Origin of the sequence: Hylemonella gracilis ATCC 19624, assembly GCF_000211835.1 — a bacterium.
Lineage (GTDB): Bacteria > Pseudomonadota > Gammaproteobacteria > Burkholderiales > Burkholderiaceae_C > Hylemonella > Hylemonella gracilis.
The window spans coordinates 1-113499 of the sequence record NZ_AEGR01000042.1; the positions used below are offsets into that span (position 1 = coordinate 1).

The 113499-nt window shown below is 65.3% G+C and carries 109 protein-coding genes, 2 tRNA genes, 1 pseudogene and 1 riboswitch; of the genes and pseudogenes, 50 read left to right on the plus strand and 62 right to left on the minus strand.

From position 1 onward, the window contains the following. Together HGR_RS04045 and HGR_RS04050 are read left to right on the plus strand one after the other, a co-directional pair. A partial coding sequence (locus HGR_RS04045) for an amidase family protein (RefSeq protein WP_006296812.1) occupies positions 1–824 on the plus strand: 824 nt, incomplete at its 5' end. Beyond that, positions 808–1641, plus strand: a complete 834-nt coding sequence (locus HGR_RS04050) for a GntR family transcriptional regulator (RefSeq protein WP_006296813.1) — start codon at positions 808–810, stop codon at positions 1639–1641. The genes HGR_RS04045 and HGR_RS04050, both read left to right, overlap by 17 nt. Positions 1642–1650: 9 nt before the next feature. Here the strand turns inward: HGR_RS04050 and HGR_RS04055 are convergent, their stop codons facing one another. The 6 genes from HGR_RS04055 to HGR_RS04075 form a co-directional block, all read right to left on the minus strand. Then, entirely contained in the window at positions 1651–2058 is a 408-nt protein-coding gene (locus HGR_RS04055) for a YciI family protein (protein WP_006296814.1), read from the minus strand. 10 nt (positions 2059–2068) lie between these two features. After that, a complete protein-coding gene (locus tag HGR_RS04060) occupies positions 2069–2485 on the minus strand; it encodes a GNAT family N-acetyltransferase (protein ID WP_237701367.1) in 417 nt (138 codons plus the stop codon). Positions 2486–2660: 175 nt separating this feature from the next. Beyond that, positions 2661–3425 (minus strand): hypothetical protein, encoded by a 765-nt coding sequence (locus HGR_RS04065; protein ID WP_006296816.1) that lies wholly within the window; start codon positions 3423–3425, stop codon positions 2661–2663. A 227-nt stretch (positions 3426–3652) separates the two neighbouring features. Next, positions 3653–4171 (minus strand): hypothetical protein, encoded by a 519-nt coding sequence (locus tag HGR_RS17215; RefSeq protein WP_165493107.1) that lies wholly within the window; start codon positions 4169–4171, stop codon positions 3653–3655. Between the two features lie 11 nt (positions 4172–4182). Beyond that, on the minus strand, positions 4183–4494 hold the full coding sequence (locus HGR_RS04070; RefSeq protein ID WP_006296817.1) for a hypothetical protein: 312 nt from the start codon (positions 4492–4494) through the stop codon (positions 4183–4185). A gap of 195 nt (positions 4495–4689) precedes the next feature. Then, the gene (locus HGR_RS04075) at positions 4690–6630 is read right to left on the minus strand and encodes a propionate--CoA ligase (protein ID WP_006296818.1); all 1941 of its coding nucleotides are present in this window, start codon (positions 6628–6630) and stop codon (positions 4690–4692) included. A 93-nt stretch (positions 6631–6723) separates the two neighbouring features. On the opposite strand from HGR_RS04075, the gene HGR_RS04080 reads away from it, so the two are divergent. The 3 genes from HGR_RS04080 to HGR_RS17505 all read left to right on the plus strand — a co-directional run bounded on the left by HGR_RS04080 (position 6724) and on the right by HGR_RS17505 (position 7921). Beyond that, on the plus strand, positions 6724–7290 hold the full coding sequence (locus HGR_RS04080) for an NUDIX hydrolase (RefSeq protein WP_006296819.1): 567 nt from the start codon (positions 6724–6726) through the stop codon (positions 7288–7290). Between the two features lie 169 nt (positions 7291–7459). Further along, a complete protein-coding gene (locus HGR_RS04085) occupies positions 7460–7642 on the plus strand; it encodes a hypothetical protein (protein ID WP_006296820.1) in 183 nt (60 codons plus the stop codon). Between the two features lie 132 nt (positions 7643–7774). Then, positions 7775–7921: a hypothetical protein gene (locus HGR_RS17505; protein ID WP_006296821.1), complete on the plus strand. Its 147-nt coding sequence runs from the start codon at positions 7775–7777 to the stop codon at positions 7919–7921. A gap of 381 nt (positions 7922–8302) precedes the next feature. Here HGR_RS17505 and HGR_RS16990 read toward each other — a convergent pair. The 9 genes and pseudogenes from HGR_RS16990 to HGR_RS04130 form a co-directional block, all read right to left on the minus strand. Continuing rightward, a pseudogene (locus tag HGR_RS16990) lies at positions 8303–8570 on the minus strand (MerR family transcriptional regulator); the annotation flags it as partial. A gap of 106 nt (positions 8571–8676) precedes the next feature. Further along, positions 8677–9000 (minus strand): integration host factor subunit alpha, encoded by a 324-nt coding sequence (locus HGR_RS04095; protein WP_006296823.1) that lies wholly within the window; start codon positions 8998–9000, stop codon positions 8677–8679. Positions 9001–9040: 40 nt separating this feature from the next. Then, entirely contained in the window at positions 9041–11500 is a 2460-nt protein-coding gene (gene pheT, locus HGR_RS04100) for a phenylalanine--tRNA ligase subunit beta (RefSeq protein WP_006296825.1), read from the minus strand. Between the two features lie 35 nt (positions 11501–11535). After that, positions 11536–12645, minus strand: coding sequence for a phenylalanine--tRNA ligase subunit alpha (gene pheS / locus HGR_RS04105; protein ID WP_006296827.1), 1110 nt, complete (start codon positions 12643–12645; stop codon positions 11536–11538). A 122-nt stretch (positions 12646–12767) separates the two neighbouring features. Beyond that, positions 12768–13127, minus strand: coding sequence for a 50S ribosomal protein L20 (rplT, locus tag HGR_RS04110; RefSeq protein ID WP_006296828.1), 360 nt, complete (start codon positions 13125–13127; stop codon positions 12768–12770). Between the two features lie 25 nt (positions 13128–13152). Then, positions 13153–13356, minus strand: coding sequence for a 50S ribosomal protein L35 (gene rpmI / locus HGR_RS04115; RefSeq protein WP_006296830.1), 204 nt, complete (start codon positions 13354–13356; stop codon positions 13153–13155). Between the two features lie 220 nt (positions 13357–13576). Continuing rightward, positions 13577–14185 (minus strand): translation initiation factor IF-3, encoded by a 609-nt coding sequence (gene infC, locus HGR_RS04120; RefSeq protein ID WP_081463428.1) that lies wholly within the window; start codon positions 14183–14185, stop codon positions 13577–13579. 95 nt (positions 14186–14280) lie between these two features. Then, complete coding sequence (gene thrS / locus HGR_RS04125; RefSeq protein ID WP_006296834.1) at positions 14281–16215, minus strand: threonine--tRNA ligase; 1935 nt, start codon at positions 16213–16215, stop codon at positions 14281–14283. Between the two features lie 169 nt (positions 16216–16384). Beyond that, the gene (locus HGR_RS04130; RefSeq protein ID WP_006296835.1) at positions 16385–16792 is read right to left on the minus strand and encodes a GlcG/HbpS family heme-binding protein; all 408 of its coding nucleotides are present in this window, start codon (positions 16790–16792) and stop codon (positions 16385–16387) included. Between the two features lie 272 nt (positions 16793–17064). Between HGR_RS04130 and HGR_RS04135 the strand changes: the two genes are divergently transcribed. Both HGR_RS04135 and HGR_RS04140 read left to right on the plus strand, forming a co-directional pair. Beyond that, the gene (locus HGR_RS04135; protein ID WP_006296836.1) at positions 17065–17751 is read left to right on the plus strand and encodes a Bax inhibitor-1/YccA family protein; all 687 of its coding nucleotides are present in this window, start codon (positions 17065–17067) and stop codon (positions 17749–17751) included. An 81-nt stretch (positions 17752–17832) separates the two neighbouring features. Continuing rightward, positions 17833–18249, plus strand: a complete 417-nt coding sequence (locus tag HGR_RS04140) for a hypothetical protein (RefSeq protein WP_138922389.1) — start codon at positions 17833–17835, stop codon at positions 18247–18249. A 178-nt stretch (positions 18250–18427) separates the two neighbouring features. On the opposite strand, the gene rlmD is transcribed toward HGR_RS04140, so the two are convergent. The 4 genes from rlmD to surE all read right to left on the minus strand — a co-directional run bounded on the left by rlmD (position 18428) and on the right by surE (position 22700). Beyond that, the gene (gene rlmD, locus HGR_RS04145) at positions 18428–19909 is read right to left on the minus strand and encodes a 23S rRNA (uracil(1939)-C(5))-methyltransferase RlmD (protein WP_006296838.1); all 1482 of its coding nucleotides are present in this window, start codon (positions 19907–19909) and stop codon (positions 18428–18430) included. A gap of 7 nt (positions 19910–19916) precedes the next feature. Then, positions 19917–20822: a peptidoglycan DD-metalloendopeptidase family protein gene (locus HGR_RS04150; protein ID WP_406564753.1), complete on the minus strand. Its 906-nt coding sequence runs from the start codon at positions 20820–20822 to the stop codon at positions 19917–19919. A gap of 172 nt (positions 20823–20994) precedes the next feature. Then, positions 20995–21903, minus strand: a complete 909-nt coding sequence (locus HGR_RS04155) for a protein-L-isoaspartate O-methyltransferase family protein (RefSeq protein ID WP_081463429.1) — start codon at positions 21901–21903, stop codon at positions 20995–20997. Continuing rightward, entirely contained in the window at positions 21900–22700 is an 801-nt protein-coding gene (surE, locus tag HGR_RS04160) for a 5'/3'-nucleotidase SurE (RefSeq protein WP_006296841.1), read from the minus strand. The genes HGR_RS04155 and surE overlap by 4 nt, the downstream gene beginning before the upstream one ends. Positions 22701–22914: 214 nt before the next feature. On the opposite strand from surE, the gene HGR_RS04165 reads away from it, so the two are divergent. The 13 genes from HGR_RS04165 (at position 22915) to HGR_RS04225 (ending at position 34610) form a co-directional block, all read left to right on the plus strand. Then, a complete protein-coding gene (locus HGR_RS04165) occupies positions 22915–23892 on the plus strand; it encodes an NADPH:quinone oxidoreductase family protein (protein WP_006296842.1) in 978 nt (325 codons plus the stop codon). 173 nt (positions 23893–24065) lie between these two features. Beyond that, complete coding sequence (gene uvrC / locus HGR_RS04170) at positions 24066–26057, plus strand: excinuclease ABC subunit UvrC (protein WP_006296843.1); 1992 nt, start codon at positions 24066–24068, stop codon at positions 26055–26057. A gap of 81 nt (positions 26058–26138) precedes the next feature. Continuing rightward, the gene (pgsA, locus tag HGR_RS04175; protein WP_006296844.1) at positions 26139–26702 is read left to right on the plus strand and encodes a CDP-diacylglycerol--glycerol-3-phosphate 3-phosphatidyltransferase; all 564 of its coding nucleotides are present in this window, start codon (positions 26139–26141) and stop codon (positions 26700–26702) included. 297 nt (positions 26703–26999) lie between these two features. Next, positions 27000–27272 (plus strand): HU family DNA-binding protein, encoded by a 273-nt coding sequence (locus HGR_RS04180; protein WP_006296845.1) that lies wholly within the window; start codon positions 27000–27002, stop codon positions 27270–27272. Positions 27273–27318: 46 nt separating this feature from the next. Then, positions 27319–27394 (plus strand) — tRNA-Val (locus tag HGR_RS04185). An 86-nt stretch (positions 27395–27480) separates the two neighbouring features. Next, entirely contained in the window at positions 27481–29424 is a 1944-nt protein-coding gene (locus tag HGR_RS04190) for a SurA N-terminal domain-containing protein (protein WP_006296846.1), read from the plus strand. A 28-nt stretch (positions 29425–29452) separates the two neighbouring features. Beyond that, positions 29453–29528 (plus strand) — tRNA-His (locus HGR_RS04195). Positions 29529–29618: 90 nt separating this feature from the next. Next, positions 29619–30161, plus strand: coding sequence for a thiosulfate oxidation carrier protein SoxY (locus HGR_RS04200; RefSeq protein WP_006296847.1), 543 nt, complete (start codon positions 29619–29621; stop codon positions 30159–30161). A gap of 3 nt (positions 30162–30164) precedes the next feature. Next, positions 30165–30509, plus strand: coding sequence for a thiosulfate oxidation carrier complex protein SoxZ (gene soxZ / locus HGR_RS04205; protein WP_006296848.1), 345 nt, complete (start codon positions 30165–30167; stop codon positions 30507–30509). A gap of 26 nt (positions 30510–30535) precedes the next feature. After that, positions 30536–31675, plus strand: coding sequence for an elongation factor P maturation arginine rhamnosyltransferase EarP (gene earP / locus HGR_RS04210; RefSeq protein WP_006296849.1), 1140 nt, complete (start codon positions 30536–30538; stop codon positions 31673–31675). A gap of 76 nt (positions 31676–31751) precedes the next feature. Further along, positions 31752–32450 (plus strand): phosphatase PAP2 family protein, encoded by a 699-nt coding sequence (locus tag HGR_RS04215; RefSeq protein WP_006296850.1) that lies wholly within the window; start codon positions 31752–31754, stop codon positions 32448–32450. Positions 32451–32459: 9 nt separating this feature from the next. Then, positions 32460–33125: a response regulator gene (locus HGR_RS04220; protein WP_006296851.1), complete on the plus strand. Its 666-nt coding sequence runs from the start codon at positions 32460–32462 to the stop codon at positions 33123–33125. 60 nt (positions 33126–33185) lie between these two features. Beyond that, positions 33186–34610 (plus strand): sensor histidine kinase, encoded by a 1425-nt coding sequence (locus HGR_RS04225; RefSeq protein WP_006296852.1) that lies wholly within the window; start codon positions 33186–33188, stop codon positions 34608–34610. Here the strand turns inward: HGR_RS04225 and HGR_RS04230 are convergent. After that, complete coding sequence (locus tag HGR_RS04230) at positions 34585–36387, minus strand: phosphoethanolamine transferase (RefSeq protein WP_006296853.1); 1803 nt, start codon at positions 36385–36387, stop codon at positions 34585–34587. The two genes, HGR_RS04225 and HGR_RS04230, sit on opposite strands and share 26 nt — an antisense overlap. Before the next feature lie 255 nt (positions 36388–36642). Between HGR_RS04230 and efp the strand changes: the two genes are divergently transcribed. After that, complete coding sequence (gene efp, locus HGR_RS04235) at positions 36643–37197, plus strand: elongation factor P (protein ID WP_006296854.1); 555 nt, start codon at positions 36643–36645, stop codon at positions 37195–37197. Positions 37198–37320: 123 nt separating this feature from the next. Further along, the gene (locus HGR_RS04240; RefSeq protein WP_006296855.1) at positions 37321–38205 is read left to right on the plus strand and encodes an LOG family protein; all 885 of its coding nucleotides are present in this window, start codon (positions 37321–37323) and stop codon (positions 38203–38205) included. Here HGR_RS04240 and HGR_RS04245 read toward each other — a convergent pair. From HGR_RS04245 to HGR_RS04260, 4 genes are all read right to left on the minus strand, one after another. Continuing rightward, a complete protein-coding gene (locus HGR_RS04245) occupies positions 38178–39377 on the minus strand; it encodes an MFS transporter (protein ID WP_006296856.1) in 1200 nt (399 codons plus the stop codon). The two genes, HGR_RS04240 and HGR_RS04245, sit on opposite strands and share 28 nt — an antisense overlap. Before the next feature lie 61 nt (positions 39378–39438). Further along, complete coding sequence (locus tag HGR_RS04250) at positions 39439–40764, minus strand: DNA recombination protein RmuC (RefSeq protein WP_006296857.1); 1326 nt, start codon at positions 40762–40764, stop codon at positions 39439–39441. 228 nt (positions 40765–40992) lie between these two features. Further along, the gene (locus tag HGR_RS04255) at positions 40993–42231 is read right to left on the minus strand and encodes a magnesium transporter (protein ID WP_006296858.1); all 1239 of its coding nucleotides are present in this window, start codon (positions 42229–42231) and stop codon (positions 40993–40995) included. Positions 42232–42431: 200 nt separating this feature from the next. Continuing rightward, the gene (locus HGR_RS04260; RefSeq protein ID WP_006296859.1) at positions 42432–43295 is read right to left on the minus strand and encodes a transglutaminase-like domain-containing protein; all 864 of its coding nucleotides are present in this window, start codon (positions 43293–43295) and stop codon (positions 42432–42434) included. Between the two features lie 312 nt (positions 43296–43607). Here HGR_RS04260 and HGR_RS04265 point away from each other — a divergent pair, with 312 nt between their 5' ends. The 4 genes from HGR_RS04265 to HGR_RS04280 all read left to right on the plus strand — a co-directional run bounded on the left by HGR_RS04265 (position 43608) and on the right by HGR_RS04280 (position 46695). Next, positions 43608–44450 (plus strand): ABC transporter substrate-binding protein, encoded by an 843-nt coding sequence (locus tag HGR_RS04265; RefSeq protein ID WP_006296860.1) that lies wholly within the window; start codon positions 43608–43610, stop codon positions 44448–44450. Positions 44451–44534: 84 nt separating this feature from the next. After that, positions 44535–45230, plus strand: coding sequence for an amino acid ABC transporter permease (locus HGR_RS04270; RefSeq protein ID WP_006296861.1), 696 nt, complete (start codon positions 44535–44537; stop codon positions 45228–45230). 8 nt (positions 45231–45238) lie between these two features. After that, a complete protein-coding gene (locus HGR_RS04275; protein WP_006296862.1) occupies positions 45239–45961 on the plus strand; it encodes an amino acid ABC transporter permease in 723 nt (240 codons plus the stop codon). After that, positions 45958–46695 carry an amino acid ABC transporter ATP-binding protein gene (locus tag HGR_RS04280; protein WP_006296863.1) on the plus strand — a complete coding sequence of 246 codons (738 nt, stop codon included), beginning with the start codon at positions 45958–45960 and terminating at the stop codon, positions 46693–46695. Before HGR_RS04275 ends, HGR_RS04280 begins: the two co-directional genes overlap by 4 nt. 97 nt (positions 46696–46792) lie before the next feature. Here the strand turns inward: HGR_RS04280 and HGR_RS17510 are convergent, their stop codons facing one another. The 32 genes from HGR_RS17510 to HGR_RS04435 form a co-directional block, all read right to left on the minus strand. Further along, complete coding sequence (locus HGR_RS17510) at positions 46793–46930, minus strand: hypothetical protein (protein ID WP_006296864.1); 138 nt, start codon at positions 46928–46930, stop codon at positions 46793–46795. A gap of 153 nt (positions 46931–47083) precedes the next feature. Beyond that, positions 47084–48247: an acyl-CoA dehydrogenase family protein gene (locus HGR_RS04285; RefSeq protein WP_006296867.1), complete on the minus strand. Its 1164-nt coding sequence runs from the start codon at positions 48245–48247 to the stop codon at positions 47084–47086. 112 nt (positions 48248–48359) lie between these two features. Continuing rightward, entirely contained in the window at positions 48360–49646 is a 1287-nt protein-coding gene (locus HGR_RS04290) for an NAD(P)/FAD-dependent oxidoreductase (protein ID WP_006296868.1), read from the minus strand. A 37-nt stretch (positions 49647–49683) separates the two neighbouring features. Beyond that, the gene (locus HGR_RS04295; protein ID WP_006296870.1) at positions 49684–50007 is read right to left on the minus strand and encodes a c-type cytochrome; all 324 of its coding nucleotides are present in this window, start codon (positions 50005–50007) and stop codon (positions 49684–49686) included. 119 nt (positions 50008–50126) lie between these two features. Continuing rightward, positions 50127–51005, minus strand: a complete 879-nt coding sequence (locus HGR_RS04300) for an amidohydrolase family protein (protein ID WP_006296871.1) — start codon at positions 51003–51005, stop codon at positions 50127–50129. A 25-nt stretch (positions 51006–51030) separates the two neighbouring features. Next, positions 51031–52176, minus strand: a complete 1146-nt coding sequence (gene ssuD, locus HGR_RS04305; protein WP_006296872.1) for an FMNH2-dependent alkanesulfonate monooxygenase — start codon at positions 52174–52176, stop codon at positions 51031–51033. Between the two features lie 29 nt (positions 52177–52205). Further along, the gene (locus HGR_RS04310) at positions 52206–52868 is read right to left on the minus strand and encodes a methionine ABC transporter permease (protein WP_006296873.1); all 663 of its coding nucleotides are present in this window, start codon (positions 52866–52868) and stop codon (positions 52206–52208) included. After that, the gene (locus HGR_RS04315; protein ID WP_006296874.1) at positions 52840–53967 is read right to left on the minus strand and encodes a methionine ABC transporter ATP-binding protein; all 1128 of its coding nucleotides are present in this window, start codon (positions 53965–53967) and stop codon (positions 52840–52842) included. The genes HGR_RS04310 and HGR_RS04315 overlap by 29 nt, the downstream gene beginning before the upstream one ends. Then, entirely contained in the window at positions 53964–54791 is an 828-nt protein-coding gene (locus HGR_RS04320) for a MetQ/NlpA family ABC transporter substrate-binding protein (protein ID WP_006296875.1), read from the minus strand. Before HGR_RS04320 ends, HGR_RS04315 begins: the two co-directional genes overlap by 4 nt. 67 nt (positions 54792–54858) lie before the next feature. Next, positions 54859–55668 carry a MetQ/NlpA family ABC transporter substrate-binding protein gene (locus HGR_RS04325; protein ID WP_006296876.1) on the minus strand — a complete coding sequence of 270 codons (810 nt, stop codon included), beginning with the start codon at positions 55666–55668 and terminating at the stop codon, positions 54859–54861. Positions 55669–55696: 28 nt separating this feature from the next. Next, a complete protein-coding gene (locus HGR_RS04330) occupies positions 55697–56506 on the minus strand; it encodes a MetQ/NlpA family ABC transporter substrate-binding protein (protein WP_006296878.1) in 810 nt (269 codons plus the stop codon). Between the two features lie 93 nt (positions 56507–56599). Beyond that, on the minus strand, positions 56600–57418 hold the full coding sequence (locus HGR_RS04335; protein ID WP_006296880.1) for a MetQ/NlpA family ABC transporter substrate-binding protein: 819 nt from the start codon (positions 57416–57418) through the stop codon (positions 56600–56602). A 32-nt stretch (positions 57419–57450) separates the two neighbouring features. Next, positions 57451–58809, minus strand: coding sequence for an LLM class flavin-dependent oxidoreductase (locus tag HGR_RS04340; protein WP_006296881.1), 1359 nt, complete (start codon positions 58807–58809; stop codon positions 57451–57453). Between the two features lie 11 nt (positions 58810–58820). Next, a complete protein-coding gene (locus HGR_RS04345; RefSeq protein ID WP_006296882.1) occupies positions 58821–59783 on the minus strand; it encodes an ABC transporter substrate-binding protein in 963 nt (320 codons plus the stop codon). 55 nt (positions 59784–59838) lie between these two features. Continuing rightward, positions 59839–61110 (minus strand): SfnB family sulfur acquisition oxidoreductase, encoded by a 1272-nt coding sequence (locus HGR_RS04350; RefSeq protein ID WP_006296883.1) that lies wholly within the window; start codon positions 61108–61110, stop codon positions 59839–59841. A 24-nt stretch (positions 61111–61134) separates the two neighbouring features. After that, positions 61135–62361: an SfnB family sulfur acquisition oxidoreductase gene (locus HGR_RS04355; RefSeq protein ID WP_006296884.1), complete on the minus strand. Its 1227-nt coding sequence runs from the start codon at positions 62359–62361 to the stop codon at positions 61135–61137. Between the two features lie 107 nt (positions 62362–62468). Then, positions 62469–63227 (minus strand): ABC transporter ATP-binding protein, encoded by a 759-nt coding sequence (locus HGR_RS04360; RefSeq protein WP_006296885.1) that lies wholly within the window; start codon positions 63225–63227, stop codon positions 62469–62471. Continuing rightward, on the minus strand, positions 63224–64120 hold the full coding sequence (locus HGR_RS04365) for an ABC transporter permease (protein WP_006296886.1): 897 nt from the start codon (positions 64118–64120) through the stop codon (positions 63224–63226). The genes HGR_RS04360 and HGR_RS04365 overlap by 4 nt, the downstream gene beginning before the upstream one ends. A 28-nt stretch (positions 64121–64148) precedes the next feature. Then, complete coding sequence (locus HGR_RS04370) at positions 64149–65126, minus strand: aliphatic sulfonate ABC transporter substrate-binding protein (protein ID WP_039852342.1); 978 nt, start codon at positions 65124–65126, stop codon at positions 64149–64151. A gap of 249 nt (positions 65127–65375) precedes the next feature. Then, on the minus strand, positions 65376–66740 hold the full coding sequence (locus HGR_RS04375) for a sulfatase family protein (protein WP_006296888.1): 1365 nt from the start codon (positions 66738–66740) through the stop codon (positions 65376–65378). A 30-nt stretch (positions 66741–66770) separates the two neighbouring features. Beyond that, positions 66771–67979: an acyl-CoA dehydrogenase family protein gene (locus tag HGR_RS04380; RefSeq protein WP_006296889.1), complete on the minus strand. Its 1209-nt coding sequence runs from the start codon at positions 67977–67979 to the stop codon at positions 66771–66773. Then, entirely contained in the window at positions 67976–68893 is a 918-nt protein-coding gene (locus tag HGR_RS04385) for a nitroreductase family protein (protein ID WP_006296891.1), read from the minus strand. The genes HGR_RS04380 and HGR_RS04385 overlap by 4 nt, the downstream gene beginning before the upstream one ends. 4 nt (positions 68894–68897) lie before the next feature. Then, a complete protein-coding gene (locus tag HGR_RS04390) occupies positions 68898–69908 on the minus strand; it encodes a tripartite tricarboxylate transporter substrate-binding protein (protein WP_006296893.1) in 1011 nt (336 codons plus the stop codon). A 12-nt stretch (positions 69909–69920) separates the two neighbouring features. After that, positions 69921–70136: a TOBE domain-containing protein gene (locus HGR_RS04395; RefSeq protein ID WP_006296894.1), complete on the minus strand. Its 216-nt coding sequence runs from the start codon at positions 70134–70136 to the stop codon at positions 69921–69923. A gap of 31 nt (positions 70137–70167) precedes the next feature. Beyond that, a complete protein-coding gene (locus tag HGR_RS04400; RefSeq protein WP_081463438.1) occupies positions 70168–71064 on the minus strand; it encodes an ATP-binding cassette domain-containing protein in 897 nt (298 codons plus the stop codon). A gap of 5 nt (positions 71065–71069) precedes the next feature. Then, positions 71070–72062 carry an aliphatic sulfonate ABC transporter substrate-binding protein gene (locus HGR_RS04405; protein WP_006296896.1) on the minus strand — a complete coding sequence of 331 codons (993 nt, stop codon included), beginning with the start codon at positions 72060–72062 and terminating at the stop codon, positions 71070–71072. A 153-nt stretch (positions 72063–72215) separates the two neighbouring features. Further along, on the minus strand, positions 72216–73094 hold the full coding sequence (gene ssuC, locus HGR_RS04410) for an aliphatic sulfonate ABC transporter permease SsuC (protein ID WP_006296897.1): 879 nt from the start codon (positions 73092–73094) through the stop codon (positions 72216–72218). Positions 73095–73105: 11 nt separating this feature from the next. Beyond that, positions 73106–74302 (minus strand): FMNH2-dependent alkanesulfonate monooxygenase, encoded by a 1197-nt coding sequence (gene ssuD / locus HGR_RS04415; protein ID WP_006296898.1) that lies wholly within the window; start codon positions 74300–74302, stop codon positions 73106–73108. 34 nt (positions 74303–74336) lie between these two features. Beyond that, positions 74337–74534 (minus strand): hypothetical protein, encoded by a 198-nt coding sequence (locus tag HGR_RS04420; RefSeq protein ID WP_006296899.1) that lies wholly within the window; start codon positions 74532–74534, stop codon positions 74337–74339. 31 nt (positions 74535–74565) lie between these two features. Continuing rightward, complete coding sequence (locus HGR_RS04425) at positions 74566–75615, minus strand: sulfonate ABC transporter substrate-binding protein (protein ID WP_169312669.1); 1050 nt, start codon at positions 75613–75615, stop codon at positions 74566–74568. Positions 75616–75819: 204 nt separating this feature from the next. Beyond that, positions 75820–76422 carry an NADPH-dependent FMN reductase gene (ssuE, locus tag HGR_RS04430; RefSeq protein ID WP_006296901.1) on the minus strand — a complete coding sequence of 201 codons (603 nt, stop codon included), beginning with the start codon at positions 76420–76422 and terminating at the stop codon, positions 75820–75822. Positions 76423–76469: 47 nt separating this feature from the next. After that, positions 76470–77492, minus strand: coding sequence for a sulfate ABC transporter substrate-binding protein (locus HGR_RS04435; protein ID WP_006296902.1), 1023 nt, complete (start codon positions 77490–77492; stop codon positions 76470–76472). A 151-nt stretch (positions 77493–77643) separates the two neighbouring features. On the opposite strand from HGR_RS04435, the gene HGR_RS04440 reads away from it, so the two are divergent. From HGR_RS04440 to HGR_RS04515, 16 genes are all read left to right on the plus strand, one after another. Continuing rightward, on the plus strand, positions 77644–77916 hold the full coding sequence (locus HGR_RS04440; RefSeq protein WP_006296903.1) for an oxidative damage protection protein: 273 nt from the start codon (positions 77644–77646) through the stop codon (positions 77914–77916). Positions 77917–77977: 61 nt separating this feature from the next. Then, positions 77978–80047, plus strand: coding sequence for a tRNA (5-methylaminomethyl-2-thiouridine)(34)-methyltransferase MnmD (gene mnmD / locus HGR_RS04445; protein ID WP_006296904.1), 2070 nt, complete (start codon positions 77978–77980; stop codon positions 80045–80047). Between the two features lie 191 nt (positions 80048–80238). Next, the gene (locus HGR_RS04450; protein WP_006296905.1) at positions 80239–80700 is read left to right on the plus strand and encodes a response regulator; all 462 of its coding nucleotides are present in this window, start codon (positions 80239–80241) and stop codon (positions 80698–80700) included. Positions 80701–80750: 50 nt separating this feature from the next. After that, on the plus strand, positions 80751–81779 hold the full coding sequence (locus HGR_RS16720; RefSeq protein ID WP_006296906.1) for a nucleoside hydrolase: 1029 nt from the start codon (positions 80751–80753) through the stop codon (positions 81777–81779). Positions 81780–81887: 108 nt separating this feature from the next. After that, positions 81888–83705: a nitrite/sulfite reductase gene (locus HGR_RS04460; RefSeq protein WP_006296907.1), complete on the plus strand. Its 1818-nt coding sequence runs from the start codon at positions 81888–81890 to the stop codon at positions 83703–83705. A 14-nt stretch (positions 83706–83719) separates the two neighbouring features. After that, positions 83720–84112 carry a DUF934 domain-containing protein gene (locus HGR_RS04465; protein WP_006296908.1) on the plus strand — a complete coding sequence of 131 codons (393 nt, stop codon included), beginning with the start codon at positions 83720–83722 and terminating at the stop codon, positions 84110–84112. Between the two features lie 62 nt (positions 84113–84174). Beyond that, positions 84175–84798, plus strand: a complete 624-nt coding sequence (locus HGR_RS04470) for a phosphoadenosine phosphosulfate reductase domain-containing protein (RefSeq protein ID WP_039852358.1) — start codon at positions 84175–84177, stop codon at positions 84796–84798. A gap of 18 nt (positions 84799–84816) precedes the next feature. After that, the gene (gene cysD, locus HGR_RS04475) at positions 84817–85773 is read left to right on the plus strand and encodes a sulfate adenylyltransferase subunit CysD (RefSeq protein ID WP_039852361.1); all 957 of its coding nucleotides are present in this window, start codon (positions 84817–84819) and stop codon (positions 85771–85773) included. Positions 85774–85866: 93 nt separating this feature from the next. Beyond that, the gene (locus tag HGR_RS04480) at positions 85867–87159 is read left to right on the plus strand and encodes a sulfate adenylyltransferase subunit 1 (protein ID WP_006296917.1); all 1293 of its coding nucleotides are present in this window, start codon (positions 85867–85869) and stop codon (positions 87157–87159) included. A 56-nt stretch (positions 87160–87215) separates the two neighbouring features. Further along, positions 87216–87545: a ferredoxin FdxA gene (gene fdxA / locus HGR_RS04485; RefSeq protein WP_006296918.1), complete on the plus strand. Its 330-nt coding sequence runs from the start codon at positions 87216–87218 to the stop codon at positions 87543–87545. Between the two features lie 67 nt (positions 87546–87612). After that, a complete protein-coding gene (locus HGR_RS04490) occupies positions 87613–88710 on the plus strand; it encodes an NAD(P)/FAD-dependent oxidoreductase (RefSeq protein ID WP_006296919.1) in 1098 nt (365 codons plus the stop codon). 128 nt (positions 88711–88838) lie between these two features. Then, on the plus strand, positions 88839–89543 hold the full coding sequence (locus tag HGR_RS04495; protein ID WP_050797385.1) for an energy-coupling factor ABC transporter ATP-binding protein: 705 nt from the start codon (positions 88839–88841) through the stop codon (positions 89541–89543). A gap of 8 nt (positions 89544–89551) precedes the next feature. Then, entirely contained in the window at positions 89552–90145 is a 594-nt protein-coding gene (locus HGR_RS04500; protein WP_006296921.1) for an energy-coupling factor transporter transmembrane component T family protein, read from the plus strand. Between the two features lie 11 nt (positions 90146–90156). Next, positions 90157–90723 carry a biotin transporter BioY gene (locus tag HGR_RS04505; RefSeq protein ID WP_039852298.1) on the plus strand — a complete coding sequence of 189 codons (567 nt, stop codon included), beginning with the start codon at positions 90157–90159 and terminating at the stop codon, positions 90721–90723. 13 nt (positions 90724–90736) lie between these two features. Continuing rightward, positions 90737–92119 (plus strand): AMP-binding protein, encoded by a 1383-nt coding sequence (locus HGR_RS04510; protein WP_237701368.1) that lies wholly within the window; start codon positions 90737–90739, stop codon positions 92117–92119. Next, complete coding sequence (locus HGR_RS04515) at positions 92095–93294, plus strand: thiolase family protein (protein ID WP_406564754.1); 1200 nt, start codon at positions 92095–92097, stop codon at positions 93292–93294. Before HGR_RS04510 ends, HGR_RS04515 begins: the two co-directional genes overlap by 25 nt. Here the strand turns inward: HGR_RS04515 and HGR_RS04520 are convergent. Beyond that, the gene (locus HGR_RS04520) at positions 93286–93984 is read right to left on the minus strand and encodes a nitroreductase (protein ID WP_050797391.1); all 699 of its coding nucleotides are present in this window, start codon (positions 93982–93984) and stop codon (positions 93286–93288) included. The two genes, HGR_RS04515 and HGR_RS04520, sit on opposite strands and share 9 nt — an antisense overlap. A gap of 120 nt (positions 93985–94104) precedes the next feature. Beyond that, positions 94105–95853, minus strand: coding sequence for a methyl-accepting chemotaxis protein (locus HGR_RS04525; RefSeq protein WP_081463432.1), 1749 nt, complete (start codon positions 95851–95853; stop codon positions 94105–94107). Between the two features lie 183 nt (positions 95854–96036). On the opposite strand from HGR_RS04525, the gene HGR_RS16995 reads away from it, so the two are divergent. Further along, on the plus strand, positions 96037–96402 hold the full coding sequence (locus HGR_RS16995) for a TfoX/Sxy family protein (protein ID WP_006296927.1): 366 nt from the start codon (positions 96037–96039) through the stop codon (positions 96400–96402). A 69-nt stretch (positions 96403–96471) separates the two neighbouring features. On the opposite strand, the gene mdeB is transcribed toward HGR_RS16995, so the two are convergent. After that, positions 96472–99171: an alpha-ketoglutarate dehydrogenase gene (gene mdeB, locus HGR_RS04535; RefSeq protein ID WP_006296928.1), complete on the minus strand. Its 2700-nt coding sequence runs from the start codon at positions 99169–99171 to the stop codon at positions 96472–96474. Positions 99172–99275: 104 nt separating this feature from the next. On the opposite strand from mdeB, the gene HGR_RS04540 reads away from it, so the two are divergent. Then, complete coding sequence (locus tag HGR_RS04540) at positions 99276–99749, plus strand: Lrp/AsnC family transcriptional regulator (RefSeq protein ID WP_006296929.1); 474 nt, start codon at positions 99276–99278, stop codon at positions 99747–99749. Between the two features lie 27 nt (positions 99750–99776). On the opposite strand, the gene HGR_RS17515 is transcribed toward HGR_RS04540, so the two are convergent. Further along, entirely contained in the window at positions 99777–101315 is a 1539-nt protein-coding gene (locus HGR_RS17515; protein ID WP_006296930.1) for a methyl-accepting chemotaxis protein, read from the minus strand. A gap of 216 nt (positions 101316–101531) precedes the next feature. Beyond that, positions 101532–101651, plus strand: a riboswitch (TPP riboswitch). A 61-nt stretch (positions 101652–101712) separates the two neighbouring features. Between HGR_RS17515 and HGR_RS04550 the strand changes: the two genes are divergently transcribed. The 6 genes from HGR_RS04550 to HGR_RS04575 all read left to right on the plus strand — a co-directional run bounded on the left by HGR_RS04550 (position 101713) and on the right by HGR_RS04575 (position 107323). Then, a complete protein-coding gene (locus HGR_RS04550; protein ID WP_006296931.1) occupies positions 101713–102987 on the plus strand; it encodes a purine-cytosine permease family protein in 1275 nt (424 codons plus the stop codon). 5 nt (positions 102988–102992) lie between these two features. Further along, the gene (gene thiD, locus HGR_RS04555; protein WP_006296932.1) at positions 102993–103829 is read left to right on the plus strand and encodes a bifunctional hydroxymethylpyrimidine kinase/phosphomethylpyrimidine kinase; all 837 of its coding nucleotides are present in this window, start codon (positions 102993–102995) and stop codon (positions 103827–103829) included. Between the two features lie 60 nt (positions 103830–103889). Further along, a complete protein-coding gene (locus HGR_RS16725) occupies positions 103890–105116 on the plus strand; it encodes an FAD-dependent oxidoreductase (protein ID WP_050797392.1) in 1227 nt (408 codons plus the stop codon). Then, entirely contained in the window at positions 105113–105310 is a 198-nt protein-coding gene (gene thiS, locus HGR_RS04565; protein WP_006296940.1) for a sulfur carrier protein ThiS, read from the plus strand. The genes HGR_RS16725 and thiS overlap by 4 nt, the downstream gene beginning before the upstream one ends. 32 nt (positions 105311–105342) lie before the next feature. After that, complete coding sequence (locus HGR_RS04570) at positions 105343–106140, plus strand: thiazole synthase (protein WP_039852377.1); 798 nt, start codon at positions 105343–105345, stop codon at positions 106138–106140. Positions 106141–106369: 229 nt separating this feature from the next. Continuing rightward, positions 106370–107323, plus strand: a complete 954-nt coding sequence (locus HGR_RS04575; RefSeq protein ID WP_006296944.1) for a thiamine phosphate synthase — start codon at positions 106370–106372, stop codon at positions 107321–107323. 130 nt (positions 107324–107453) lie between these two features. Here the strand turns inward: HGR_RS04575 and HGR_RS16730 are convergent, their stop codons facing one another. Beyond that, complete coding sequence (locus tag HGR_RS16730; protein WP_138922394.1) at positions 107454–109319, minus strand: sensor domain-containing diguanylate cyclase; 1866 nt, start codon at positions 109317–109319, stop codon at positions 107454–107456. 32 nt (positions 109320–109351) lie between these two features. Further along, positions 109352–113422, minus strand: coding sequence for a phosphoribosylformylglycinamidine synthase (purL, locus tag HGR_RS04585; RefSeq protein WP_006296946.1), 4071 nt, complete (start codon positions 113420–113422; stop codon positions 109352–109354). Positions 113423–113499 lie beyond the last annotated feature (77 nt).

A 113499-nucleotide genomic window follows, 5' to 3' on the forward strand; every position in this document is an offset into this window, starting at 1 on the left:
CGGGCCTGGTGGACTTCGCCCTGGGCACGGACACCGGCGGCTCCACCCGCGTGCCCGCCAGTTACTGCGGCCTCTGGGGTCTGCGCAGCACGCACGGCCTGGTTTCGACTGCGGGACTCGTACCCCTGCACCCCAGCTTCGACACCGCCACCTGGCTGGCAGCCAAGAGCGACGTCTTCGAGCGCGTGGGCCGTGTGCTGCTGCCCGAAAGCGGCTACCGCCCACGCCGCCTGCTGCTGCCGCTGGACGCCTGGGAACTGGCCGACGACCTCTTCACCACGCCCCTGCACCGCGCGCGCGAGGCCCTGGCGCAACTGCTCGCCTGCGTGCCCGAGAACCTGCGCATCGCGGGCGAAGCCGGTCTGCCGGCCTGGCGTCAGACCTATGTGACCGCGGGCGCCTTTGAGGGCTGGCAGGTGCACGGCGCATGGATCACCGAAGCCAAGCCGACCTTCGCCCCCGCCATCGCAGGGCGCTGGCGCGCTGCGAGCCAGGTCAGCGCCGAGGCCGCCGAAGCCGCGCGCGCCATGCAAGCGCAAGTGCGCGCGCAGGTACGCGCGCTGCTGGGTGACGACGGCTTGCTGCTGCTGCCCTCGGCCGCCAGCCTGCCCCCGCTGCGCGACGCCGACCCGGCCGCCGTGGACACGGTGCGCCTGCGCACCATGGCCATCACCTGCATCGCGGGTCTGTGCGGCCTGCCACAGATCAGCCTGCCGGTGCGCACGGCCTCCGGTGATATGCTGGGCTTGTCCCTGCTCGGCCCCGCTGGCAGCGACCTCGCCTTGATCCGAATCGCACGCAGCCTGCATGCCCAAATCCACTGAGTCTCGCGCCCCCGCCAGCAAGGCAGGCACCCGCCGCGCCACGCGCACCGCTGGCGCCCCCACTGTCACCGTCAACGGTAAGGGCCGCAGCCCCGCCGCAGCCCCTGCGCTGGACCCGGACACCAGCGCAGACCAACTTGGCGAGGACAGCGCCGACATCGAGGCCCGCATCTACCAGGCCGTCTTCGACAGCGTGATGAGCCAGCGCCTCAAGCCCGGCACCAAGCTGCCCGAGGCCCCGCTGTGTGAACTCTTCCAGGTCAGCCGCTCGGTGGTGCGCAAAGTGCTGCAAAAGCTGGCGCATGACCACATCGTGCAGTTGCGCCCCAACCGGGGCGCCATCGTCGCCGTGCCCACGCGCGAGGAAACCCGCCAGATCTTCGAAGCCCGCCGTGCGCTGGAGGCTGCCGTGGTGCGCCTGGTGGCCGAACGCGCCAGCGCGCGCGACCTCAAAGGCCTGCGCGAACAGCTGCGCGCCGAACACGAGGCCATGCACCGCTTCGACCAGCCCGCCTGGGCCCGCCTGGCCAGCGCTTACCACCTGCGCCTGGCCGAACTGTCAGGCAACGACATCCTGCAGCGCTACCTGGCCGAAATCGTGTCGCGCTGTTCCCTCATCGTCGCCGTGCACCAACCGCCCGGCAACGCGGCCTGCGAACACGACGAACACGAACGCATCGTGGACTGCATCGCCCAGGGCGACGCCGAAGGCGCGGTGAAGCTCATGGACCAGCACCTGCGCGACCTGGAACAGCACTTGATGCTGGTGTCGCCGGGGGATGAGAAGAGCTTGGCGAAGTTGTTGGGCTTGGGGTAAGGCTGGCGCTCAAGAAGACGCCAACTCCGCTTTGACGCGCCAGGCATCAGGCGTTTCGTTGGTCGTTTCCTTCGCCATAGCTTTGGCCTGTTCAAGAGGGCGAACCTCCAGGGAAAGGCCGAAATCCAGGCAGGGGTTCTCGGCAGCCAGCGCTGCGGCTTCGTCCAGGCTGTCGGCAACGATGAACCAATAGCCGCCCACGAGTTCCTTGGCCTCCGCGAACGGACCATCGGTAACGCCTCGCGCTGTCACCAGCTTGCCGTCCATGTGCAACCTGCTGCCCTCCAGCATGCGGCCGGATACCAGATGGCCTTCGTACCACGCGTAGAACCGATCGATGGCTTGCTGGACGTCTTTTGGAGTCGCGGTTTCGTCCCACTTACCGCGTGAGATGACCAGGTACTGATGCTTCATCATGATGGAAAGATCAGGCGTTGGCGTTGCCGTTGCTGACCCATGAGTAGCGGTGAATATCAGTGCGACGCATCCAGCCCTGGCTTTCCCAGTAGGCTTGCGCGACTTCGTTCGTCCTGAAGACGTCGATGTGCGACTTGAAGATGCCCAAGTCCTCCAGGCTCGCCACGCAACGGCTGACGAGTGCGTTCGCAATACCTTGCCTTCGGTGCTCAGCGTGGACCACCAGATGCTGAAGGTAACCACGGCGGCCATCATGGCCGCACATGATGCACCCAATGACCCGCCCCCCATGCTCGGCCACGAAGCTTATACCGGGATTGCGCTCAAGGTATCGCGCAGTTGCTTCGCGCGAGTCGGCATCGCGCAAGGAAACACCCGGCGTGTCTTTCATCAGTTGAATGACCGACTCGTAGTCGCTGATTGTCATGGTGCGGAGGAATGCCATGCGAGCATCTTACGCAGGTGAATCGCACAAAATTTGATGGGTGCATCCGACCCATTGCGGTCGGTCGTGGTATTAGAAAAACAGTCGCGCAACATTCGATATAAGCAGCATCCAACAGAAAACTCTGCCAGCTTTTAGATGCCGGTTGATTGAAGGACTAGACGCCATACGTTGGAGATGGTTCAGGCATCTCAATATAGAAGGGCAGCGACAAGCTGAGATAACTTGGTGGGGTTGGCACATCTACGGTGTCCACAAGGGCCTGCAGTCGAGCATCCCCCAAGCTCCGCGCGAGGATCTCAATGATGAGCCACTGACCGAAGTCGCTTGCATCCCCGACGACCTTAGACAACTCCTCAAACACGGCGTGCGCTGCCTTCTCTGGATTGGAGGGGGCGATCTTTTCGTAAAGCGAAAAATTCATCAGTAGTTCGGCAAATTGATATAGCGAGTTGCCTACACTCGGATGCATGTAGATGGATAGCTCCTCACCTGGCAATTCAGTGGGCATCTCAGCGCCCGCGTGCTCGAGAGAGAAGTGAAAGGCCATTGTGTTGCGAATCGTGTTCGTAAGACTCTTCTTCCCGAAGTGCTGCTTGAGCGAAGCCAACGACTTGCATGCCGATTCGGGCAGGATACCTTGATACCGAGCCGATAACGGCGACTTGAGATACCCCTTCTGAACGAGCGCCCAGAATTCGCTCAACTTTCCGAAGAGTGTTCGAGCAAGGATCATTGCCTGTGCGAGTTCGGCTTGGACAACCCAAGTTGGGCCAGACGAGATGTGAGAGGAAATCGCTACGAGCTTGTTGAGAACGGTGATCTCGTTGATGGCGAATGCTAATGCAATTAGCAGTGGGCGCTCATCGTCTGGGATTGTTCGAAGATCACTAATACTAAATCGAATGCGATGTAGCTTCATGGCTTCTAACTTCAAATTTGACCGGTGCGATACCGTGGGGCATTTTTGGTCAACGACATGTTAGATATCGCTTCAATCACGTCTTTGACGTTGAATCGCCGCAGTCTTGCTAGTCACCCTCTACCTATTGCAGCAGTTGGGCCACTGGAAAATCGGACGCTGGCTGTTCGACATGAGCAGCCTAATACGGAACGTAGCGCTTGCGTGACACGTTAGCTCACAGAGTGTCAGTCCTCATTCGCGGCGATTGAGAGTACGCGCCCAACGCTGCCGCGACGCAAGGAAACATCGAAGGACTCGGCTAGGCATTCGAACGTGGTGTCATGAAACGAGAGTATGAAATGCTTGTACCGTGAAAAGCGCTCAGGTCGATGGTATGGATGAATTTGGTTCATTTTTTCAAGCGAGCGCAGCCAAGACGAATGAACTACCTCAAACGCGGCGTAGGGAGAAAGCCCACGTGAAGCTAAGGGATGAGAGGAGAAGGCTTCGTCATTAGGTGGACCAAACATGTGAGCGTAGACCATCGAGAACTTGACCACTGCACACAGATCATCGGAATCACCTACAGAAGGAGAAAGAGCCGTCGCACAAGCCCATTCAGAGGTGAGGCGGTCTTCTTCTAAGTAGAACGCGATGCGCAGCGAGTGCTCATCGGCTATGAGCATTGGACAAGGTGCGCCAATCGAGGACTGAGGCAGAGATGAGAGCTCGCGTGGATGGTCCTCACCGGATACGACATACATGAGATTTGCCTTTACATTGAGTTCAATGTCTCAACGAACCCCCCATAAAGCCCTAAGAGTACCGGTTCGGAAATCCCATTCACGGCAAGGCCAAACATTTTGAGGTCTTCGTCGTAAACAACCTTGTAGCCTTCCCCGGATTTGGGGCCTTCTTCGAAGACAAGCCACAGCTCTTCCGGGGTATTGTTCTGGTGGCTGTTCAGGAATCGTTGCTTTTTCGGATCGAGTAGACATTCCACTAAAGGGCGACCAGACCAAACGAACATGGAGCCCGCGTTTTTTAGGTCTTCCTCAATGAGGCGAATGATTTCCTGAGAAGTCATTTGGTGATGCGTAGGTGGTGTAGATTGCAAGAGTCGATTTTATGGACGCTTATCGCCTTGAACCATCCTCCGAACGAGGTATCAAATGACCGCTGTTGTTCGGTCAGATAGACGTCCGCTTCTGGCCGAATCCTGCCATCCCAAGATTGAAGTCGCGCCTTAGTGGCACCCGCCCTTGCGCCTTGCCGCATAACTTCAACTCTTGCCCGCCAGCAACTCCCTCACCTGCTGTAGCGCCCCCGGATCGTCCAGCGTGGTGAGGTCGCCCGGGTCGCGCCCTTCGGCCACGGCTTGGAGGGCGCGGCGCAGCAGCTTGCCGCTGCGGGTCTTGGGCAGCAGTTGGACCAGCAGCACGCGCGACGGACGCGCCACGGCGCCGAGTTGGCGATCCACCACCTGCATCAGTTCGCCCTCGAAGCGCAGGCGCGCTTGCGCCTCGCCCAGGCCGCTGGCGTCGCGCGCGACCACGAAGGCCAGGGCCACCTGGCCCTTGAGCGCGTCGGCCACGCCGACCACGGCCACCTCGGCCACATTGGTGTGGCTGGCGATGCATTCCTCGATCTCGCGCGTGCCCAGGCGGTGACCCGCCACGTTGATCACGTCGTCGGTGCGGCCGAGGATGAAGAAGTACCCATCCTGGTCGCGCACGCCCCAGTCGAAGGTGCTGTAGATCAGCCGACCGGGAATGCTCTTCCAGTAGGTGTTGACGAAGCGCGCGTCATCGCGCCAGACGGTCTGCATGCAGCCCGGCGGCAAGGGGCCTTCGATGGCGAGCACGCCTTTTTGGTCTGGCCCGGTCAGTTCCTCGCCCGTGCTTTCGCTGATGAGCTTGACGTCGTAGCCGTACATGGGCACGCCGGGGCTGCCGAATTTGCCGGGTGTTTTTTCAACGCCGTTGGCGATGCTGAGGATGGGCCAGCCGGTCTCGGTCTGCCAGTAGTTGTCGATGATGGGCACGTGCAGGGCATCGCTGATCCACTGCGCGGTGGGCTCGTCCAGCGGCTCACCCGCGAGGTAGAGCGCCTTGAGGCTGGAGAGGTCGTGGCGCTTCAAGTAGACCGGGTCTTGCTTCTTGAGCACGCGCACGGCCGTGGGCGCGGAGAACATGCGCGTGACCTTGTACTTCTCGACCAGTCGCCACCAGATGCCGGGGTCGGGTTGGCCGTCCATGCCACGGATGGGCAAGCCCTCGTAGAGGATGGTGGCCATGCCCGCGATCAGCGGGCCGTAGACGATGTAGCTGTGACCCACGACCCAGCCGATGTCGCTGGTCGAGAAATAGGTTTCACCCGCCTGGCCTTCGTAGATGTACTTCATGCTGGCTGCCAGGGCCACGGCGTAACCGCCCGTGTCGCGCTGCACGCCTTTCGGCTTGCCCGTGGTGCCGCTGGTGTAGAGCGTGTAACTGGTGTGGGTGGCGTCGACCCAGACCACGGGCACGGGGGTGTACAGGTGCTGTTCACGCAGCGCGCTCCAGAGCTGGTCGCGCCCGGGCACCAGGGGCATGGGCGCGAGCTGCCGGTCCACCAGCAAGACCGAGGCCGGCTGGTGGCGGGACTGGCGCAGGGCCTCGTCCAGCAGGGGCTTGTAGGCAGTGACCTTGCCGCCGCGTGAACCCGCGTCCGCGCTGACGATGACCTTGGGCTCGGCATCGTCAATGCGCGTGGCCAGGGAGCCCGAGGCGAAACCGCCAAAGACCACCGAGTGGATGGCGCCGATGCGCGCGCAGGCCAGCATGGCAAAGACGGCCTCGGGAATCATCGGCATGTAGATCAGCACCCGATCACCCTGGGTCACACCCAGACTCAACAAGGCGGCGGCCATGCGCTGGACTTCCAGGTGCAGGTCGGCGAAGGTGTAGACCTGTTCCCGCCCGGTCTCGGTGCTGACGGCGATCAGGGCGGGCTGCTGGGCCCGGTCCTTCAGGTGGCGGTCCACCGCGTTGTGGCAGAGGTTGGTCGTGCCGCCGACGAACCACTTGGCGAATGGCGGCTTGCTGTAGTCGCAGATCTGCCGGGGCGGGGTCTGCCAGTCAATCAGCCCGGCCTGCTCGGCCCAGAAGGCGTCGCGCTGGGTGATGGAGCGCTGATGGAAAGCCGCATAGCTGGATGAGGCCTGGCTGCGCGTGCTGGACATGGTTGGTATCTCCTCGAATATTTATGGTTGGCAATCCGGCTGATAATTATTGGTCCAGGACTTGCAGCAGACTGACACTCCATTCCCCTACCCATGCTGCGCAGCCCCATCAAACATTGCCGCCACTGCGGCACCCTCGTGGTCTACCGCATTCCCGACGACGGCGACACGCGCGAACGCGCCGTCTGCCCCGCCTGCGGCACCATCCACTACGAAAACCCGCTCAACGTGGTGGGCACGATTCCCGTGATGGACGGCAAGGTGCTGCTGTGCAAGCGCAACATCGAGCCCCGTCGCAACAAGTGGACCCTGCCCGCCGGTTTCTTGGAACTGGGGGAAACAGCGGCTGAAGGCGCGGCCCGAGAGACGGACGAGGAAGCCGGCGCCCAGATCGAGATGCAGGGGCTCTACACCATCATCAGCGTGCCCCGGGTCGGGCAGGTGCATCTGTTCTACCGTGCCCGGCTTTTGAGCACGCACCTTGCGCCGGGGCCGGAAACCGTGGAAGCGCGCCTGTTCGCGGAGCACGAGATTCCCTGGGAGGAGATTGCCTTCCGCACCGTCAGCGAGACGCTGAAGCTTTACTTCGCCGACAGCCAGGCCCACGCAAACAGTCCGCGCGCTGAGCCTTACCCGGTGCGCGACTTCAGCCTGGGCTGAATTGATGTTTTCCCTTGCGGCCTGCAGTCCTTGTTTCTCCCGACTTTACAAACCACGAAATCGGAGTAGATTGCTTCTCACGCCGCACGCATGGGCCATGCGCAGGCGATGCATATGCGGCGCCAGTGGAGGCTTGTTGCCCCATTGACCGTTACCGACGGAGACCGCCATGAACAAGAAATACGAAGAGCATTTTTGGGATGTAGACCTGGTCGTCCTGTTCAAGGACTGGTTTTCACAGATCGGCCTGTTTGTGCTGATGGCCGTCACATTCCTTGGTATCGGCCTGCCCCTCTTTATCTCGGTCTTGGTTCTGTGGTATCTTGCAGGCTTCCCGACTGTCAATTTCTGAGTCAAGCCGGGTGCGCGAGGGCAAAGGTCGGCCCAGCGCACAATCATCAACCTTGTTTTTGCGTGATCCAACGTGTCCAACGCTGAACAACCCGCTGCCGTCCTGCCGCTTTTTCGCCCAGGCACCCAAGTGATGTACCACGGCAAACCCGAGGTGGTGGATCACATCATCATCCAGCGTTACGACCTGCTGGTCCACCTCAAAGAGGCCAACATCTCGGTGAATGCGGACAAGGTCGAGCTGGAGCCTACCCGTATTCCCCTCAGTCGCACGCACTGACCGAGCTCTCGGGCCGAGGCTGATCGCCTCCGTCGCCCTGCTGCTTAGGCAGCCTTCCTCACCAATCTCCTGACAGCAATTCGCGGATCGCGATGAGTTCGCGCCGCAGTTGCCGCATTTGCGCTGGCGCCGCTGTACCCATGGGGGCGAAAGGCTCCCTGGGGATGGCGCTGGAATTGACCGGGCCAAGGCCGGCAGAGACCACCATGCCAGAGGCTGCCGGGCGGGCTGCCTCAGCAACCACGACAGCCGAGCGCTGCGCATCATCCGCCGAACCCCACGCTGCAGCAGTGGCAGAGGCCTCGGCAAGCGACTCCGCCGTGTCTAGGGTGGCGTCGACTTCTGCGGGGTCAAAGGCGAGATCCGCTCCGCGCTTCTTCTCGCGCTCCACCGCCAGGAGCTCTTGCATCTTGTTGCGCGCGCCGCTGATGGTGAAGCCCTGGTCGTAGAGCAGATCCCGAATGCGGCGGATCATCAGCACCTCGTGGTGCTGGTAATAACGGCGATTGCCGCGCCGTTTCATGGGGCGCAGCTGCGTGAACTCCTGCTCCCAATAGCGCAGCACATGCGGCTTGACCCCGCACAACTCACCGACCTCGCCGATGGTGAAGTAGCGCTTGGCGGGGATGGGCGGTAGCGGTGACTCCATGAAATCGCAGGTCTGTGGCTGAATGTGTGAAAAGGCGTGGACCGTGACGGTAACCCAAATCCCGCGGCTTTCCAAGCCAGGGACCGCGGGACTTCACGCCTTGGCTTCAGCTGTCGGTCCAGGCCTGGATCTGTTCCTTGAGTTTGTGACTGGCGTGGAAGGTCACCACCTTGCGCGCCTCGATGGGAATCGCCTCGCCGGTGCGAGGATTGCGCCCAGGACGCGCCGCCTTGGTGCGGATTTGGAAGTTGCCGAAACCAGAAATCTTCACGTCCTGCCCCTCCGTGAGGCGCTCGGCGATCAGATCAAAAAAGGCATCGATCATGTCCTTGGACTCGCGCTTGTTCAGGCCGATCTGCTCGAAGAGCAATTCGGCCAGATGCGCCTTGGTCAAGGCAGGGGTTTCCAGGCTTTCGACGGCAATGTCCATGATGATCCTTCGCCCTTCTGCTTCCAATCGCTGAAACCGTTCAGGCCCGCAGACGCGCACTGAGCTGCTGCTGCAAGGAGGCCAGCACGGCCTGCACGGCGGTGTCCACCTGCTCATCGGTCAATGTGGCTTCCGTGTCGCTGAAGGTCAAGCGCACGGCCAAGCTCTTTTCATTGTCCGCCAATCCGGCCGACATTTGCCCCGGCTTGGCCCGGTAGATGTCGAACAATACCGCGTCGCGCAGCAAGCCCGCCGTGGGCGCGGCCTGAATGGCACGCATCAGCGCGGCATGCGTCACGTCCTGGGCGACGATGATGGCCAAATCGCGCTCCACCGCCTGGAATTTGCTCATGGGCCGCAGCGCGGGCACGTCGCGGGCCTGCACGGCGTCGAGCGCCAGTTCGAACAGCACGGGCGTCATGGACAGCTCGTAGGCCTGCTTCCAGCGCGGATGCAGTTCGCCCACAAAGCCGATCGGTTCCAGGCCTCGCGCGCTTTTGAGCAGCACGCGCGCGCTGCGCCCAGGGTGCAAGGCCGGATGCTCGGCAGGTTCGAACACCGCCTGACGCGGAGCCAACAAGGCTTCCACCTCGCCTTTCACGTCATAGAAATCGACTGGACGCGTCGCACCACTCCATTGCAGGCCATCCACCGGACCGGCCGCCAGGCCCGCCAGGCGCATGGGCTGATCGAAGCCGGCCACGCTGACGTGGCTGTCCTGCACGCTGGCGTCGCGCATGAAGACGCGGCCCAGTTCGAACACGCGCACGCGCGGGGCCTTGCGGTCCAGGTTGAACTTGAGCACCTGCAGCAGCGAACCCAGCAGCGACGAGCGCATCACGCTCATCTGGCTGGCGATGGGATTGAGCAACTTGATGGGCTGGCTGTTGCCCGCGAGTTCACGCTCCCAGCGCTCCTCGACGAAACTGTAGTTGATGGTCTCCTGATAACCCAGCACGGCCAACAAGCGACGCACCGCGTGCGGGCTGCGCTGCGCCTCGGGCCGCTGCTGCGGCGTTACCGGGGCCTGCGGCGGTGTGTGCGGCAGGTGCTCGTAACCGATCAAGCGAGCCACCTCCTCGATCAGGTCCTCTTCGAGCTGCAAGTCAAAGCGGTACAGCGGGGGCGTCACCGTGATGACGCCCTCGCCTTCCACCAAGGACAGGCCTAGACGCTTGAGGGCATCCACGCACTGGGCCTGGGTCAGCGGCATGCCAATCACCTTGGCCGCGCGCGCCACGCGCAGGCGCACGGGCTGGGCCACCGGCATGCGGGGCTGCTGGTCGTCGATGGGGCCGCAGACGGTTTCGGGCGTGCCGCAGATCTCGACGATGAGCTGAGTGATGCGCTCGATGTGCGCGACGGTCAACTCCGGGTCCACGCCGCGCTCGAAGCGGTGGCCAGCATCGGTGGCGAAGTTGTAGCGCCGCGAGCGGCCAGCGATGGCCTTGGGCCACCAGAAGGCAGCCTCCACGTACACATTCTTGGTGTCGTCCGACACGGCGGTCGCGTCACCACCCATGATGCCGGCCAGGGATTCCAGGGCCTGGTCGTCGGCGATCACGCCAACCTCGCCGTCCACGGTCACGGTGTTGCCGTTGAGCAGCTTGAGCTGTTCGCCAGGCCTGCCCCAGCGCACGTCCATGGCGCCATGGATCTTGTCCAGGTCGAAGATGTGGCTGGGCCGACCGTATTCGAACATCACGTAGTTCGAGATGTCCACCAGGGCCGTGACGCTGCGCTGACCGCAACGCGCGAGGCGGTCGACCATCCACTGCGGCGTGGCCGCCTTGGTGTTGACGTTGCGCACGATGCGGCCCGAGAACCGTCCACAAAGGTCGGGCGCGCTGACCTTCACCGGCTGCACGTCTTGGATCTTCGGCACCACCGCGGCGATGACCGGGGTCTTGAGCGGTGCGCCGGTCAACGCGGCGACTTCGCGCGCCACGCCGTAGACGCTGAGGCAATGTGCCAGGTTGGGCGTGAGCTTGAGCGTGAACAGCATGTCGTCCAGCTTCAGGTACTCCCGGATGTCCTGGCCCAGGGGCGCGTCGGCGGGCAGCTCCAGCAAGCCGCCGTGATCCTGCGAAAGCTTGAGCTCGCGCGCCGAGCACAGCATGCCCTGGCTTTCCACGCCACGCAGCTTGCCCAGCTTGATCTGGAAAGGTTTGCCATCGCCATCATCGGCGGGCGGAAGTTCAGCGCCGACCAGGGCGCAGGGGATCTTGATGCCCGCGCGGGCGTTGGGCGCGCCGCAGACGATGTTCAGTAGCGTGCCCTGCCCAGCAGATCCGATGTCAACTTGGCAGATACGCAGACGGTCGGCGTTGGGGTGCTGAACCGCTTCCTTGATTTCGGCCACCACCACCTTGGTGAAGGGCGGCGCGACAGGGGTCAGTTCCTCCACTTCCAGGCCGGCCATGGTCAGTGTATCGGCCAATTGCTGGGTGGAAAGCGGCGGGTTGCAGAACTCGCGCAACCAGGATTCGGGGAATTGCATGGACTTATCTCAATCGTGGGCGGGAACGAGCAGCTTCATTGGAACTGGCGCAGGAAGCGCAGGTCACCGTCGAAGAACAGGCGCAGGTCATTCACGCCATAGCGCAGCATGGTGAAGCGGTCCAGGCCCATGCCGAAGGCAAAGCCGATGTAGCGCTCGGGGTCCAGGCCCATGTTGCGCACCACGTTCGGATGCACCTGGCCAGAACCGGCCACCTCCAGCCAGCGACCGGCCAGGGGGCCGTGCTGGAACTGGATGTCGATCTCCGCGCTGGGTTCGGTGAAGGGGAAGAAGCTGGGGCGGAAACGCAGCACCAGGTCATCGCTTTCGAAGAAGGTGCGGCAGAACTCGGTGAACAGGTACTTGAGGTCTTTGAAGCTCACGTTCTCGCCGATCCACAGGCCCTCGCACTGGTGGAACATGGGCGAGTGGGTAGCGTCGCTGTCCACGCGATAGGTGCGGCCGGGGGCGATCACGCGGATTTCGGGCATGGGCTGATCGGCTGCACGCCGACCCGCCTGCTTCGCGGCCTCATGCGCGGCGACGTGCTGGAGGGCGTGGCGCACTTGAACAGGGCTGGTGTGGGTGCGCAGCAGATTCGGCGCCTTGGCATCCGTCACGCCGTTCGCACCTTCCACGTAGAAGGTGTCATGCATGGAGCGCGCGGGATGGTCCTCGGGCGTGTTGAGCGCGGTGAAGTTGTACCAGTCGGCCTCGATTTCCGGGCCCTGGGCCACGGCGAAGCCCATGGAAGCAAAGATGGACTCGATGCGTTCGGTCGTGAGCGACACAGGGTGCAGCCCGCCCCCCATGCCGGCAGCACCGCCGCCGCGCACGCGACCCGGCAAGGTCACGTCCAGCGCGTCGGCCTTCAGTTGCGCGGCTAGTTCAGCATCGGCCAGCGCCTGACGACGGGCATTGAGAGCGGTCTCGATGGCCTGCTTGGCTTGGTTGATGGCAGCGCCGCGCGTCTTCTTCTCGTCCACGGACAAGGCGGCCATGCCCTTCATCAATTCGGTGATCTGACCAGCCTTGCCGAGAAAACGCGCCTTGGCGTTCTCAAGATCGGCGGGGGTGATGGCCTGCGCGAAGGCGTCTCGCGCGCTGCCAACGATGGCGCCAAGGTCGGCCGGAATGTCGCTCATGATGGGATGTAAAAGCTAGGGGGAAACGGAAAAGAAAAAGGGCCAAAGCTTATTCAAGCTCCAGCCCTTGTTTCCTGAACCGCGCAGCCCGGTCTGGAACCAGGCGGCACAGCGCATGCAGATCAAGCAGCCAGCTTGGCCTTGACTTTCTCCACGATGCCGGCAAAAGCCGCCATGTCGTTGACGGCGATGTCGGCCAGCACCTTGCGGTCGATCTCGATCTGGGCCTTCTTCAGGCCATTGGCGAACTGGCTGTAGGTCAGACCGCATTGACGCGCAGCGGCGTTGATACGGGCAATCCACAGCTGACGGAAGACGCGCTTCTTGGCACGGCGGTCACGGTAGGCGTACTGGCCCGCCTTCATCACCGCTTCCTTGGCAATGCGGAACACATTGCCGCGGCGACCGCGGAAACCCTTGGCGAGGTTCAGGACTTTCTTGTGACGGGCACGGGCCGTTACACCACGTTTGACGCGAGGCATGTTCTAACTCCTTGTTCGTCGTTGATTACAGGCCTTGGCCGGGCAGCATCTGCGCCATGTGACCCATGTTGGTCGCATGCACATTGACCGCACCGCGCAGGTGGCGCTTGTTCTTGGTGGTCTTCTTGGTCAGGATGTGACGCTTGAAGGCTTGACCGCGCTTGACGGTACCACCGGGACGAACGCGGAAGCGTTTCTTCGCCGCGCTCTTGGTCTTCATCTTGGGCATTTTCATGCTCCTATTGCTTTGTGCTCGTGAGGCGCTGCAAAAACCGATGCAGACTTGATGGCCCCGAGCCACTTGTGCGGAGGGATTAACCCCCCACTTTGACGCGACGGGCCTTACGGCCCGTCGCTATCAAGATGGGCGGTTGGAACCGGCCCATCACACCGGGAAGATTGAACCTCCCGGTATTTCCCGCCGGTTTTTCAACCTGCGGGGAAACTCCTCAACCTTGCACTGCAGCTTCTGCCACAGGCTTCGCCGCAGCAGCCTTCTCGCCGCCACCGGCCTTTTTCTTGCCCGGTGCGATCATCATGATCATTTGCCGGCCTTCAAGCTTGGGCATCTGTTCGACCACGATGAGGTCTCCCAGATCGGCGCGCATGCGGTCCAGCATGGCCATGCCCAACTCTTGGTGCGTGATCTCGCGTCCACGGAAGCGCAAGGTGATCTTGACCTTGTCACCCTCCTCGAGGAAACGCTTGATGTTGCGCAGCTTGATGTTGTAGTCACCATCGTCGGTGCCAGGCCGGAATTTGACTTCCTTGACCTCGATCACCGTCTGCTTCGCTTTCGCTTCAGCGGCCTTCTTCTGCTCCTGGTACTTGAACTTGCCGTAGTCCACCAGACGACAGACGGGAGGAACGGCGGTGGGCACAATTTCCACCAAGTCAACGTCCATTTCACCAGCTAGGCGCAGGGCCTCCGCCAAGCTCACCACCCCCATCGGCTCATTGTCCGGCCCGGAGATGCGAACCTCGGGGGCCATGATTTCACGGTTCAGGCGGTGCTTACGCTCTTCGCGCTGGCGGCGATCACGAAATTCAGTAGCGATGGCTCAAATCCTTTACAAAAATCGTCGTCAAAAACGACTCAACCGTCTCGGCGCGCGCGCACAAATCAAACCAGCACACCTCGCGACACTAAACGTCACACGGCGTGGTCAGCAGTCTTGTGGGCAATGTCCTGAGCGATCAACTGAATGAACGCATCTAGGGACATCACGCCGAGGTCTTTATTACCCCGGGCGCGCACCGCGACGGCACCCGCTGCCTTTTCCTTGTCACCGGCGACCAGGATGAAAGGCAGCTTCTGCATCGAATGCTCCCGTATTTTATACGTAATTTTCTCGTTGCGCAGGTCGGTCTCGACCCTAAGTTCTTGATTCGGCAGTGCTTTGCGCAGTTTTTGGGCGATTTCCTGGCAGTAATCGGCCTGGGCGTCGGTGATGTTGAGCACGGCCACCTGGGTCGGTGCTAGCCAAGCGGGCAAAGCGCCGCCATGCTGCTCGATCAGAATGCCGATGAAACGCTCCAAACTGCCCACAATCGCGCGGTGCAACATGACGGGGCGATGGCGACCGCCGTCCTCGCCAACAAACTCCGCATCCAAACGCTCTGGCAAGTTGGGATCCACCTGGATCGTGCCGCACTGCCATTGGCGCCCCAGCGCATCCTTGAGCGTGTACTCGATCTTCGGGCCGTAGAAGGCACCTTCGCCCGGCAGGTAATCAAATTCGCAACCGCTGGCGCGCAGCCCCTCGGCCAGCGCGTTCTCCGCCCTGTCCCAGCTCTCCTCGGAGCCAATGCGCTTCTCCGGCCGGGTCGAGAGTTTGTAGATGATCTCCGTGAAGCCAAAGTCCTTGTAAACCTTTTGCAGCAGCGACGTGAACGCCTTCACTTCGGCTTGAATCTGGTCTTCCGTGCAAAAGATGTGCCCATCATCCTGGGTGAACGCGCGCACGCGCATGATGCCGTGCAAACCGCCGGTCGGCTCGTTGCGGTGACACGCGCCAAACTCGCCGTAACGCAGCGGCAGATCCCGATAGCTCTTGACGCCCTGCTTGTAGATCAGGATGTGGCCCGGGCAGTTCATGGGCTTGAGCGCGTAGTCGCGCTTCTCGCTTTCCGTCGTGAACATGTTCTCGCGGTACTTGTCCCAATGGCCGGTCTTCTCCCACAGACTCTTGTCCAGGATCTGCGGGCCTTTGACCTCCCGGTAACCGTTTTCGCGGTACACGCGGCGCATGTACTGCTCGACTTCCTGCCAGACCGTCCAGCCCTTGGGGTGCCAGAACACGGTGCCAGGCGAATGCTCATCGAGATGGAACAGGTCCAACTCGCGGCCGAGCTTGCGGTGATCTCGCTTCTCGGCCTCCTCCATGCGAAGGATATAGGCGTCCAGGTCCTTCTTGTCCGCCCAAGCGGTGCCATAGATGCGCTGCAGCTGCTCGTTCTTCGAGTCACCGCGCCAGTAGGCGCCAGCCAGCTTGGTGAGCTTGAAGGCCTTGAGGAAACGCGTGTTCGGCACGTGGGGGCCACGGCACATGTCCACGTACTCTTGGTGGTAGTACAGGCCCATGGCGGTCTCATTGGGCATGTCCTCGATCAGGCGCAACTTGTAGTCTTCGCCACGCTGCTTGAACACCTCAATGACCTCCGCACGCGGCGTCATCTTCTTGACCACGTCGTAGTCCTGGGCGATCAGCGCCTTCATGCGCGCCTCGATGGCCGCCACATCGTCAGGCGTGAAGGGGCGCTCGTAGGAAATGTCGTAATAAAAGCCTTCTTCGATCACCGGACCGATGACCATGCGGGCCGTCGGGTACAGCTGCTTCACCGCATGTCCCACGAGGTGGGCGCAGGAATGGCGAATGATCTCGACACCCTCTGGGTCCTTGGGCGTGATGATCTGGAGCTTTGCGTCATGGTCAATCAGATCGCTGGCATCCACCAGGCGGCCGTCAACCTTGCCCGCCACGGTGTTCTTGAGTAGGCCGGGGCCAATGGAGGCCGCTACCTCGGCCACCGTCACCGGGCCGGGAAACTGGCGTTGCGAAGCGTCTGGAAGCGTGATCTGGACCATGTTGTCGTCGTGAAAATCAACAAGGCGCGGTGAAATTCACCGCGCCTTGTTCTTCGTGGGGATGAAACTGCGCTCGATTCTAGGGCCTTGCGACGGCACAGCAGGCCCTGACCCGCCGAAACCGCCTGTCGGCACGCTCATAACGCGTGGGCGGCGAAGCCCACAGCACTCAAAGCCCAATGGCCGCAATGCCGGCGCGTGCGATCTGCGCGTCCTCCGTCGACTTCACGCCGCTGACGCCCACCGCCCCCAGGCAATGACCATCCTTGAGGATGGGCACGCCGCCCTCGAGCATGCCCTCCAGCGTCGGGGCACTCAGGAAGGAGTAGCGCCCGCCGTTGATCACCTCTTCGTAAACCCTGCTCTCACGCCGCCCCAAGGCAGCGGTCCGAGCCTTGGCGGGGGAAATGTGGGCCGACACAGGCGCCGCGCCATCCAGACGCTGCAGCCACAACAAATGCCCGCCCTCGTCCACGATGGAAATGGTCACGGCCCAGTTGTTTTTGCGTGCTTCGGCCTCGGCGGCGGCTGCGATTTTCTTGATGTCGTCCAGTTCGAGTGCGGATCGGGTTTGCATGGCTAGGCCTTGGAAAGTAAAAAAGAATGATGATGAAAAACAACAGTTCGCAGCATAACGCGCAAGCCGGTGTTTTGACGCGAGCTCCCTCCCTCTCAAGCTACGCCCCCGGCAAAACAGCCTTGAGAAAAAAGCAGGGAATCGTGCTTGAGCATCCACACTCCAATACCAACAGGCACCGTGATGGATTGGGATGAGTGCGGGGGTTTGACCCTAGAATTCCCGCTGCAGAGACCCATTTACATCTCACAGAACATTTGAAGGAGCTGACCATGAACGAACGCGTCCCCAGCTATTACGGCGCGGCCCTGCCCGCCGTCGAGCGCAACAAGGTGTTGCGCAACACCTACTGGCTGCTCGCGCTCAGCCTGCTGCCCACGGTCGCCGGCGCCTGGATCGGCGTGGCCACGGGCATCACGATGTACCTTAACGGCATCCTGGGATTGATCGTCTTTCTCGGTGGTGCCTTTGGCTTCATCTATGCGATCGAGAAGACCAAGAACTCCGGCGCGGGCGTACCCGTGCTGCTGGGCTTCACCTTCTTCATGGGCCTGATGCTGTCGCGCCTGATCGCGATGGTGCTGGGCTTCAAGAACGGCGCTGATCTGGTGATGACGGCGTTCGCGGGCACCGCGGGCGTGTTCTTCGTGATGGCCAGTCTGGCCACGGTGATCAAGCGCGACCTGTCGGGCATGGGCAAATGGCTCTTCATCGGCGCCATCGTGCTGATGGTGGGCTCCATCATCAACGTCTTCGTCGGATCGTCCGTGGGGATGATGGCCATCTCCGTGCTGGCCATTGGCATCTTCAGCGCTTTCATGCTGTATGACTTGAAGCGCATCATCGACGGCGGTGAAACCAACTACATCAGCGCCACCCTGGCTCTGTACTTGGACATCATCAATGTGTTCCAAAGCCTGCTGGCCTTGCTGGGCCTGATGGGCGGCGAACGCGAATAAGGAGAGGAAATCGCGGAGTGATTTTCCAGAGTCCGCGATTTCCCGCTCAAGCCCGCGCAGCTTCTGCCGATACAAGAACCAATGTCACGTATCGCCCCCGTCATGAAGCTGCGCTTTTCCCTCCGCGTCCTGGCCATTTCGTCCGCAGCGCTGCTGCTGGCCGCCTGCGACATCCCGGGCGTCGCTCCCGATCCGCGCATCGCCATGCGGGAAGCGGACAGCAAGGCCATCGGCAATGCCTGCCGCTACGCGTTGCGAGGCCTGGAGGAGTGCTACACGAACAACCCCAAGGCCCTGAAAACCGCCATCTTGGAAGGTTGGCGCGAAATGGACCAGTACATGCGCGAAAACGACATCAAGGGGCAAGCAGGCGCTCCCGTCGAAGCACAGGCCCAGGCGCCGCTGCATCCACAGGGTCAGACAGGCCCCGAGGTCAAGAACACCGAAGGCAGCAAGAGCAAGGCAGCAACGGACAAGAAGTCCGGCATCAGGCTCTGAGCTCCCAAGCTGAAGCGCCGGTCGCTTCTACTCAGAAAAACGCACCCTCGGGTGCGTTTTTTCATGGGCGGATGAAACTGTGAGACTCAAAGCCATGAGACTAGCTCAGGCACGCCGCACCAGCGATATCTCGCCCGGCATGAACGGCGGAAGGCTTAAGAGCCACGCCACCCGGCGCTCACGCATCCAAGTCGAAAACAGCGATGCTTTCCACATGCGCGGTGTGCGGGAACATGTTCACCACCCCCGCAGCCGTGCAGCGATAGCCTGCCTGATGCACCAGCAGGCCCGCATCCCGCGCGAGGGTGGCGGGATTGCAGCTCACATAGACGATGCGCCGTGGCAAGACGTAGCCGGGCGCACTTTCCGGCGCTTGAACGAAGTCGGCCAAGGCCTTGGCCAGGGCGAACGCGCCTTCCCGCGGTGGATCGACCAGCCATTTCTGCGCAACGCCGTAACTCAGCAAGTCCGCGGGGGCCAGTTCAAAAAGATTGCGCGCTTCGAACCGGGTTGGCGCCAGCGGGGTCCAGGGCGCGGCTCGCCGCTGTGCGTTGTAGCTGGCGTTTTCACGAGAACGCGCGACAAGTGCCTCGCTGCCCTCGATGCCCAGTACCTCACGCGCCTGCGTGGCCAGCGGCAGCGTGAAATTGCCCAGGCCGCAGAACCAGTCGATCACGCGTTCGCTCGATTGCACGTCCAGGAGGCGCAGGGCTCGCGTCACCAAGACGCGGTTGATATGCGGGTTGACCTGCGTGAAATCCGTGGGTTTGAAAGGCATCTCGATGCCGAATTCAGGCAAGCCATAGGCCAGGGGGACGGTGCCATCCTGTTCGTCCAGCCGATGCACCGTGTCCGGGCCCTTGGGCTGCAGCCACCACTGCACGCCATGGGCGCTGGCAAACGCCCGCAGCTTGGCCAAATCGCCCTGACTCAAGGGCTCCAGATGGCGCAATACCAGCGCGGTCACCAGTTCACCGGCCAAGTTGAAACCGCAGGCCAATTCGATCTGCGGACAAGTTTCTATGGCCTCCATCGAGGCGATCAAGGCCCGCAGGGGCATCAACATGGCGCTGACATGCGGAGGCAGCACGGCACAGGTCTTGATGTCGGCGACGTAACGGCTCTTGCGCTCGTGGAAACCCACCAGCACCTCGCCCTTCTTGCGCACGTGCCGCACCGACAGGCGAGCACGGTAACGGTAGCCCCAGGCAGGCCCTTCGATCGGTCGCAGCAGCACCTCGGGGCGCACCTTGCCCAAGTGCCAGAGGTTGTCTTCCAGCACGCGTTGCTTCACCGCAACCTGCGCCGACGGCTCGAGGTGCTGCATCTTGCAGCCGCCACAGGCCTCGGCATGAAGACCGAAATGCGGGCAAGCGGGCCGCACGCGTTGCGACGATTCTCGGTGGATGGCCGTGACGGTGCCCTGCTCCCAGTTGTTCTTGCGGCGGTGGATGTTGGCGCTGACGACTTCGAACGGAAGTGCGCCCTCGACGAAAACCACCTTGCCTTTGGCATCGCCCCCATCGTCACCATCGCGGCGATGGGCGATGCCCTGGGCTTCGATGTCCAGCGATTCGATGTGCAAGGCGTCGGCGGGAAAGCCCGGCGACACGGCGCTGGCCGACGAGGACGCGGCCTCGAAAACAGACACTGTGGACATGACAGACTCAGCGCTTGGGCAAGTACTGGGCCGGATTGACCGGCTTGCCCTGACGGCGCACCTCGAAGTGCAGCTTCACGCGGTCGGCATCGCTGTTGCCCATCTCGGCGATTTTCTGGCCGCGCTTGACGGCTTGGTCTTCCTTGACCAAGAGAGCGCGGTTGTGCGCGTAAGCCGTGAGGTAGGTGTTGTTGTGCTTGATGATGATGAGGTTGCCGTATCCGCGCAGCCCAGACCCTGCGTAAACGACGCGGCCGTCCGCCGCGGCGAGCACGGGTTCGCCCGCCGCGCCCCCGAGGTCCAAGCCCTTGTTTTTCAGCCCGTCGAAGCTGGCGATCACCGGGCCGGACACTGGCCATATCCACGTCAAGCCACCCGAGGAGGCCGCGTCGCCGCCCACCACCACGCTGGTGACCGGACGCGACGTCGGCGTGCCAGCAGTCGGTGGCGCGCTGGCGGCCTTGTCGCCCGCATCGTCATCCGGCTGGGGCGTCTCGCCGGGCGGGATCACGCGCAGCACCTGCCCGACGGCGATCTGATGACCATCGGGCAGGCCATTCCAACGCGCCAAATCTTTCCAGTGCTGCCCTGTCTCCAGGCCGATCCGGTAAAGGTTGTCGCCCTGCTTCACCGTGTAGTACCCAGGCTTGTCGGCGCCGCCCGCCGTCTCGACCGTGGCGGAGGGCACGGGTGTCACCACGGCCGCAGGGTTGGCACCGCTGCTGCCGCTGACAGGGCGAGTGCCGCCACTGGCGGAGGGCCGAGTCGGAGTGGACGCGCCAGAGGCCCGCTGCGGAAAACTGGGTGATTCGACGGTTGGACGGTTGACGGCCACCTCGCGGGCCTCAACGGGGGCGCGGCCGTTGCCCGCAGCGCACGCGGCCAATCCCGCAACCATCGCCACGACAACCATGAGCCCCGCGTAGCGCTTGAAGCACAAAAACAGCGTGGTATGGGGTCGCGTTGGCATGGCATCCGCAGAGGTCATCAGTTCAAAGTCCTTCGAGAAATGGATGGATTGCAACAAGCCAACCCGTTGTCCGAGAGTCACCCGAGGCGACAAGCGCCAGCGTTCGGGTGACGGCTCAAGCGATCCCCGATTTTAGGGGGACGAAATGCACAGCCTCCAACAGGGTATGACGCAAGCCCTCTGCGGTCTTGTCGAGCACCAGCAGTGCCTGCGTGGAAGCCCCGCTCGCACCGCCATGCGCGGTCATGGCCAGCACCGGCGCGACCAGGCGGCCTCCCTCGGCCAACTGATCCACCCAGGCTTGCGGTACCGCCTCCCCGCCCGCCGCGGCAATGATGCCCGCGTAGGGTGCGCCAGCCGCATACCCCGCCATGCCGTCACCAAACAGCAGGTGCACGTTGGGCAAGCGCAGGCCTCGCATGTTCTCGCGGGCTTTTTCATGCAAGCCACGCAAGCGCTCGATGCTGTACACCTCGCGCGCCACACACGACAACACGGCGGCCTGATAGCCGCACCCGGTGCCGATCTCCAACACGCGCCCCGCCCCGCCCGCGAGCGCGGGGCCACCGCTGCGCTCGTTGTCCTGCGCGGACTTGGCCCTCGCATGCGCCAGCGCCGGACAGTCCAGCAGCAATTCGATCATGCGTGCGACGACATTGGGTTTGGAAATCGTCTGCCCCAGGCCGATGGGCAGGCTGGTGTCTTCATAAGCCTGGGGCGCCAACGCCGTGTCCACGAAGCGGTGCCGCTCCACCCGGCCCATGGCCTCGAGCACCCGTGCGTCATGGATGCCCTGGGCGGCGAGTTTCTTCACCATGGCCTGACGCACGGCATGGGAATCCAAGCCGTGGCTAGCCGCCGGCCGCGTGGCACGGGTCAGATGGCCCACCGAGGAGTGGGCTTGTACTGGGGAAGGGGCAGGCTGCGTCCCCCGTGCCAGACCCGCGCCAGGCAGACCGCCGACCGCTGGCGTGCCTGCCGCACGGTCCAGGCGCACGGGAAATCCCGGACGTGCGCGGCTCATGCGCCCGCCTTGAGCACGGGCGATGCGGACGCCTCGGCGGCTGCGGAAAGATGCGCGATCGATTGCGCCCAATAGCTCAGTGCTTCATGGTCGGTCAGGTCCACCTTCAGCGGCGTGACCGTGACATGGCCTTGCGCGGCGGCGTGGAAGTCCGTGCCCTCACTGTCGTCGAGCGCGGGGCCAGCGCCACCGATCCAGTACATGGTTTCACCCCGAGGATTGGTCTGCGTGATGACGGATTCGGCCGCGTGCCGACGACCCAGCCGGCAAACCTTGGTGGATTTGAGCTCTTCCCGTGGCAGATTGGGCAGATTGACATTGAGCAACCACGGCTTGAGCTTGGGCGTGGGGTGTGCCAGCAGTTGTTGCACCAGTTCGCGTGCCCGATCTGCCGCCGCGTCCAGATGCTTCCACCCTTTTTGCACCTGTGAAAAAGCGATGGCAGGAATGCCGAACAGATACCCCTCCATGGCGGCGCCCACGGTGCCCGAGTAGATGGTGTCGTCGCCCATGTTCGCGCCGTTGTTGATGCCCGAGACCACCAGATCGGGCCGGTACCCCAGCAGCCCGGTCAGCGCGATGTGCACGCAGTCGGCCGGGGTGCCATTGACATAACGAAAGCCATTGGACGCGTGATGGACATAGAGCGGCGCGTTGAGCGTGAGCGCGTTCGACTTGGCGCTGTTGTTGTGCTCCGGCGCGATCACCTCGACCTCGGCCACGTCCTTGAGTGCCTCGTACAGCGCCACGATACCGGGCGCCTGGTAGCCATCGTCGTTCGAGATCAGGATTTTCATGTTGGCGAAATTGTAGGGGCGAGGGCCCGGTTGTCTTTCCTGGCCGCTGCGGCACCCACTACGCCGCTCCCGCGGGCAGCTTGCGCGGGCACTCCTACCGTGGGTCGCAACTGGGACAGCCAGCGCACCATGCCAAGCCGTAAGATCGTCGCGCGCCATCAACGCGAACGTTCACACCGTCGCGACACAACAACGTAAGCCCGAGGAGACACCCATGCATGCCTGGCTCTGCAGCAACCCCATTGGCGTCGACGCACTGGAATGGAAAGAACAAGCCACGCCCGAACCAGGCCCTGGCGAGGTATTGCTGGAACTCAAGGCCGCCAGCCTGAATTTTCCCGATCTGCTGATCGTGCAGAACAAGTACCAAATGAAGCCGCCCCTGCCCTTTGTTCCGGGCTCGGAGTACGCCGGCGTGGTGCGGGCTCTCGGCGAAGGTGTAACGCATCTGCAGATGGGTCAGGCCGTTGCCTGCCTCACCGGCACGGGCGGCTTCGCGACCCACGCCCTGGCACCGGCAGACCGCTGCATGCCTCTGCCCAGCGGGTTTCCCTTTGAGGACGCGGCCGCCTTCATCATGACCTACGCCACCTCCCACCATGCTCTGATCGACCGGGGCCAACTCAAGGCGGGCGAGACGGTGCTGGTGCTGGGCGCGGCCGGTGGCGTGGGCACGGCGGCCATCCAGATAGCCAAGGCGCAGGGCGCGCGCGTGATCGCCGCGGCGTCCAGCGAGGACAAGCTGGCGCTGTGCAAGAAAATCGGCGCAGACGTCGGCATCAACTACGCCGCGCAGGACCTGCGCGAGGCGATCAAGGCCGCCACGGCGGGCAAGGGGCCGGACGTGATCTACGACCCCGTGGGGGGCGACCTCGCCGAACCGGCCTTCCGTTCCATCGCCTGGCGTGGCCGTTACTTGGTGGTGGGTTTCGCCGCCAGCCCGACCATCCCCACGCTGCCCATGAACCTGCCCCTGCTCAAGGGCGCGTCCCTGGTCGGGGTGTTCTGGGGCGACTTCGCCCGACGTGAGCCCAAGTCCAACGCAGCCATGATGCAGACGCTCGCGCAGTGGTACGCCCAGGGAAAAGTCAAACCGGTCATCGACCGCGTGCTGGCCATGCGTGAACTGAAGCAGGCTTATGCCTTGATGGGCTCGCGTCAGGTCAAGGGCAAGCTGGTGCTGGTGAACTGAGCACCCCGAAGTGGGTCGGCGTCAAGCTCCGACCGCAGCGATGCGTTCGGGGCGGGCTGAGCCGCCGATTTCGATTTGCGCAGCACATCATAGGAGGCGGTGCAGCCCGCCCCGGACGCATCGCGGACTCAGCAGGAATCCAGGACTGCGTGTGACACAGCGACAATACGCTCATGTCCGCCGACACCGATGACACTCCGCCAGTCCACTCCGAGGAACTGCTGAACCAGGTCGCCGCCCTGCCCTCGCTGCCGGGCGTCTACCGCTACTTCGACGCTGCGGGCGGCCTGCTCTACGTGGGCAAGGCGCGCAACCTCAAGAAGCGCGTCTCCAGCTACTTCCAAAAGCGACACGATGGCACCCGCATCGGCCACATGGTGGGCAAGATCGTGCGCATGGAGACGACCGTCGTTCGCTCCGAGGCCGAGGCCCTGCTGCTGGAAAACAACCTCATCAAGACCCAGCAGCCGCGCTACAACATCCTGTTTCGCGACGACAAGAGCTACCCCTACCTCAAGATGACCGCGGCCTCGGCGACGGCCGCCACCAACGAAGCCAGCGCCTGGACGCGCATGGCGTACTACCGCGGCGCAGTCGAGAAAAAGCACCATTACTACGGCCCCTACCCGAGCGCCTGGGCGGTGAAAGAAGCCATCGTCCTGCTGCAGAAGGTCTTTCGCCTGCGGACTTGCGAAGACACGGTGTTCAGCAATCGCACCCGGCCCTGCCTGCTCTACCAGATCAAGCGTTGCTCGGGCCCCTGCGTGGGCTTGATCCAGCCAGAGGCCTACGCGCAGGATGTCGCGCATGCCCAGGCCTTCCTTGATGGTGAAACCCAGCAGGTGCTGCAGCAACTGGAGGCGCGCATGCTGGGCCATTCCGAAAAGCTGGAGTTTGAACAGGCGGCGGAATTGCGCGACCAGATTTCCGCGCTGTCGAGCGTGCTGCACCAGCAAGCGGTGGAAAGCGTGGACGACCACGACGTGGACATCCTCGCCGTCAAGATCCATGGCGGTCGCGCTTGCGTGAACCTGGCCATGGTGCGCGGCGGCCGACACTTGGGCGACCGGGCCTACTTCCCCAGCCACGTCGAGGACGCGGCTGCCTTGCATTTCGCCGAGGCGGAGGGCGACGACGCGCACGAGAGCGGTCCCTCGGTTGAAACCCAAGTGCTCGAAGCCTTCATCGCCCAGCACTATGTGCAGGTGCCAGCGGTGCCCACGCTGATCACGGGCGCGCAGGTCAGCGCCGAGTTGATGGAGGCGCTGACCGAGCAAACAGGACTGCGCATGCGCGCCGTTCACCAGCCTCGGGGGCAGCGCCGCATTTGGCTGGACATGGCCCAGACCAACGCAGACCTGCAGCTGGCCCGTCTGTTGGCCGAGGAAGGCTCGCAACAGGCGCGCACGCGAGCATTGGCCGAGGCGCTGGATCTGCCCCAGGTCAGCGACCCTGCTGGGCTGGATGAGCTGCGCATCGAGTGCTTCGACATCTCGCACACGGCGGGCGAAGCCACGCAGGCTTCGTGCGTGGTCTTCCATCACCACAAGATGCAAAGCAGCGAGTACCGACGCTACAAGATCGACAACATCACGCCGGGGGACGACTACGCCGCGATGCGCCAAGTGCTTACGCGGCGCTACGAACGCATCGCCGCGCGACTCTCCGAAGCGCGGCGCGAGGGCAGCACGGACAGCGTCATCCCGGCCCAGGCCGTGATGCCCGACCTGGTGCTGGTCGACGGCGGCAAGGGGCAGGTGTCGATGGCACGCGAGGTCTTCGAGCAGCTCGGCCTGGACCTTTCGATCATCGTGGGCGTTGAAAAAGGCGAGGGGCGCAAGGTCGGTCTGGAGGAGCTGGTGTTCGCCGATGGCCGCGACAAGGTGTACTTGGGCAAGGATTCCGCCGCGCTGATGTTGGTGGCGCAGATCCGAGACGAGGCCCACCGTTTCGCCATCACGGGCATGCGCGCGGCGCGCGCCAAGGTGCGCACGGGCGGCAGCCGTCTTGAGGACATCCCTGGCATTGGGCCCAAGCGGCGCGCACGCTTGCTCCAGCGCTTCGGCGGGGCCCGCGGCGTGGAGGCCGCCAGCGTCGAGGACCTGGCGGCGGTCGAGGGGGTGTCGCACGAACTGGCGGAAATCATCTACCGTGCGCTGCACTGACCGGCAAAGCGTCCTGGGCCCGTTCAAGAGCGGCGCGCAACGTGAACAAATTCACAACACGACCGTGCCACAATGCCATCCATGTTCTTCACCATCCCCACCCTGATGACTTGGGCGCGCATTGTCGCGATCCCGCTCATCGTCGGCGTGTTCTACCTTCCCTTGGAACCGCAAATCCGCAACCTGATCGCGACCGCCATGTTCGTGCTGTTCGCGCTGACGGACTGGCTGGACGGCTACCTCGCGCGCAAGTTGAACCAAGTCTCGGCCTTTGGCGCCTTCCTGGACCCGGTGGCGGACAAGTTCCTGGTCTGTGCCAGCCTGCTGGTGCTGGTGCACCTGGACCGTGCCGACGTGTTCGTCGCGCTCATCATCATTGGCCGAGAGATCGCCATCTCAGCCCTGCGCGAATGGATGGCTCAAATCGGTGCTTCGCGCAGCGTCGCGGTGCATATGCTGGGCAAGCTCAAGACCACGTCGCAGATGGTGGCGATCCCCTTTCTGCTCTACGACGGCCTGGTGTTGGGCCTGATCGACACGCACGTCTGGGGCACGGTGCTGATCTGGATCGCCGCGGTGCTGACGGTCTGGTCCATGGTGTACTACCTTCGCAAGGCCTTGCCTGAGATCCGGGCCAAGGTGTGATTCGCGGCCACACCCAGGTCTGCGAAGGGGAAACGATTCGTCACGCATGAAATATCCCGCATGCTTTCGTCGCATCGGCTGGCACGGGAAATGCGTCTAGAATTCGCGTCCCGCGCCGCCAAGGTGGCTGCAAGCCTTGATTGACATGGCCCAAGTCCATCGCTCTAATTACTGCACCCAAACAAGCGGGTGCCCAATTGCAGATTGCCCTGCATGCGTCACCGGTCACCGGTCCGGTGCGAACAGGATGCAATGAGGCAGACCGATTAACCTAGTTCCACGTACAAGGGGATTTTTGTGAACAAAACCGAACTGATCGAGCACATCGCCAAGAACGCAGACATTTCCAAGGCAGCGGCCACCCGGGCTCTGGAGTCCGTGATCGGTGCAGTCAAAACCACGCTGAAAAAAGGCGGTTCGGTGTCTCTCGTCGGCTTCGGCACGTTCGCCGTGACCAAGCGCGCTGCTCGCACGGGCCGCAACCCGCGCACCGGCGACACGATTAAAATCAAGGCTGCCAAGCTCCCGAAGTTCCGTCCGGGCAAGGCGTTGAAGGACGCCTTGAACTGACCATGGATCGAGTGTTGGGGCTCGCGTTTGCGGGTTTCAACCGGTGGGGTGCTTAGCTCAGTTGGTAGAGCGGCGCCCTTACAAGGCGTAGGTCGGCGGTTCGAGACCGTCAGCACCCACCACCGAAGCGAAGGCGAACATTGCGTTCGCCTTTTTTCTTGTCAACGTTATCGGCTTTTATTTTTCCCTTGCCCGGAGACCCGTGCCCATGTTTGAAAACCTGCGCAAGCACAACAAGATCCTGATGGCGGTGCTGGTGCTGCTCATCGTCCCGTCCTTCGTTCTGGTGGGCATTGATGGCTACACCCGCATGACGCAGAAGGACCGAGTCGTGGCCCACGTGGGCAAGATCGAGATCACGCAGGGTGAATGGGATGCCGCGCACCGTTCTGAGACCGACCGTCTGCGCCAGATGATGCCCAATCTCGATGCGCGATTGCTCGACTCCGATGCGGCGCGGCGCGGTGTGCTCGAACGCATGATTCGCGAACGTGTGCTGCAGCAAGCTGCGCTGGATGCTCAATTGAACGTGAGCGACGCCCGCCTCTTCCAGGAACTGCAAACGATTCCCGCGATTTCCCAACTCCGCAATGCCCAAGGGAAAATCGACATGGAAGCCTACCAGGCCCTTCTGGCCCGCCAAGGCATGAGCCCCGCGGGTTTTGAAGCCCAACTGCGCGCGGACCTCGCCGTCAATCAGATCCAATCGAGCGTGACGGGCACCGCCGTGCAGACCAATACGTCCGCTGACTTGGCCCTGGATGCCTGGCTGGAGCGCCGCGAGGTGCAAGTGGCGAGGTTCACGCCCGCCGACTACGCGACTCGCGTGCAGGTATCGGAAGCCGACCTTCAAGCCTACTGGCAAGCCAACCAAGGGCTTTTTCAAGCGCCGGAGCAGGCACGCATCGAGTACATCGTGCTGGACATCGACGCCCTGCGCAAAGAGGCGCGGGTGAACGAGGAAGATCTGCGCAACTACTATGAGCAAAACGTGGACCGTCTCAGCGGGCCCGAAGAGCGCCGCGCCAGTCACATCCTGATCACCGCGGCCAAGGATGCCCCGGCCGCTGAGCGCCAGAAGGCGCGCGAGCAGGCCCAGGCTCTGCTGGCCGAGCTGCGCAAGGCACCGGCCAACGCACAGGCCAAGCTGTTCGCCGAACTGGCTCGCAAACACTCGCAAGACCCTGGCTCGGCCTCTCGTGGTGGCGACTTGGGCTACTTCGGCCGCAAAGCCATGACCCTGCCCTTTGAAGAGGCGGCATTCGCCCTCAAGCAGGGAGAGCTCAGCGACGTCGTGGAAACCGACTTCGGCTACCACGTGATCACCGTGACTGGCATCAAAAAACCCAAGGCCAAGACTTACGCCGAGCTGCGCCCCAGCCTGGAAGCTGAAATCCGCAGCCAGCAGGCCCAAACACGTTATGCCGAGGCCGCCGAGGCCTTCACCAATGGCGTCTATGAGCAGCCCGACAGCCTCAAGCCAGTGGCCGATCAGTTGCGCTTGAGCATACAAACCGCCACTGTCAGCCGTGAGCCCGCGCAGGTCACCGCCGACGCGCAGGGCGTGCTGACCAATGCCCGCTTGCTGTCCGCGGTGTTCAGCGACGACGCCATTCAGGCCAAACGCAACACCGAGGCAGTGGAAATCAGCCCCAGCCGTCTGGCCGCAGCACGCGTCGTGCAGCATCTTCCTGCCCGCACTCTGCCTCTGGCCGAGGTGCAGGCCGCCGTGCGCGAGCGCGTCGTCAGCGCGCGCGCGGCGCAACTGGCACGAGAGGACGGACAGGCCAAGCTGGCTGCGTGGAAAGCCACGCCGGCGCAGGCCAAACTCGGCGCCGCCGAAGTTGTGTCACGGGACCAAGCCCGCAACCTCCCACGCGCCCTGCTCGACGCCGTGCTGCGCGCCGATCTGCAATCGGCGGCAACCAACCCTGTCTGGGTAGGCACCGATCTTGGCGAACAAGGCTACATCCTGGCCCGAGTGAACCGACGCATTGAACGCGCGCCTGCCGTCGAACCCGGCCAGCAAAATCAGCAGCGCCTTCAGTATTTGCAATGGTGGACCCAGGCAGAGAACGAGGCCTACTACCAATTGCTGCGCCAACGCCTGAAGACGCGCATCGATCTGCCCGCGCCTGCGCCAAAAGGCTAAAGCTTGACGCTATAATCTCGCCCTTACGGTGGCTGTAGCTCAGTTGGTAGAGTCCCAGATTGTGATTCTGGTCGTCGTGGGTTCGAGTCCCATCAGCCACCCCAAACTCTCGAAGACGCCAGCATAGGCTCAGCCCATGCTGGCGTTTTCATTTTGGCGGTCTGCCCGCTGTAATCGCCGCACTCAGATCCCTCATGATCGAGCACCGCCGCTCCGTGTTCAAGACGCTTGCAGCCGCCGGGCTCTCGGTGGGCTCTTGGAGCGGCCATGCGGTGAGGGCCATCACTGCGTTGGGTTGGTATGGCAGCGCCTCCATCGTCCGTGGGCAGACCCTCCCGCAGCTCGCAGTGCCTCCCCGCTCACCCGCATTCAAGGCACAGGCCCCTGGTGATGCGCTGCGACTGATCGTGGGCAGCGCCTCGGTGACCGAGGTTGGCGAAGCGCACATCCAGTTGCAAGTCCCTGAACTGGCCGAGAACGGTGCCATGGTGCAGGTGACCGTGAACAGCCTGATCCCGGACACGCGGCAGATCATGCTGCTGATCGACAAGAACCCCTATCCCCTGGTCGCCAGCTTTTACTTTCCCGAGGGCACCGAGCCTGGTTTCCAAACGCGCGTCAAGATGGCTGAGAGCAGTCGTGTTCGTGTCCTGGTACTGGCCTCCCCCGGCAAGGACAATCGCTACTTCACGACCGTGAAGGAAACACGCGTCACCTTGGGCGGCTGCGGAAGCTGAAGCATGAGCACCGAACTGCCCCCGTCCGAGCCCATGCGCCTGCGCGCCAGCCACGCCAACGGCGTGACCGAGGTGCGAGTGCTGGTCAAACACATCATGGAAACCGGCCAGCGCCATGACGGGAACGGCCAACTCATCCCAGCCCACTACATCACCGAGGTGCAAGCCCATCATGTCGGCGCCCAAGGCGCGCCGCGCCTGGTCTTGCAAGCGCAATGGAGCACGGCCATCGCGCAGAACCCTGTGCTCTTCTTCCAATTCAAGGGAGGCGCGCCGGGTGACAAGGTGATCCTGCAATGGGTGGACAACCTCGGTGCCCGGCGCAGCGACGAGACGCCAATCCGCTGACAGGTTCCTGCGCGACTGACACGGCCATGCGGTGGGACATTTTCTGCAAAGTCATCGACAACTTCGGCGACATCGGTGTGTGCTGGCGACTGGCACGCCAGATCGCCGCCAGCGGACAACCAGCACGACTGTGGGTGGACGATGACTCAGCCTTGGCTTGGATGGCGCCTGACCGCGCAGAGGGCGTTGAGGTCCGACCGTGGCACGGCCTCGCGCCTGAGGGTCTGCCGCCGGGCGATGTACTGATTGAAGCCTTTGGCTGCGACGTCACGCCGGATTGGGTCCAAGCCGTCGCCACGGCGAACACGGCCTGGATCAACCTCGAGTACCTGAGCGCCGAGCCCTATGTGGAACGCATGCATGGCCTGCCCTCGCCCGTGCTCAGCGGGCCCCTCGCGGGCTGGCGCAAGCGTTTCTTTTATCCTGGCTTCACGGTGGGAACAGGGGGGCTGTTGCGCGAACCCGACCTGCGCCAACGCCAGCAACGGTTTGACCGTGCGTCCTGGCTTGCGGCTCAGGGCATCCAGCCTGAAGCTGGAGCGAGGCTGATTTCGCTTTTCTGTTACGAGCCGGCCGCCTTGTCCGCTCTGCTCGACCAACTGGCGCGACCACAAGAACTGTCGAACAAAGGCTCGGCCAGCGCGCCTGCGGTCACGCACCTGCTCGTGACGTCGGGTCGCGCCACGGCGGCAGTTCAGGCTCTGATGCCAGCGCATGAGCGAAGCGAGTCAGCAACATCCTCCCCGCTTCGCCTGCACTACCTGCCACGCCTGAGCCAGGACGACTTTGACCATTTGCTCTGGGCTTGTGACCTGAACTTCGTGCGTGGCGAGGACTCGCTGGTGCGCGCTCTTTGGGCGGCCCGGCCCGACACGGGCACGACGCTGCGGGCCATCCCTTTCGTCTGGCAGCTGTACCCGCAGCACGACGATGCACACCACGCCAAGCTGAGGGCCTTCCTGAACTGGGTGCCGGCGTCACCGTCGTCCCACGCCTTTCATGAGGTCTGGAATGGACTGAGCGCATCACCGCTGCCCGGTCTGGACATTCAGAATTGGGGCGCGCAGGCCCAGCAAGCTCAGGCAAGGGCACTGCATCAGGCGGACCTGCTCACCCAGCTTCGAGCCATGGCGTTGTCGATGGCGCCTGCGGATTCCCGCTCTTAGCCCCCTGGGTTTGCTCTCCTTAAGCTGGGCTTAAATCAAGCCCAAGATACTTGGAGGTTTTACGCGGGAAGGCTCCATGGAATTCAATGGGACACGGCGTCTGAGTCGGGACCTTGGGCTGACTTTGGCCAGCTTGGTCTTGGTCTTGCTTTGGGACGCGTTGAGCTATCGCTACGGTTGGGATACCCGACTCGCCGAGCCTTGGGCGACCCGCGAAGGATTCGCGCTCAAGAATCACTGGCTGCTCAGCGCGGCGTTGCACGACGGCGCGCGCAAACTCGCGGCGCTGGGGGTGTTGGCCTTGCTGCTCGCGATATGGCGCCCTTTCGGCGTCCTCAAAGAAATCTCGCGCAGGGAACGTGTCTGGCTGCTGATCACCAGCGTCACGGCGATGCTGCTCGTCAGCACACTCAAAACCTTCAGTGCCAGCAGCTGTCCGTGGGACATGCATTCGTTCGGGGGGCCAGCGCACTACATCTCGCACTGGGCCTGGGGTTTGTCCGATGGCGGCCCAGGCCACTGCTTTCCCGCCGGGCACGCGAGCGCCGGGTTTGCCTGGATTGCAGGGTACTTCGTCTTGCGGCCTCATGCACCACTTGTGGCCAAACGCTGGCTGTGGGCCGCGCTGGCCGCGGGTTTCATCCTGGGTTTCGTGCAACAACTGCGGGGCGCGCACTACCTCAGCCACACGCTGTGGTCAGCTTGGCTGTGCTGGACCTGGGCTTGGCTGTGCAGCCTCTTGTTGCCCTGGCCGAGGCAAACTGAAACGGAGTGAGACACCGGGATGCGCTTGCTGTTGATCGAGGACGATCCGATGGTCGGCCGCGCCATGCGCCAAGGGCTGGGCGACGCTGGCTTCGCCGTGGACTGGGTGCAATCCGGCCGATCCGCTGAATTGGCCCTCGCGAATGGCGTCTACGCCCTCGCACTGCTCGACCTGGGTCTGCCGGACTGTGACGGCATGAGCCTGCTGCGAAACCTCCGTGCGCGATCGTCAGAGCTGGCGCATCTGCCCGTGCTGATCGCCACGGCCCGCGACGCGGTGGAGGACCGCATCCGGGGCTTGAACGCGGGGGCGGACGACTACGTCCTCAAACCGTTCGATCTGGATGAGTTGATCGCCCGTGTGCGCGCCCTGCTGCGCCGCCGTGGTGGTGGCAGCACCCCCTTGATTCAATGTGGCCAGCTCACGCTGGACACGGTGCGGCGCGAGGTGCAATTGGATGGTCAAGACATCGCCCTGTCGGGGCGAGAGTACGCGTTGCTGGAGGCCTTGATGCAATCCCCGGGCGCGGTGCTCTCACGAGAGCAGCTGGAAGACAGCATCTATGGCTGGAATCAGGAAATCGGCAGCAATGCCGTCGAAGTGCACCTGCACCACCTGCGGCGCAAGCTGGGAGCGGACCGGATTCGCAACGTGCGTGGCGTGGGCTACAAAGTCAGCCCTTGAGCGCAGACAACAGGAAGCCTGTCCACCTTCCGTTGCGCACTCCATTCATTCAATCAATCCATGCAAATCTCCATCCACCGCAGGGTGCTCACTTGGTCCCTCGGAGCCTTGGCGCTGGGCACTGCCTTGCTGCTGGTCGGCTTTTACGAAGTGCTCTCCGACGAAATGGGCGAGGTGTTCGCGGACAACCTCAAGCAAGTGGCGTTGGCGGTCGCCAGCCACCCAGAAGCGCTGGAGGAGCAGGCCACCGAAACTGCGCGACGGCTTTCGCTTCAGTTGCCACGCATCTACGAAGAGTACGGAGACTTCGAGTTCGTCACGGCCGTATGGACGCGCGATGGCAAGCTGCTGCACACCTCGGACCCACGAGCGCGCCTGCCTTTTCTGGTGCGCAATGGCTTGTCCACGGTGGAAACCTACAACAAGGAAGCCACCAACCGATGGCACATCTACACCGTCGTGCTCGATGACCGCATTGTCCAAGCGGCCCAGCGCGCGGAGGAACGGGAGCTGCTCGCACGCGAGACCGCCAACAAACTGACCCTGCCCATCCTGGGTTTGTTGGTCGTGGTGGCGGGTTTGCTGACGTTCGGGCTGCGTCGCGGGCTCGCGCCACTGTCGAGCGCGGCGGCGGATGTGGCCGCGCGCAGCGCTGAAACCCTGCATCCCATTCCGCTGCAAACTTACCCACCGGAACTGCACCCCCTGGTGCGCGCCACGAACGACCTGATGGCACGCTTGGGACAGGCCCTGATCCTGCAGCGCAACTTCCTCGCCGACGCCGCGCATGAACTGCGCACCCCCATCACGGCGTTGCGCTTGCAGTTGCAGCTGTTGGAGCGAGCGACGGGTGAGGCACAGCGCCAGCAAGCACTGCTGGACTTGCGCGCGGGCGTGGAACGCGCGCAGCGCCTGGTGGAGCAACTGCTGCAACTGTCACGCCTCGCTCCCGACGCGCCCAAGCAGGTGCACCGTCCCGTCCATCTGATCGGCTTGGCGCGTTCCGTGGTCACGATGTTCAGTGCCAGGGCGGACGATCTGGGCGTGGATCTGGGCATCCTGGAAAGTCGCGCGCGCAACGATGAACCGGCCCCCGCATCCGCACCCACATCGACACCCCGCCCCGCAACCGAAACCGAAGTCGTGGTGCGGGGCGACGCCCAGCAGCTCACGATCCTGCTGTCCAATCTGGTGGACAACGCACTGCGCCACACACCGGCCGGTGGACGCGTGGACATCGGGATCGAAGCCCGCGAAGGGCGAGCCTGCTTGACCGTGACGGACAACGGCCCAGGCATCCCAGACAGCGACCGGCAACGCGTGTTCGACCGCTTCTACCGGGGCAATTCAGACTCTTTCTCGGTCGGCAGCGGACTGGGACTCGCGATTGTCAAAGCGGTGTGCGAGCAACACGGCGCCAGCATCGAGTTGACCGAGGCCCCGCCGCAGGGACTGCGCGTCACCGTGTGCTTCCCGCGGGCTTGAGCGGGGACACCATGGGCGACGCGGCGGGCGCGGTAGCCTGCCCTGAAGTCCGGCAGGGGCGAAACAGGTCCAGCGCCGGTTCGTAGACGCTGGTTTGCACATCAAGCAAGCCCAGCATCGAGTGAAACAGGTTGTCGTGACTCAGCGCCTCGTCCGAGCGCTCGCGCAGGCATGCCATGTCCACGCCAAAATGCTGCGCGAAAGCCGGAGACAACCACGTCACCATGGGCACCTGAGTCTGTTCGCGGGGGGCGATGGCCCAGGGCATGCCGTGCAGGTACAAGCCGGATTCCCCGAGCGATTCACCGTGGTCGGACAGGTAGAGCATGGCCGTGTCGTAGTGGCCTTTCGGTCCGCCGACTTGGTCCAGGAACTCAACAACCCGGCTCAGCACATGGTCGGTGTACAACAGCGAATTGTCATAAGCGTTGCGCACTTGGTCTGGCGTGCAATTGCGCAGACTCTCATCCTCGCAGGCGGGACCGAAGCGCTTATAGGCCGCCGGATACCTGCGGAAATAGGCGGGCCCGTGACTGCCCAATTGATGCAGCACGATGAACAGGTTGCCGCGCCCATCGGACGCGAGCGCGGCATCGGCGGCGATCTTGGACAAACCATGCACCAGCACTTCATCCAGGCACTGACCTTCCAGGCACAAGCCCTCCACCTTGGCGTGGTTCAACTGCTGGGTCGGCAAGCCGTCGCACACGCCTTTGCAGCCACCCTGGTTGTCGCGCCACAGCACCTGGAAACCCGCGCGCGCCAGCACGTGCAGCAAGGACTCGTGGGTGAGAATTTGCTCCTCGTCGTAGTGTCGGCGGCCGAAAGGTGAAAACATGCAAGGCAGCGACACCTCGGTCGAAGTCCCGCACGACGTGACGTGCGAGAAGTTCACCAACTGCCCCGACGCCCTCAGGCGAGTGAGTTCCGGGTTGGTCAGACGTTCATACCCGTTGAGCGAGAAATTGGGAGCCCGAGCGGTCTCTCCCACCACCAGCACGAAAAGCGCCGGGCGACCTTGGCGCTGCGGCTGTTGCCAGACAGCTCCCAAGCGTGCGTCGGCCCCCACCACCTGCCGGGATTGCCTCGATGCCAATACCCCAGGGCCCACCGCTTCGCGCATCGCCGCGACCACCAGATTGGCGGGCGTGAGCAGGTAGCGCACCTCCTTGTGGTTGCGGTTGAGCGCCGCGAAGTCCGCGGAGACGGACCACACGCTCGCCATCGCCAGCACCAGCGCGCCGAGGATGGACGAGCCGCGCCACACCAAGGTGCGAGTCCAGGAACGTTGGGGGATGCGGGGCCACCACAGCAAGGCGGCGGGCAAGGCGCCGAACAACAGCACGTTGCCGGCTAGCCCCCAGTTCAGCAGTTCCCGAGCCTCGTCCCAATTGGTCGCCAAGACATTGCGCAGCATGTCCTTGTCGAAATGGACAGCGTAACGGTCCATGTACCAGGCCGCCGTGGCCGACGCGAGAAACAGCACGGCCAACACCGGCCTCACTCCTCGGCGTGGCACCGGCCAGGTCAGCAGCGCGAGAAAGGCAAAGTAGGCCGAGGCGCAGGCCACGAGCAAGGCGGCCGCGAACCCCCAGCTTGAGAGTGCACCCCAGTCCCGTCCGACCATGGCCGCACGCCAAAACGGCGTGTTGCAGGCCAGCAGCACATAGAGCGTGCCCCATGCCAGCAAGGCCTCGGAGGAAAGCTGCGGACGGGCTATCAACCCATCTTTGTTCGTCTTGGGCCCATCCTGCCGTGCTTTTTTCCAGAATTTCATGGGCGCAAGGATGCGCCGCGGACACTTAAGAGCGCCTTAAAACGGTGCGCCGCACACCCCGGCGATTTGCCCCCCAGGCAGCACCGCTGCGGCACGAACGCACCTGGCCCCCACCCTGCTCGGTGTCACCTCTCAGGGCGGCCAGCCGCCTGGCCGGGCCATAGCCAAAAACCGCTAAAATCGGGGGCTTTGCAGAACGCCGCCGGAAAACTTCGGGAGCGGCCAGTCTATTTCTCCATCACTGGACAACACATCATGAAAATCGCTCAAGAAATCCGCGCCGGCAACGTGATCATGCACGGCAAGGATCCGATGGTCGTGCTCAAGACCGAATACGCCCGCGGTGGCCGCAACGCCGCCACCGTGCGCATGAAGCTCAAAAGCCTGATCGCGAACTTCGGCACCGAAGTCGTGTTCAAGGCCGACGACAAGATGGACCAGATCATTCTGGAAAAGAAGGAATGCACCTATTCCTACTTCGCCGACCCGATGTATGTCTGCATGGACACCGAGTACAACCAGTACGAGGTGGAAGCCGAGAACATGGGCGACGCCCTGCACTACCTGGAAGACGGCATGGCCGTGGAAGTGGTGTTCTACGACGGCAAGGCCATCTCGGTCGAGCTGCCCACCAGCGTCGTGCGTGAAATCACCTGGACCGAACCTGCCGTCAAGGGCGACACCTCGGGCAAGGTGCTCAAGCCCGCCAAGATCGCCACGGGCTTCGAAGTCGCCGTGCCGCTGTTCGTGGACCAGGGCGACAAGATCGAAATCGACACCCGCACCGGCGAATACCGCAAGCGAGTCTGACCGGGTCATACCCCCTCAGGCGCCTGACCTCCGGGCGCTTGCCGCCGGTGGACCGCGGCGTCATCGGCGACAATGCACCGCAAGGCTCCTCCTGGCAGGAGCCTTTTTTCTTGGGATGCTGACATGCTGAAACACCACACCCGTGACCTCAACCCCAGCACCCTGGCCGAGGCCTGGGATGCACTCAAGGCCCATGCCGACGCGGGCTTGCCGCTGGGCGCGGACGCCTTCCGTCTGGCGTTCGCCGACCCGGAATTCCTGCTGCGCCGCGAGACCCGCGGCATCCGCTTTCAGCTCGAGCTGATGAAGCCGGACCTGGAACAACAGGAGCAAGGCATCCATCACACGGTGGTGGTCTACGGCAGCGCGCGCACGCCCTCCCCGGAGCAGGCACAAGCCAATATGGATGCCGCCCGCGCCAGCGGTGACGCCCAGGCGCTGAAGCGCGCTGAACGCGACCTGCGCAATTCACGCAACTACGACGCCGCGCGTCGTTTCGGCAAGTTGGTGGCCGAGCACGGCGCGCGCATGCCGCAGAACGAGCGGCTGTACATCTGCACCGGCGGTGGCCCCGGCATCATGGAAGCAGCCAACCGCGGCGCGCACGAGGCGGGCGCGCTCAACGTCGGTCTGAATATCACGCTGCCGCACGAACAGAACGGCAACCGCTACATCTCACCTTCGCTCAGCTTCAAGTTCCACTACTTCGCGTTGCGCAAGATGCACTTCATGATGCGCGCCAAGGCACTGGTGGTTTTCCCGGGCGGCTTTGGCACGCTGGACGAACTGTTCGAGGTGATGACGCTGGTGCAAACCGGCAAGTCCGAGCGCGTGCCCATCGTGCTGCACGGCCGTGAGTTCTGGCAACGCCTGATCGATTTCGACTTGCTGATCGAGGAAGGCTTGATTTCGCCAAAGGACGTGGAGTTGTTCCGCATCGTCGACACGCCCGAAGCGGCCTGGGAAGCGATCCAGGGCTACTACAAACTCGACACCGAGCGCGGCTGAGCGACGGACTTCAGCCCCCAGGCGGCGCGGCTACCCCAGCCCACCGCCACACCCACGGTCCAGAACACCAGGGACACCCCCACCACGGCGCCCACGCTGCCGAACATCAGGGGCATGGCCACGCTGGACGCATTGAGCGTGAGCAGGCGCAGGCCCAAGGCTTCGCCGTGGCGGTCGTGCGGGGTGATCTGGTGCAGCGTGCTCATGATCAGCGGCTGCACCGAGCCCAGCACCAGCCCCAGCAGCACCGAACACAGGCCCATGCTCCAGGCGCCCGGCATGAAGGGATAGGCCAGGAACAGCACCGCTGTCGCCAGCATGGCCCCCGCCATCACCATCCACTCCCGCAGCCGCGCAGCCAACCACGGCATGAGCAAGCGGACCGCCGCCGCCGAGATCGCGAAGGCTCCCAGCAGCGTGCCGATGGTCGAGGCGCTGAATCCGCGCTCGTGCCCCAGCACCGGCATCACGAAGGTGTGCACATCCCAGCACGCTGACAGCAGCCAGTTGACCAGCATGAGACGGCGCATCTGAGGTTCGCGCAAGAGGTCCCACGCGCGGCGCGATCCTGTCGTCGGGGCCGCGGCCGAGCGCCGCTGCGGGGCCCGGCGCACGCACAGCCAAGTCACCAGGGGCAGCAGGGCCGCGAACAGGAAGGCGGCGCGGTAACCCTGCAGATCCCCCGGGCGTCCCCCCAGCCAGACGCCCACATGGTCGATCAGCAGGCCAGCGAGCAAAGGGCCAAGGAAGTTGGAAAACGCCGGGCCGATGGACAACCAGCTGAACATGCGCTTGAGTTCCGCCGCGTCGCGCGCGCTGCGGCCCACCTGCCGCTGCAGCGCGATGGACGCCGCGCCCGTGGCCCCGCCCGCGCACAGGGCGGCCAGGCACAGCACGGGGAAGATGGGGAACACAGCGGCCAGCAAGGTCCCACTGACGGCAGCCGTCACGGCAAGGCCCACGGGCCGGCGCAAGCCATGGCGATCGGCATAGCGCCCCGCCGGCAGGGCCAGGAAGACCTGAGTCAAGGCAAACAAGGCCATCAACACGCCCACGGCCAGCGGGCTGTATCCCTGGGTCAGGGCCAGCAGGGGCGCGGCCATGCGCATCCCCGCCATGCAGGCGTGCAAACAGATGTGGCCGAAGATCAGGCGAGGAAGCCAGCGGTTCATTCAACGCCCGCCCAACACCCCATGCCGTCGGACACGCCCATGCCCTGCCCGCGCACGCCTGTCATTCCTCGTCCACGCCCTTGTCCAGCGGCAGCAGGTTTTGCGCCTGGGTTTCGGGCAAGGCCTCCACGGCCTTGAGCGCGCGGCTCATGGCGCGGCTGCGCACCTCGGCGCTGTCCAGGGTGTTGAGCACGGTCTGGGTCTGCGTCTTGACCCGGGCCAGCACCTCGCCGAACTTGTTGAACTCGGTCTTGACCGCGCCCAGCACCTGCCAGACCTCGCTGCTGCGCTTTTCCAGCGCCAGCGTGCGAAAGCCCATCTGCAAGGAACTCAGCATGGCCAGCAGGGTCGTGGGGCCGGCCAAGGTGACACGGTGGTCGCGCTGCAGCGCCTGCATCAGACCCGGGCGGCGCAGCACCTCGGCGTAGAGCCCTTCGGTGGGCAGGAAGAGGATGCCGAAATCCGTGGTGTGCGGGGGGGCGAGGTACTTCTCCGCGATGCTCTTGGCCTCGAGCCGAATGCGCGCTTCCAAGGCCTTCGCGGCAGCTTCCGCGCCCACCGCATCGGCGCGCTGCTGCGCATCGAGCAAGCGTTCATAGTCTTCGTTAGGGAACTTGGCGTCGATGGGCAGCCAGCAAGGCTCGCTGTCCTCGCCCGCAGCGCCCTTGCCCGGCAGTCGGATCGCGAAGTCCACCACATTGCGGCTACCGGGCACGGTGGCCACCTGCGCCGCGTACTGCTCGGCGGTGAACACCTGCTCCAGCAGTGCCGCGAGCTGCGCCTCGCCAAACATGCCGCGTGTCTTGACATTGGTCAGCAGATGCTTGAGGTCGCCCACGCCCGCGGCCAGGCTCTGCATCTCGCCCAGGCCCTTGTGCACCAGTTCCAGACGCTCCGCCACCTGCTTGAAGCTCTCGCCCAAGCGCTGCTCCAGCGTGGCGTGCAGTTTCTCATCCACGGTCGCGCGCATTTCGTCGAGCTTGACCGCGTTGCTCTGCTGCAATTGCGCGAGCTTGGCTTCCATCGTCGCGTTCATCTCGCCGATGCGCCGGGCGTTCATCTCGCTGAGGTTGGACAGTTGGGTGGTCAGGGTATCGCGCACCTCTTTCTGGAACAGCGCGATCTTCTGGCTGAAATCGTCCAGCCGCGCGTCCTGCGTGCGGGTTGCGGTCGCCGACTGCTGTACCAGGCTCTGCTGAAAAGTGGCCAACGTCTGCTGCAACTCCTGCCGCGTGCCCCGCGCCGAGTCGCCGATGTCCTGCCGCAGCTCGCGCGCCAGGTGCTGACTTGCGGCGCTGTCGCCACGGCGCACCAGCACCATGAGCAACAGAACCAGGTTCACGACCACGAGCGCGAGGACGAGCAGTACCAGCAGGGTGATGTTCATAGGCAAGGCATCGGGCACCGGCTCACGGTCCGGCGGCCACAGAGGCAAATCATGGAGGACAGGTCGAGCACGACGACCTCATCGCACAAGGCCGGCGGGGCCTGCCATCGCACGAGGCCGGCAAAGCGGCCTGCCAACGCATAAGGCCGGCACATCGGCCTGTTCAATGAAAGGCAAGCCGAGCGAAACGCCGGGCTGACCTGCGAATTCTACGCCCGGCCCAGGGCCTCACCAGAGGATCAACACCGTCGCCAACCCAAGGAACAGACCCATGCTCGCGACATCGGTGGCCGTGGTCAGGAAGATGCTGGACGCGGTGGCCGGGTCGGCGCCCAGGCGCTTCAAGGTCAACGGAATCATCGCCCCCGAAATGCCGCTGACGACGCAGCTGCCGACCATCGCCAACAAGATGGCCAAGGCCAACCAGGGCGCGGCCGGATTGTGCTGCGACGCTGCGGTGACGTACATGCCCACCGCGCTGACCAAGCCCACCAAGAGACCGTTGAGCAAACCCAACCAGGCCTCCTTGGCGACCAAGGCACGCTCGCGCCCTGGTCGCACCTCGCCCAAGGTCAGGCCGCGCAAGGTCACGGCCAGGGCCTGGCAGCCCGTGTTGCCGCTCTGCCCGGCCAGCACGGGCAGGAACAGGGCCAGGATGACCAGCTGGTTCAAGGTCTCCTGGAAGACCCCGACCACGGCGGCGGCCAGGAAAGCCGTCAGCAGATTGAATTGCAGCCAGGGGTGGCGCAGCTTGAGGCAGCGCTGCCAGGGCGTGGTGAGGCGCTCTTCCTCGACGCCGACCATGCTGGCGGGCTGGGCGCTGATCTCGAAGTTCTGCTCTTCGAACAGCACCTGGCCGCGCACCAGACCGACGAGCCGTCCGTCACCGTCGCACACCGGGTACACCGGGTAATGCCGGCTGAGCACGGCCTTCATGGCCTCGGCTAGGGGCATGCGCGCGTCCAGGCTGAAGGGGGACGCGATCATCACCGCCTCCAGGGTACGTTCGTGCTCGGCGAACAGCAGGTCGCGCATGGTGATCACGCCCCGCAAGCGCCCTGCCTCGTCGACGATGAAACCGTAGGTGATGAAAGCCTGCTTGATCAGCTCACGCAAACGCTCGATGGTCTCGCCCACCGTGAGCCGTGGTGGGAACACCGCATACACCGGATCCATGAAGCGGCCGACACTGCCCTGCGGATAAGCTTGGTTGCGCACCCACTGGCTGACCTGGATCGGCGGGGTGGCGGCACACACCCGCTCGGCATAGTCCGCGGGAAAGAGGTCCAAGATGGCCGTGGCACGCCCCGGATGCAGCTCCAGCAAGAGTGCGCTGCTCAGCTCGGGCGCCTCGTCGCGCAACAACTTGGCGGCCTCGCGGTCGTCGCGCTGCGCGATGGCCGTGCTGAGCCCCGCCCGCCGCGGCCTCGCGTCGGCGCTTGCCTCGTTCGTGTGATGGTGATCCATGAAACTGTGTCCTGCCCTTGCATGCCCCAGTCCGGCCAGCGCCTACCTGATCGTGCTCCAGCGCGGCCCCCTCTTGACCGTGGAGATCCCGCAGCGCTCTTGAGCGCTCGCATGGGTACAGGCCTGGGGCACGCGCAGCAGCGCGAGCAGTCTAGACGATCTGGGCCGCTCAACCGTTCAGCACGGCCTGGGCGATGAGGTCAGCCGTCGGTGGACAGTGCCTGTGCGCTGTGGTGAGGCACGACAAGCCGACCGTTGCCGTCGGCGATGGCTTCGATGGCGATGCGCGGCGCGGCGGAGGTGACCGAGCCAAAGATCGTGGCGAACGAGACGTCGGCGGCGTCGCGGCCCGTGCCCAGGCGCACGAAACCCATGGGAATCGCGGTGCCCGAAGGGTCGAACAGGTACCAGCGTTCGCCCAGCCAGACCTCCACGTAGGCGTGGAAGTCGGTCGGCCCCAGGGCGGGGTCAGCGCCATAGTCGATGCCCGTCGCGAAACGCGCGGGGATGTTGATCGCGCGGCACAGGGCGATCATCAAATGGGCAAAGTCACGGCACACGCCCACGGTGCCCAGCAGGGTGTCGATCGCCGAGGTGTCGGAGGTGGACGAGTTGGAAGTGAAGGTCGTGCGGCTGAGCACCCAGTCGCGGATGGTCTGCACCCTGGCGTAACCTTGCGGCAGGCGGCCGAACTCACGCATGGCAAAACGGTGCAGCCGGTCCGAGGGGCAGTAGCGGCTGGGGTAGATGTAACTCAGCACCGACAGGGGCAGGCGCGCGACCGGAACCTCGGCGATCCAGCCGGGCTCGGCCACATGGTGGTCCAAGTCGATGGTGGCGTCGTAACGCACCGTCAACGGGCCTGGCAGGGCCTGCAAGCGCAGGTAGCGGTTGCCCGTGGCGGGGTCGGTCTGAACCACGGAAGGCAAAGCCTGGCTGAGGCTGAGCGCCTCGCGGACCACACGCTGGCGCTGCGTGTGCGCGGCATGGATGTTGAAAACGAAGTCGCCGCCGTGCTCACCGATGTCGTAGGCCAGTTCCAGCGCAATGTGCAAGCGGATCATCGCGGCGACGGCAGTCCGCGGAGGTCGAAAGAATGAGAGCGATGTGGCATGGTGGTGTTGGCCCATTGTAGGCCCGCGTCGACGCCCATCGGCCGAGCGCACCCGGGAAGGCTCAACACAAGCGCAAACATGCTCCAGTTCCAGCGTGGCGGAGGTGACGTTGACAACCGCGACATGCGGTGCTTCGAGCATATGGATATGACAAAGCATTGGTTCACACCGCGCGGCTTCCTGCCTATGATTTTTCCCACGGCGTCATGCTGCCCCGCGGCGAAGAACGCCGACCCAACCACCTTCTGGAGTCAGACTCTCATGCGCAAGCGCACTTTCAACACCCTGATCGCCTCGGCCTTCGCGGCGATCCTGAGCCTGGGCGCCGTCACCGCCCACGCCGACCAGCTCGCCGACATCAAGAAAAAGGGCGTGCTCGTCTTCGGCATCCTGGGCATCGATGAGCCCAACAGCTTCGTTGACCCCAAGACGCGTCAATACATCGGCTATGAAATCGACCTGGCCAACGCCATCGCCCAGAAGATCGGCGTCAAGGCCGAATTCAAGCAGGTGGCCGTGGCCGCTCGCATTCCCGAACTTCAGCAAGGTCACGTGGACCTGCTGGCCGCTTCGCTGACCCACAACAAGGAACGCGAGGCCCTGATCGACTTTGGCCTGACCCACTTCGTCACCGGCTCCAAGGTGCTCGTGACCAAGAAGAGCGGCATCACCAGCGTGCAACAGCTCGGCGGAAAGAAGGTCGTGACTGTCAAGGGCGGCACGCAGGAGCCCAACCTCAAGCGCGCCGTGCCCACCGCCGAAGTGGTGACCTTTGAATCGACGCAACAGGCTTTCCTCGCCCTGCAGCAGGGCAAGGGCGTTGCCTACGTGAACGACGAATCCTCGCTCTACAGCGACGTGCTCAAGCTCGGCCCCAAGGCCAAGGACTACGTCGTGCTTCCCGAGAACCTGAACGTCGAACCCCTGGCCATCGGCATCAAGAAGGGCGAGACGGCACTCAAGGCCGTGGTGGACCAAACCCTGCGCGAACTCGAAAGCTCGGGCGCGGCCGACAAGCTCTACGAAAAGTGGTACGGCCAGGGCAGCAAGCTCAAGTTCGGCAAGCGCACTTGGAAGATCGAGTCCGACAAGGTGGACGGCTGATTTCCGGTCCGGCCGCTCTTGCGCCGGCCGACACGACGGCCCGCCCCCAGGCGGGCCGTTTTCATGTTCCCGGACAATCCCCCCATGCCCTCCTTCGATTTCTCCCTGCTGATCGCGGGCCCTTACCATGAGACGCTGCTGGCCGGCCTGGCCATGTCGCTGCGGCTGCTGGTCATCTCGCTGATGCTGGCCCTGCCGCTCGCGGCCGCACTGGCCCTCTTGCGCCTATCCCCGTGGGCACCCCTGCGCGCGTTTGCTTGGCTGTGCGTCGAGGTGCAACGCAACATTCCGCCCCTGGCCCATCTGCTGTTCTGGTACTTCGCGGCGCCGGAGCTGCTGCCCGAGGCGTTGCGCGATTGGCTCTACGGCCACAACTTCGAAGCCATCGCCGCCGTGGTCGCGCTCACGCTCTACGCCGCGGCCTTCATGGGCGAGGACCTGCGCAGCGGCATCCGCTCCGTCCCCGCCGTGCAATTCGAGGCTGGCCGGGCCCTGGGCCTGGGCTTTCTGCCGACCATGCGTTTCATCATCCTGCCGCAGGCGCTGCGCATCGCCACGCCGCCCCTGTTGTCGCAAACGCTCAACCTCTGGAAGAACAGCAGCCTGGCCACCGTGATCGGCACGGCCGAGCTGATGTACGCCGCCGCCAAGGTCGAGACCGAAACCTTCCGCAGCTTCGAGGCTTTCGCCTTCGCGACCGTCTGCTACCTGACGGTCTCTCTGGCCATCGGCGCCCTGGCCGCCTGGTTCGCCCGCCGCTATCCGCCGCGCTCGGCCTGAGGACCCCCATGACCTTTCTGGAAGTCATCGACAACTACTGGCTCTATTTCCTGGTCGGCCAGTACCCCGAAGGCCCGCTGGGCGGGCTGGCCCTCACCCTGCTGCTGTCCGCTGCCGGCCTGCTCGCCGCCCTGCCCGCCGGTCTGGTGCTGGGTCTCGCGCGGGTCAGCCCCTGGCGCGCCCTGCGCTGGCCCGTGACCGCCCTGGTCTACGTGGTGCGCGGCACGCCGCTGCTGATGGTGGTGTTCTGGGCCTACTTCTTCCTGCCCAGCGTGACGGGCGCCAAGACGGACCAATTCACCACCATGCTGATCGCGCTCGCGCTGTTCAACGGCGCCTACCTCGCGGAGGTGGTGCGCGCGGGCATCCAAGGCCTGCCGCGCGGCCAGATGGAAAGCGCGCGGTCGCTCGGCCTGTCCTGGCTGCAGGCCATGCGCGGGGTCATCCTGCCGCAGGCCCTGCGCAACATGCTGCCGTCGCTGGTCAGCCAGTTCGTGATGACCATCAAGGAAACCTCGCTGGGCTACATCATCGGACTGAACGAGGTGTCCTTCATCACCTCGCAAATCAACACCCAGGTCTTCGTCTACCCGGTACAGCTCTACCTGATCCTGGGTCTGAGCTATTTCGTGCTGTGCTTCAGCCTCTCTCGTTTCGCCTACTGGATGGAACGCCGACTGGAACGCAAGGCACGGCCCATCCCTCAACATTCCGTCCCCGCCACCGCATGATCACCTTCGAGAACGTCAACAAATGGTATGGCCAGCGTCGCGACTACCACGCGCTGGTCGATGTGAGCGAAACCGTGAACCGCGGCGAGGTGGTCGTGGTCTGCGGCCCATCGGGCTCGGGCAAGTCCACGCTGATCCGCACCCTCAACCGGTTGGAGCCGATCGACGGCGGACGCATCACGCTCAATGGCGAGGACATCCACCGCAAGGGCCTGGACCTCAACGCCTTGCGCTCAGGCATCGGCTTCGTGTTCCAGCAGTTCAACCTGTTCCCGCACTTGAGCGCGCTGGACAACTGCACGCTGGCGCCGGTTTATCTCAAGCGGGCCACGAAGGCCGAGGCGCGCGAGCGCGCGCTCGCCCTGCTGGACCGCGTCGGCCTGGCCCACAAGGCCGACGCCCTGCCCGCGCAGCTGTCGGGCGGGCAGCAGCAGCGCGTGGCCATCGCCCGCGCCCTGGCCATGCAGCCGCCGCTGATGCTGTTCGACGAGCCCACCAGCGCGCTCGACCCCGAGATGGTCGGCGAGGTGCTGCAAGTGATGAAGGGACTGGCCCGCGACGGCATGACCATGCTGATCGTCACGCACGAAATGGGCTTCGCGCGCGAGGTGGCCGATCGCGTGCTTTTCATGGACGCGGGCCGGGTGCTGGAACGCGCCACGCCGGAGGCCTTCTTCACCCAGCCGGAACATCCGCGCGCGCGCCAGTTCATCGCGGACATCCGCAGCCACTGACCTGCATCTCGCCTGGTCTCGTCTCGGGTCAAGCGTACCCGACCCATGGGCCGCCTGAGTTGTCTTGGGTGGCCTGGGAAGTACGACGGTGGCCCTCTCAACTCAGGCGCGGCAGCGCATGCGTCACCAGCAGCAAGGCGGCCAAAGCCATGCCCAGCACCGCACGCTGCCACCGCGAGACGGGCCAATCCGCACCCGTGCCGTCGTCTTGAGTTTCAAGCAGTCGCTGAGTCATGTGCTTCCTGGATGGGGTGTGAGCATTCTGAAAACAATCGGCCGCGAATGGAACGAAAAGATCGTCAGATCGATATGACCAAATCGGCATAAGACCACCGGCACCCGGCACCCGGCACGGCCGATACTTGCTCGGCACTTGGCCAGCACGCGTTCAGGTGTAGGCGGAGGGCGGGGGCAAGACATCGTTCAGCGCCCAGTTGCCCAGATCGCGCAGCTTGTACTCGATGGGGTCGTGCAGAGTGTGGGTGCGGGCGTTGCGCCAAAAGCGGTCGTGACCCAAGGGTGCGTGCAAGGAGGAAGTACCCGCCACCTCGAACAAGCGGCTGCCGATGTCCAAGGCCGCGCGCGCCGCCACCACCTTGGCGGTGGCCACCGCGACGGAGGCCGCGCCACGCTCCTCGGCCGTCAGCGCCTCACCGCGCTGCCAGGCCGCCTCGATCTGCTGCGCCGCCTGCTCGGCCAGGGCCTCGGCGGCCTTGAGCTGCACCCAGAACTCGCCAAACTTCTCCAGCAGGTACGGGTCCTGCGTGGCTTGCTCCACGTTGGAAAGCACCCAGGGCCGGCGCCACTGCCGCGTGTGGTCTCGCGCGGCCTGGTGCGCGCCCTCGGCGATGCCGAGGTATATGTTGACCAGCATGGACTGCGAGAGCGTGGAGCGCAGCGAGGCCCAGGCACTGCTGCCCGGACCGGGGTTCAGCACTTCCTCCGGTTTCACGAGCACGTCCTCGAAGACGACGTTGCCGCTGTCGGTCTGGCGCTGGCCGATGGCGTTCCAGTCGCCTTGGATCTGCAAACCCTCGCGGTCCGTGGGCACGGTCGCCGCGATCAGCCGGCCGCATTCCAGGTGGGCCGACACCAGCAGCACGTCGGCCCCCACCGCGCCCGAGCAGAAGCTTTTGACGCCATTGAGCACCAGGCCTTCGTCGAATTCCACCGCCGTGACGCGCTTGTCGGCCGGGTTGTTCGCATTGCCCCAGAACCAGCGCTCGCGCACGGTGCGCGTCAGCCATTCCTGTTGCTGCGCCTCGCTGCCAAAGAAGGACAGGCTGGCCACTTGCAGGTGCTGAAAGGCAAAGAGGTGCGCCATCGAACTGTCCACCGCCGCGATGCGGCGGATGGCGCGCAGGATGACGGGCCAGCGCTCACCCTGCCCGCCGAACTTCGCGGGCACGGCCAGGGTCAGCAAGCCGCTGTCGCGCAACAGGGCGCGCTCGGCGGCGGCGTGGCCGCCCCGGCGATCACGTTCGACGGCCGTCGCCGCCAGGCTGGCGCACAGCAGCGCGAGTTGTTCTTCCAGGGTTTGCTTGATGTCCATGGCGCCAGGACTCTAGCGAAGAAGGCTCGCGCTGGGAACGAATGAATCGTTGCTTGCTTATGGCGACAACATCTAAGCGCCGCCGAACTCAGGCAGCGGCGCAGCGCGCGACTCAGAGCAGCGCGTCGGCCCAGATGTTGCGCGCCCAGGACTTGGCGTACTGCCCTTCCAGCGCATTGGCGGCCGGCGACAGCCCGCCAGCGCCTTGCACCGCCACCACGGTCTTCTGTTCGGCGTTCCATTTGTGCACCGAAGCCACATGCACCACCTCGGTGGCGGACACGAAGCTGTAGCAGGTATTGGCGAGGATGGGCTCGGGGTTGACCTCGCGCCCCTGCAGCAGCGCGATCACCGCGTCCGCCGCGACCTTGCCGTGGTTGTTGGCCATGAAGCCGGATTTGGGCATGCCCGGCGCCGAGGCCGTGGCGTCGCCCAGCACATGCACACCCGGCGCGACGGCGGACTCGAAGCTGCGGAAGTCCACGCCCGCCCAGCGCCCGCCCACGTTGAGCAGCTGGGCCTGCTGGGCGATGCGGCCCGCCTGCTGCGGCGGCACCACGTTGAGCACGCCCGCGCGCACGGTGTCGAAGCTGGTCTCGATGGACAGGTTGCTGACGTCGACGCGCACCAGTTCACTGCTCGCCCGGTACTCGACCAGGCCCGGGTACAGCTCGTTCCAGGCCTTGAGGAAGAGGCCCTTCTTGGAGACGATGTCGGGGTTGGCGTCCAACACGATGACCTTGGAGCGCGGTTTGTGCGCCTTGAAGTAGGACGCGACCTGGGAGACGCGCTCATAAGGTCCGGGCGGGCAGCGGTACGGCGCCTTGGGAATGTGCAGCACATAGGTGCCGCCGTTGTCCAAGGCTTCGAGCTGCTTGCGCAGCGCGACCGTCTGAGCGCCCGCCTTCCAGGCATGCAGCACCTTGGCTTGCGCCTCGGCGCTTTCCAACCCGGGTGTCTGGTTGTAGAGGAAATCGATGCCTGGCGACACGATGAGGCGGTCGTATTTCAGGGTGTCGCCACGCGCCAGCCGCACTTCCTTCTTGGCCACGTCGATGGCCGTGGCTTCGTCACGCACCACGCGCACGCCGTGCTTGCGCTGCAGCGTGTCGTAGCTCGTGGTCAGATTCTCGAGGGTCTCGTAGCCGCCCAGCACGAGGTTGGACAGCGGGCAGGAGATGAAGGCGGCCTCCCGTTCAACCAGCACCACCTCAAGCTCGGGCGCCCACAGTCGCAGGTACTTGGCCGCCGTCGCGCCGCCGTAGCCGCCGCCGATGACGACCACGCGCTGGCGCGCCGTGGCGGCCGGGGTTGCGCAGCCGGTCATGGCGGCCAGCGCTCCCGCGCCAGCGCCCACTGCAAGGGTGCGCAAAAGGGTTCTGCGTGCGATCTTGTTCATTTGCGAGTCTCCAGGGCTATCGAGGGTTGGGGCCGATTCAAGGTTTCTGGGCGGCGAAATAGGCCGCCAGGCGTTCGAGCTCGGCGTCGCTGTAACCCTTGGCGTGCTGGTGCATCACCGTGGCCTGCAGCTCGCCCTTCTTGTAGGCCAGCAGCTTTTGCAGCAGCACGGCCTGGTCCTGCCCGGCGATCACCGGAATCGCGCCCCGCGCGGGGCCGCCCGCCCCGTTCGTGCCATGGCAGGCCGCGCAGCTGGCGGCCCAGACGCGGGCCTGGGTGTCCACGCCCTGCGCGGCGGCCTGGGTGTACAGGCCTACCGCCAGCATCAGCGCCAGGCCGGGAGCAATGAATGTTTTTTTCATGACAGCTTCCTTGAAGTCCAAGACGGGAGATGCGTGACGGCGGCCAGTATCGGTGCCTCTCGGGCGGGGCGAAACAAATGAATAGTTCTTTGGATATGACCCGCCTTGCATAAAAAGACTCACACCCGCAGCAGCCGCGCCGCATTGCCGTAGAGTACCTTGTCGATCACGTCGGCATGGAATCCCAGCGCCAGCGCATCGTCGATGCTCTGGGTGATGGGACGAAACGGGTAGGAGGAGCCAAACAGCAGCTGGTCCGCCAGAAAACTGTTGGCGGCGTCCACGTAGACGCCGCTACCCGGTTGGAACAGGTACATGTCGGGCACCAGGAAAACGTTGTCGTAGCGAAAGGCCACGCCAATGGCCTGTTGCACATTCGGCCAATACCCGTGGTAGGCCACGAGCGGCACGCTCGGGAAGGCCTGGGCCACCCGCGCCAGAGGTGCGGGGTCGTTGTAGCTCAGGTCGGGCGTGGTCGGCCCGGTCATCAGGAACACCGGCACGTTCAAGCTGCGCGCCAGCTCGTAGACCGGCCAATAGGCCCGGTCGTCGGGGTGGCGCGGCGGCTCGCCAAAACCGGGTTCGATCCCGATGCCCCTCAAGCCCAGATGCTTGACGGCGTGCTCGGCCTCGGCCAGTGCCACCAGCTCGCCCTGCACCACCGGGTCCACGCCGGCAATGCCCAGCAGCTCGGGGTGGCCGCTGACGATTTGATGGATCGTCTCGTTGGGCAGATGCTGGCTGGGGGTGTGGCGTCCCACGACCACCGCCTGCGCGAGGCCATGGCTGCGCCCGGCCTCGCGCAGCTCGGCCAGAAAGCCCTCGCGGGTGCGCGAGCGGATGAAGTGCCCGTCATCGCCACGCGTGCCCACGCGCCGGTTGAGCCAGCGCGCCGTCGCCTCGCCGGGAGAATCCGGGGTCTTGCCGAAAAAATCATGCAGGTACGCCGGGCGGCAACGCATGTCGATCACGCGTTGGGGGGTGCTGGTGGTGCTCATGGCGGCAAGGGGGCGGGAAAGGTATTCAGGAAGCGGAGGCCTGTTGGGAGGCACGGACATCGAAGGCGCCGCCCGTGAGCACCTGGTCGCGCAGGGTCACGGCCTGCTTGCCAGGCAGGAGCGGGAACACCAGCTCGGCGAAACGCACGGCCTCCTCGAGGTGCGGATATCCAGACAGCACGAAGCTGCTCACGCCCACGTCCGCGTACTCCTGCAGCCGTGCCGCGACTTCCCGCGGATTGCCGACCAACGCCGTGCCCGCGCCACCGCGCACCAGGCCCACGCCGGCCCAGAGGTTGGGGCCAACCACGAGCTGCTCACGCCGCCCACCATGCAAGGCGGCCATGCGCTGCTGACCCACGGAATCCATCTTCGCGTAGTTGGCCTGCGCGGCGGCGATGTCCTCGTCGGTCAAGTGGCTGATCAGGCGGTCGGCGTCGGCCCAGGCCTCCTCGCTGGTTTCGCGCACGATGACATGCAGGCGCACGCCGAAGCGCAGGGCCGCGGGATCACGTCCATGCTTGGCCGCCCTCGCCTTCACGTCGGTGATCTTCTGCGCGACGGCGGCAGGCGGCTCGCCCCAGCTCAGGTAGGCGTCGACGTGCTTGGCCGCGAGTTCGTGGGCGGCTGGCGAGGAGCCTCCAAAGTACAGCGGCGGATAGGGCCGCGACACCGGCGCATGGAAGTTCTGCGCGCCCTTGACGCGCAGATGACGGCCGTCGAAATCGACTTTCTCGCCCTGCAACAAACGCCGCCAGATGGTCAGGAACTCGTCGCTGGCCTCGTAGCGTTCGTCATGGCTGTAGAACACCCCGTCGGCGGCCAGCTCGGTCGCGTCACCCCCAGGCACCACGTTCAACAGCAGCCGACCGCCCAGGGCCTGATCCAACGTGGCGGCCTGGCGGGCGGACGCGGTGGGGTTGCCCAGGGACGTACGCAAGGCCACCAGCAGCTTGATGCGCTGCGTGACCGGAATCAAGCTGGCCGCGGTGACCCAGGGGTCCTGGCAGGAGCTGCCCGTCGGAATCAGCAGACCGTCATACCCCAGCCGGTCGGCGGTGACGGCGATCTCACGCAGGTAGGCATTGGTCGGCGCGCGGCCGAAATCGCTCTTGCCCAGGTAACGGGTGTCGCCCGAGGTGGGCAGGAACCAGAAGATGTCGAGGCTCACGGAAAATCCTTGTTGCGTCTTGGAGGGTTTCAGCGCTCGCGCAGCCAGCGCGCGAGCCGGTCGCCAGCGAACTGCACCAGGGTGACCAGGGCGATCAGCACGGCGATCACGAGCACCATCACCTGGGTATCGAAGCGCTGGTAGCCGTAGCGGATGGCCAGGTCGCCCAGACCTCCCGCGCCCACCGCGCCGGCCATGGCGGAGGCGCCGATCAGCGACACGACGGTGATGGTGAAGCCACCGACGATGCCAGGCAGTGCCTCGGGCAGCAGCACGTGGCGCACGATGTGCCAGCGCTTGCAGCCCATGGCCTGCGCGGCCTCGATCAGGCCCGCCTCGACTTCGCGCAGGCTGACCTCGGCAATGCGCGCGAAGAAAGGCGTGGCACTGATGGCCAAGGGCACGATCGCGGCCCACACGCCAATGGTGGTGCCCGCCACCACGCGGGTGAAGGGAATCAGTGCCACCAGCAGCACGATGAAGGGCGTGGCGCGAAAGCCGTTGATGACGCTGCCGACGACGCGGTTGACGCGCGGCGAAGGCAGGAAACCGCTCGGCGCGGTGACGATCAGCAGCACGGCCAGCGGAACACCCGCCACGAAGGCGATGGAGGCCGAGACCCCCACCATCATCAGCGTGTCAAGGAAGGCCTGCAGATAGCGTTCAAAGGGAATGCTCAAGGTCCAGGACATGACCGATCACCTCGATGGAGTGCGCGAGGGCCTGCGGCCCCTGCGTCAAAAGGGAAAAATCCGGCAGCGGCGCGGTGCCCGCGACGGACAGCAGGAGGCGGCCATGCACATGGCCCTGGATGCGGTCGACCCCGCCGTGCACCAGGCGCGTGCCCGCGGGCAGGGCCTGGGCAATGCGCGCGATATCCGGCTCCAGCGCATTGGCACCGGTGTAGCCCAGCCGCAGGATTTTGCGATGGGCCAGCCCTTCGGCGGGCGGGTGCGGCAGCAAGCGGCCTTGCAGGTCGTCGGGCAGTCCATGCTGCAGCGGCGCCAGCAAGGCGCGCGTGGCGACGTGCGCGGGCGCGCCAAACACCTGCCAGACCTCGCCGAATTCGGCGATGCGGCCCTGCTCAAGCACCAAGACCTGGTCCGCGATCTCGCGGATCACGCTCATCTCGTGCGTGATCAGGATGATGGTGATGCCCAGCCGACGGTTGATGCCGCGCAGCAGTTGCAGGATGGACTGCGTGGTCTCGGGGTCCAGCGCCGACGTGGCCTCGTCGCACAGCAGGATCTGCGGGTCGGTGGCCAGCGCGCGGGCGATCCCCACGCGTTGCTTCTGTCCGCCGGACAGCCGCGCGGGCCGGACGTTCGCCTTGTCCTGCAAGCCCACCAGGGCCAGCAAGTCCCGCACGCGCCGGTCGATCTCGACGCGCGAGGCGCCCGCGACACGCAGAGGCAGCGCCACGTTCTCGTACACCGTCTTGGCCGACAGCAGGTTGAAGTGCTGGAAGATCATGCCGACGCGGCGGCGCAGGCGGACCAATTCATCCTCGTTCAGGCTGGCAATGTCGACGCCATCGACCAACACCCGGCCGGACGAGGGCCGCTCCAGCCGATTGATCGTGCGCAGCAGGCTGGACTTGCCCGCGCCGCTGCGCCCAATGATGCCGAAGATGCTGCCCGCGGGAATGCTCAGGCTGATGTCCTGCAACGCGTGCACTGGCCCCGAGGACGCTTGATAGGTCTTGCCCAGGTGCTCAAAGGCGACCGTTCCCGCGCGGACATGCGCACAGGACGCTGGCTGCAGGTGGATCGGCGAATGTGGCGCGTTCATGGTTGCGGCTTTTGCTTCATCCACGCGAGGCGGTAGAAGTGGGTGTTGCTGCCGTAGGACGCGTGCAGCTGCGTGCGCACCGCTTCGGACGCCTGGTAGATGGCGATGTACTTGGCCAGGCGCGGGTCGGCGGCATTGTCCTCGCGGGCGACGAACTGGATGGCCCAGTAGCTGTCGTCGTCGAGCGAATAGCGCAGCGCGGCATGGGCCACGTCCTTGCGACCGGCGGTCACGAAGCTGCTGGGAGGGGAGACTTCCACGTCCACGTCTTCGAACGAGCGAACCAGCTGCGGCCCGGGAATCTCGACGAGCTTGAGCTTCTTCGGGTTGGTGGCGATGTCGTCGGGGGTGATCGCGCGCGGGGTGCGCACGTTGAGCGTGATCAGGCCGATGTCGCGCAAGAAGCCCAGCGCTCGCGTCTGATTGGCGGGGTCGTTGGCGATGGCCAGGCGCGCGCCCGTGGGAATATCTTCGATCCTCTTGTAGCGCGCCGAGTACAGTCCCAGGCTGCCCTGCAGGCCCACCCCAATGCTGCGGAACTTGTAGCCGCGCTCGCGGACGGCATTGTCGAGGAAGGCGTGGTGCTGGAAGTAGTTGGCATCCAGGTCCTTGGCCGCGAGCGCGGTATTGGGAGTGATCCAGTCGCTGAACTCGACGATCTGGACTTCCAGGCCTTGCTTGCGGGCCTCGCGTGCGGCGACTTCCGCTGAGTCGGCCAGCGGACCGGGTGTCACCCCGATCTTGAGCGGGGCCTGGGCCCAGGCGGTGGCGGCCAGCAGAGCGAAGAACGCGAGAGTGGTGCGGAGGAGAATAGAAAAGCGCATGGGTTTCGGAAAGGTCAGACGGTGACGAAGCCCCCTGCGCGCCGCGCGGCGGCAGGGATTTGCAAGCCTACTTTTGCAGCCACGGCAGGGTGTACAGCTTGGCGTCGTTGTTAAAGCGCGAGGCGATCACCTCGCGCACCCGGGCCGAGTTCTGGAACAAGGACACGAACTTGGCGATCTTCGCGTCCTTGGCCTTGTCGGAACGGGCCACGAAGCCCATGGCGTAGAAGGTGTCGGCGATGCCGGAATACAGCAGCGCCTGGCTGGCTTGCTCCTTCTTGCCCGCGTTGAAGAAGTAGCTCGGCCAGACCACCACCAGATCCAGATCGTCCAGAGACCGGATGAGCTGCGGACCCTCGATCTCGAAGAACTGCAGCTGCTTGGGGTTCTCGATGACGTCGTGCACCGTGGCGCCCACGGCCTCGCCCCGCCTCAGCTTGATGAGACCGGCTTTCTGCAACAGCAGCAAGCCGCGCCCCTGGTTCACCGGGTCATTGGCCACCGCGACCTTGGCCTTGTTGGGAACGTCGGCCAGGCGCTTGTGGCGGCTGGAATAAATGCCGATGTTCTGCAGCAGCCCCAGGCCCACGAACTCCAGCTTGTAGCCGCGCTCCTTGATGGCGTTGTTCAAGAACGCCTGGTGCTGGAAGAAATTGAGATCAATGTCGCCGTTGTTGACGGCCTCGTTCGGCAAGGTCCAATCGGTGAACTCGACCAATCGCAGGTCGAGTCCCTGCGCCTTGGCCTCCGGAATCAGCGCCGCGACGGCGTCCGCCGTGGCGCCGGGCGTCGCGCCGATCTTGATGACGTCGCCCGCGTGGGCGATGGCGGCCAGCAGCAAGGCGGCCAGCCCGGTCAGAAGGTGTGAAACTCGCATGATGTTGGACTCCGCGATGGGTGAAGCGTCACTTGACGTTGAGCCAGGTCAGCGTGTAGAGCTTGTTGTCGTTGGCGAAGGCCTTGTGAATGGCGGCCTTGACGGCGTCCGAGCCTTGGAACACCTTGATGAACTTCTGGATCACCGGGTCCTTGGTGCGTTCCGACTTCGTGACGAACTGGATCGCGAAGCGCGCGTCCTCGATGCCGGAATAGACCAGGCCACTGGAGGGGTTGAAGGCCTTGGACGCGACGATGAAATGCGGGTAGCCCTGGGCGATGTCCACGTCACCGGTGATGCGCACAAGCTGCGGACCCTCGACTTCCACGAAGCTCAGCTTCTTGGGGTTCTCAACGATGTCGTCCAGGGTGCCCAGAAATCCGACGCCAGGCTTGAGCTTGATGAGGCCCGCCTTCTGCAGCAGCAACAGGCCGCGCCCCTGATTCACCGGGTCGTTGGCGATGCCCACCTTGCCGCCCTGGGGAATGTCGTTCAAGGATTTGTGCTTGAGCGAATACAGGCCGACGTTGGCCAGGAAGCTCACACCAGCGCTGGCCAGCTTGAAACCGTTCTTCTTGATGGCGTTGTCCAGGAAGGGCTGGTGTTGGAAGAAGTTGATGTCCAGGTCGCCCGCGTCCACGGCCACGTTGGGCGTGGTCCAGTCGGTGAATTCGACAACGGTGACCTCGATGCCCTGGGCCTTGGCCTCCTTGACGACCGCGCCAATGGCGTCGGCGTAGACACCGGGCAGCACGCCGATCTTGAGTTTGTCGGCGGCCTGCGCGCTCAGGACGGACAGCGCGATCAGCGGGGCGATGAGCAGTTGCTGGATCTTCATGGTGATGGGATGGGTTGATGGATGAAGGATGAAGAAAAAAGGGAGAAAAAGCGGGCGCAGGTGCCGAGGGAGGAAGCCGGTTCGGACTTCAGGTCACAGCGGTCTGGCCAGCCAGGGCAGGCTGTAAAACTTCTCGTTGTGGGCGTAGGACGCGCGGATGCGTTCGCGCACGGCGGTCGAGGTCTGATAGATCTGGATGAACTGCAACAGGCGCGGGTCGCTGGCCTTGTCCTGGCGCGCGACGAAGTGGATGGCATACCGCACATCCTCCGGCCCGGTGTAGAGCAGACCGTGTTTGTCGGCGATGTCGGCCTTGCCAGCGGCGACATAGTGCGAGGTCACGCCTTGGGCCAAGTCCACGTCTTCCAGGGCGCGCACGAGCTGCGGCCCCTCGACTTCGACGAAATTGAGCTTGCGGGGATTGACGACGATGTCGTTGAGGGTCGCGCGGGCCCCCGAGCCCTCACGCAACTGGATCAGGCCGGCACGTTCGAGCAGCAGCAGGCCGCGCCCCTGGTTGGCCGGGTCATTGGCCACGGCCACGCGCGCGCCCTCCTTCAAGTCCTGGAAGCGCCGCACCTTCAGCGAGAACAGGCCCTGGTTGGGCAGCAAGCCCGGGGCGACGGCCACGAACTTGTAGGCGCGGTCCTTGACGGCGTTTTCGAGGAAAGGCAGATGCTGGAAGTAATTGGCGTCGAGGTCGCCCGCGGCCAGCGCCGTGTTGGGACCGGTCCACTCGGTGAATTCGATGACCTTGACGTCCAGGCCGCGCTTGCGCGCCTCCTGGGCCGCCGTCTCGATGGAATCGGCGATGGCGCCCGGTGTGACGCCGATGCGCAGTGGCTGGGCATGCAGACCGGTGCACAGCAGGAGCGCGGTCAGCGCGGCCAGGAGCGTGGTTAAGCGTTTCATGACGGGACTCCTTGTCTGAGGGGGATGTCGGATCAGGTGAAGCGGAAGGCGTGGGCGGCGTGGCGCTCGGGCAAGCGATCGCCCTCGCCGAACAGCCGATGGCGCAGACTGCCTTCGGCGTAGCCCGTCTTGTAGAGGCCCCGGTTCTGCAGCTCGGGCACGACCAGGTCGATGAAGTCCTCATAGCTTTCGGGCACCACGGTGCGGCTGAGGTTGAACCCGTCAACCCCAGCCTCCTCCACCCAGGACTGCAATTCGTCGGCAACCTCGGCCGCATTGCCCACGATGGCCGGGTAACGCCCCCCCAGCTCGAACAGCTCCAGCAGCTTGCGACGCGTCCAGCCCTGCTGCCGAGCGGTCTGGCTGGCGGACTCGATGGCATTGCCGGGCGAGTAGTCCACCGGCGCGTCCAGGTCATAGGCCGAGAAGTCGACGCCGGTGCTGGCCGCGAAGTGGGCCAGGCCCGCTTCCCGGCTGACGTAGTTGCGGTAATCGGCGTATTTCTCCTGTGCCAGTGCGGTCGTGGGACCCGACACCACGGCCGCGCCCACAAACACTTTCACGTCATCGGGCCGGCGGCCAGCGAGTACCAGTTGCTCGCGCAGGTCCTGCACCGTCTTGCGGGCGGCCGCCTTGTTGGGCGACGAGATGAACACGCACTCCGCGTGACGCGCGGCGAAGCGTTGACCGCGGCCGGAACTACCGGCCTGGTACAGCACCGGTGTGCGCTGCGGCGAGGGTTCGCTCAAGTGGTACCCCTCGACATCGAAATAGGTACCGTGGTGCTTGACCGGGCGCACGCGCGAGGGATCGGCGAAACGGCGCGCTGCCTTGTCGCGGTGCACCGCATCGTCAGCCCAGCTACCCTCCCAGAGCTGGTAGAGCACGTCCAGGTATTCGTCGGCGCGGTCGTAGCGCTCATCGTGCGGCAACTGCTGCGCCAGGCCCATGGCGCGGGCGGCACTGTCGAGGTAACCGGTGACGATGTTCCAGCCGATGCGCCCCTGCGTCAGATGGTCCAGCGTGGAGAAGCGCCGCGCCAGCAGGTAGGGCTGCTCGTAGGTCAGGTTCACCGTGACGCCGAACCCGAGCTTCTGGGTCACGGCGGCCATGGCGGACACCAGCAGCAAGGGATCGTTGACCGGCAACTGGATGGACTCGCGCAGCGTGGTGTCCACATTGCCTTGGTAGACGTCGTAAACGCCCACGATGTCGGCCAGGAACAGGCCGTCGAAGAGACCGCGCTCCAGCGTTTTCGCGAGCTGTGTCCAGTAAGACAGCGTGTTGTAGCGGGTGGACTCATCGCGCGGGTGCGTCCACAGCCCGTGGTTGATGTGTCCCACGCAATTCATATTGAATGCGTTGAGCAGAATCTGCTTGCTTTGCGACATGGCCTGAGCTCTCAACGCGGTGCTTGCAGCGCGGCGGCGAAGGAGGTGTCGACAATCTTGCGAACATCAAACGCCGAGGTCAGGATGCCTTCCTTTTGCAGGAAGTCAGCCGTGGTCTGGAACTGGCTCTGCGTTGCGTTGTCCAGCGGTCCCACGGTCAGCTTGGCCTGACGAATCCAGTGGCGCGAAACGTCTTGATCGATGGAGGTGCGCTTGGCCCAGGCGTCGGCATAGGTGTCGACATTGGCCTCCACCCAGGCGCGGGCCTTGGCGATGCGCACGAAGAAATCGGCGATGGCCGCGCGCTTGGCATCGACCGAGGGAGCATAGGCCGCAATCGCGCTCAGCGCTGGAATCAGACCCTCGGCGGTGAGGAGCACGCGCGCATCGGAGCGCACGATCTGCTGCGAGATGTAGGGTTCCCAAACCGGGAAGGCATCGATGTTGCCGCCTTGGAACGCGGTGCCCGCGTCAATCGGCAAGAGCTTCACCCATTGCACATGGTCCGATGGGAGGCCGGCCTTCGCGAGCGCGGCCGAGGTGAGCTGCTGCCCCCAGTTGCCGGGCCAGTAAGCGACCTTCTTGCCCTTGAGGTCGGCGATGGATTGGGCGGTGGAGTTCTTGGGCACGAGCAAGGCCACGGTCTTGGGGCTCTGGCGCGAGACGCCAATCAGCTTGATCGTGCTGCTCTTGGACGCGGCGAACAAAAAGGCTGAGTCACCGAGGAAGCCGATATCCACGGCGCCCGCGTTCAGCGCTTCAATCAGCGGCGCGCCGGCCTGGAATTGCGACCACTCCACTTTGTAGGGCGCACCCTCGAAGGCTTTGGACAGCTCGGCCGAGGCACGCAAGTTGTAGTAGCTGATGTCGCCGACCTTGAGCACCACAGGATCTGCGGCCTGGGACAGACCCGAGGCGACAACAAGACCCAGCAACAGCAGGGCACGGTGGCGAAGGCAATTCAGAAGATTCATGAAAGCGTGCTTTCGAGCAGTGGGTAGAAGTGGAGGAGGCTTGGATGGGATGAGCTCAAAGCGCACCATGTCTTGGGGGCAGCCGGTCGTTGAGGTAGTAGTTGCCGATGGCGTGGTACTTCCAGCGCACCGGGTCATGCAAGGTGTGCACGCGCGCGTTGCGCCAGAAGCGGTCCAGTCCACGACCGCCCAGGGTGGCCGCGGTGCCCCCCAGCTCGAACAGGCGCGTGCCCGCGTCCAGCGAGGCGGTCGTCGTGGCGGCGCGCGCCTCGGCCACGGCGACCGAGGCCTCGGCCACGCTGCGCTCGGTGGGATCGGCCTGGGCCGCGTCCACGAAGCGCGCGGCGCGCCGCACCAGGGCCTCCGCGGCGCGGATGCGCACCGCGATCTCGCCCACCTGCTGGATCAGCAGCGGGTCCTGCGCCGCCAGCTCCACCTTGGCGTCGGGCCAGGGACGGGCATGCGCGCGGATGAAAGGCAACATGGCGGCGAAGGCGCCGCGCGCCAAGCCCAGGTCGATGGCCGCGTGCATGATCTGCGCGAAGGGGCCGATGGTCGTCGGCCGCTCGAAGGACGCCAGGAAAGGCACCACCCATTCCGGCTCCACGCGCACGTTCTCGAACGTGACGGAGCCGCTGCCGGTGACGCGCTGACCAAAGCCGTCCCAATCGTCGGTGATGGACACGCCCTCGGCCGCGCGCGGAACGAAGGCCAGGTAGGTCACTTCCCTGCCCTGCTCCAGCGCCGTCACCAAGGTGGGTATCCAGTGCGCGAACAAGGCACCCGTGCAATAGAACTTCTGCCCCTGCACGCGAAAACCTTGGCCATCGGGGATCAGCTGGGTGCGGCGCTTGTAATCCTTGTGGCCGATCTCGGCCAGCGCGTTGCCAAAGCGCTCACCCGCCAACACGCGTTCGTAGAAGAAGGCCTTTTGGGCATCCGTGCCCCCCACGCGCAACACTTCCAGAGCGTAGTAGTGGTTCTGAGGGATCTGGCCGATGCTGCTGTCGGCCGCGCAAATGAGGGCGATGACCTCGGCCAGGACAGCGCTGCCCACGCCGGGCCCGCCATGGTCGCGCGGCACGGTGATGCCCCACAGACCACTGTCGGTGAAGGCGTCCAGCTCGGTCCAGGGCAAGATGCGTTCGCGATCGCGCCGGGCGGCGTCCCGGGCAAAGTCGCTGGCCAGACCTTGGGCAACCAGCACGGCGAGCGTGCCATCGATGGGGTCCGGGCGGCGGCGAGGCGCCCTCGCTGGCGCGGGTCGGGCCTGCGCGTCGTTGTGAGTGGGTGGCGCGGCGTGCAGCAAGGGTTCGACGAGCGACATGGCGTGTTGTTCCTTGGCTCGGTGTCAGTTCCAGGAGTGGCGGGTTGGCAACGTGCCATTGAGCAGGTAGTTGCCGATGAGATGCGCCTTCCAGCGCACCGGGTCGTGCAAGGTGTGCACGCGCGCGTTGCGCCAGTGCCGGTCCAGGTTGTGGGTGGCGCGCGTGGCCGAACTGCCCGCGAGTTCGAACAGCTTCTCGCTGGCCTCCAGGGCGATGCGCGTGGTCAGGACCTTGGCTTCGGCCACGGCGATGGAGGCCCGCGCGCTGTCCTCGGCACTGATGCGGGGCAAGGCGGCCACTTCATCGAGCACGCGCCCGGCTTCGAGCAGCACCTCGTGCGCGGCGTGCAGGTCGACCTGCAGACGCCCCACGTCCGCGATGAGGTAAGGATCGTCATGGGCGTGCTGCAGCCCCGAATCCGGCCAGGGCCGGGTGCGCTCGCGCACGAAGCGCTGGGCGTCCGCCAGCGCCGCCTGGGCAATGCCTTGGTCGATGGAGGCCTGGATGATTTGGGAGCCGGGACCGTACAGGCCGGGCCGATCCGCCAGTTGCCAGACGGGCAGGACGTCCTGCGGCGAGACCGGCACGTCGTCGAAACGCACCTGGCCGCTGGCGGTGGTGCGCTGACCGAAGGAATCCCAGTCGTCGACGATGCTCAGCCCGGGCGCGTCGCGCGGCACCCAGACCTGCACGGCGCGGCCTTCGTCATCGGTGGCGCGCGTGGGAATGCGGTGCGCGAACAGCGCGCCGGTCGAGTAGAAACGGCGCCCATTGAGTCGTAGCCCGCCGGACGTGCTGCTGAGACGGGTCGCGCCCTGGAAGATGGTGCGGGCCTCGGCCGACTTGCGCTCGGGCCCGGCATTGCCGAAACGCCGCCCGGCCAGCACCTCGCCGTAGAAACGCGCTTTCTGTGCCGGGTCACCCAGTTCGCGCAGCACGCCCAGTACCCCGTACTGGTTCTGCGGAATCTGGCCCAGCGAGGCGTCGGCCTCGCACAGGATCACGAAGACCTGGGCCAGCGTGGCGTAGGAAACCTCGGCGCCGCCGAACTCGCGCGGCACGGTGATGCCGCCCAGACCGCTCGCGGAAAACCGATTCAACTCCTCCCAGGGCAGGATGCGCTCGCGGTCGCGCCGCGCGGCCAGGGGCGCGAACTCGGCCGCCAGCTCGTGGGCCACGGTCAGGGCCTCGGCGTCGTCGCGGATGCGGCGAACTTCGGACGGGTCGGGAAACGGAATGGGAGCAGACATGTTCGTGTGAAAAAAGGGGCGACCGCCTGCTGAAAGCAGCCGCCCCGGCAAACGGTCCACAGGGGACCGAGGAGACAACTTCGAAATTCAGTGCATCGCGTCGTGCCTCAAAAGGCATGGGCCTTGCGCAGGGCCTCCAAGGTGCGCAAGCGCAAGGGGATCAAGCGCTCGTCCTCGCGCTCACGCGGGCGTGGCAGGCCGATGTCGATCTCGCGCGGGGCGGCGCCAGCCTTGGCCTCGAGCACCAGCACGCGGTCGCTGAGCACCACCGCCTCGTCCACGTCGTGCGTGACCAGCAACACGGTGAGTCCATGGCGGCGGGCCAGGTCCACCAGCAAATCCTGCAGCTTGATGCGGGTGAACGCGTCGACGGCCGAGAAGGGCTCATCCAGCAGCAGCAGGCGCGGCTGGGTGAACAGGCCGCGCGCGATCGCCACGCGCTGGGCCTGCCCACCCGACAGCTGCTTGGGCAGGCGTTCCTCCAAGCCAGCCAGGCCCACCTCGGCCAACAGTTCGCCCACCCGCGGGTGCTGGCGGCCTCCTTGACGGATCGACTGGCCGAGATCGAAGGCCACGTTCTGGGCGACGTTGAGCCAGGGAAAGAGCCTCGGCTCCTGGAAGATGAAGCCAATCTCACGCGTGATGTCGGTCTGGGGTTGCCCAGCGAGCACGACACGCCCTTCGTAGTCGGTGTCCAGCCCTGCAACGATGCGCAGCAAGGTGCTCTTGCCGCAGCCGCTGGCGCCGACCAGGCTGACGATCTCGCCCGGCGCCAAGCTCAGGCTCAGGTCCTGCAGCACGGCACGATCACCAAAGGCCTTGCGCCGGACCTGAACGTCCAGCAACGCGTCCGCGCCCGCCATCATGCAGCCCCCCGTGCGTTGTCATAGCTGTCACGCCAGTGCAGCAGACGTCGCTCCAGCCAAGCCAAGGCGGTGTCGGTGACCTTGCCCAGCAGGGCCAGCAGCACGATGGCCGCCAGCACGATGTCAGGGCGCCCCATTTCGCGGCCGTCGGTCAACAGATAGCCCAGGCCCTTGGTCGCCGCGATGAGTTCGGCCGCGACCATGAACATCCACGCCAGGCTCAAGCCGTTGCGCAAGCCGGTGAGCACCGCGGGTAGGGCCGCGGGCAGCAGGACGCGCCGGGCCAGCTCGACCGGACCCAGCCGGTACATGCGCGCCACCTCGACCAGCTTGCGGTCGACGTCACGGAACCCGGAGGCCACGCCCATGTAGACCGGGAAAAAGCCCCCGATGGCGATCAGCACGACCTTGGACGCCTCGTCGATGCCCAGCCACAGCAGCAGCAAGGGCACCCAAGCGAGCGAGGGAATGGCGCGCAGCGCCTGGAAGGTCGGGTCCAGCAAGGCTTCACCCCGGCGCGAGAGACCGACCACCGTTCCGATCACGATGGCGAGCACGGCGCCGATGGCGAATCCCGCGAACACCCGCGCGCTGCTCGCGGCCACATGGGTTGTCAAGCCTTGCGCGCCAAAAGCGAGCAGCGTCCGCGCAATGTCGCTGGGAGCCGGCAGAAGATGGGCATTGACCCACCCCAGACGGGAAGCGACTTCCCACAGGATCACAACCAGCAGGGGCAGCACCAGGCCTAGAACCGAAGCGCGCCCCGAATCACGGTTCGGCCTGCGCCGGGCAGAGGAATGCCCGCCCTCGGGCACGTGCAGCGGTCGCGCGGTGGCAGGATCAGCAAGCAGGCCAATCACGAGGCCGCTCAAGGAGGAAGGGGGAACCGGCATGCGCACGCTCCTGTCTGCCGCGACGGGCTCAGCCCGCGTTCACGACCGAGCGCGCGAACTGCGTGTCCACCAGGTCGAGCACGACCTTGGCGACATCGGTGTTGGGTCGCACCAATTCCTCGGCCAACAGCACGGGCGCTGCGGCCTGCAAGGCATCGACATGTTCCTTGGACGGCAAGGGATTACTCAGATCGGTGCGCTGGCTCAATTGCACTTTCGCGACTTCGATCTTGATCTTCGCTTCGTCAGCCAAGATCTTCGCGGCCTCCTCCGGGTTGGCCAGGATCCACTTGCGCGCCCGCTCGTAGCCCGCGATGACCCGGCGCACCGCGGCGGGCTGGTCTTGCAAGAAATCCTGCCGCACGTTGAGGAAACCGTAGGTATTGAAGCCCACGTTGCGGTAGATCAGGCGCGATCCGGCATCCAGCTCGCTGGCGGCCATCAGCGGGTCGAGGCCTGCCCACGCGTCCACGCGGCCTTGCTCCAGCGCGGCCCGGCCGTCCGCATGCTGCAAGGCGACGATCTCGATGTCACCGCGCTTCAGGCCAAACAGCGGCAAGGCCCGCAGCAGGAACAAGAAGGGATCGGTGCCCTTGGTCGCGGCGACCTTCTTGCCCTTGAGATCGGCGACGGATTTGATCGGCGAATCCTTGCGCACCACGAGGGCGGTCCACTCGGGACGGGAGAAGATGTAGGGTGTGCGGATCGGATTGCCGTTGGCCTTGGACAGCACCGCGGCCAAGCCGGCCGACGAGCCGATGTCGACGCTGTTGGAATTCAGGTACTCCAGGGCTCGGTTGCTGCCCGCGCTGAACACCCACTTCACGCCCACGCCGTCTTTCTTGAAGTCGTCTTCCAGCCAGCCGAAGCGGCGCAGCACCAGGCTGGACGGCGAGTAGGTGGCGTAGTCCAGGCGCAGCTCCTTCAACGGATCGGCGGCACGTGCGAAGAAGGGCACGGTCACAGCGGCGGCGGCGCCAGCGGAGAGCAGAGTACGGCGTTTCATGGTCAGGTCCTTGAGGCAATCAATCGAAAACATCGAATGCCCTGCAATCTATCCCCGGGTCACCGCGAAACCAACCAATCAATTTTTGTGTGCTTATGCCTCGATGTTCAAGAGATAAGGTTCCTGCCAAAACATCTATGCACAGGTGCAAAAAAACGCCGGGCCAGTGTGAACCGGCCCGGCGTAAAGACGTGATGGCTGGCTCAGCGCGTCACGCCGTCCCTCAAAAATCCTTGGAAGCATGTCGCGCTAGGCGCTTTTAAGACTGGGCGGCAGCTGCCGCTGATCGCGGTCGGGCGCGTACCGATCAGCCTGGATGTCCGGTGTCACGCCATGCGTGAAATTGGACGCACCGATGGGCAGCAGCTCCGCGTTCCAAGCGTCCCACTGGCGCTTGAGCGTGTCAAAGACCTCCGGGTGCCTGTGCCGCAGGTTGGCGCGCTCCTGAGGGTCCGCCACAACGTCGAACAGGAATTCGTTGTCATTGATCTTGAGGTATTTCCAGTTCCCGCTGCGCACCGCGCGTTGGGCGTTGGCCTTGTAGCGCCAGTACAGCGTGCGCGGATGCTCGCCGACCTGCCCTTCCAGCACAGGCAGGATGTTCTCGCCGTCGCTGGGGTAATCCGGATGCGGCCAAACCTGCGCGGCGGCGAGCAAGGTGGGCAGCCAGTCCGCCGTGATGGTGACCTGCGCCTGCACCTGAGGCCGCACACGCGCCGGCCAGCGCAGCAAGGTGGGGACGCGCAAGCCGCCTTCCAGCAATTCGGTCTTCTGTCCCGTGAAGGGCCAGGTCTTGGAAAAACGCTCGCCGCCGTTGTCGCTGGTGAAAACGACGAGGGTGTTGTCCGCCTGCCCGGTTTCGTCCAGCGCGGCCAGCACCTGACCGACGGCGGCATCGAGGGCTTCGACCAGTTCACCGTACTTGGCCAGATTGCCGCCGTCGTAATGGAAGAGGTCCGTGATCTCGCGCGACACGGCCTCATCCCCCGGCCCTTCCCACGGCCAGTGCGGCGCGGTGAAGTGCAGCGAGAGGAAAAACGGCTTCTTTTCGTCCTCGCGTGCACGGACATAGGCGCTGGCCTCGTCGCCCAGGATGTTCGTGTAGTAGCCCGTGCGCTCGACCGGCACATCGCCTTCCCAGAGGTCGCGCGGCACCTGCGCGCCCACGCCGGGCTTGTGCGTGAAGTAGTCGAGTGCGCCGCCGATATTGCCAAAGAAGCGGTCATAGCCACTCTTGAGCGGCCCGTAAGTCGGAGGCTTGCCCAGGTGCCACTTGCCAATCAGCGCCGTGTCATACCCTGCCTCGCGCAAGAGCGAAGGCAAGGTGGGGTGTTCAGGCGGCAAGCCGATGTCACTGCGCGCGATGGGCTCTTCCAGTCCCGCGGGCAATCGGTACTGGTAGCGCCCGGTGATCAAGGCGATGCGTGTCGCCGAGCAAACGGCCGAATTGGCGTACGCCTGGGTGAAGCGCACTCCTTGCGCCGCGAGGCGGTCGAGGTTGGGCGTGGCGAAATCGCTCGCGCCGTAGACGCCCAGGTCGGCCCAACCCAGGTCGTCGGCCAGGATGAAGAGGATGTTCGGCGCCGCCGTCGTGTCTTGACTGTGGATGCTCATGGGTTCAGGCCTTGGGTTCAGGCGGTGGCTTCAGGCGTAAAGCGGATCGCTCGTGATCCGGCCGTTCAGTGCGTGGTTGGCGACCTCGCGCGCCTTGTAGGCCAGCGGATCGTGCAGGCTGTGCGTGCGCACGTTGCGCCAGTAGCGGTCAAAGCCATGGTGGGCGGCCGTGGCGCGCGCGCCGAGCAACTCGAAGATCTGGCTGGTGGCGGCGAGCGCCGTGCGCGTGCTGTTGACCTTGGCGGCATAGATCCGGGCGGCGGCCGCATCGCGCGCGGCTGGCGTGAGCCCCTCGCCCTGCCGCCAGGCCGATTCCCAGTCCAGCGCGGCCCGGTCCGCCAGGGCTGCCGCGGCCTGCACATCCGCGTCGAGCAGGCCGTAGTGTTCGAGCACATAGGGATCGTCGGCCGCGCGCGCCACGCCGGAGGTCTGCCACGGCCGCGCCGACTCCAGCACGTAGTGCCGAGCCTGGCGCAGGGCGCCCTCGGCATTGCCCAGGTAGAGATTGACGAAATACAGCTGGTGCAGTGGCACGGACAGGCTGAGCAGCGGGTTGGTCGGCGGCGCGGGTGACGCGCCCGGCAGCAGCCCGAGCACGGCGTCGCGCTCCAGCCGGACATGCTCGAAACGGATGCTGCCGCTGACGCCACGCCGCTGCCCGAACGCCGTCCAGTCGTCGCCGTGCGTGATGCCCTGGGCCTCGCCCGGAATCGTCAGCAGCACCTGGACCTCGCCCAGGCGCGCGGTGGAGACGATGCGCTCGGCCACCGCCGCGTTCGACGCGAAATTCTTGTGGCCGTTGAGGCGAAAGCCCTGCCCACCCCCCTGCCCTGCGTCGGCGGCATCGGGCGTCAGCACCAGCGCCGGGTCACGCGGGTTGGATGCGCCGCCCCAAAGCCACCGCTGCGCCACGCTCTGGCGTTGCAGCTGTTCGCGCTGCGCTGGATGAGCGCGCAGAAAAGCGTTGTGCGACAACAGGTAGTGGTAGGCCAATATCTGCGCTGCATTGCTGTCGGCGCGCGCGAGGATGCGCACCAGGGTCTGCGATTGCGCATGGCCACCGCCCGCGCCCCCGTATTCCACGGGGTTCAGGAAAGCCAGCAGACCCGATGCGCGCAGCGCCGCCACTTCCTGCACGGGCAGGCCGCCGATGCGGTCACGCTCCGCCGCGCCCGGGGCCAGTTCATCTGCCAGGCGCCGCGCGGCATCCAGCCAGGGAGTCACATCGCGCGCGCTCATCGCTCACGCTCCGCGCTCGCGGGCTGCGGTGCGAGCGCCTTCGGATCGGCAGGCGGATGGTCGCGCAAGGGAAAACCCAGCTCGCGCAGGATGTCGCCGAGCTGCCAGCGTTCATCCTGCGGGTCGATGGTCAGGCGATCAGCGATGTGGCGGGTCCACAGCGGATGGTCGATGCCCTGCTTCTTCCAAAACGCATCGAGCGCGTGGTCGTAGGTCTCGGCGGCTTGGCGTTGCGCCTCCTGTCCTTGCTGGCTGGAGTCGTAATGCTCGTGGTGCAAGACAGCAGCCTGCGGCAGGCGTGGCCGGATGTGGGTGGACAGTGTCTGGGCTGGGTACCCGACCGCCATGCCGACGACCGGGAACACACCGGGTGGCAGCTTCAGATCGGCCGCGATGGCGCGCACATGGCTGCGCAGCCCGCCCACGTAGACCACGCCCAGCCCCAGGGACTGGGCGGCCAAGGCCGCGTTCTGTGCCGCCAGCGCCGTGTCCACCGAGGCCAGCACCAGCGACTCCACGTAGTCCGCGCCGTCGATCGCCACGCCCCGGCGTTCGGCCAGCAGCTTGGCACGCGCATAGTCGGCCAGCCAGACCAGGAACAGCGGCGCCTGCCGCACGAAACGCCGGTTGCGCTCAGCGACCGACAGGCGGGCTTTGTGTTCGGGGTCCTGCACGGCCACCACGCTCCAGACCTGGAGATTGGACGAGCTGGAGGCTGATTGCGCGGCAGCCACCAGGGTGCTCAGGGCATCGGGCGGCAAGGCGCGCGCCTCGTCGAAGGCACGCACCGAGCGATGGTTCAGGATATGCCGGGTGATGGCGTTGTCGATGGCTCGGTAAGCGGGTCCCGATTTGGCACCGTAACGCTCGGCCAGCAGTTGCTCGACACCCGGGATGGAATCGTGATCGCTCACGGCGTCAATTCACCTTGAAACCCGAGGCCACGATCACGGGCCGCCACTTCTCGATCTCGGCCGAGCGCAGTTTTTCCAGGTATTCGGGTGCGCGCGGGTCAGGATCGAGCGCGAGCTCCTCGAGCTTCGCCCTCATGGCGGGCTCGGCCAGTGCCTGGTTGAGGGCACGGTTGACTTCGGCGATCACCGCGGGCTGCGTGCCCTTCCTGGCCCACAGACTGAACCAACCCGTGCCGCTGGCCCTGGGATACCCCAGTTCAGCCAGCGTGGGCACGTCGGGCAATTCACGCGAGCGCTTGTCACCGAAGGTGGCGAGGATGCGGATCTTGCCTTCCCGGTGCAAGGGCAGGAACTCCGAAGTGGTCGAAATGGCCGAACTGAGCTGTCCGCCAGCCAGATCGGTCAGCAGATTGGTCGCGCCCTTGTAGGCGACATGCACGATGTCGACGTTCGCGGCGTCGCCCAGCAGCAGCCCGAAGAAATGCGGCAAGCTGCCAGCGGCGGGACTGCCGAAGTTCGCCTTGTCCTGGTGGCTCTTGAACCAGGCGATCAGCTCCTTGGCGCTCCTCGCGGGATGCTGGGCAGGCACGGCCAGCGCGAACTGGAAATGCGCGACCAGACCCACGGGGGTGAAGTCCGTCGCTGGGTTGTAGGCGGGCTTGGTGAACACCAGTTGCGACAGCACGGGGCTGATCAAGGGCGCGAGCAGGTAGTTCGCGCCATCGGTGGGCGCGCTCAGCAGCGTGTTGACGGCGATGTCACCGCCAGCGCCGGGCTTGTTGTCCACCAGCACGCGACGGCCTCCGCCCAGCAGGGGCCCGATGCGTTCAGCCAAGACGCGCGCCAGCACGTCGATGCTGCCGCCCGCTCCAAACCCCACCAGGATGCGCAGCTGCTCCGGCAAATCGGAACCTGATGCGGCGCGCGCGCCCAGCGGTGCACCCAGCGCCACGGCCGCTACCGCTGCCGCGCCAAGTACCGTGCGCCGGCTGTGAAAAAAACGATCATCCCGCATGAAACCGCGCCTTCAAATCTTCGCCAACGACACTTCGGTGGCCTTGACCAGCGCCACGACTTCGCTGCCGGGGCGCAGATTCAGATCGTTGACCGAGCGCGTCGTGATCACCGAGGTCACGATGCCCCAGGGTGTCTCGACGTCGATTTCCGACAGCACGTCGCCGCGAATGATTTCCTTGACCTTGCCGCGGAACTGGTTGCGGACATTGATGGCTTGAATGGACATGGTGATGACTCCTGGTGAAAAAAAAGAAAAATCAGATGGCCCAGCGCAGGCCCGTGGCGGGGATGCCGCCCGGGATTCCACCCGGGATGACCCCGGTCCCGCCGGGCCAGCTCGGCGGATCGGCCTCGTGCGCATCGGGTCTGTCGGCCTGCCGCAGCACGCGGGTCAGGATGCGGTTCTCCAGCGCGGCGAACGCGGCGGCGCCGCGCTCTCGGGGGCGTGGCAGGGGCACGCGCTCATCGAGCGCGATGCGCCCCTCCTCGATCAAGATCACACGGTCGGCCAGGGCCACGGCCTCCTGAACGTCGTGCGTGACCAGCAAGGCCGTGAAGCCGTTGCGCAACCACAGGCCTTCGATCAGCGCGTGCATCTCAATGCGGGTCAGCGCGTCCAGCGCACCCAGCGGTTCATCGAGCAGCAGCAGGCGCGGGTTGTGCACGAGCGCGCGCGCCAAGGCCACGCGTTGACGCTGTCCGCCCGACAAACGCGCGGGCCAGTCACCCAGGCGCTCGCCCAAGCCGACCTGGGCCAGCACTTCGGCGGCGCGATCACGCTCACCCTTGGGCAAGCCCAGGGCCACGTTGTCCAGCACCCGCTTCCAGGGCAAAAGGCGCGCGTCCTGGAACATGATGCGGGTGTTGTCGTTCAGGCCATCGACGGCCTGCCCTTGCAGGCGGAGCTCGCCGCCGTCGTGCTCTTCCAGCCCCGCGACCAGGCGCAGCAGCGTGCTCTTGCCGCAGCCGCTGCGTCCAACGATGGCGACGAATTCACCGGGCTCGATGCGCAGCTGCAACTGGCGCAGCACCTCGCGCTCCCCGTAGCGCTTGCTCAAGCGCTGGGCTTCCAGGCGCACGCCCCGGTTTAAACGCTCGGAGTGAGCGTCGTCCTGGCGCACGGCAGCGGTTGGAGTGGGGTCCACGGCGCTCATCTCCTTCACCCCCGTGCGCCGCGGGACGGCGCGGTCGGCTTGAACAGCGGCACGTTCAAAGCGTCCATCGGCTTGGGCAGCAGCTTTTCCGCGAGGAAGGCATCGGCGATCTTCTGCTGCTCGACCAAACGCTCGGGGGTCACGGCGCGGACGGCGTAACTGCGGTTGCCATTGGCCTGCTCGACGATCGCGGGGTCCAGGCCCCAGAAAGGCCCGAGCAATGCGGCGGCGTCCTTGGGCTGGCGCTTGACCCACAGTCCGGCTCTCTCGAGTTCGGCATAGACCACGTCCAGCACCTTGGGGTTGGCTTCGGCGAAGCGCGTGCTCGACAGGTAGTAGCGCTGGTAAGAGGCCAGCCCCTCGCCATCGGCCAGCAAGCGCGCGCTGGATTGGATGCGGGCCGCCGACAGGAACGGGTCCCACACCACCCAGGCGTCGATGGCGCCCTTCTCAAAAGCAGCGCGGCCGTCGGCCGGCGTCAGGTAACGGGCGTTGATGTCGGCCAGGGTGAGCCCGGCCTTGGCAAGGGCGGCGATCAGCAGGTAGTGCGCGCCCGCCGCCTTGGCGAAGCCGACGTTCTTGCCCTTGAGGTCGGCCACGGCACGCAGGGGCGAGTCCTTGGGCACCAGGATGGCCTGGGCCGATGGCGACGGGGCTTCCTGCGCGACGAAAGTCAGTTGCGCGCCCGCGGCCTGCGCGAACACGGGCACGGTGTCGGCCACGTCGGCGCTGAAGTCAATGTTGTTCAGGTTCAAGGCCTCCAGCAGCGGCAAGCCGCTGGTGAACTCATGCCAGCTCGGTTGAAAGCCCAAGGGCGCGAGCTGCTTCTCCAGCGCGCCCTGCAGCTTGAGCACCGAGATCAGCGTGGAAGATTTCTGGTAACCGATGCGGATGATCTTGGTGGTCTGCGCGAGCAAGGGCGCCGCGGCGTACAACGAACCGAGCGCGGTCATCGACCCCAGCACGGTGCGGCGATTGAAGAGGTGAGACATGAACATTCCTTTCGACAACAGTTCAAACCAAGGGCCAGCGCGGCGCTGCCCGTTCCAGGGCTCCCGCGGAACTGGCTCTGCCAGGCCGCCGGGAGCGCCTCTCCGCGCAGCAGGAGGGGGTGGCGCAGCGAACGAAGGGAGCGAAGCCTGGGGTGGCCATCACTGATACCCTGGATGCCAACGCAACCACCAATACTCAAGACCTCGCGCGAGCACGTCGGCCAGCTTGCCCAGCAAGGCGTAGAGCAGGATGCCCACGAGCACGATGTCGGTCTGCAGGAACTCGCGTGCGTTCATGGTCAGGTAGCCGATGCCCGACTGGGCGGAGATGGTCTCGGCCACGATCAAGATCACCCACATCAGGCCCAGCGAGAACCGCAGGCCGACCAGGATGGACGACAGCGCGCCCGGCAGGATGATCTGACGGTAGAGCTGCCAGCGGTTCAGGCCGTAGGTGCGGCCCATCTCGATCAGGCCCGGGTCCACGCTGCGGATGCCGTGGAAGGTGTTGAGGTAGATCGGAAAGAACACCGAGATGGCGATCAGGAACAGCTTGGCGCTCTCGTCGATGCCGAACCAGAGGATGACCAGCGGAATCAGCGCCAGCGCGGGGATGTTGCGCAGCATCTGAAAGCTCGAATCCAACAGCGTCTCGGCCCAGCGCAGCGTGCCCGTGAGCAGGCCCAGGACCAGCCCCAGTCCGCCACCAATGGCCAGACCCAGCAGGGCACGGCCCGCGCTGACCTTCACATGCGTCCACAGCTCTCCCGAGGCGGTGAGGTTCCAAGCCGCGACAGCGACATCCGCGGGCGCGGGCAGCACGCGGGTGGACAGCCAGCCTCGGACCGAGGCGAGTTGCCAGACGGCGATCAGCGCGATCGGCACCAGCCAAGGCAAGAGCCTGAGCCACATCAAGCGGGCCAAGCCGCGTAAGGTGGCGAGCACGGCGGGCCAAGCGCTCGCCACCGGCTCGCTGCTCACCCCGGCCCCGAAGCTTGGCAGCGGCGTCACTTGCAATTCATGCGCGGGCACACTCATGGCAGCCTCCTTCATTGCGCCGCGACCCGCGCGGGCGCGTCGATGTTGGCGACGACCTCGCCGAACGGGCCACTCAGCGGGCGCCCGGGCAAGGGAGTGTTCGCGGCCTCGGCGAAGCGCTGCCGCGTGTCCAGCGTCAGCAGCGGGAACACCAGCTCCGCGAAGCGGTAGGCTTCCTCCAGATGCGGATAGCCCGAGAGCACGAAGGTGTCCAAGCCCAGCGCCGCGTATTCCTCGATGCGCGCGGCCACCTGTTGCGGGCTGCCCACCAAGGCCGTGCCCGCACCGCCGCGCACCAGGCCCACGCCGGCCCAGAGGTTGGGGCTGATTTCGAGCGAGGCGCGGTCGCGCTTCTTGCCGCCCTGGTGCAGCGCGGCCATGCGGCGCTGGCCTTCCGAGTCCATCTTCGCGAAGGCGGCCTGCGCCTTGGCCACGATGCCGTCGTCCAGGCGGCTGATGAGATCGTCCGCGGCGGCCCAGGCCGCCTGCTCCGTCTCGCGCACGATGACGTGCAGGCGGATGCCAAACTTCACGGTGCGATTGAACTTGGATGCGCGGGCCTTCACGTCGGCCACCTTCTTCGCCACCTGGGCGGGCGGCTCGCCCCAAGTCAGGTAGGTGTCCACCTGCTCGGCCGCCAAGTCGTGCGCGGCCTCGGACGAACCGCCGAAGTAGACCGGTGGGTAGGGCTGCTGCAAGGGCGGGTAGAGCAGCTTCGCGCCCTTGACGCTCAGATGCCGGCCTTCGTAGTCGTAGGCCGGGGCCTGGGGGTCGTGGCTGCGGGCGATGATCTCGCGCCAGATGCGGATGAACTCGGCGCTCTGCTCGTAACGCGCGGCGTGGTCAAGGAACACGCCGTCACCCTCCAGCTCGGCCTGGTCCCCCCCGGTCACAAGATTGATCAGCAAGCGCCCGCCGGAGAGCCGGTCAAAGGTCGCGGCCATGCGCGCCGCCAGGCTGGGCTGGTGCAGGCCCGGGCGCACTGCGACCAGGAATTTGAGCCGCTGGGTCACGGGCAAGAGGCTCGCGGCCACGACCCAAGGGTCTTCACAGGAACGGCCCGTGGGAATCAACACGCCCTCGTAACCCAGTCGATCGGCCGCCTGCGCCACCTGCGTGAGGTAGGCATGGTCGACCTGGCGCGCGCCCTCGCCCGTGCCGAGGTAACGGCTGTCGCCGTGGGTGGGGATGAACCAGAAAACTTTCATGAGGGACCTCAAAGGGTTGGAGCGACTCAGATGGTCAGATGGCAAAGGCAAACCGCAGGGCGCGTCGCGCGCGACGATGGCGCACCCGCGTCAACGGAACATCGGCCAGCGATCGATGCGCCGACGCACGCTGGGGCAAGGGCCAGGCCAGGCCCCAGTCCCGCGCCGAGGTTTGCAACACCCGCGTGGTGCTCGCGGGGAACACGGGGATTTGGAATGCGGAAATGCTCATGGCTCGGTGTCCCGGAAGCGCGCGCTTCACATCACTTCGTCTGCAAGGCCACGGCTTCGCTGATCTTGATGGGCTTGGGAATCAGCTTCAGCTCGAAGAAGGTGTCGGCGATCTTCTGTTGGTCGGCGGCCACGGCGGGCGTGATCGGACGCACATTGAATTCGTAGCGGGTCAGCGCGGTCTCGACCACCGCGACGGGCAGGCCCTGTAGCGGCGCGATCAGCTCGGCCGCGGCGCGCAGGTTCTTCTTGATCCAAGCGCCCTTCTCCACCGAGTCCTCGAACAGGGCCTGGATGATCTTGGGATGCTTTTGCACGAACCCTGCCTCGGCCAGGTAGAAGGCGTAGTTGTTGACCACGCCCTTGCCGTTGGCCAGGATGCGCGCGCCGATGGATTGCTCCGCCGCCGCGGCGAACGGGTCCCAGATCACCCACGCATCCACGGCACCCTTTTCGAATGCAGCGCGGGCATCGGCCGGGGCCAGGTAGATCACCTGCACGTCGGACAACTTGAGGCCGTTTTTCTCCAGCGCCTTGACCAGCAGGTAGTGCACGTTGCTGCCCTTGTTGAGGACCACCTTACGGCCCTTGAGGTCGCTCACGCTCTTGATGGGCGAGTCCTTGGGCACGAGGATGGCCTCGGCCTCGGGCGACGCCGGGTCATGGCCGAAATAGACAAACTTCGCGCCTGCGGCCTGGGCGAATATGGGCGGCGCCTCGCCCACGTAACCCACGTCGACGGCACCCACGTTCAGCCCCTCCAGCAATTGGGGTCCGGCGGGAAACTCCACCCACTTGACGGTGGCATTCAACGCGCCGAGTTTTTTCTCAAGACTGCCCTGGGCTTTTTGCAGGGTCAGCAAGCTGGCGGATTTTTGAAAGCCGATCCGGAGATCCACCGGTGCGCCTTGGGCCGACGCCGGGAACAGCACGGAGAGGTTCAGCAACAGCATCAGGACGATCAGGGCGAGCGACACCGCCGCGCTGAAGAAAAGATCACTCCAACGGTAAGGCGTCGGGTGGGCGGGGTCCTGGGCAAATTCGTCCAGAGCGTTGTCGCCCTGCGAGATCGGGTGGGTCATGGCGGTCATCCTTTGGTACTGAAGTACGGAACTGGATCGAGGTCGGCGGGTATCGGCGTGCGGCGGGCAAAGCAGGGGCCAGCCGCCTGGCCGGCGGTTTGAGTTCGGAGAATGCGAAGAGAGAGAGCAGCCCGGCGCGATCGCGCAGTCTTGAGCGGTCACGCCGCGCCGCGGAGGCACGCCTTCACGACGGCGCGCGAGATGTCAGACGCTACATCGCACGTCGGCGAAAGCGATCGATTCCTCGAAGCCCGCCTTGACCGGCTGGGCGGGCGCCGCGCGCAGCCCCTCGGCATACAGCGTCGACGCCGCTTCGCCAAGGCGCGCGTCAATGTCAGGATGAATCACGTACGCCTCCTCGGGGGTGAGGGCCACCTGGGCGTCCGTGGCGTAGACGCCCGGCAGGATGTGGCGCGCCGCCAGGGATTGAAGCACCGGCCGCAAGGCGTAGTCGAGCGCCAGCATGTGGTGCGGGCTACCGCCCGTGGCCAGGGGCAGCACGACCTTGCCCTTGAACGCCGTCTGGGGCAGCAGGTCCAGCAGCAGCTTGAGCACGCCGCTGTAAGCCGCCTTGTAGACCGGGGTGGCCACCACGATGGCCTGGGCTTCGGCCACCCGCCGTGCCGCGTCTTGCACCGCGGGATGGCCGAAATCGGCTTGCACCAAGGCCTGCGGCGGCAGGTCACGGACCGACAAGCGATCGATCAGCGTGCCGCGTCCGGCCGCCAGCAAACGCCCCACCCGGTCCAGCAGCGCCGCGGAGCGAGAACGCTCGGAAGGACTGCCTGCAATCAACAAGACCGACATGAATGCTCCAGGGTGTGGGGTGGGGTGAGAAGCTGGGGTGGCTGCGTTCACTTCTTGGCGTAGATTTGGTCGAAGCTGCCGCCATCGGCGAAGTGATCCTTGTCCGCCTTACCCCAGCCGCCAAAGGCCTGGTCAATCGTGAACAGATTGAGCTTGGGGAACTGCTTGGCGTACTTGTCAATGGCCTTCTTGGAAACGGCCGGACGGTAGAAGTTCTTGCCCGCGATGTCCTGGCCTTCCTCGGAGTACAGGTACTCGAGGTAGGCTTGGGCGACTTTGCGCGTGCCCTTCTTGTCCACGTTCTTGTCGACCACGGCGACGGCGGGCTCGGCCAGGATGGAGATCGAAGGCGCCACCACGTCGAACTTGGTGCCGAATTCCTTCTCGAGCAGGTAAGCCTCGTTTTCCCAGGCGATCAGCACGTCACCCTGGTTGCGCTGGGCGAAGGTGATGGTGGAGCCGCGCGCGCCGGTGTCGAGCACGGGCACGTTGGCGTACAGCTTCTGCACGAATTCCTTGGCCTTGGCATCGCCACCGTACTTGCGCTTGGCGAATTCCCAGACCGCAAGGTAGTTCCAGCGCGCACCGCCGGACGTCTTGGGGTTGGGGGTGATCACGCTCACGCCGGGCTTGATCAGGTCATCCCAGTCCTTGATGCCCTTGGGGTTGCCTTGGCGCGTGACCAGCACGATGGTCGAGGTATAGGGCGAGGAGTTGTGCGGCAGCTTCTTCTGCCAATCAGCGGCCAGCCAGCCGCCGTTCTTGACCAGCGCGTCGGTGTCACCGGCCAGGGCCAGCGTGGCCACGTCGGCATCCAGACCGTCGATGATGGAGCGGGCCTGCTTGCCCGAACCGCCGTGGCTTTGCTTGATGGTCACGTTCTGGCCGGTCTTCTCCTTCCAGTACTTGGCGAAGGCGGCGTTGAATTCCACATACAGCTCGCGCGTCGGGTCGTAGCTCACGTTGAGCAGGGTCACGTCCTGCGCCAAAGCCGGGGTGGCGGCAAGGCCGAGGACGGAGAACAGACCGGCCAGCAGGGGAAACTTGATAAAGTGGCGACGTTGCGTCATGTCGGGTTCCTTGGTTCGAAGTTGGAATCGCTGCAATACAAAAATAAAGCGATGCAAGGCATTCTGGAGAGACATGACCCAAACTGGAACGAATAAGATTTCAGTTGCTTATTACTTAATCATCGATAAACACCTCCAAGAGATTCACGCCATGGCACGCACCATCCATTGCATCAAGCTCGGCAAAGAAGCCGAAGGCCTGGACTTCCCGCCCTACCCCGGCGAGCTGGGTAAGCGCATCTGGGAAAGCGTGAGCAAGGAAGCCTGGGCCGCCTGGCTCAAGCACCAGACCATGCTGGTCAACGAAAACCGCCTCAACCTGGCCGACGCCCGCGCGCGCCAGTACCTGGCCCGGCAGATGGAAAACCATTTCTTCGGCGCCGGTGCCGAGCAAGCCCAGGGTTACGTCCCCCCGAGCGCCTGACCCCAGCCACCACGGCGCCGCACCGGACAAGGCCGGTGCGGGACCGCGCGCCCGCACCACGATGAGCGAACCCGTCACCTGGCGCGAGGGCACGCCCTACAGCGCGCGTTTCGACGATCTCTACCGCACGACGGCGGATGGGCTGGCTCAGGCGCGGCGCATCTTTCTGGGGGGCTGCGGGCTGCGCGCCCCCGGTGCTGAACCCGCCGAAACGCCAACCCAGCATGCAAGTGCCTGGGCGGGTCAGCGCCAATGGCGCATTCTTGAAACCGGTTTCGGCCTGGGACTGAACTTTCTCGCTGCCTGGCAAGCTTGGCGGCACGATGGCCGGCGACCTGGCCTGCTGCATTTCGTCTCCATCGAGGCGTTCCCGGTCGCAGCCGAGGACATCGTGCGCGGCGCCCAGGCCTGGCCGGAACTGTCAGCGCAGGCCGAGGAACTGGCCGCGCAATGGCGGCGGCTGGAGCCCGGCGCGTCCTGTCCGGTGCAGCGACTGAGTTTCGAGCACGGCCGCGTGCTGCTCACCCTGTGCCTGGGCGATGTGCGTGACATGCTGCGGGAATTGCGCCCCACCCTGCCGCACCGCATGGACAGTGTGTTCCTCGATGGCTTCGCCCCCCAGGCCAACCCGGACATGTGGTCTCCCGACACCCTGCGCGAACTCAGCACCTTGGCCCGGCGCGGCGCCACCCTGGCCAGCTGGACGGCCAACGGCGCGGTGCGGCGCGCCTTGGCGCAAAGCGGTTGGCAGGTCGAGAAAGTGCCGGGCCTGCCTCCCAAGCGCGAGAGCATCCGCGCAGTGTTCGCGCCGCGCTGGGAGCCAACCCGCGCGCGTCCACCGGTGGACCACGAACCCGCACGCTGCGTGGTGATCGGCGCGGGCCTGGCTGGCGCGGCCGCCGCTGCCAGCCTCGCGCGCCGGGGCTGGCAGGTGACCGTGCTGGACGCAGGGCAGCCTTCGGGCCCAAGTCACTCATGGGGAGAGAGCTCCGCCCCTCGCGCTTCGGATCTGCAGGGCTCGTCCGAGGGTAGCTCCGCCGCGCGGGCGTCGGATCTGCAGGGCTCATCCGAGGGCAGCTCCGCCGCGCGGGCGTCGGATCTGCCCGTGGGCCTGTTCGCGCCCCATGTCTCGCCTGACGACAATCTGTTGTCGCGCCTGACGCGCGCGGGCATACGGCAGACGGTGCAGGCGGCCGAGGACTTGAGCCAGCAAGGCGTGCTGCGCGCGGGGCGGGACTGGTCACTCAGCGGGGTGCGCGACCAGGGCCATGCGGCACCGGTCAACCATGCCTTGGCGGGTTGGATGAAACCGGCGCGGCTGGTGGCGGCCTGGCTCAGCACGCCGGGCGTGCAGGTGCGCGGCCAGGTCAGCGTCGCCGCCCTGCGCCGTGCCAGTACGGACGCGGTCTGGCAGGTGCTGGACGCGCAAGGGCGAGAACTGACCCAAGCCGAACTGGTGGTGGTCGCGGCGGCCCACAGCAGCGCGGCCCTGTTGAACGAGCATCTGCCGCCCGCCTCCCCAATGCCCCTGAACCCGGTGCGCGGGCAAATCAGCTGGGGCCTGCACCTGGACACTCCGCCGGATGCCGCCAACGCGCCCTGGCCACCCACGCCCGTCAATGGCAACGGCCATTTCATTCCCAGCGCCCCGATGGACGCGGGCCGGGCCTGGCTTTGCGGCTCGACCTACGAACGCGGCGAAACCGACCCGCGGCCCAGCGCCGCCGAGGTGGCTGCGGGGCATGCCGCGAACCTCGAGAAGCTGCGCGTTTTGCTGCCCGAGGTCGCGCAACGGCTCGCGCCCGACTTCGAGGCGGGCTCGGTGCGGGCCTGGAGTCAGATCCGGTGCACCTCGCGAGACCGGCGCCCCCTGGTCGGCTTCCTCGATGGGCGCGCGGGGCACACCGATGCCCCGTCGCTCGCCTCGCTCGTCACGCAGGTCACTCCCGTCCCGCACGGGCTCTGCCGTCTGGCCGTGCTGACGGCCCTGGGCTCTCGCGGGCTCAGCTTTGCCGCTCTGGGCGCCGAACTGCTGGCCGCGCAACTGCACGCCGAACCCTTGCCAGTGCCTCGCAGACTGGCCCAGGCCTTGGACATCCGGCGCGCCTTGCCCAAGACAGACGGCCCCTGAACACGCCCGGTGCAGAGTGCGAGGCAAGGGCGTTGTGCGAAAGGCGTCGGACTCCATGCCAGCAGGCGCCACCGCCACGCCTTGCGGCCGATTGCACACCTTACACCGCGTTGCAAGGTAACAGCCCCGACACATTGGGGAGGCCTCCACAATGGCCCACCGTCCAACCACCACCGCCCCTCCCAGACGCCATGGCCTCTACCGCTCCCATCACCTCCTCGCCAGCGCCTGAAGAAGGCGAGGCGACGTCCACGCTGTCCGGTGCGCGCAAGCCCATGAGCGCCCTCGTCGTGGCGCACGACCCTGCCTTGAAGCAGCAACTGGTGCAGGCACTGGCCGCGATGGTGGAGGTCGGCTCGGTACGCGGCGCCCACACGCTGGAAACAGGTCTGGTGGCGATCGACGGCCGCATGGTGGACCTGCTGGTGGCCGACTTGGACCTGCCCGAGGACGGCGGCCCCACCCTCATTCGACACGCGCGCCGGCGTCTCGCGGCTTGCAAGGTTCTGGCCTTGGCAAGGCCTGCCACGGCCGAGTCGCGGCTGCCAACCGCCTTGCACTTGGGCGCGCTGGGCTGGCTGCGCATGGACGAGGCGCAGCCAACGTCCGGCGCGGAAATCGCCGCGCGAATTCGGCAATTTCTCGCGGACTGAGCCCCTCGGGCACGGTCCTCGTGGTGGACCGCATGGCGCAAAATACGCGGATGTCCCACAAGCTCATCCTCGACATCGACCCCGGCCTGGACGACGCACTGGCCCTGGCGTTCGCGCACGCCCACCCTGGCTTGGAGTTGCAAGCCCTCACCACGAGTTTCGGGCGCGTGGCCCTGCCACAGGCCACCCGCAATGCCCTGCGCCTGAGCGTGCTGCTGGGTCGCGAGGATCTGCCCGTCTGTGAAGGCGTCGTGACGCCCACGCGCAAAGGCGAATGGTTGCCCGACCCGGGCCTGCATGGCCAGGATGGCCTGGGCGACTGGACGGGGGCCGAGACCCCCGATGGCAGACGACTCGCCGAAGCGCCGCTGACACGGGGCGTGGACGATCGTTCCGCCGCACGCTGCATCGTTCAGATGGCCATGGCGCATCCCGGTGAAATCTCCCTGCTGTGCAGCGGTCCGCTGAGCAACCTGGCCCAGGCGCTGCGCCTGGAGCCCCGGCTGCCTCAATTCCTGAGGCAGGTGGTGGTCGCGGGTGGCAGCCTTGACGCGCCCGGCGATGTGTCCCCCGGCGCCGAACTCAATCTCTGGTCCGACCCGCACGCCGCGGACGTGGTGCTCGGTGCGGGATTCAATCTGACGCTGCTGGGGCTGAACGCCAGCCGCGCCGCGCCGCTGCCACTGGCCTGGGTCGAACACTGGGCGGCGCAGGGACCGGCCAGCACGCTGCGGCAACTCCTGTGGCATGCCGCGCGCCGCCAGTCGCAGGTTCAAGCTCAAGAGTCTGGCCGTCCGGCCAACGAAGGCCCCGCCCCGGCCATCGCCGTGCCCGGCGTGTTGGCCTTGTTGTGGCTGCTGTCTCCCGACGGATTCCGCGGCGTCCGTGGTCCCGCACGCGTGGTGCCGGATGGACTGGCCGAGGGTCAATTGCTGCTGGATCGGCATGCCGACCTGGGCCTGCCCCCCTACCCGCACCCGGGCTGGAGCGCGAACCACGTCCCCGTGCAGGCCATCGTGCACCTGGATGCCGCGGCGGGCCTGGACACGGTGCAGCAGACGTTGGCGCGGCTGAGCTGACCCCCGGGCCTGCAGCCTCGGATTTGCCATTTGCTTATTACCCGGAGTCATGGACTCCTAAGCAAAATGTAGTTTGCAATCTGAGGCGCAACTTTTACAGTCGCGCCCATGTACCAGTACACCGATTTCGACCGTCAGTTCATCCGGCTGCGCGCGGAACAATACCGCGACCAGTTGCAACGCCGCCTGAGCGGCCAGCTCAGCGAAGACGAATTCCGCCCCTTGCGCCTGCAAAACGGCTGGTACGTGCAGCGGCACGCCCCCATGCTGCGCGTGGCCGTTCCTTACGGCGAGATTTCCGCGCCGCAGCTGCGCGTGCTGGCCCGCATCGCCCGCGACTACGATCAACCCAGCCACGAGGTCTTCCAGGGCGCCGTGGCGGCACAGAACAAGCTGGGTGATGTGCAGCTGCGCGACGGCCAGGGCATCGGCAGCAAGCTGGTCACCGGCTACGGCCACTTCACCACCCGGCAGAACGTGCAGTTCAACTGGATCCCGCTGGACAAGAGCGCGGACGTGATGGACCTGCTGGCCACCGTGGACATGCACGGCATCCAGACCAGCGGCAACTGCATCCGCAACATCACCACCGACGCCCTGGCGGGCGTGGCCGTGGACGAAGTGGCCGACCCTCGCCCCTGGGGCGAGGTCATGCGCCAGTGGAGCACGCTGCACCCCGAATTCGCCTTCCTGCCGCGCAAGTTCAAGATCGCGATCACGGGCGCGCGCGAAGACCGTGCCGCCACGCCCTGGCATGACGTGGGCCTGCACCTGATCAAGAACTCGGCGGGTGAACTGGGCTTCAAGGTGCTGGTGGGCGGCGGCATGGGACGCACACCCACCATCGCCACCGTGATCCGCGAATTCCTACCGGCCGAGCAGATCCTGAACTACCTCGAAGCCGTGGTGCGCGTCTACAACCGCTGGGGTCGCCGCGACAACAAGTACAAGGCACGCATCAAGATCCTGGTGAAGGCCGAAGGCCAACGCTACGTGGACGAGGTCGAGGCCGAGTACCGGCAGATCCTCGACCACGACGGCGCGCCGCACACGGTCAGCGCCGCCGAGCTTCAGCGCGTGAGCGCGGGTTTCGTGCCGCCGGCCCTGAAACTGGACAGCGCCGCCGCCGAAGCCGTGACGCCCGCCGAGCAGGCCGAATACCAGCGCTGGCTGCAACGCAATGTGCACCCGCACCAGAACCCGGCCCTGCGCGCGGTCACCCTGTCCTTCAAGCGCCCAGGGCAGTCGCCCGGTGACGCCACGGCCGCGCAACTCGACGCGGTGGCTGAACTGGCCGAGCGCTTCAGCGCCGGCGAGGCCCGCGTGACGCACCAGCAGAACTTGCTGTTGCCCTGGGTGGCGGCCGCACAACTGCCCGCGCTCTGGCGCGAGGCCAAGCGCTTGGGCCTGGCCAAGGCCAACATTGGCCTGCTGTCCGACATGATCGCCTGCCCCGGCGGCGACTTCTGCGACCTGGCCAATGCGCGCTCGTTGCCGCTGGCCGAGGCGGTCACCGTGCGCTACCAAGACTTGGACGAGCTGGAAGATCTGGGCGAGATCGACCTGCACATCAGCGGTTGCATCAACTCCTGCGGCCATCACCACAGCGGCCACATCGGCATCCTGGGCGTCGACAAGGACGGCAAGGAGTGGTATCAAGTCACGGTGGGCGGCTCGGACGGCAAGGACCTCTCTGGCGCGGCCGTGCCCGGCAAGGTCATTGGCCCGTCCTTCTCCTCGCACGAGGTGCCGGACGTGATCGAAGCCCTGCTCAACACCTACCGTGAGCTGCGCGCCACGGGCGCGGATGGCCGCCAGGAACTGTTCATCGACACGCTGCGACGCGTTGGCGTCGAGCCCTTCAAGCAGGCCGGCCAGCAAGCCCGCCACCCGAACGCGGACACCGAAGAAACCGCCACCGCCTGAGACCCAAGACCACCATGCCCTTGCAACTCATCACCGCCCACGAGGCTCAGGCCAGCGACGCCAGCGCCCCCGAGGTGCTGGTCCTGCCCAATGACGCCGACCCGCGCACCGTGCAGCTCGCCGGCGTCAAGCGCGTCGACCTGCACTTCCCCGCCTTCACCGATGGCCGCGCGCACAGCCAGGCCTTCCTGCTGCGCCGCCGCCTGGGCTTCCAGGGCGAGATCCGCGCCACCGGCGACGTGCTGGCCGACCAGCTGCCGCTGATCGCACGCAACGGCTTCACGCAGGCGGTGCTCAAGGAAGGCCAGGACCTGGCCACCGCCCAACGCCAGCTCGCGCGTTTTCCGTCCTACTACCAGGGCGACGCGGTGCTGCCGCAGCCCAGGTTCGCGCGGGAGAGCTCATGAACAGCCGCCTGAACCCCGCCAGCGCGGTCAACGCGGGCAGCGGCATCGGCGCCGTCAGCACCATCAGCGCCGCCGATCTCGCGCAAGTCAACGCCGAGTTTGGCCACGATGCGCCCGCCCTGGTGGCCTGGGCGCTGGGCCTGAACAAGACCGCGATCGTCACCACGAATTTCCGTCCCTTCGAGGCGGTGATCCTGCACCTGGTCACGCGCGTGCAGCCGGACGTGCCCGTGGTCTGGATGGACAACGGCTACAACACCGAAGCCACCTACCGCTACGCCGACGAGGTGACCCGCCTGCTCGGGCTGAACCTGCGCATTTACCTGCCGCGCCGCACGCGCGCGCACCGCGAGGCGCTGGAAGGACCGGTGCCCGGGCTGGATGACCCGCGTCATGCCGCGTTCACCGAAGAAGTGAAGCTGGAGCCCTTCGCCCGCGCGCTGCGCGAGACCGCCCCCCAGGTCTGGTTCACCGCGCTGCGCGCCACCGATTCCGCCGTGCGCGCCCAGATGGAGCCGGTCAGCATCAACCCCGATGGACTGATCAAGGTCGCGCCTCTGCTGCATTGGTCCTCCAAGGACCTGCACCAGTACTGCGAAACGCACGGACTGCCCAACAACTTCGACTACGTGGACCCGACCAAGGGTGAAGCGCAGCGCGAATGCGGTTTGCACATCGCGCATTGAATGGAGATGACCAAGGTCATGAACGCCCGCCCCCCCCTGGAACTTCGGCCGGAACTGCTGGCCCCTGCCGGGCATCAGCTCAGCAACGCCCACCTGGACGCGCTCGAGGAAGAAACCATCTTCATCCTGCGCGAAGTCGCCGCCGCCTTCGAGCGCCCCACCCTGCTGTTCTCGGGTGGCAAGGATTCGCTGGTGCTGCTCAAGTGCGCGGAGAAGGCTTTTGGCACTGGCAATCTGCCCTACCCGCTGCTGATGATCGACACTGGCCACAACTTCCCGGAAGTCACGGCCTTTCGCGACCAACGCGCCAAGGAGCTCGGTGCCGAGCTCATCGTGCGCAGCGTGGAAGACTCCATGAAGCGCGGCACGGTGCGGCTGGCGCATGCTGGCGAATCGCGCAACGCCCACCAGTCGGTCACCTTGCTCGAGGCCATCGAGGAATTCCGCTTTGACGCGCTGATCGGCGGTGCGCGGCGCGACGAGGAAAAGGCCCGCGCCAAGGAACGCATCTTCAGCCACCGCGACGGCTTCGGTCAGTGGAACCCCAAGGCCCAGCGGCCCGAACTTTGGACGCTGTTCAACACCCGCCTGGCGCCGGGCGAGCATTTCCGCGTCTTCCCCATCAGCAACTGGACCGAGCTGGACGTCTGGCAGTACATCGCCCGTGAAAACGTGGCCCTGCCCAGCCTCTACTACACGCACCAGCGCGAAGTAGTGGAACGCAAGGGCCTGCTGGTGCCCGTGACCGAACTCACGCCGCCCAAGGCGGGCGAGCAGGTTGTCGTGCGCGACGTGCGCTTCCGCACCGTGGGCGACATCACCTGCACCTGCCCCGTGGCCAGCACCGCCGCGAACGCCAACGACATCGTGATCGAAACCCTGGCCGCCGAGGTCAGCGAACGCGGTGCGACGCGCATGGACGATCAAACCAGCGACGCTTCGATGGAGAAGCGCAAGAAGGACGGGTACTTTTAAGCTCCCTCCAGGCTGCGCGCGCCACTCCCTCAAGGGGCACCACCAGCGGCCCGGCAAAGCCGGTCCCGCGGTGGTTCTCGAATAGGAAAACTTATGACGATTTCTAACATCTCATCCACCGCCTCCGCACTCAAGTTCATCACTTGCGGCTCAGTGGATGATGGCAAAAGCACGCTGATCGGCCGCCTGCTGGTCGACACCCGCGCCGTGCTGCAGGACCACCTGGCCGGCGTGCAGCGCCAGGGTCAGACCGACCTGGCCCTGCTGACCGACGGCCTCACGGCCGAGCGCGAGCAGGGCATCACCATCGACGTGGCCTACCGCTACTTCAGCACCGAGACGCGCAAGTTCATCATCGGTGATGCGCCAGGCCATGAGCAGTACACGCGCAACATGGTCACCGCAGCCTCCAGTGCCGACGCGGCCGTGGTGCTGATCGACGCGACCAAGCTGGACTGGAAGAACCCCGCCCTCGCCCTGCTGCCGCAGACCCGCCGCCACAGCCTGTTGCTGCAACTGCTGCGCGTGCCGGGCATCGTGTTCGCGGTCAACAAGCTGGACGCGGTGGATGACGCGGCGCTCGCGTTCCAGCACATCAGCGCCCAATTGAACGCCTTCGCGCGCAGCGCGGGCCTGAACGTTCACGCCACCGTGCCCGTCTCCGCGCTCAAGGGCTGGAACGTGGTGGACGCCGCAGAGCAAAAAAACTGGTGCGGCTACGCGGGCCCGACCTTGCTGCAGATCCTGGAAGCGCTGCCCACGACCGCACCCGACCATGCCTTGCCTTTTGCCTTCCCCGTGCAGTGGGTCGAGAAGTTCTCGTCATCGGCCGACACATCTCAAGGCCGCCGAGTGTTCTGGGGCCGCGTGGCCGCGGGCGCGGTGCAGGCCGGCGACGAGATCAAGGTCTTCCCCAGCGGCCAGACCGCCACGGTGGCCCAGGTGCTGGACCATGTGCGCCAGCCTGGGACCGTGGGCGCGGGCCACAGCGCTGGCATCGTGCTGGACCGCGAGGTCGATGTGTCGCGCGGCGACTGGCTGCTATCGACCGGGCACGCCCCCGCCACTCAGACCCTGCAGGCCACGGTCGCCTGGCTGGACGACGAACCACTGGTGCCAGGACGGGTCTATTGGGCCCTGCACGGCCACCGCTGGGTCAAGGCGAAGGTGGCGCACATCGCGCACCGCTTGAACATCCAGACCTTGGCCGAGGAAGCGGCCCAGCAACTCGAGGCCAACAGCATCGGCCACGTGGAGCTGACGCTGCAAGCCCCGCTGGCCGTCCTGCCCTTTGCCCAGGCGCGCGTGTTGGGCTCGCTCATCCTGGTTGACACGGCCAGCCACAAAACCGCTGGCGCCGTTCTGGTGAGGCCCGCCAAGGCCTGAGCCACCGCCGAGCCCTTCCTTTAAAATCGCGGGTTTCCACCCAGCCAGAACTACAAATGACTCACGTCGTCACTGAAGCCTGCATCCGCTGCAAATACACCGATTGCGTCGATGTCTGCCCCGTCGACTGCTTCCGCGAAGGTCCGAACTTCCTGACCATCGACCCGGACGAGTGCATCGACTGCGCGGTCTGCATCCCCGAATGCCCGGTCAACGCCATCTACGCCGAGGAAGACGTTCCTTCCGGCCAGATGCACATGATCAAGCTCAATGCCGAGCTGGCCCGCGCGCCGGGCTGGAAGAGCATCACCAAGCGCAAGGCCGCCTTGCCCGACGCCGAAGAGTGGAAGGACAAGACCGGCAAGCTGTCCGAGCTGCAACGCTGACCCTCGGCGCAAGCCTGACGCTGTTTTTTTCAACATTGAGTCGACCCGGCTCATCCTCAACGCTACCTTGCAGTTTCAAACCCCGTTCCAAACCCATGCGGGCGGCCCCGACGCCCCCGTGATCGAGACCGACGCCGTCATCATCGGCGCGGGCCCCGTGGGCCTGTTCCAGGTCTTCGAACTCGGCCTGCTCGAAGTCAAGGCCCATGTGATCGACTCGCTCGCTTACCCGGGCGGCCAGCCCATTGAGCTGTACCCCGACAAGCCGATCTACGACATCCCGGCTGTACCAGTCTGCACGGGCTTGGAACTGACGGAATCGCTGCTCAAGCAGATCGAGCCCTTCGGCGCGACCTTCCACCTGGGTCAGACCGTGACCGTGGTGCACAAGCGCGAGGACGGCCGTTTTGACGTCGAGACCGACAAGGGCACGCGTTTCATCACCAAGACCATCTTCATCGCCGCCGGCGTGGGCGCCTTCGAACCGCGCACGCTGAAGGTGGACGGCCTGGACAAGTTCACGGGCACGCAACTCCACTACCGCGTTAAGAACCCGGCCGACTTCGCTGGCAAAAACCTGCTGATCGTGGGCGGCGGCGACTCTGCCCTGGACTGGACGCTGAATTTCACCAGCGAAGGCCCGAACAAGGCCGAAAGCGTGATCTTGATGCACCGCCGTGACGGGTTCAAGGCCGCACCGGCGAGCGTGGCCAAGATGCGTGAACTGTGCGACGCCTACGAGATGCAGTTCATGGTCGGCCAAGTGACGGACTTCGAGGAGAAGGACGGCAAGCTGGCGGCCGTGAAGGTGACCGGCGGCGACGGTGTCACCCGTGTGGTTCCGCTGGACGTGCTGCTGGTATTCTTCGGTCTGAGCCCCAAGCTGGGCCCCATCGCCGATTGGGGTTTGGACATCGAGCGCAAGCAATTGGTGGTGGACACGGAAAAGTTCAGCACGAGCGTGCCGGGCATTTTCGCCGTGGGCGACATCAACACCTACCCGGGCAAGAAGAAGCTGATTCTGAGCGGCTTCCACGAATGCGCCCTGGCCGCCTTTGGCGCCATGCCCTTCATCAACCCGGACAAGAAGGTGCACCTGCAGTACACCACCACCAGCCCCAAGCTGCACAAGGTGCTCGGGGTGGAGTCGCCGGTATTTGACTGACTTTGTTCTTCGCGGCCTGTCCTGTGATGTTCGCAGGGCGGCACCGATGGAGTCCAAGCCCGCTTTGTGCGGGCTTTTTCATGCACGGCGCATGCCCTGATAATCAGGCTCCTTTTTTGAACGCGCGCATGCAACAGCCGTACAGCCCTGAAAACCCAAGCCCTCCCAGCTGTTCAATGATGTTGGACGGCGTCCGTTTGCAGCGCGGCAGCACCGTGGTGTTCGACGGACTCAGCTTACAGCTGCACGAACATCGCATCGGTTTGATCGGCGACAACGGTGCGGGCAAGAGCAGTTTATTTCGTCTGCTCTGCGCGCTGGATCGACCGCAGGAAGGTCGCATCCAGGCGCCTGCGGGCCCCCAGGCGGTGGGGATGATGTTTCAAAACCCAGACGATCAAATTATCTTCCCCACCGTGGAGGAAGAACTGGCGTTGAGCTTGCAGCATTTGTCTCTCACGCGGACACAAGCGCAGCAACACGTGCGTGAGGTCTTGCAAGCGCGCGGTCTGGCGCACTGGGCGCCACGCGCGATCGCGAGTTTGAGCCAAGGTCAACGCCAGCATGTTTGCTGGCTCGCGCTGGTGTTGGCGCCGCACCGTGTGCTGCTGCTTGATGAGCCTTTCGCCAGCCTCGATTTACCCGGCCAAGCGCTGTTGAAAAGCGAGATCGACAAAGCGCCCCAGCAAGTGCTGGTGTCTACCCATGTGCTGGCGCACGTGCGACATTTTGAACGCGTGATTTGGCTCGATCAAGGCCGTGTCCGTGCTGATGGCGCAGGTCAAGAGGTGTGTGCAGCTTACGAGGCCGATGTGGCTTCGCGTTCGACCTGAGACCCAACATGGGCAGCCTCTACAGCGACACCCCCACATGGTTGCACCGTGTACCAGCAGGTTTCAAGCTCCTGGTCTTAGCGCTGCTGAGCATCTGCTTGTTTGCGGTTCAGCAATGGCCTCTGCTGCTGGCCATCACGCTGGTCTGCACCTTGGTTTATGCCTCGCTGGGCGCGGCGACACGAGGAGCCCAAAATTTGGTGGTGGGGGTCCTGGTCGCCAGTGGTTTGGTGGCGGGGTTTCATGTGTGGATGGGACAGCCCATTTTGGCGGCGGTGACTGTGACTCGCTTGCTCAGCGCCACGCTGATGGGGATCGCACTCACACTCACCACCCGCTACAGCGACTTGCTGCATATCTTTGAGTGGTTGCTTTCCCCTCTGAATCAATGGGGCGTTCGCACCGACCACTTGGCGTTGCAGCTGGCTTTGATGCTGCGATTCACTGAGCATTTTTTTGTGGTGTGGCGCCGCTTGGACGACGCTTACCGCCTACGAACCGGTAAAACAGGCGGTTTTAGAATATTGGCTCCGCTGACCATTCACATGTTGCTCACCACGCGGCGCGTGGCTGATGCGCTCACGCTTCGTCTACGCCGCTGACGGCTTCATTCATGAAAACCATCCACTCGACTTTCTCTTTGGTGTTGGTATCTTTGTTTGCCGCACTCATTGCCGTGTTGGGCCTGATCCCCAAAATCGACTTGCCTTTGGGCGTGCCGATCACCATGCAAACGCTGGGCGTGATGCTGGCGGGTTGTATTCTTGGCCCCAAACGCGCGCTGCAAGCCGTGACCCTGTTCTTGCTTGCCGTTGCCTTGGGTTTACCTTTGTTGTCAGGTGGCCGCGGAGGCATGGGCGTGTTTTTCTCGCCAGCCAGCGGGTATTTGATGGGCTGGCCCATTGGCGCATTCGTGACGGGCTTGATGATGTCGGCCATGTCCACGGCAACACCACGCAGTTCGGCCATCAGTGCCTTCTTTGCTTCGGCGATTGGTGGCTTGCTCGTGGTGCATGTGTTCGGCGTGGTGGGATTGGTGAACATTGCCAACTTGACGTGGGCGCAAGCCGTCACGGGAACCTTGGTGTTTGTGCCGGGTGACTTGATCAAGTGCGCGCTGTGCGCCATCGTGGTTCACACCGTGGCCCGTGGCTTGCCCGACTGGCGCTTTGGTGACTGACGCTGACCACGGCTTGGTTCATGGCCGCCTGACACATTGGGCCCAAGCCCGCGCCCAGGTGGTGGCGCTCGAGGACGGCAACACCACCCTCACGTTTGCCGCCTTGCACGCGGCGGTCTGCCGACAAGCTCAGGTGCTGCAAGACCGCCAAGCCCCCGCCACGGTGTTTGTGGACGATGCGCTCAGCACCGTGGATCAGATGGTCGCCTTTTTGGCCATCATCACCAGTGGGCGATGTGCGGCCGTGACCGATCCCGATTGGCCTTTGGCGGTGCGACAAAGTGTGCAGAGGGCTTTCGCACAAACGCCGGCTGACATGGCGATGCCCACGCCACGAACGCCTTTTTACATTGGCTTCACCTCCGGCAGCACGGGGAGCCCCAAAGGCTTTCGGCGGCATCACCAATCGTGGACCGAAAGCCTTCTAGCGTGCCAAGACACCTTTGGTGAAGACGTTTCCAGACGCGTCATGGCGCCGGGTCGGTTCTCACATTCGCTGTTTTTGTTTGGCATGATTCTGGGGCTGTGGAGCGGCGCGGGCGTGGTGGTGCAAGAGAGGTTTTCGGCCGCACGCATGATGGCCACCTTGCAGCAAGGTGAGACGCCGTGCCTGGTCGCCGTGCCCAGCCAACTCTTGCTGATGCTGGCCTTGGCCGAACGCCGCAAAACGCCGCCCATTGACAGCGTGCGTTTGATTTTGATCAGCGGCGCACGTTGGATGCGTGATCGCACCGTGGCGTTGCAAGCTTTGTTTCCAAAGGCCCGCATTGTGGAGTTTTATGGTGCGTCGGAAACCAGTTTCATTGCATGGATGGACGCAGATGCCTCGGCACCCGCGCAGGCCGTTGGCAAACCGTTTTCAAATGTAGACATAGCGATACGCGACCCGCAGCCACCTCTGGGAACGGGGCAGATTTTCGTGCGCAGCCCCATGTTGTTCATGGATTACGTGGGCCCCAATCCCGACCACACGGCGGCCGTGCGCGATGGCGATTGGCTGTCCGTGCGTGACATGGGCTACATCGATGCGCAAGGTTACTTGTGCTTGCTGGGGCGCGAAAATCGCATGGTGGTCACGCAAGGCAAGAACCTATTCCCAGAAGAAATTGAAGCCGTGCTGCTGGCTGATCCACGCATTGCGCACGCTTCGGTGCAGGGCGTGACGGACGCATTGCGTGGCCAGCAAGTGGTTGCCATTTTGCAATTCAAAGACGCAGCAAACACCCTGACGGCTCAAAACGTTGCGGCATTGTGCCGCGAGCACTTGGAAGCGTACAAAGTTCCAAAGCGCCTGTGGGTGTGCGACCACTGGCCTTTGACCACGAGCGGCAAAACCGATCACGCGGCTTTGGCAAAGGCCTTGCAGAATCCATCATGCCTGCGCCCCTTGCTTTGATTGCCCATTGGGCGCGAAGTGCCGTCGTCCCTCGTGGCGGGGCCTTCAACGCACTGCAAGCACACGAAATTGCATCGCCCGTGGTGCAAGCGTTGCTGCAAGGTGCAGGATTAGACCGGGCTGCTGTCGACGTTGTGGTGTTGGGCAACGCATTGGGCGCAGGCGGTAATCCGGCACGCATGCTGGCCCTGCATGCGGGGTTGCCCCAGCGCTGCGCAGCCTATACCCTCGACACCCAATGCTGCGCAGGCTTAGACGCCGTGGCGACAGGCGCTGCCTTGATTGCTTCAGGTCAAGCACAGGTGGTGATCGCGGGTGGCGCCGAGGCCTGGAGCCGTTCTCCAATGCGCATGCATCGGCCTTTGCACCCTGGCGTAGCCCCTGTGCCGTACGAGCGACCAGCATTCGCGCCCACGCCTGAGCAAGACCCAGACATGCTCCTGTCTGCTGCGCGTTATGCAGCCGCACATGGGTACACGCGTTCCGAGCAAGAGGCTTATGCCCTCAACAGCCATGCTCGCGCGGTCGCGAGTCAAGACCTTTTGGCCACTGAAATCGTCCCCCTGCTGGGTGTGCGTCACGATGCTTATCCGCGCCTCATATCCGCTGAACGAGCGGCTCGCATGCCCGTGGTGGCGTGCGCAGAGAACGCAGCCCCAAGCACTTTCGGCCTGAGCACACTGACTATTTCAGCCCAAGCCGATGGCGCGGCATTTGTGCTGCTCATGAGCGCGCAAGCTTGCGCCAAGTGGGATGTCACAGCTTCGATGGCCCTCAAAGCTCACGCCTCGGTGGGTAGTGCGCCCGAGATACCGCTGATCGCCGCGGAGCTTGCAGCCCGTGAAGTTCTCAAGCGCGCGGGTGATCTGAAGCAACATGAATTGGCCTGTGTTGAGCTGCATGATGCATTCGCCGTGCAAGCCCTGAGCTTCGCGAAAGGTTTAGGGCTTCGACCGGAGCAGTTGAACCTGCACGGCGGTGGCATTGCACGTGGTCATCCGATTGGAGCATCGGCTGCGGTGGCTTTGGTGCGCTTGCTGTCTGACTTGGCGAGGCATGAACAGCCTGATGCCAAAGGCTTGGTCGCAGTGGCCGGAGCCGGAGGCTTGGGGTCTGCTGGGGTGGTGCAAAAGTTGTGGGGCGATCTTCACGATCAGCTGAACTTTCTACCCTAAAACTCTGAAGTACTCACCCAAAGCACAACGTTCAGTGCGTGTTTGGTTCACAGGCGCATCTGGGTCGGCGTAGCCTAATGCCAGGCCGCACACGATGACGGAGTGGGCTTGTAGCCCAAGGTGCCGTCGAATGAGCGAGGGGTAAGACGCCATGGCTCCAATGGCGCACGTGGCCAAGCCATGCGCCTGTGCGGCCAGCATCAAGCCGTAGAGCGTCATGCCCAAATCCATGTAACCGCCACTGCCAAACCCGTGCTCCAGCGTGACCAGCAAGGCCACGGGCGCATCGAAAAAGCGAAAGTTGCGTTCAAACTGAGCGTCACGTCCTGCTCGGTCATCACGCGCCACGCCGATTGCACCGTACAGTGCCTGCGCCGCGGCCACTTGCCGTTTGCGCAGCGTCATGGGCATGGGTTTGGGAAAGTAGTCGTAATCCTCGGTTTCAGCCTCCCCCGCACGCCAAGCACGGATCAAATCGGCCGACAATGCTTCGCGCACTTTTCCTTTCACTTGAGTGAAAGAGCCGGGCTGCAAGTTGGCTCCGCTGGGCGCCGCCCGTGCAGCCATAAGCAACTGCTCAAGCACATCGGTAGGAATTGAGGTGGGCAAATAGCCGCGCACAGAGCGCCGGTCTATGCACAGCTGAGAAAAAAAAGTTCGGTTATCCACTCGGAAATTATCGGTCCGAATGGAGACGAACAACCCCGTTGCGCGAGCGAGCTTTCAGACTGACCCACGCCCACCCAGTCTCACTGGGCAGAGCACCATCGCACCCCGAGGAGATCGCCTTCGCGGTTTGCGTCACGGCCCCTAGTAGCGCGCCCAATCGGCATCAGCGTTGGCGGTACCTTCAGCCTCTGCGACGGAGACACGCTGCCTAGGCAGCGCCGTGCGCACGGGCACGATCTTTGCCACGGGATTGAGTTTCGTGGGGGAAGTCTTCCAAGGCTTCTGTTGATTCGTTTGCACCGCCTTGGTCTCTCGGACCGAAGCAACAACACGTGCACCGTCAGTGTCGTGTGCATTGATTTTGAAGACACCCACCGTTTCCACCAAATCCTTGGCTTGGGCTTCGAGGCTGGACGCGGCCGCCGCCATCTCTTCAACCAGCGCGGCGTTTTGCTGTGTGGTCTGGTCGAGGTTACCAATCGCTTCACCGACTTGGTTGACCCCTGCGCTTTGCTCCGCACTGGCTGCGCTGACCTCCGCCACGATGTCGGTGACACGGCGAATGCTATTCACCACTTCCCGCATGATCTGACCGGCTTGATCAACTTGGGTGCTGCCTTGCTCCACCTTTTCGACACTGGTAGTGATGAGACCTTTGATCTCTTTTGCCGCCGCGGCACTACGTCCCGCCAACGCCCGCACTTCGCTGGCCACCACCGCAAAGCCTCGACCTTGTTCACCGGCGCGAGCCGCCTCCACGGCGGCGTTGAGGGCCAAGATGTTGGTTTGGAAAGCGATGGCGTCAATGACGCCGATGATGTCGGCAATGCGTTGACTGCTTTGGTGGATGTCTTTCATGGTCTCCACCACTTTGCCGACCATTTCGCCACCTTGCGTGGCGACACCGCTCGCACTTTGGGCCAGCTGATTGGCCTCGGCGCAGCTTTCGGCGGTTTGGCGCACCGTCGATCCCAGTTCTTCCATGCTCGCCGCCGTCTGTTGCAGGGAACTGGCTTGGCTTTCGGTTCGGCTCGACAGGTCTTGATTGCCGCTGGCAATTTCGACGCTGGCATTGGACACCAAATCGGAGCTGTTGCGCACTTTCCCCACCACTTGAACCAGAGAGTCTTGCATGCGAGACATGGCCGTGAGCACCTTGCCGACCTCGTCTTCGCGTTGAATGTGGACACGTTGCGTCAAATCCCCTTCGGAAATTTTGCTTGCAATATGCAGCGCGTGTTCCATGGGGCCAACCAGGGCGCGAATCACGCTATGGGCGGTCCACAGACCCAACATCACCAAAATCAACACCCCCCCGGACATCAAGGTGGTCGCAATCGACGCAGATGAACCCGCCTTGTCTGCGGCGTCTTGCATCAGTTTTTCCTGCGCGGAGGCCATCTCCTCCAGGGCCTTGAACATTTCGCCCTGCTGAACCGTCAGCTCATTGAGCAGCAAAGAAAAGGCTTTTTCTTTGTTGCCTTCATCCGCCGCCTTGAGTGCAGCCACTCTGTTGCTGCGATAGACATCACGCGCCTTTCTGACGCGATCCAGTGATGCACGACCTTCAGGATCTGTGATGGCTTTATCCAGCCGTTCAAGAAAGCCATTGGTTTCCTTGCCATTGCCATCCAACTTCTTCAAGAAATTTTCCTTTTGCGCTGGATCATCGGAAATCACGTAGTCACGCAGATGGCGTGATGTATCCAGCATGTTGAATTTGATCGAACTCAAGAGTTTGACCGTGACCATTCGGTCGCGCGTCAGCTCATCCAAGGTGCTATTGAGGTTCGCGAGCGTGATGATGGTATTGATGCCGATCACCGCGCTGATGGTCAAGATGAAACCAAAACCCCAGACCAAGCGCCGCTTCATCGTCCAGCTTTTCATGGTGCCTCCTTGTTGAATCGACAAACCAGATTTCGACCTGCAGGCGGAAATCCCCTACCGATTCATTCTCGGATTGGGATAAAACACTTGGAAGGGTATTCCGGTTTGAAAATTCGCACTCCCCCGACACTCGGAGTATTCACGATTACACCGATCCAATTGCCAGCAAAGCCTCGCCCCAGCATGTCAACCAAGCGCACCACCCCCTCGTCGCCCGGACTGCGGTCAAGCACACGCAGTTCGTCGCGAGCGCGGAAGTCTCCGCTCTCGGCACCTGCCTCGGTCGCAGCAGAGCTCGCCGCGCAACTCAACCTGGGGCCGAAATCGGCGCAAGCACTCGTCGCCGCGGGCATCACGTCCCTCGCGGAACTGCGCAGCCTGGGCTCCGTCGCGGCCTACGCCAAGGTCAAACAACACACGCCCGCAGCCACGCTCAACCTGCTCTGGGCGCTTGAAGGCGCGCTGTCGTCCCTGCCGTGGCAAACCGTTGCCCACGAGCACCGAACCAGCCTGCTCCTCGCGCTGGAGCAGTACCAAAACGGCGGCTGAGACTTCCGCACCAGCACACGTCTCGCATCAGTGCGCAGGGTGATGAAGCGCTACAGCAGTGCGGATGCGTCAAGCGCCTCGGCGCGCTCCCGCACAGGCCTCTTGAGCCGCTTTCACAATGCTGGCCGCATCCACGCCAAAGTGGCCACGCAAGGCCGCGCGCGTGTCGCTGCGGCCAAAGCCGTCGGTGCCCAGGGTGGTGTAGCTGCGGCCTGACGGCAGATAGGCCCGCACGCTCTCCGGCACGGCGCGCACATAGTCGGTGGCGGCGATGATGGGGCCATGGCTGTCGTGCAGTTGCTGGGCCACGAAGGGCGTGGTGCCCAGGGTCTGGGAGGCCAAACCGTCGCGGGCCAATTCACTCCAGCTGGTGACGCTGTACACATCCACGCGGAACCCTTGCTCGGCCAGTTGTTGCGCGGCCTGGATCACCTCGGTCAGGATCGCGCCCGAACCCATCAGCGTGACGTTTGCCGGTGCCGTGGCTGCAGCCGCTCGCGTCGCCTTGGGCTGGGTGCGCGCGCGCGTTTGGGCGCCGCCATCGCCCGCATTGCGGGCATCGCCATCTTGCGAGTAGCTCTTCAATTTGTAGCAACCACGCACGGCGTCCGACTCCGAGCCTGCGGGAAAATCAGGCTGGGCGTAGTTCTCGTTCATCAGGGTCACGTAATAGAAAACGTCTTTCTGCGCCACCAGCATCTCACGCATGCCGTGGTCGAGGATGACGGCGAGTTCGCCCGCGAACGCCGGGTCGTAGGCCTTGCAGTTGGGGATGGTGGCCGCCACCAGATGGCTGCTGCCGTCCTGGTGCTGCAGCCCTTCGCCGCCCAGCGTGGTGCGGCCCGAGGTAGCACCCAGCAGGAACCCACGGGCCCGCTGGTCCGCCGCCGCCCAGATCGCATCACCGACGCGCTGAAAACCAAACATGCTGTAGTAAATGTAGAACGGCAGCATCGCCAGCCCATGCACGCTGTAGCTGGTGGCGGTGGCCGTCCAGCTGGCGATGGCGCCGGCCTCGCTGATGCCTTCTTCCAGGATCTGGCCGTCCTGCGCCTCGCGGTAGCTCAGCACGGAGCCGATGTCCTCGGGCGCGTAGCGCTGCCCGACGCTGGAATAGATGCCGACCTGCTTGAACAGATTGGCCATGCCGAAGGTGCGGGCCTCGTCCGCCACGATGGGCACCACGCGCGGACCCAGTTCGGTGTCCTTGAGCAAGTTGCCCAGCATACGCACGAAGGCCATGGTGGTGCTCATCTCCTTGCCGTCGGCCTGCAGTGCCCACGGCGCGTAACTGGCCAGCGCGGGCACGTTCACCGGGGCGCAGTCGCTGAAGCGGCGCGGCAGGTAGCCGCCCAGGTTCTGGCGCCGCGCGTGCAGGTACTGCAACTCGGGGCTGTCGTCGGCGGGCTTGTAGAAACTGAGCGAGGTGACCTGCTCGTCAGTGAGCGGCAGGCTGAAGCGGTTGCGAAAAGCGATGAGGTCGGTTTCGTCGAACTTCTTGTGGCTGTGCGTGGTCATCTTGCCCTGGCCCGCGCTGCCCATGCCGTAGCCCTTCTTGGTGTGCGCCAAGATGACCGTGGGCTGGCCGGTGTGGGCCACCGCGGCGGCGTACGCGGCATGGATTTTCACGATGTCGTGCCCGCCGCGTTTCAGGCGATCGATCTGCTCATCGGTCATGCCCTGGGCCAGCCGGGCCAGCTCTGGGTTCTGGCCGAAGAAGGTGTCGCGGTTGTAGCGGCCGTCCTTGGCGGCGAAGGTCTGCATCTGGCCATCCACCGTGTTCGCGAAGGCGCGCGCCAGGGCGCCCGTGGTGTCGCGCGCGAACAGCCCGTCCCAGTCGCTGCCCCACAAGAGCTTGATGACGTTCCAGCCCGCGCCCGCGAACAGCTTTTCCAGCTCGTCGATGATGCGGCCATTGCCGCGCACCGGGCCGTCCAGACGCTGCAGATTGCAGTTCACCACCCACACCAGGTTGTCCAGGCCCTCACGCGCGGCCAGGGTCAGGGCGCTCATGCTCTCGGGCTCGTCCATCTCGCCATCGCCGAACACGCCCCACACGGTGCGGCCCGTGCAGTCCAGCAGATGGCGGTGCGTGAGGTAGCGCATGAAGCGCGCGTGGTAGATCGAGCTGATGGGCCCGATCCCCATGGACCCGGTTGGGAACTGCCAGAAGTCCGGCATCAACGTGGGATGCGGGTAGCTGCACAAGCCGCGCGCACCCTGGCCGGTCCGGGCCTGGGGCGACGTCAGTTCTTGCCGATAGTGGGCGAGGTCGTCCTCGGTCAAACGGCCTTCCAGGTAGGCCCGCGCATACACGCCGGGTGCGCTGTGGGGCTGGAAGAACACGAGGTCGCCCAGGCTGCCGGGCGTCAGCGCCTGGCCCGTGCCCTCGCCACGGGCCCGGAAGAAATGGTGGTAACCCGTCTCGAACAGGTCTGCCGCGCTGGCATAGCTGGCGATGTGGCCGCCCAGCTCGCCATAGGCTTGGTTGGCGCGCACCACCATGGCCAGCGCGTTCCAGCGAATCAGGGAGGCCAGGCGCTCTTCGATGGCCAGATCGCCCTGGAAGGCGGGCTGCGCGTCCACCGCGATGGTGTTCACGTAGGGCGTGGCCAGCTCAGGCTGCCAGCCGATGCGCTGCGCGCGGGCCTGCGCGGCCAGGGTGCTGAGGATGTGCCGGGCGCGCTCGGCGCCTTGGCTGGCAATCAGCGCGGCGAACGCGTCTTGCCATTCGGCGGTTTCCTGGGGATCGGTGTCGGGCGTGTTCATGCCCCTGAATGTAGGGAGAGACGCACGGAATAGGCTGCCGTTCTGTGCTTACCTCACGCACATTGACAGCATAAAATGCTGAAAAATTGAATTCATAAAGCCCAATGAACCTCGATAGCACCGATCTGCGGATTCTGGACGAGCTGCAACGCGACGGTGCCCTCTCCAACGTGGAGCTGGCCCGGCGCGTGCATCTGAGCCCCTCACCCTGCCTGGCCCGAGTCAAGGCCCTGGAAGCCTCGGGCGTGATCGAGCGCTACGTCGCCATCGCCAGCGCCAACAAGCTGGGCTTGGGCCTGAATGTCTTCATTTCCATCAGCCTCAAGTCACAAAGCAAGGAGGACCTGGCCGACTTCGAGCGCCGCATCGCCGAGCACGACGAGGTGATGGAGTGCTACCTGATGACGGGGGACTCCGACTACCTCATCCGCGTGGCCCTGCCCGACATTGGCGCGCTGGAGCGGTTCATCCTGGAACAGCTCAGCCCCATCAGCGGCATCGACAAGATCCGATCCAGCTTCGCGCTCAAGCAGGTGCGCTACAAGACGGCGCTGCCCTTGCCCGCCAGTGCCGCATAACAGGCGTCGCCAAAAGCTGTCTCTCGCTCAAGCCAGACGGAAGGACGCCACGCTGCCCACCAGGGCCTGGGACTGGTCTCTCAGGCTCTGCGCGGCGGCGGAACATTCCTCCACCAGGGCCGCGTTCTGCTGCGTGGCCTGGTCGATCTGTGCAATCGCTTCGCTGATCTGTGCCACGCCCCGCGATTGCTCCTCCATCGCGTGGGCGATTTCCTGCATGTGGACAGCCACCTCACCAATGGCCGAGGCCGCCTCGGTGACGGTCGCGCCCGCCCCGCCGACCTGGCCTGCACCCGCGCTGATCTCCTGCACGCTGCCCATGATCAGTTCCTTGATTTCCTTGGCGGCGGTGGCCGAGCGCTGAGCCAGGGTGCGCACCTCGCCCGCCACCACGGCAAAGCCCCGGCCCTGCTCGCCTGCCCGTGCCGCCTCGACCGCCGCGTTCAGCGCCAGGATGTTGGTCTGGAAGGCGATGCCGTCGATGACGGCGATGATGTCCACGATCTTGCGCGACGACTCCTCGATGCGGCGCATGGTCTCCACCGACGCACCCACCGCCTCGCCGCCCTGACCGGCCACGGTGCGCGCGCGCGTGGACTGTTCGTTGGCCCGCAGAACCTGGGCCGTGTTCTCGCGCACCGAGGCCGTCATCTGCTGGATGGCCGAGGCGGTCTGTTGCAAGGCGCTGGCCTGGGTCTCGGTGCGGGCCGATAAATCGTTGTTGCCGGTGGCGATCTGCACACCGGCCGAAGCCACGGATTCCGCCGCCTGCTGCACGCTGCGCACCAGGCGGCGCAGGCTCTCGTTCATGTGCGCCAGGTTGCTCATCAAGACTCGCACCTCGGTGTAGCCCCTGCTGGCATCCACCTCCTGGCTCAGGTCCCCCTGCGCCACGGCTTCGGCCAGCCGGCCCGCCACGGCCAGTCCGCCGAGCACGCGGCGGATGATGCGGGCGCACAACAGCAGCACCGCGATGGCGGCTGACAGCATGGTCACCAGCACCCACACGTGGGCCTGGCGGGCCACTTGCTCGCCATGGTCGCGCACGGCCTTGTTATGGGCTTCGAGCATGTCGCTGGGCTCGGCCAGTGCCTTTTCCAGCAGCTCGAAAGTGTCGTGAAAGCCCTTCATGCCGGCCTGAGCGCCGGGAAGGTCGGTGCCCATCTGGCGCAGCAAACGCGCGCCCATCTCCGCATAGGCGCGGGCCTGGGGCAGGACGGCGGTCACCTTGGCGCGGATCTCCGGCGGCAGGTCGATCGCCTGCAAGGCCGTCAGGTGCTGGTTGAAGGTGGCGGCGCTTTCGTCCAGTTCCTTGACCGCCTCGGCCAAGCCGGCTGCGTCCTGCGACTGTGCGGCCAGCAAACCTTGCAACACGCTGGAACGGATGGCGTCGTGCATCATGTCCGCGAGAGCGGCGTTCTGCATCGCATCCCCCATGTCCGTCGCCGTGTTGAGCTGCTGCGTCATGCGCTCGGCGGCAATCCAGCCGACGGCGCCCACCACCAGCGCACCCGCACAGGCCAGCGCACTCAAGGCCGACAAAGCCACCTTCAAGCTCAATCTCATCGCGCACTCCTGGAGTCCAGTTGTGGCGGGCAGTGTCGGCCATGCCCTGCGGGCCCGCAAGCCATGGCGCAAGGCATGAATCGCTGGGAATTGGGTGGTACTGGACTGACCGCCGTCAAGAATCGGCAAAACAGGCCGGCAGGGGGACAGGGGCTACTGACATGGGATACGGGTACGCCGTAAAATCCTGCCCGCGCCCCCGTCCCACGACGGGGGTGCATCCGCTAGGGGTGTTGCCGCGACTCCGGACCGCAAGGCCGACAGCACGGTGACTGAGAAAGTCCCTTTGAACCTGATTGAGGTAATCCTCGCGCAGGGAAGCCGCTCCAGTTGTCCACTCAAGACACCGACCCGCTGGAGCCCAGCCCACCTGCCTACGTTATTTCGGATTTAACGCATGGCATTCGCATCGAACAAGAGCGTCAACGACGCAACGACCCCCCTCTCGGCCGAGCGCCGAGCCTTCGGCTTCCATGACCACGCCTCGCTCTGGTTCAGCCTGGGCGTGGGCCTGCTTGTCATGCAGGTCGGCGCCTACCTGATGCCCGCGCTGGGCACGCGCGAGGCACTGATCGCCATCGTCGCTGGCTCCATCCTGGGCGCCTTCCTGCTGGGCTCGGTGGCCAAGCTGGGCGCGGACAGCGGCCTGGCCAGCGCGGGCCTGATGCACGCGGTCTACGGCCGACGCTTCGCCGTGCTGCCCATCGTGCTCAACATCGTTCAGCTGATCGGCTGGGGCAGCTTCGAGCTGGTCGTGATGCGCGACGCCAGCGTGGCCATCACCGGGGCCTCGGCCGCCTGGGCCCCCTGGCTCGCCACCCTGTTCTGGGGCGCCATCGTGGCCCTGCTGATCAGCGGATCCATGGTCACGCTCGTGCGCAAGCTGATCGCACGCGTCGCGCTGCCCCTGGTGGTGCTCTCGCTGCTGTGGCTGAGCTGGCAGTTCCTCTCGATGGCCCAGGCCCAAGGCCTCGTGGCCTTGTGGAATCGGCCCGGCGAAGGCGGCATGGGCGTGCTGTCCGCGCTGGACTTGGTGATTGCCATGCCCATCTCCTGGCTGCCCTTGGTGGCCGACTACGCGCGCCACGGGCGCGACGGCAAGTCGGCGCTGCGCGGCACCTGGCTGGGTTACGCGCTGGCCAATATGTGGTGCTACGGCTTGGGCGTGCTGGTGGTGCTGACCTTGCCCAGCGCCAACCTCGTCAACGCGCTGCTGCTGGCACAAGGCGGGCTGATCGCGCTGTCGCTCATCCTGATCGACGAGGTGGACAACGCCTATGGCGACGCCTACTCGGGCGCGGTGTCCAGCCACAGCCTGCAGCCGAAGAAGAGCATCCGCTTCTGGGGCTTTGTCATCACCGCCGCCTGCACGGCCTGCGCCCTGGTGCTGCCCATGCACGCGCTGGAGCCCTTCCTGCTGATGCTCAGTTCCGTGTTCGTGCCGCTCTTCGGCGTGATCCTGGGCCGTTTGGCTTTCAGCGCGAACACCGTCCAGTTGCTCGCCAACGCACGGGCCGTGCACGTCGGTCCCCTGCTGATCTGGCTCGCCGGCATCGCGGTCTACCACGGCGCACCGCTGCTGACTTCGGTGCTCGGTTTCCAGACCGGTTCCGCCCTGCCCGCACTGGCCTTCAGCTTCGTGCTCGCCTACCTGAGCCGTGCCAAGGCATGACCGTCATGAAACGCTATCCCCGGGTGCTGTCGATCGCCGGCTCGGACAGCGGTGGCGGCGCGGGCATCCAGGCCGACCTCAAGACCATGGCGGCCCTGGGCTGCTACGGCATGACGGCCATCACCGCGCTGACCGCGCAGAACACCCAGGGCGTCACGGGCATCCACGCGGTGCCGCCGGAGTTCCTCAAGGCGCAGATCCAGGCGGTGGTGGAAGACATCGGCGTGGACGCGCTCAAGATCGGCATGTTGCACGCGCCCGAGATCGTCGAGGTGGTGGCCTGGGCCATCCGCCATTACGGCATCGAACGCGTGGTGCTGGACCCGGTGATGGTGGCCACCAGCGGTGACCGTCTGATCGCCGAAGCGACGGTGAGCGTGCTGGTCCAGCAGCTGTTCCCCCTGGCCACCGTGGTCACCCCCAATCTGGACGAGGCGGAACTGCTGCTGGGCCGCAAGATCGACGGGGTGTCGGCGTTGGAAGGCGCGGCGCGCGAGCTGCTGGCCATGGGCGCGAAGAGCGTGCTGCTCAAGGGCGGTCATCTGCCCGGCGACGAGGTGGTGGACCTGCTGCTGCCGCGCGACGGCGCGCCGCTCTACCTCCAGGCCGCGCGCATTGCCAGCCGCAACGTGCACGGCACGGGTTGCACCCTGTCGTCGGCCATCGCGTCCTACCTCGCGCAAGGCCATGACCTGCAAGACGCCGTGCGGCGCGCGCGAACCTGGATCCTGGGCGCTATCCAGGCCGGCAAGGACGTGCGCACCGGCGGACTGAACGGCGGCGCGGGCCATGGCCCGCTGAACCATGGGTACGCGCCCGTGGCCATGCGGGTGCTGGGCTGAACTCACGACGAACGCCCGCACGCACGCATGAACGCACACACGAACAAAAGCAAAGAGACCATGCCCACATCGCGCGCTTCTTCCTCAGCCCTGGTGCTCGGCGCGGGCCTCATGGGCCGGCTGCTGGCCTGGCAGCTCGCGCGCCGTGGCTGGCACGTCACCGTGCACGAGGCCGCGGCCGCTGACGCGCCCAGCGACCCCGCGGGCGTGGCGCCAGGCGCAGCCGCGCGGGTGGCGGCGGCCATGTTGGCGCCGCTGGCGGAATCGGCCATCACCGAACGCAACGTGGTCGAGATGGGACGCTACGCGCTGACACGCTGGCCACAATTGCTGGGCCAGCTGAGCCAGCCGGTGTTCTTCCAGCAAGAAGGCACGCTCATCCTCTGGCACCGGCAGGACGCGGCCGAAGCACGGCGCTTCGCGCAACTGCTGCGGGCCACGAACGAGCAGGTGCCGCAGCTGCCGACCATGCAGACCTTGGACGCGAGCGGCGTGCACGCACTCGAACCCGGTCTGGAGCAGCGCTTCGCCCAAGGCCTGTACCTGCCAGGCGAGGGCCAGCTCGACAACCGGCAATTGCTGGCCGCCCTGCTGCACGAGCTCAAGGCCCTGGGCGTGACGCTGCACTGGAACAGCCGGCGCGCGCCGAAAGATCTGCCTCGACCAGAAGACGGCCCGGTGGACTGGGTCTTCGACTGTCGGGGCCTGGGCGCGCGTGCGCTGATACCGTCCGCTTCCGGTGGCGAAGGAACTCAAACGCACGCCGCTTTGCACGGCGAAGAACCTGGAAAGCACGCCGCTGTGCGCGGCGACAGAATCGGAACGCACGCCGCTGTGCGCGGCGTGCGGGGCGAGGTCGCGCGGGTGCATGCGCCCGAGGTGAAGCTGACGCGGCCGACACGGCTGATCCATCCGCGCTACCCGATTTACATCGCGCCCAAGCAGGATGACATCTACGTGATCGGTGCGACCGAGATCGAGAGCGATGACATGTCGCCGCCCAGCGTGCGTTCGACCCTGGAGCTGCTGAGCGCGGCCTATGCCGTGCACCCAGGTTTCGCCGAAGGGCGCATCATCGAGATCGCCGCGCACTGTCGGCCCGCGCTGCCGGACAATCTGCCCGAGATCCGCGTGACACGCGGACCCGGCGTGCCCGTGATGCGCATCAACGGCCTCTACCGCCATGGCTTCATGATTTCCCCCGCGCTGCTGGACGCGGCACTGGACATCGTCGAACACAACCGACACACACTCGCCGAACAACTTGACCTCAGGATCGTGGCATGAAAGTGCTCATCAACCAACAGACCCATGAACTCGACAGCGACGCCACGCTGGCCGACGCGGTCGCGGCCATCGAGGCCAGGCCGCCTTTCGCGGCGGCGGTCAACACGCAGTTCGTGCCCAAGACGCAGTACGCCCAGCACCCCCTGCGCGACGGCGACCAGGTGGAGATCATTGCCCCGGTGACCGGGGGATGACGATGCCTTTGACCCCCGCGAAGCACAACGACATGCAAACCCCTGATCCCTTGATCCTCTACGGCGAACCCTTTGCCAGCCGCTTGCTGCTGGGCACCTCGCGCTACCCTTCGCCCGCCGTGCTGGAAGCCGCCGTGCAGACCGCCCGGCCCGCCATGCTGACGGCCTCGCTGCGCCGTCAGGGCGCGGGCTCGGTGTCGCCGGAAAGCGGCCAGGCCTTCTGGCAATTGCTGCGCAAGCTGGGCGTGCCCGTGTTGCCCAACACGGCGGGCTGCCACAGCCCGCGCGAGGTCATCGCCACCGCGCAGATGGCGCGCGAGGTCTTCGAGACCGACTGGATCAAGCTGGAGCTGATCGGCGACGACTACACCCTGCAGCCCGACACGCTCAAGCTGGTCGACACGGCGGATCAATTGCTCAAGGACGGCTTCAAGGTGCTGCCCTACTGCACGGAAGACCTGGTGCTCTGCCAACGCCTGGTGGACGTGGGCTGCCAAGCCGTGATGCCTTGGGCCGCGCCCATCGGCACGGGCAAGGGGCCGGTGAACCCGTATGCCATGCGCCAGTTGCGCGAACGCCTGGACGTGCCGCTGATCGTGGATGCGGGCCTGGGCCGTCCCTCGCACGCGTGCACCGTGATGGAGTGGGGCTACGACGCCGTGCTGCTCAACACCGCCGTGGCCCTGGCGCGCGACCCGGTGGCCATGGCGGGCGCCTTCGCCGCCGCCGTGCAGGCCGGGCGCGCCGCCTACCTCGGCGGTGCGATGGACGAACAAGAGGCCGCTCAGCCCTCCACGCCGGTGCTGGGCACCCCCTTCTGGCATGCATGACGAACACCCCCAGGCTACGCGCCTCGTTGGGCGCTACGCCCCACGTGCCAACGCCAAAGGCACAGGCCCTTCGGACTGTCCAAGCCTGCGCAGGCAGGCTTGGAGCCGCAGCCCTCAGCCCCTTGCAGGGGACAACGCCAGTGGCTAAGGCCTTGCCGGTTCCACGGCATTCCCCGTTTCAATCGCTTCTTGCGGTCCAAGCTTTGCTCAACGTGAAAGCGCCATCGACGTGACAACTCTGACCACCAACGCGCGCGCCATCGTCGCGGCCCACCCTGACAAGGCCATTCCCGTCGTCGGCCAGCCGCAGCCGCGCTACAGCCTGGACGACCCGATCTACCGTGCCGCCGTGCAAGCGGCGCTGGCGCTGGGCTTCATCGAGATCGACGCCGAATGCCTGGCCTTGGCCTGGCTGGCGCAGTCCCGGCGCACCGGCCGTTTCGACCCGGACATCTGGCCGGTCGAGGCGGTGGACTTCGGCCTGCGCCCGCGCGGTGACGGCGCAGGGGCTTTCGCCGCCTGTCCCTCTCGCCTGGGCGTCTACGCCGTGCTGCCCGACGCGCGGTGGGTGGGTCGCATGGCCCATGCAGGCGTGCCCACGCTGCAATTGCGCTTCAAGTCACACGACCCGCAGGCCGTGCGGCGTGAAGTGCGCGCGGCCATCGAGACCGTGAGCGCCGCCCACCGGCAGCGCGGCGCGCGCAGCCTGCTGTTCATCAATGACCATTGGCGCGAGACGCTGGAGGTTCTGGCCAGCGACGCCAGCCACCTCGAGTTCCTGGGCGTGCACCTGGGCCAGGAGGACATGGACGCAGCGGCCATGGTGGAAGGCTTCGAGGCCATCCGCGCCGCCGGCCTGCGCCTGGGCCTGTCCACCCACGGCTACGCCGAGATGCGACGCGCCGCCGCGCTGCAACCCAGCTACATCGCCATGGGCGCGGTCTACCCCACCACGCTGAAGCAAATGGCCACCGCGCCGCAAGGCCCAGGCCGCTTGGCCGCCTACGCGCGGCTGTTGCACCACGCGGGCTACCCCGGCGTGGCCATCGGCGGCATCTCGGCGGCGGAATTGCCCGTCATCAAAGCCACCGGTGTCGGCTCCCTGGCCGTGGTGCGGGCCATCACGGCCGAGGCCAATCCAGAAGCCGCAGCAGCCAGATTAATGGCAGCCTGGGACCTCTGAACATGATGATTGCCTGAGTCCTAGAGACCAGGGCACTCGCGGAACTGGCTTTGCCAGGCCGCTGAGTGCGTCCCCCCTGCCACCGCAGGTTGGCGTTCAGGGGGGAAGGCGCGTAGCGCCTCAGGGGGGATCATCCCATCTCCACCCGATTGCGCCCAGCCTCCTTGGCACGGTAAAGCGCCGCGTCGGCGCGCGAGAGGGCGGCATCCGCGGCACCGTCGTCCGGGCTGAGGATGGCCACGCCGACGCTGACCGTCGCGTGGATGTGCCGCGCGCCCCAGGCCAGGGGACGCGCCGACACGGCCTCACACAGACGCTGCGCCCAGGTGCGGGCATCCTCCATGCCGCTGCCCGGCAGGATGACGGCGAACTCCTCGCCGCCCAGGCGACCCGCCGTGTCGGTGCCCCGCAGCTCGTCGCGCAGCAAGTCGGCGAAGTGGCGCAGTAGGCTGTCGCCCGCCGCGTGGCCGTATTGGTCATTGACGCGCTTGAAATGGTCCAGGTCCAGCATCAGCACGCAGGCACGCAGGGTGTTGCGGCGGCGCACGCGCTCCAGCTCGCTTTCCAGACTTTGCATGAAATGCCGGCGGTTGGCCAGTCCGGTCAGGGCATCGGTGCTGGCTTGCTCGCGCAGCTCGGCCTCGAGTTGCTTGCGCTCGGTGATGTCGATGCGACTGCCCACCAGGTAACCGCGGCTGGTGCGGTGATCGCTGTACTGCACCCAGCGTCCGTCGCGCAGCTCCTGCTCGTAGGGCAGGCCGCTGGCGGCGCGGCGCGACTGCAGGCGCTCGGCCAGCCAGGCCTCCTCGTGGCCACGCGCCTCGGGGAACAAGCCGCTGGCGAGCGCTGCGCGCGTGAGATCCTCGAAGCTGATGCCTGGCTGGTCCAGCAGATGGCGGATCTCCTGGTAGAGATCCTTCATGGCTTGGTTGCTCATGATCAGCTGGTCCTGCGCGTCGTAGATCACGATGCCCACCGAGATGCTTTCCAGCGCGTCACGCAGCAGGGCCGAAGCCTCGTCGGCCTGCCGACGCGCCGCGATGCGCTGCACCTGGATGGCGCGCATGCGCATCAGCACGAAACCGTACAGCGCGGCCAGCAACACGACGGCTGCGACGATGAACAGCAGTTCCCCATGCCAGCCTTTCAGGGCGTCCCGCTCGGACATCCCGACCACGGCGTAGAAGGGATGCTCCTCCAGCTTGCGAAAGGCATAGAGGCGGGGCAACCCATCAAAGGCCGGGGTGTGGTGCGCCCGCCCCACCATCTCACCGGCGTTGATGCGGCGCTGCACGGCCTCGCCCGCCGACAGGCCAAAACTGAAGCCGGGGTCCAGGGGGTGCTGCATCAAGGGCTTGTGGGTCCGGCTGCCAAAGACGCCCAGCAGACTGTCGGGCGGCAGGTCCATCTCCATGAACCAGCGCCGGAAATGCGCCAGATTCAAGGTGGCGTTGACCAAGCCGAGCAGGCGGCCGGAGCCGTCGCGCACGGGCGCGTAGACATCGACAGCGAGGCGGTCGGCGGACATGCTGGCCATGTCCAGCGCGTCCGCGTAAAGGATGTTGGCCTTGGTGTCGGAGCGCAGGACGCGCAATGCCGTCTGAGCGCCCATCTCGGACAAGGTCGCGCTGCCAGGCTGCAAGGACGTTCCGTACAAGAGTCTGCCCGAGCGGTCCCAAACGAAGAACTGCCCCAATTCGGGAAAGCTCTCCTGGTAGGAGCGCAACAGACTCAAGACATCGCCAGCGTGAGCGCCGCGGGCATCTGGGCTCAACGCCGCGCGAGGCAGGCGCTGCGCGATCTGGTGCAGGCTGCTTTCCACGCGGCGCAGTCCGCCGGAGAGCTGAGCGTCCAGCGTCTGCACCAGATGGTCGGCGTGGTCGCTGGCGCGCTCCAGGGCCAAATCATGGCCTCGCACCAGCTGCCACGCCAGGATCAGCACCAGCCCGGCATACCCCGAGGCAAGCCAAAACAGGGGAACACGGAGCTGGCGCATGGGCATGATCGGGTTCCCGCTTTCGGTTCAGCTCAGCCGACCCAGCGTCGCGCGTTGCGCCACAGCCGCGCCCAGGGGCTGGTCTGGCTCGGATCCAGGGGCGTCCAGCTGAACTGGATGTTGCGGAACACCCGCTCGGGGTGGGGCATCATGGCCGTGAAGCGCCCATCGGCCGTGGTGACCGCCGTCAGACCGCCGGGGCTGCCGTTCGGGTTGGCGGGGAAAGCCTCGGTCGCGCGACCGTGGTGGTCCACGAAGCACATGGCGGGGATGGCCTGCGCCGCGTTGCCGCGTCGCGTGAAATTGGCGTGTCCCTCGCCATGCGCCACCACGATGGGCAGGCGGCTACCGGCCATGCCGGCGAAGAAGATGCTGGGCGAGTCCAGCACCTCGACCTGGGACAGCCGCGCTTGGAAGCCGCTGGGGTTGTGGGTGAAACGCGGCCAGGCCTCGGCCCCCGGAATGATGTCCGCCAGCTCGGCCAGCATCTGGCAGCCGTTGCACACGCCCAGGGCGAAGGTGTCGGTGCGCCCAAAGAAGGCCTGAAACTCCTGCGCCAGACGCTCGTTGAAGAGAATGCTGCGCGCCCAACCGATGCCCGCGCCCAAGGTGTCGCCGTAGCTGAAACCGCCGCAGGCCACGAAACCCTTGAAATCGGCCAGCCGCGCGCGGCCCGACTGCAGGTCGGTCATGTGCACGTCATAGGCCTCGAAGCCCGCCTCGGTGAAGCAGTAAGCCATCTCGACATGCGAGTTCACGCCCTGCTCGCGCAGGATGGCGACCTTGGGTCGGCTCTGCAGCAGGGCCGGCGCCAAGCCCTCGGACGGGTCGAAACTCAGGTGCACGTGAAGGCCGGGGTCGCCCTCGGCGACGCCCGCGCCCGCGATGGCGTGCTCGGCATCGGCGCCGGCCGGGTTGTCGCGCAGCTGGCTGATCTTCCAGCTCACGCTGTCCCAGACCTGCTGCAGATCGGCCAGCTTGGCCGTGAAGATGGCCTTGGCGTCGCGCCAGACCTGCAGTTCGCCCACGCCGGCCTGGATCTCGCCGCCGCTCGGGCGGGTCTTGCCGATCACATGGCTGTGGCGGGACAGGCCATGCTCGCGCAGCACGGCCAGCGCGGCGTCACGGTCCGCGCTGCGCACTTGCAGCACCACGCCGAGTTCTTCATTGAACAAGGCCTGGAGCGTGAGCTCATCGCGCCGCGCATTGACCTGCTGCGTCCAGTTCTTGGCATCGCCCGAATCCATGCGGCTGTCGCTGATGCCGTCGCCCTCGGTGACCAGCAGGTCCACGTTCAGGGCCACGCCGACCTGGCCGGCGAAGGCCATCTCGGCCACGGCAGCGAGCAGGCCGCCATCGCTGCGGTCGTGGTAGGCCAGGATGCGACCCTGCGCGCGCAGGGCGTTGACCGCCTGCACCAGGCGGACCAGGTCCTGCGGGTCGTCGAGGTCAGGCACGGCGTCGCCGGTCTGGTCCAGGGTTTGCGCCAGGATGCTGCCGCCCATGCGCTTCTTGCCATGCCCCAGGTCGACCAGCAGCAGGGTGGTGTCGCCTTCACGCACCAGCTGCGGCGTCAGCGTGCCGCGCACATCGGGCAAGGTGGCGAAAGCCGACACGATGAGGGACACGGGCGAGGTGACTTTTTTTGCCACGCCGGCTTCGTCCTTCCCGCTACCCGAGGGGCTTGTCCACACGGTGCGCATGGACAGGCTGTCCTTGCCCACGGGGATGCTGATGCCCAGCGCCGGGCACAGCTCCATGCCCACGGCGCGCACCGTGGCGTACAGGGCAGCGTCCTCACCCGGCTCGCCGCAGGCGGCCATCCAGTTGGCGGAGAGCTTCACGCGCGGCAGCTCGATGGGCGCCGCCAGCAGGTTGGTGATGGCCTCGGCCACGGCCATGCGGCCCGAGGCCGGCGCATCCAATGCGGCCAGCGGCGTGCGCTCGCCCATGCTCATGGCCTCGCCCGCGAAGCCCGCGTAATCGGCCAGCGTGACCGCGCAGTCCGCCACGGGAATCTGCCAGGGGCCGACCATCTGGTCGCGGTGGGTCAGACCGCCCACGGTGCGGTCGCCGATGGTGATGAGGAAACGCTTGGAGGCGACCGTCGGGTGCGCCAGCACGTCGATGACGGCTTGCTGCAGGGTGACACCCCCCAGGTCCAGCGGCTTGAACTGGCGCGCGATGGTCTTGACGTCGCGGTGCATCTTGGGCGGCTTGCCCAGCAGCACGTCCATAGGCATCTGGACAGGCGATTCATTCCCCTCGTCAGCCAGCACCAGGTCGCGCGCCTCGGTCGCCACGCCCACCACCGCGTAGGGGCAACGTTCGCGCTCGCAGAAGGCTTTGAACTGAGGCAGCGACTCGGGCGCGATGGCCAGCACATAGCGCTCCTGGCTCTCGTTGCACCAGATTTCCTTGGGCGCGAGGCCGGACTCTTCCAGGGGCACGGCGCGCAGATCGAAGCGCGCGCCACGGCCCGCGTCGTTGGTGATTTCGGGGAAGGCATTGGACAGCCCCCCCGCGCCCACGTCGTGGATGGCGAGGATGGGGTTCTTCTCGCCCTGCGCCCAGCAGTGGTTGATGACTTCCTGGGCGCGGCGTTCGATCTCGGGGTTGCCACGCTGCACGGAATCAAAGTCCAGCTCGGCCGCGTTCGCGCCCGTGGCCATGGAACTGGCCGCGCCACCGCCCATGCCGATCTTCATGCCGGGGCCACCCAGCTGGATCAGCAGCGTTCCCGCGGGGAACAGTATCTTCTTCGTCTGCGTGGCATCGATCGCGCCCACGCCGCCCGCGATCATGATGGGCTTGTGGTAGCCGCGCTGCACCACGTCGACATCGCTCGCGACCGCCTGCTCGTATTCGCGGAAGTAGCCCGCGAGATTCGGCCGGCCGAACTCGTTGTTGAAGGCCGCGCCACCCAGCGGGCCTTCGATCATGATCTGCAAGGGGCTGGCGATGTGCTCGGGCTTGCCACCCGCCTGGTCGGACCAGCCGCCCCAGAGCTTGGAGACGGTGAAGCCCGTCAGGCCGGCCTTGGGCCGCGAGCCGCGCCCGGTAGCGCCTTCATCGCGGATTTCGCCGCCCGCGCCGGTGGAGGCACCGGGAAAAGGCGAGATCGCGGTCGGGTGGTTGTGCGTCTCCACCTTCATGAGCACGTGGCTCTGCGCGGCCGACTTCTCGTAGGTCGGCACGCGCAGTGTGCCATCCCCATCCTCACCGTTGCCTGCGTCGAAACGCGCCACGAAACGCTCAATGGGCGTGCCCTCCATGATGGAGGCGTTGTCCGAATAGGCCACCACCGTGTGCTGCGGGCTGGTCTGGTGGGTGTGGCGGATCATGCCGAACAGGCTTTTGGCCTGCTTCTCGCCATCGATCGTGAAATCGGCGTTGAAGATCTTGTGGCGGCAGTGTTCGCTGTTGGCCTGCGCGAACATCATCAACTCCACATCGGTGGGGTTGCGCCTCAAGCCCTTGAACGCGGCTTCGAGGTACTCGATCTCGTCGTCCGCCAGGGCCAGGCCCCAGTCGGTGTTGGCCCGCTGCAGTGCGGCCTTGCCGCCGCCCAGCACGTCCACATGGTCCATGGGCACGGCCTGCAAGGCCGTGAACAGGGCCTGGGCCTCGTCACGGCCGGCCAGAGCGCTCTCGGTCATGCGATCGTGCAGCAGGGCCGCGATCCGCCCCAGCTGTTCCGCGCTCGGCGCGGCGCTCTTGCCCAACAGCCCCGACTTGAGCTGCACGCGGTATTCCACCACGCGCTCCACGCGGTGCAGGGCACCGCCGCTGTCGCCCAGTCCGCAGTTGCGCGCGATGTCGGTGGCCTTGGAGGCCCAGGGCGAGACGGTGCCCAGGCGCGGCGCGACCACCACCAGCGCCCCGTCCATCGCACCTTCATAGGGCTCGCCGTAGTCGAGCAGTGCAGCCCAGCGTTGCCGCTCGGCCGGCGTGAGCGCGACCTCCGTCGCGACCAGGTGCACGTAGCGCGCCGCGATGCCGCCGACCTTGTCGTGAATGGCCTGCAGGCGGGGCAGGAGCTGCTGGGCACGGTAAGGGCTGAGGGCGCTGCCGCCCTCGAAGGAAGTGATGTGGAGGGTCACTGTGGTGGCCTGTGGAGAGGAGTGTGCGAGCCGCCGCCACGAAGGTCTGGTGGCACTCAAGCCGGGAGGAAAGCCCG

What these genes read in the sequence shown, in the direction of transcription:
- rplT (WP_006296828.1), bottom strand. Translation starts at nt 13,127, where the DNA reads ATGCCTCGCGTCAAACGTGGTGTAACGGCCCGTGCCCGTCACAAGAAA.
- HGR_RS04295 (WP_006296870.1), bottom strand. Translation starts at nt 50,007, where the DNA reads ATGAAAAAAACATTCATTGCTCCCGGCCTGGCGCTGATGCTGGCGGTA.
- HGR_RS04395 (WP_006296894.1), bottom strand. Translation starts at nt 70,136, where the DNA reads ATGTCCATTCAAGCCATCAATGTCCGCAACCAGTTCCGCGGCAAGGTC.
- HGR_RS16995 (WP_006296927.1), top strand. Translation starts at nt 96,037, where the DNA reads ATGTCAACCAAGCGCACCACCCCCTCGTCGCCCGGACTGCGGTCAAGC.
- HGR_RS04060 (WP_237701367.1), bottom strand. Translation starts at nt 2,485, where the DNA reads ATGACAATCAGCGACTACGAGTCGGTCATTCAACTGATGAAAGACACG.
- ssuC (WP_006296897.1), bottom strand. Translation starts at nt 73,094, where the DNA reads ATGAGTGTGCCCGCGCATGAATTGCAAGTGACGCCGCTGCCAAGCTTC.
- HGR_RS17510 (WP_006296864.1), bottom strand. Translation starts at nt 46,930, where the DNA reads ATGACTCAGCGACTGCTTGAAACTCAAGACGACGGCACGGGTGCGGAT.
- HGR_RS04200 (WP_006296847.1), top strand. Translation starts at nt 29,619, where the DNA reads ATGATCGAGCACCGCCGCTCCGTGTTCAAGACGCTTGCAGCCGCCGGG.
- HGR_RS04190 (WP_006296846.1), top strand. Translation starts at nt 27,481, where the DNA reads ATGTTTGAAAACCTGCGCAAGCACAACAAGATCCTGATGGCGGTGCTG.
- HGR_RS04340 (WP_006296881.1), bottom strand. Translation starts at nt 58,809, where the DNA reads ATGTCGCAAAGCAAGCAGATTCTGCTCAACGCATTCAATATGAATTGC.
- HGR_RS04400 (WP_081463438.1), bottom strand. Translation starts at nt 71,064, where the DNA reads ATGAGCGCCGTGGACCCCACTCCAACCGCTGCCGTGCGCCAGGACGAC.
- HGR_RS04540 (WP_006296929.1), top strand. Translation starts at nt 99,276, where the DNA reads ATGAACCTCGATAGCACCGATCTGCGGATTCTGGACGAGCTGCAACGC.
- HGR_RS04300 (WP_006296871.1), bottom strand. Translation starts at nt 51,005, where the DNA reads ATGAGCACCACCAGCACCCCCCAACGCGTGATCGACATGCGTTGCCGC.
- HGR_RS04365 (WP_006296886.1), bottom strand. Translation starts at nt 64,120, where the DNA reads ATGCCGGTTCCCCCTTCCTCCTTGAGCGGCCTCGTGATTGGCCTGCTT.
- HGR_RS04350 (WP_006296883.1), bottom strand. Translation starts at nt 61,110, where the DNA reads ATGTCGCTCGTCGAACCCTTGCTGCACGCCGCGCCACCCACTCACAAC.
- HGR_RS04275 (WP_006296862.1), top strand. Translation starts at nt 45,239, where the DNA reads ATGACCTTTCTGGAAGTCATCGACAACTACTGGCTCTATTTCCTGGTC.
- HGR_RS04420 (WP_006296899.1), bottom strand. Translation starts at nt 74,534, where the DNA reads ATGAGCATTTCCGCATTCCAAATCCCCGTGTTCCCCGCGAGCACCACG.
- HGR_RS04310 (WP_006296873.1), bottom strand. Translation starts at nt 52,868, where the DNA reads ATGTCCTGGACCTTGAGCATTCCCTTTGAACGCTATCTGCAGGCCTTC.
- rpmI (WP_006296830.1), bottom strand. Translation starts at nt 13,356, where the DNA reads ATGCCCAAGATGAAGACCAAGAGCGCGGCGAAGAAACGCTTCCGCGTT.
- HGR_RS04245 (WP_006296856.1), bottom strand. Translation starts at nt 39,377, where the DNA reads ATGAACCGCTGGCTTCCTCGCCTGATCTTCGGCCACATCTGTTTGCAC.
- HGR_RS04050 (WP_006296813.1), top strand. Translation starts at nt 808, where the DNA reads ATGCCCAAATCCACTGAGTCTCGCGCCCCCGCCAGCAAGGCAGGCACC.
- HGR_RS16730 (WP_138922394.1), bottom strand. Translation starts at nt 109,319, where the DNA reads ATGCGCCAGCTCCGTGTTCCCCTGTTTTGGCTTGCCTCGGGGTATGCC.
- HGR_RS04320 (WP_006296875.1), bottom strand. Translation starts at nt 54,791, where the DNA reads ATGCGCTTTTCTATTCTCCTCCGCACCACTCTCGCGTTCTTCGCTCTG.
- HGR_RS04355 (WP_006296884.1), bottom strand. Translation starts at nt 62,361, where the DNA reads ATGTCTGCTCCCATTCCGTTTCCCGACCCGTCCGAAGTTCGCCGCATC.
- HGR_RS04265 (WP_006296860.1), top strand. Translation starts at nt 43,608, where the DNA reads ATGCGCAAGCGCACTTTCAACACCCTGATCGCCTCGGCCTTCGCGGCG.
- HGR_RS04270 (WP_006296861.1), top strand. Translation starts at nt 44,535, where the DNA reads ATGCCCTCCTTCGATTTCTCCCTGCTGATCGCGGGCCCTTACCATGAG.
- efp (WP_006296854.1), top strand. Translation starts at nt 36,643, where the DNA reads ATGAAAATCGCTCAAGAAATCCGCGCCGGCAACGTGATCATGCACGGC.
- HGR_RS04360 (WP_006296885.1), bottom strand. Translation starts at nt 63,227, where the DNA reads ATGATGGCGGGCGCGGACGCGTTGCTGGACGTTCAGGTCCGGCGCAAG.
- HGR_RS04500 (WP_006296921.1), top strand. Translation starts at nt 89,552, where the DNA reads ATGGGCAGCCTCTACAGCGACACCCCCACATGGTTGCACCGTGTACCA.
- HGR_RS04085 (WP_006296820.1), top strand. Translation starts at nt 7,460, where the DNA reads ATGAACAAGAAATACGAAGAGCATTTTTGGGATGTAGACCTGGTCGTC.
- HGR_RS04260 (WP_006296859.1), bottom strand. Translation starts at nt 43,295, where the DNA reads ATGATCCGCTTGCACATTGCGCTGGAACTGGCCTACGACATCGGTGAG.
- thrS (WP_006296834.1), bottom strand. Translation starts at nt 16,215, where the DNA reads ATGGTCCAGATCACGCTTCCAGACGCTTCGCAACGCCAGTTTCCCGGC.
- HGR_RS04065 (WP_006296816.1), bottom strand. Translation starts at nt 3,425, where the DNA reads ATGAAGCTACATCGCATTCGATTTAGTATTAGTGATCTTCGAACAATC.
- HGR_RS04130 (WP_006296835.1), bottom strand. Translation starts at nt 16,792, where the DNA reads ATGCAAACCCGATCCGCACTCGAACTGGACGACATCAAGAAAATCGCA.
- pheS (WP_006296827.1), bottom strand. Translation starts at nt 12,645, where the DNA reads ATGAGCGACATTCCGGCCGACCTTGGCGCCATCGTTGGCAGCGCGCGA.
- HGR_RS04070 (WP_006296817.1), bottom strand. Translation starts at nt 4,494, where the DNA reads ATGACTTCTCAGGAAATCATTCGCCTCATTGAGGAAGACCTAAAAAAC.
- HGR_RS04150 (WP_406564753.1), bottom strand. Translation starts at nt 20,822, where the DNA reads ATGGTTGTCGTGGCGATGGTTGCGGGATTGGCCGCGTGCGCTGCGGGC.
- ssuE (WP_006296901.1), bottom strand. Translation starts at nt 76,422, where the DNA reads ATGTCGGTCTTGTTGATTGCAGGCAGTCCTTCCGAGCGTTCTCGCTCC.
- HGR_RS16725 (WP_050797392.1), top strand. Translation starts at nt 103,890, where the DNA reads ATGCCCACATCGCGCGCTTCTTCCTCAGCCCTGGTGCTCGGCGCGGGC.
- HGR_RS04290 (WP_006296868.1), bottom strand. Translation starts at nt 49,646, where the DNA reads ATGAACAAGATCGCACGCAGAACCCTTTTGCGCACCCTTGCAGTGGGC.
- mdeB (WP_006296928.1), bottom strand. Translation starts at nt 99,171, where the DNA reads ATGAACACGCCCGACACCGATCCCCAGGAAACCGCCGAATGGCAAGAC.
- HGR_RS04240 (WP_006296855.1), top strand. Translation starts at nt 37,321, where the DNA reads ATGCTGAAACACCACACCCGTGACCTCAACCCCAGCACCCTGGCCGAG.
- HGR_RS04325 (WP_006296876.1), bottom strand. Translation starts at nt 55,668, where the DNA reads ATGCGAGTTTCACACCTTCTGACCGGGCTGGCCGCCTTGCTGCTGGCC.
- HGR_RS04425 (WP_169312669.1), bottom strand. Translation starts at nt 75,615, where the DNA reads ATGACCCACCCGATCTCGCAGGGCGACAACGCTCTGGACGAATTTGCC.
- mnmD (WP_006296904.1), top strand. Translation starts at nt 77,978, where the DNA reads ATGAGCGAACCCGTCACCTGGCGCGAGGGCACGCCCTACAGCGCGCGT.
- HGR_RS04505 (WP_039852298.1), top strand. Translation starts at nt 90,157, where the DNA reads ATGAAAACCATCCACTCGACTTTCTCTTTGGTGTTGGTATCTTTGTTT.
- HGR_RS04495 (WP_050797385.1), top strand. Translation starts at nt 88,839, where the DNA reads ATGCAACAGCCGTACAGCCCTGAAAACCCAAGCCCTCCCAGCTGTTCA.
- HGR_RS04075 (WP_006296818.1), bottom strand. Translation starts at nt 6,630, where the DNA reads ATGTCCAGCACGCGCAGCCAGGCCTCATCCAGCTATGCGGCTTTCCAT.
- HGR_RS04525 (WP_081463432.1), bottom strand. Translation starts at nt 95,853, where the DNA reads ATGAAAAGCTGGACGATGAAGCGGCGCTTGGTCTGGGGTTTTGGTTTC.
- pgsA (WP_006296844.1), top strand. Translation starts at nt 26,139, where the DNA reads ATGTTCTTCACCATCCCCACCCTGATGACTTGGGCGCGCATTGTCGCG.
- HGR_RS04220 (WP_006296851.1), top strand. Translation starts at nt 32,460, where the DNA reads ATGCGCTTGCTGTTGATCGAGGACGATCCGATGGTCGGCCGCGCCATG.
- HGR_RS04390 (WP_006296893.1), bottom strand. Translation starts at nt 69,908, where the DNA reads ATGCGGGATGATCGTTTTTTTCACAGCCGGCGCACGGTACTTGGCGCG.
- HGR_RS04165 (WP_006296842.1), top strand. Translation starts at nt 22,915, where the DNA reads ATGCATGCCTGGCTCTGCAGCAACCCCATTGGCGTCGACGCACTGGAA.
- soxZ (WP_006296848.1), top strand. Translation starts at nt 30,165, where the DNA reads ATGAGCACCGAACTGCCCCCGTCCGAGCCCATGCGCCTGCGCGCCAGC.
- HGR_RS04255 (WP_006296858.1), bottom strand. Translation starts at nt 42,231, where the DNA reads ATGGATCACCATCACACGAACGAGGCAAGCGCCGACGCGAGGCCGCGG.
- HGR_RS04480 (WP_006296917.1), top strand. Translation starts at nt 85,867, where the DNA reads ATGACGATTTCTAACATCTCATCCACCGCCTCCGCACTCAAGTTCATC.
- HGR_RS16720 (WP_006296906.1), top strand. Translation starts at nt 80,751, where the DNA reads ATGTCCCACAAGCTCATCCTCGACATCGACCCCGGCCTGGACGACGCA.
- HGR_RS04405 (WP_006296896.1), bottom strand. Translation starts at nt 72,062, where the DNA reads ATGTTCATGTCTCACCTCTTCAATCGCCGCACCGTGCTGGGGTCGATG.
- thiS (WP_006296940.1), top strand. Translation starts at nt 105,113, where the DNA reads ATGAAAGTGCTCATCAACCAACAGACCCATGAACTCGACAGCGACGCC.
- earP (WP_006296849.1), top strand. Translation starts at nt 30,536, where the DNA reads ATGCGGTGGGACATTTTCTGCAAAGTCATCGACAACTTCGGCGACATC.
- HGR_RS04230 (WP_006296853.1), bottom strand. Translation starts at nt 36,387, where the DNA reads ATGAAATTCTGGAAAAAAGCACGGCAGGATGGGCCCAAGACGAACAAA.
- HGR_RS04380 (WP_006296889.1), bottom strand. Translation starts at nt 67,979, where the DNA reads ATGAGCGCGCGCGATGTGACTCCCTGGCTGGATGCCGCGCGGCGCCTG.
- HGR_RS04375 (WP_006296888.1), bottom strand. Translation starts at nt 66,740, where the DNA reads ATGAGCATCCACAGTCAAGACACGACGGCGGCGCCGAACATCCTCTTC.
- ssuD (WP_006296898.1), bottom strand. Translation starts at nt 74,302, where the DNA reads ATGAAAGTTTTCTGGTTCATCCCCACCCACGGCGACAGCCGTTACCTC.
- HGR_RS04550 (WP_006296931.1), top strand. Translation starts at nt 101,713, where the DNA reads ATGGCATTCGCATCGAACAAGAGCGTCAACGACGCAACGACCCCCCTC.
- HGR_RS04570 (WP_039852377.1), top strand. Translation starts at nt 105,343, where the DNA reads ATGCAAACCCCTGATCCCTTGATCCTCTACGGCGAACCCTTTGCCAGC.
- HGR_RS04055 (WP_006296814.1), bottom strand. Translation starts at nt 2,058, where the DNA reads ATGATGAAGCATCAGTACCTGGTCATCTCACGCGGTAAGTGGGACGAA.
- cysD (WP_039852361.1), top strand. Translation starts at nt 84,817, where the DNA reads ATGAACGCCCGCCCCCCCCTGGAACTTCGGCCGGAACTGCTGGCCCCT.
- fdxA (WP_006296918.1), top strand. Translation starts at nt 87,216, where the DNA reads ATGACTCACGTCGTCACTGAAGCCTGCATCCGCTGCAAATACACCGAT.
- HGR_RS04335 (WP_006296880.1), bottom strand. Translation starts at nt 57,418, where the DNA reads ATGAAACGCTTAACCACGCTCCTGGCCGCGCTGACCGCGCTCCTGCTG.
- HGR_RS04215 (WP_006296850.1), top strand. Translation starts at nt 31,752, where the DNA reads ATGGAATTCAATGGGACACGGCGTCTGAGTCGGGACCTTGGGCTGACT.
- HGR_RS04440 (WP_006296903.1), top strand. Translation starts at nt 77,644, where the DNA reads ATGGCACGCACCATCCATTGCATCAAGCTCGGCAAAGAAGCCGAAGGC.
- pheT (WP_006296825.1), bottom strand. Translation starts at nt 11,500, where the DNA reads ATGCAATTCCCCGAATCCTGGTTGCGCGAGTTCTGCAACCCGCCGCTT.
- HGR_RS04080 (WP_006296819.1), top strand. Translation starts at nt 6,724, where the DNA reads ATGCTGCGCAGCCCCATCAAACATTGCCGCCACTGCGGCACCCTCGTG.
- HGR_RS04250 (WP_006296857.1), bottom strand. Translation starts at nt 40,764, where the DNA reads ATGAACATCACCCTGCTGGTACTGCTCGTCCTCGCGCTCGTGGTCGTG.
- HGR_RS04225 (WP_006296852.1), top strand. Translation starts at nt 33,186, where the DNA reads ATGCAAATCTCCATCCACCGCAGGGTGCTCACTTGGTCCCTCGGAGCC.
- uvrC (WP_006296843.1), top strand. Translation starts at nt 24,066, where the DNA reads ATGTCCGCCGACACCGATGACACTCCGCCAGTCCACTCCGAGGAACTG.
- HGR_RS04280 (WP_006296863.1), top strand. Translation starts at nt 45,958, where the DNA reads ATGATCACCTTCGAGAACGTCAACAAATGGTATGGCCAGCGTCGCGAC.
- HGR_RS04370 (WP_039852342.1), bottom strand. Translation starts at nt 65,126, where the DNA reads ATGAAACGCCGTACTCTGCTCTCCGCTGGCGCCGCCGCCGCTGTGACC.
- HGR_RS04435 (WP_006296902.1), bottom strand. Translation starts at nt 77,492, where the DNA reads ATGACGCAACGTCGCCACTTTATCAAGTTTCCCCTGCTGGCCGGTCTG.
- rlmD (WP_006296838.1), bottom strand. Translation starts at nt 19,909, where the DNA reads ATGTCCACAGTGTCTGTTTTCGAGGCCGCGTCCTCGTCGGCCAGCGCC.
- HGR_RS04315 (WP_006296874.1), bottom strand. Translation starts at nt 53,967, where the DNA reads ATGAACGCGCCACATTCGCCGATCCACCTGCAGCCAGCGTCCTGTGCG.
- HGR_RS17515 (WP_006296930.1), bottom strand. Translation starts at nt 101,315, where the DNA reads ATGAGATTGAGCTTGAAGGTGGCTTTGTCGGCCTTGAGTGCGCTGGCC.
- HGR_RS04285 (WP_006296867.1), bottom strand. Translation starts at nt 48,247, where the DNA reads ATGGACATCAAGCAAACCCTGGAAGAACAACTCGCGCTGCTGTGCGCC.
- thiD (WP_006296932.1), top strand. Translation starts at nt 102,993, where the DNA reads ATGAAACGCTATCCCCGGGTGCTGTCGATCGCCGGCTCGGACAGCGGT.
- HGR_RS04330 (WP_006296878.1), bottom strand. Translation starts at nt 56,506, where the DNA reads ATGAAGATCCAGCAACTGCTCATCGCCCCGCTGATCGCGCTGTCCGTC.
- HGR_RS04155 (WP_081463429.1), bottom strand. Translation starts at nt 21,903, where the DNA reads ATGAGCCGCGCACGTCCGGGATTTCCCGTGCGCCTGGACCGTGCGGCA.
- HGR_RS04450 (WP_006296905.1), top strand. Translation starts at nt 80,239, where the DNA reads ATGGCCTCTACCGCTCCCATCACCTCCTCGCCAGCGCCTGAAGAAGGC.
- HGR_RS04095 (WP_006296823.1), bottom strand. Translation starts at nt 9,000, where the DNA reads ATGGACATTGCCGTCGAAAGCCTGGAAACCCCTGCCTTGACCAAGGCG.
- HGR_RS04135 (WP_006296836.1), top strand. Translation starts at nt 17,065, where the DNA reads ATGAACGAACGCGTCCCCAGCTATTACGGCGCGGCCCTGCCCGCCGTC.
- surE (WP_006296841.1), bottom strand. Translation starts at nt 22,700, where the DNA reads ATGAAAATCCTGATCTCGAACGACGATGGCTACCAGGCGCCCGGTATC.
- HGR_RS04465 (WP_006296908.1), top strand. Translation starts at nt 83,720, where the DNA reads ATGCCCTTGCAACTCATCACCGCCCACGAGGCTCAGGCCAGCGACGCC.
- HGR_RS17215 (WP_165493107.1), bottom strand. Translation starts at nt 4,171, where the DNA reads ATGTATGTCGTATCCGGTGAGGACCATCCACGCGAGCTCTCATCTCTG.
- HGR_RS04345 (WP_006296882.1), bottom strand. Translation starts at nt 59,783, where the DNA reads ATGAATCTTCTGAATTGCCTTCGCCACCGTGCCCTGCTGTTGCTGGGT.
- HGR_RS17505 (WP_006296821.1), top strand. Translation starts at nt 7,775, where the DNA reads ATGTACCACGGCAAACCCGAGGTGGTGGATCACATCATCATCCAGCGT.
- HGR_RS04140 (WP_138922389.1), top strand. Translation starts at nt 17,833, where the DNA reads ATGTCACGTATCGCCCCCGTCATGAAGCTGCGCTTTTCCCTCCGCGTC.
- HGR_RS04460 (WP_006296907.1), top strand. Translation starts at nt 81,888, where the DNA reads ATGTACCAGTACACCGATTTCGACCGTCAGTTCATCCGGCTGCGCGCG.